Origin of the sequence: Clostridium thermosuccinogenes, from assembly GCF_002896855.1 — a bacterium.
Lineage (GTDB): Bacteria > Bacillota > Clostridia > Acetivibrionales > DSM-5807 > Pseudoclostridium > Pseudoclostridium thermosuccinogenes.
Window position 1 is genome coordinate 4,383,034 of sequence record NZ_CP021850.1, and the last position, 115,343, is coordinate 4,498,376.

General features: G+C 42.1%; 89 protein-coding genes, 3 tRNA genes, 1 other RNA gene and 3 pseudogenes (2 of these 96 only partly in view). 45 read left to right on the forward strand and 51 right to left on the reverse strand.

Translation table 11 applies throughout. From position 1 onward, the window contains the following. The 3 genes from CDO33_RS19170 to CDO33_RS19180 all read left to right on the forward strand — a co-directional run. Nucleotides 1–648, forward strand: partial view of a TAXI family TRAP transporter solute-binding subunit gene (locus CDO33_RS19170; RefSeq protein ID WP_103080476.1) — the 3' portion only. Its footprint begins 300 nt before the window's first position; 648 of the gene's 948 nt are visible here — the last part of the coding sequence; its start codon lies beyond the left edge, outside the window; the stop codon is at nt 646–648. Between the two features lie 19 nt (nt 649–667). Next, on the forward strand, nt 668–1,150 hold the full coding sequence (locus CDO33_RS19175; protein ID WP_103080475.1) for a DUF1850 domain-containing protein: 483 nt from the start codon (nt 668–670) through the stop codon (nt 1,148–1,150). 114 nt (nt 1,151–1,264) lie between these two features. Further along, the gene (locus CDO33_RS19180) at nt 1,265–3,214 is read left to right on the forward strand and encodes a TRAP transporter permease (protein WP_202849478.1); all 1,950 of its coding nucleotides are present in this window, start codon (nt 1,265–1,267) and stop codon (nt 3,212–3,214) included. 129 nt (nt 3,215–3,343) lie between these two features. Here CDO33_RS19180 and CDO33_RS19185 read toward each other — a convergent pair. Continuing rightward, a tRNA-Pro gene (locus CDO33_RS19185) sits at nt 3,344–3,419 on the reverse strand. 463 nt (nt 3,420–3,882) lie between these two features. Here CDO33_RS19185 and CDO33_RS19190 point away from each other — a divergent pair. Further along, nucleotides 3,883–6,756 carry a phosphodiester glycosidase family protein gene (locus CDO33_RS19190; RefSeq protein WP_103080474.1) on the forward strand — a complete coding sequence of 958 codons (2,874 nt, stop codon included), beginning with the start codon at nt 3,883–3,885 and terminating at the stop codon, nt 6,754–6,756. A 278-nt stretch (nt 6,757–7,034) separates the two neighbouring features. Here the strand turns inward: CDO33_RS19190 and CDO33_RS19195 are convergent, their stop codons facing one another. From CDO33_RS19195 to CDO33_RS19225, 7 genes are all read right to left on the reverse strand, one after another. Next, nucleotides 7,035–10,265, reverse strand: a complete 3,231-nt coding sequence (locus CDO33_RS19195; protein ID WP_103080473.1) for an SNF2 helicase associated domain-containing protein — start codon at nt 10,263–10,265, stop codon at nt 7,035–7,037. A gap of 283 nt (nt 10,266–10,548) precedes the next feature. Continuing rightward, a complete protein-coding gene (helD, locus tag CDO33_RS19200; RefSeq protein WP_103080472.1) occupies nt 10,549–12,843 on the reverse strand; it encodes an RNA polymerase recycling motor HelD in 2,295 nt (764 codons plus the stop codon). 439 nt (nt 12,844–13,282) lie between these two features. Continuing rightward, on the reverse strand, nt 13,283–13,924 hold the full coding sequence (locus tag CDO33_RS19205; protein WP_103080471.1) for a magnesium and cobalt transport protein CorA: 642 nt from the start codon (nt 13,922–13,924) through the stop codon (nt 13,283–13,285). Nucleotides 13,925–14,011: 87 nt separating this feature from the next. Next, on the reverse strand, nt 14,012–14,881 hold the full coding sequence (gene galU / locus CDO33_RS19210) for a UTP--glucose-1-phosphate uridylyltransferase GalU (protein ID WP_103080470.1): 870 nt from the start codon (nt 14,879–14,881) through the stop codon (nt 14,012–14,014). 690 nt (nt 14,882–15,571) lie between these two features. Beyond that, nucleotides 15,572–16,417 carry a carbohydrate ABC transporter permease gene (locus CDO33_RS19215; RefSeq protein ID WP_103080469.1) on the reverse strand — a complete coding sequence of 282 codons (846 nt, stop codon included), beginning with the start codon at nt 16,415–16,417 and terminating at the stop codon, nt 15,572–15,574. A 22-nt stretch (nt 16,418–16,439) separates the two neighbouring features. Then, nucleotides 16,440–17,363, reverse strand: a complete 924-nt coding sequence (locus CDO33_RS19220; protein WP_103080468.1) for a carbohydrate ABC transporter permease — start codon at nt 17,361–17,363, stop codon at nt 16,440–16,442. A 106-nt stretch (nt 17,364–17,469) separates the two neighbouring features. Further along, entirely contained in the window at nt 17,470–18,774 is a 1,305-nt protein-coding gene (locus CDO33_RS19225) for an ABC transporter substrate-binding protein (RefSeq protein ID WP_103080467.1), read from the reverse strand. Between the two features lie 462 nt (nt 18,775–19,236). Between CDO33_RS19225 and CDO33_RS19230 the strand changes: the two genes are divergently transcribed. The 10 genes from CDO33_RS19230 to CDO33_RS19275 all read left to right on the forward strand — a co-directional run bounded on the left by CDO33_RS19230 (nt 19,237) and on the right by CDO33_RS19275 (nt 28,914). After that, nucleotides 19,237–20,109, forward strand: a complete 873-nt coding sequence (locus CDO33_RS19230) for an AraC family transcriptional regulator (RefSeq protein ID WP_103080466.1) — start codon at nt 19,237–19,239, stop codon at nt 20,107–20,109. Nucleotides 20,110–20,380: 271 nt separating this feature from the next. Continuing rightward, nucleotides 20,381–20,645: signal recognition particle sRNA large type (ffs, locus tag CDO33_RS19235), an RNA gene on the forward strand. Between the two features lie 149 nt (nt 20,646–20,794). Continuing rightward, nucleotides 20,795–22,501 (forward strand): DNA polymerase III subunit gamma/tau, encoded by a 1,707-nt coding sequence (gene dnaX, locus CDO33_RS19240; RefSeq protein WP_103080465.1) that lies wholly within the window; start codon nt 20,795–20,797, stop codon nt 22,499–22,501. Nucleotides 22,502–22,710: 209 nt separating this feature from the next. Beyond that, nucleotides 22,711–23,052, forward strand: a complete 342-nt coding sequence (locus tag CDO33_RS19245) for a YbaB/EbfC family nucleoid-associated protein (RefSeq protein ID WP_103080464.1) — start codon at nt 22,711–22,713, stop codon at nt 23,050–23,052. A gap of 351 nt (nt 23,053–23,403) precedes the next feature. Then, nucleotides 23,404–24,003, forward strand: a complete 600-nt coding sequence (recR, locus tag CDO33_RS19250; protein WP_103080463.1) for a recombination mediator RecR — start codon at nt 23,404–23,406, stop codon at nt 24,001–24,003. Nucleotides 24,004–24,199: 196 nt separating this feature from the next. Beyond that, a complete protein-coding gene (locus CDO33_RS19255) occupies nt 24,200–24,700 on the forward strand; it encodes a phosphotransferase-like protein (protein ID WP_202849477.1) in 501 nt (166 codons plus the stop codon). Between the two features lie 90 nt (nt 24,701–24,790). Beyond that, nucleotides 24,791–25,306, forward strand: a complete 516-nt coding sequence (locus CDO33_RS19260) for a GNAT family N-acetyltransferase (RefSeq protein WP_103080462.1) — start codon at nt 24,791–24,793, stop codon at nt 25,304–25,306. 612 nt (nt 25,307–25,918) lie between these two features. After that, nucleotides 25,919–26,203, forward strand: a complete 285-nt coding sequence (locus tag CDO33_RS19265) for a co-chaperone GroES (protein WP_103080461.1) — start codon at nt 25,919–25,921, stop codon at nt 26,201–26,203. A gap of 16 nt (nt 26,204–26,219) precedes the next feature. Next, nucleotides 26,220–27,842: a chaperonin GroEL gene (gene groL / locus CDO33_RS19270; RefSeq protein ID WP_103080460.1), complete on the forward strand. Its 1,623-nt coding sequence runs from the start codon at nt 26,220–26,222 to the stop codon at nt 27,840–27,842. Between the two features lie 370 nt (nt 27,843–28,212). Next, nucleotides 28,213–28,914: an arginase gene (locus tag CDO33_RS19275; RefSeq protein WP_103080459.1), complete on the forward strand. Its 702-nt coding sequence runs from the start codon at nt 28,213–28,215 to the stop codon at nt 28,912–28,914. A 416-nt stretch (nt 28,915–29,330) separates the two neighbouring features. Here the strand turns inward: CDO33_RS19275 and CDO33_RS19285 are convergent, their stop codons facing one another. Together CDO33_RS19285 and CDO33_RS19290 are read right to left on the reverse strand one after the other, a co-directional pair. Further along, nucleotides 29,331–29,519, reverse strand: a complete 189-nt coding sequence (locus CDO33_RS19285; RefSeq protein ID WP_103080457.1) for a ferredoxin — start codon at nt 29,517–29,519, stop codon at nt 29,331–29,333. 132 nt (nt 29,520–29,651) lie between these two features. Then, a complete protein-coding gene (locus CDO33_RS19290) occupies nt 29,652–30,665 on the reverse strand; it encodes a nucleoid-associated protein (RefSeq protein WP_103080456.1) in 1,014 nt (337 codons plus the stop codon). Nucleotides 30,666–31,011: 346 nt separating this feature from the next. Between CDO33_RS19290 and CDO33_RS19295 the strand changes: the two genes are divergently transcribed. From CDO33_RS19295 to wecB, 11 genes are all read left to right on the forward strand, one after another. Continuing rightward, complete coding sequence (locus CDO33_RS19295; protein ID WP_103080455.1) at nt 31,012–31,380, forward strand: DUF2089 domain-containing protein; 369 nt, start codon at nt 31,012–31,014, stop codon at nt 31,378–31,380. Nucleotides 31,381–31,631: 251 nt separating this feature from the next. Next, on the forward strand, nt 31,632–32,825 hold the full coding sequence (locus tag CDO33_RS19300; RefSeq protein ID WP_103080454.1) for a DUF4097 family beta strand repeat-containing protein: 1,194 nt from the start codon (nt 31,632–31,634) through the stop codon (nt 32,823–32,825). 252 nt (nt 32,826–33,077) lie between these two features. After that, the gene (gene prfA, locus CDO33_RS19305) at nt 33,078–34,160 is read left to right on the forward strand and encodes a peptide chain release factor 1 (RefSeq protein WP_103080453.1); all 1,083 of its coding nucleotides are present in this window, start codon (nt 33,078–33,080) and stop codon (nt 34,158–34,160) included. Nucleotides 34,161–34,438: 278 nt separating this feature from the next. Continuing rightward, nucleotides 34,439–35,179 (forward strand): ZIP family metal transporter, encoded by a 741-nt coding sequence (locus CDO33_RS19310; protein WP_103080452.1) that lies wholly within the window; start codon nt 34,439–34,441, stop codon nt 35,177–35,179. 90 nt (nt 35,180–35,269) lie between these two features. After that, nucleotides 35,270–36,322, forward strand: a complete 1,053-nt coding sequence (locus CDO33_RS19315; RefSeq protein WP_103080451.1) for an L-threonylcarbamoyladenylate synthase — start codon at nt 35,270–35,272, stop codon at nt 36,320–36,322. Nucleotides 36,323–36,351: 29 nt separating this feature from the next. Beyond that, nucleotides 36,352–36,855, forward strand: coding sequence for a low molecular weight protein arginine phosphatase (locus CDO33_RS19320; protein WP_103080450.1), 504 nt, complete (start codon nt 36,352–36,354; stop codon nt 36,853–36,855). Between the two features lie 254 nt (nt 36,856–37,109). Then, the gene (gene rpiB, locus CDO33_RS19325; RefSeq protein WP_103080449.1) at nt 37,110–37,559 is read left to right on the forward strand and encodes a ribose 5-phosphate isomerase B; all 450 of its coding nucleotides are present in this window, start codon (nt 37,110–37,112) and stop codon (nt 37,557–37,559) included. Between the two features lie 16 nt (nt 37,560–37,575). After that, complete coding sequence (gene upp / locus CDO33_RS19330; protein WP_103080448.1) at nt 37,576–38,205, forward strand: uracil phosphoribosyltransferase; 630 nt, start codon at nt 37,576–37,578, stop codon at nt 38,203–38,205. A 225-nt stretch (nt 38,206–38,430) separates the two neighbouring features. Beyond that, nucleotides 38,431–38,868 (forward strand): deoxycytidylate deaminase, encoded by a 438-nt coding sequence (locus CDO33_RS19335; protein WP_103080447.1) that lies wholly within the window; start codon nt 38,431–38,433, stop codon nt 38,866–38,868. Nucleotides 38,869–39,034: 166 nt separating this feature from the next. Then, nucleotides 39,035–40,174 carry an MraY family glycosyltransferase gene (locus CDO33_RS19340; protein WP_103080446.1) on the forward strand — a complete coding sequence of 380 codons (1,140 nt, stop codon included), beginning with the start codon at nt 39,035–39,037 and terminating at the stop codon, nt 40,172–40,174. A gap of 26 nt (nt 40,175–40,200) precedes the next feature. After that, complete coding sequence (gene wecB / locus CDO33_RS19345; RefSeq protein ID WP_117433629.1) at nt 40,201–41,352, forward strand: non-hydrolyzing UDP-N-acetylglucosamine 2-epimerase; 1,152 nt, start codon at nt 40,201–40,203, stop codon at nt 41,350–41,352. A 249-nt stretch (nt 41,353–41,601) separates the two neighbouring features. Here wecB and CDO33_RS19350 read toward each other — a convergent pair whose 3' ends face one another. From CDO33_RS19350 to CDO33_RS19390, 9 genes are all read right to left on the reverse strand, one after another. Beyond that, a complete protein-coding gene (locus CDO33_RS19350) occupies nt 41,602–43,515 on the reverse strand; it encodes a DUF6382 domain-containing protein (RefSeq protein ID WP_103080445.1) in 1,914 nt (637 codons plus the stop codon). 326 nt (nt 43,516–43,841) lie between these two features. Further along, nucleotides 43,842–44,054, reverse strand: a complete 213-nt coding sequence (locus CDO33_RS19355; RefSeq protein ID WP_103080444.1) for a Flp1 family type IVb pilin — start codon at nt 44,052–44,054, stop codon at nt 43,842–43,844. Between the two features lie 32 nt (nt 44,055–44,086). Then, on the reverse strand, nt 44,087–44,947 hold the full coding sequence (locus tag CDO33_RS19360) for a type II secretion system F family protein (protein WP_103080443.1): 861 nt from the start codon (nt 44,945–44,947) through the stop codon (nt 44,087–44,089). Nucleotides 44,948–45,054: 107 nt separating this feature from the next. After that, nucleotides 45,055–45,852 carry a type II secretion system F family protein gene (locus tag CDO33_RS19365; protein ID WP_242973854.1) on the reverse strand — a complete coding sequence of 266 codons (798 nt, stop codon included), beginning with the start codon at nt 45,850–45,852 and terminating at the stop codon, nt 45,055–45,057. A 45-nt stretch (nt 45,853–45,897) separates the two neighbouring features. Continuing rightward, nucleotides 45,898–47,139 (reverse strand): TadA family conjugal transfer-associated ATPase, encoded by a 1,242-nt coding sequence (locus CDO33_RS19370; RefSeq protein WP_103080441.1) that lies wholly within the window; start codon nt 47,137–47,139, stop codon nt 45,898–45,900. A gap of 79 nt (nt 47,140–47,218) precedes the next feature. Continuing rightward, the gene (locus tag CDO33_RS19375; protein ID WP_103080440.1) at nt 47,219–48,361 is read right to left on the reverse strand and encodes a P-loop NTPase family protein; all 1,143 of its coding nucleotides are present in this window, start codon (nt 48,359–48,361) and stop codon (nt 47,219–47,221) included. Nucleotides 48,362–48,913: 552 nt separating this feature from the next. Next, nucleotides 48,914–49,681 (reverse strand): enoyl-ACP reductase FabI, encoded by a 768-nt coding sequence (locus CDO33_RS19380; protein ID WP_103080439.1) that lies wholly within the window; start codon nt 49,679–49,681, stop codon nt 48,914–48,916. A gap of 30 nt (nt 49,682–49,711) precedes the next feature. Further along, nucleotides 49,712–49,981 carry an ArsR/SmtB family transcription factor gene (locus tag CDO33_RS19385; RefSeq protein ID WP_103080438.1) on the reverse strand — a complete coding sequence of 90 codons (270 nt, stop codon included), beginning with the start codon at nt 49,979–49,981 and terminating at the stop codon, nt 49,712–49,714. Nucleotides 49,982–50,254: 273 nt separating this feature from the next. Next, nucleotides 50,255–52,276, reverse strand: a complete 2,022-nt coding sequence (locus CDO33_RS19390) for a glutaminase family protein (RefSeq protein WP_103080437.1) — start codon at nt 52,274–52,276, stop codon at nt 50,255–50,257. A 102-nt stretch (nt 52,277–52,378) separates the two neighbouring features. On the opposite strand from CDO33_RS19390, the gene CDO33_RS19395 reads away from it, so the two are divergent. The 3 genes from CDO33_RS19395 to CDO33_RS19405 all read left to right on the forward strand — a co-directional run bounded on the left by CDO33_RS19395 (nt 52,379) and on the right by CDO33_RS19405 (nt 56,167). Continuing rightward, nucleotides 52,379–53,206 carry an AraC family transcriptional regulator gene (locus CDO33_RS19395; RefSeq protein WP_103080436.1) on the forward strand — a complete coding sequence of 276 codons (828 nt, stop codon included), beginning with the start codon at nt 52,379–52,381 and terminating at the stop codon, nt 53,204–53,206. A gap of 805 nt (nt 53,207–54,011) precedes the next feature. Continuing rightward, nucleotides 54,012–54,374 (forward strand): BlaI/MecI/CopY family transcriptional regulator, encoded by a 363-nt coding sequence (locus CDO33_RS19400; protein WP_103080435.1) that lies wholly within the window; start codon nt 54,012–54,014, stop codon nt 54,372–54,374. Between the two features lie 2 nt (nt 54,375–54,376). Continuing rightward, a complete protein-coding gene (locus tag CDO33_RS19405) occupies nt 54,377–56,167 on the forward strand; it encodes a M56 family metallopeptidase (protein ID WP_103080434.1) in 1,791 nt (596 codons plus the stop codon). A gap of 92 nt (nt 56,168–56,259) precedes the next feature. On the opposite strand, the gene CDO33_RS19410 is transcribed toward CDO33_RS19405, so the two are convergent. The 11 genes from CDO33_RS19410 to CDO33_RS19455 all read right to left on the reverse strand — a co-directional run bounded on the left by CDO33_RS19410 (nt 56,260) and on the right by CDO33_RS19455 (nt 71,775). Next, the gene (locus CDO33_RS19410) at nt 56,260–58,053 is read right to left on the reverse strand and encodes an ABC transporter ATP-binding protein (protein WP_103080433.1); all 1,794 of its coding nucleotides are present in this window, start codon (nt 58,051–58,053) and stop codon (nt 56,260–56,262) included. Beyond that, nucleotides 58,054–59,865, reverse strand: coding sequence for an ABC transporter ATP-binding protein (locus CDO33_RS19415; protein WP_103080432.1), 1,812 nt, complete (start codon nt 59,863–59,865; stop codon nt 58,054–58,056). A gap of 528 nt (nt 59,866–60,393) precedes the next feature. Then, complete coding sequence (locus CDO33_RS19420) at nt 60,394–60,846, reverse strand: Lrp/AsnC family transcriptional regulator (protein ID WP_103080512.1); 453 nt, start codon at nt 60,844–60,846, stop codon at nt 60,394–60,396. A gap of 68 nt (nt 60,847–60,914) precedes the next feature. After that, nucleotides 60,915–63,461: a transglutaminase family protein gene (locus tag CDO33_RS19425; protein ID WP_103080431.1), complete on the reverse strand. Its 2,547-nt coding sequence runs from the start codon at nt 63,459–63,461 to the stop codon at nt 60,915–60,917. A gap of 141 nt (nt 63,462–63,602) precedes the next feature. After that, nucleotides 63,603–64,355 carry a copper homeostasis protein CutC gene (locus tag CDO33_RS19430; RefSeq protein ID WP_103080430.1) on the reverse strand — a complete coding sequence of 251 codons (753 nt, stop codon included), beginning with the start codon at nt 64,353–64,355 and terminating at the stop codon, nt 63,603–63,605. Nucleotides 64,356–64,403: 48 nt separating this feature from the next. Continuing rightward, complete coding sequence (locus CDO33_RS19435) at nt 64,404–64,754, reverse strand: hypothetical protein (RefSeq protein WP_151898667.1); 351 nt, start codon at nt 64,752–64,754, stop codon at nt 64,404–64,406. Nucleotides 64,755–64,776: 22 nt separating this feature from the next. Next, complete coding sequence (locus tag CDO33_RS19440; protein WP_103080428.1) at nt 64,777–66,153, reverse strand: aspartate ammonia-lyase; 1,377 nt, start codon at nt 66,151–66,153, stop codon at nt 64,777–64,779. Nucleotides 66,154–66,504: 351 nt separating this feature from the next. Continuing rightward, nucleotides 66,505–68,841: an ATP-dependent DNA helicase gene (locus CDO33_RS19445; RefSeq protein ID WP_103080427.1), complete on the reverse strand. Its 2,337-nt coding sequence runs from the start codon at nt 68,839–68,841 to the stop codon at nt 66,505–66,507. An 87-nt stretch (nt 68,842–68,928) separates the two neighbouring features. After that, a complete protein-coding gene (locus CDO33_RS21550; protein ID WP_274540078.1) occupies nt 68,929–69,057 on the reverse strand; it encodes a hypothetical protein in 129 nt (42 codons plus the stop codon). A 442-nt stretch (nt 69,058–69,499) separates the two neighbouring features. Next, entirely contained in the window at nt 69,500–70,042 is a 543-nt protein-coding gene (locus CDO33_RS19450) for an RNA polymerase sigma factor (RefSeq protein WP_161496442.1), read from the reverse strand. A 368-nt stretch (nt 70,043–70,410) separates the two neighbouring features. After that, the gene (locus tag CDO33_RS19455) at nt 70,411–71,775 is read right to left on the reverse strand and encodes an MATE family efflux transporter (RefSeq protein ID WP_103080425.1); all 1,365 of its coding nucleotides are present in this window, start codon (nt 71,773–71,775) and stop codon (nt 70,411–70,413) included. A gap of 783 nt (nt 71,776–72,558) precedes the next feature. Here CDO33_RS19455 and CDO33_RS19460 point away from each other — a divergent pair. Then, the gene (locus CDO33_RS19460; RefSeq protein ID WP_103080424.1) at nt 72,559–72,897 is read left to right on the forward strand and encodes a hypothetical protein; all 339 of its coding nucleotides are present in this window, start codon (nt 72,559–72,561) and stop codon (nt 72,895–72,897) included. Nucleotides 72,898–72,900: 3 nt separating this feature from the next. Then, nucleotides 72,901–74,073 (forward strand): cation:proton antiporter, encoded by a 1,173-nt coding sequence (locus tag CDO33_RS19465; protein ID WP_103080423.1) that lies wholly within the window; start codon nt 72,901–72,903, stop codon nt 74,071–74,073. A gap of 490 nt (nt 74,074–74,563) precedes the next feature. Here CDO33_RS19465 and CDO33_RS19470 read toward each other — a convergent pair whose 3' ends face one another. The 4 genes from CDO33_RS19470 to CDO33_RS19485 all read right to left on the reverse strand — a co-directional run bounded on the left by CDO33_RS19470 (nt 74,564) and on the right by CDO33_RS19485 (nt 80,588). Continuing rightward, on the reverse strand, nt 74,564–76,621 hold the full coding sequence (locus CDO33_RS19470) for a hydantoinase/oxoprolinase family protein (protein ID WP_103080422.1): 2,058 nt from the start codon (nt 76,619–76,621) through the stop codon (nt 74,564–74,566). Nucleotides 76,622–76,917: 296 nt separating this feature from the next. Next, nucleotides 76,918–77,736: an endonuclease/exonuclease/phosphatase family protein gene (locus CDO33_RS19475; RefSeq protein ID WP_202849476.1), complete on the reverse strand. Its 819-nt coding sequence runs from the start codon at nt 77,734–77,736 to the stop codon at nt 76,918–76,920. Between the two features lie 291 nt (nt 77,737–78,027). After that, nucleotides 78,028–79,800: an S-layer homology domain-containing protein gene (locus CDO33_RS19480; protein WP_103080420.1), complete on the reverse strand. Its 1,773-nt coding sequence runs from the start codon at nt 79,798–79,800 to the stop codon at nt 78,028–78,030. A 233-nt stretch (nt 79,801–80,033) separates the two neighbouring features. Beyond that, complete coding sequence (locus CDO33_RS19485; protein ID WP_103080419.1) at nt 80,034–80,588, reverse strand: hemerythrin domain-containing protein; 555 nt, start codon at nt 80,586–80,588, stop codon at nt 80,034–80,036. 375 nt (nt 80,589–80,963) lie between these two features. On the opposite strand from CDO33_RS19485, the gene CDO33_RS19490 reads away from it, so the two are divergent. Further along, nucleotides 80,964–81,173, forward strand: coding sequence for a zinc-ribbon domain-containing protein (locus CDO33_RS19490; RefSeq protein ID WP_103080418.1), 210 nt, complete (start codon nt 80,964–80,966; stop codon nt 81,171–81,173). A gap of 177 nt (nt 81,174–81,350) precedes the next feature. Further along, nucleotides 81,351–81,443, forward strand: a tRNA-Ser gene (locus tag CDO33_RS19495). A 159-nt stretch (nt 81,444–81,602) separates the two neighbouring features. Here CDO33_RS19495 and CDO33_RS19500 read toward each other — a convergent pair. From CDO33_RS19500 to CDO33_RS19540, 9 genes are all read right to left on the reverse strand, one after another. After that, the gene (locus CDO33_RS19500; protein WP_242974827.1) at nt 81,603–82,907 is read right to left on the reverse strand and encodes a site-specific integrase; all 1,305 of its coding nucleotides are present in this window, start codon (nt 82,905–82,907) and stop codon (nt 81,603–81,605) included. Beyond that, nucleotides 82,892–83,206, reverse strand: coding sequence for a helix-turn-helix domain-containing protein (locus tag CDO33_RS19505; RefSeq protein ID WP_242973853.1), 315 nt, complete (start codon nt 83,204–83,206; stop codon nt 82,892–82,894). Before CDO33_RS19505 ends, CDO33_RS19500 begins: the two co-directional genes overlap by 16 nt. A 798-nt stretch (nt 83,207–84,004) precedes the next feature. Further along, nucleotides 84,005–84,346, reverse strand: coding sequence for a TnpV protein (locus CDO33_RS19510; protein WP_242973464.1), 342 nt, complete (start codon nt 84,344–84,346; stop codon nt 84,005–84,007). Between the two features lie 556 nt (nt 84,347–84,902). Then, a complete protein-coding gene (locus tag CDO33_RS19515) occupies nt 84,903–85,337 on the reverse strand; it encodes an ADP-ribosylglycohydrolase family protein (protein WP_242974014.1) in 435 nt (144 codons plus the stop codon). A gap of 648 nt (nt 85,338–85,985) precedes the next feature. Then, a complete protein-coding gene (locus CDO33_RS19520) occupies nt 85,986–87,080 on the reverse strand; it encodes an alpha/beta hydrolase family protein (protein ID WP_161496441.1) in 1,095 nt (364 codons plus the stop codon). Between the two features lie 412 nt (nt 87,081–87,492). Further along, nucleotides 87,493–88,791, reverse strand: a complete 1,299-nt coding sequence (ltrA, locus tag CDO33_RS19525; protein WP_103080415.1) for a group II intron reverse transcriptase/maturase — start codon at nt 88,789–88,791, stop codon at nt 87,493–87,495. 669 nt (nt 88,792–89,460) lie between these two features. After that, nucleotides 89,461–90,357, reverse strand: a complete 897-nt coding sequence (locus CDO33_RS19530; RefSeq protein ID WP_103080414.1) for a nucleotidyl transferase AbiEii/AbiGii toxin family protein — start codon at nt 90,355–90,357, stop codon at nt 89,461–89,463. Then, nucleotides 90,357–90,953, reverse strand: a complete 597-nt coding sequence (locus tag CDO33_RS19535; RefSeq protein ID WP_103080413.1) for a type IV toxin-antitoxin system AbiEi family antitoxin domain-containing protein — start codon at nt 90,951–90,953, stop codon at nt 90,357–90,359. The genes CDO33_RS19530 and CDO33_RS19535 overlap by 1 nt, the downstream gene beginning before the upstream one ends. A 199-nt stretch (nt 90,954–91,152) precedes the next feature. Continuing rightward, nucleotides 91,153–91,542 carry a hypothetical protein gene (locus CDO33_RS19540; RefSeq protein WP_242973460.1) on the reverse strand — a complete coding sequence of 130 codons (390 nt, stop codon included), beginning with the start codon at nt 91,540–91,542 and terminating at the stop codon, nt 91,153–91,155. A 626-nt stretch (nt 91,543–92,168) separates the two neighbouring features. Here CDO33_RS19540 and CDO33_RS19545 point away from each other — a divergent pair. Then, entirely contained in the window at nt 92,169–92,369 is a 201-nt protein-coding gene (locus CDO33_RS19545) for a hypothetical protein (protein WP_103080412.1), read from the forward strand. 128 nt (nt 92,370–92,497) lie between these two features. Beyond that, nucleotides 92,498–93,046: an amino acid--tRNA ligase-related protein gene (locus tag CDO33_RS21365; RefSeq protein WP_274540079.1), complete on the forward strand. Its 549-nt coding sequence runs from the start codon at nt 92,498–92,500 to the stop codon at nt 93,044–93,046. 369 nt (nt 93,047–93,415) lie between these two features. Here the strand turns inward: CDO33_RS21365 and CDO33_RS19555 are convergent, their stop codons facing one another. Continuing rightward, on the reverse strand, nt 93,416–94,828 hold the full coding sequence (locus tag CDO33_RS19555; RefSeq protein ID WP_161496731.1) for a methyl-accepting chemotaxis protein: 1,413 nt from the start codon (nt 94,826–94,828) through the stop codon (nt 93,416–93,418). A gap of 460 nt (nt 94,829–95,288) precedes the next feature. On the opposite strand from CDO33_RS19555, the gene CDO33_RS19560 reads away from it, so the two are divergent. Both CDO33_RS19560 and CDO33_RS19565 read left to right on the forward strand, forming a co-directional pair. Then, the gene (locus CDO33_RS19560; protein WP_103083328.1) at nt 95,289–96,587 is read left to right on the forward strand and encodes an IS30 family transposase; all 1,299 of its coding nucleotides are present in this window, start codon (nt 95,289–95,291) and stop codon (nt 96,585–96,587) included. A gap of 669 nt (nt 96,588–97,256) precedes the next feature. After that, on the forward strand, nt 97,257–97,919 hold the full coding sequence (locus CDO33_RS19565; protein ID WP_103081570.1) for a helix-turn-helix domain-containing protein: 663 nt from the start codon (nt 97,257–97,259) through the stop codon (nt 97,917–97,919). A gap of 866 nt (nt 97,920–98,785) precedes the next feature. On the opposite strand, the pseudogene CDO33_RS21370 reads toward CDO33_RS19565, so the two are convergent. Continuing rightward, nucleotides 98,786–98,994 (reverse strand): annotated as a pseudogene (locus CDO33_RS21370) (IS110 family transposase); the annotation flags it as partial. 400 nt (nt 98,995–99,394) lie between these two features. On the opposite strand from CDO33_RS21370, the gene CDO33_RS19570 reads away from it, so the two are divergent. The 7 genes and pseudogenes from CDO33_RS19570 (at nt 99,395) to CDO33_RS19595 (ending at nt 107,100) form a co-directional block, all read left to right on the forward strand. Continuing rightward, a complete protein-coding gene (locus tag CDO33_RS19570; protein WP_103081569.1) occupies nt 99,395–101,323 on the forward strand; it encodes an ABC transporter substrate-binding protein in 1,929 nt (642 codons plus the stop codon). A gap of 135 nt (nt 101,324–101,458) precedes the next feature. Then, nucleotides 101,459–102,445 (forward strand): ABC transporter permease, encoded by a 987-nt coding sequence (locus CDO33_RS19575; protein ID WP_103081568.1) that lies wholly within the window; start codon nt 101,459–101,461, stop codon nt 102,443–102,445. Nucleotides 102,446–102,461: 16 nt separating this feature from the next. Next, nucleotides 102,462–104,297 carry an ABC transporter permease subunit gene (locus CDO33_RS19580; protein ID WP_103081567.1) on the forward strand — a complete coding sequence of 612 codons (1,836 nt, stop codon included), beginning with the start codon at nt 102,462–102,464 and terminating at the stop codon, nt 104,295–104,297. Nucleotides 104,298–104,310: 13 nt separating this feature from the next. Continuing rightward, the gene (locus CDO33_RS19585) at nt 104,311–105,303 is read left to right on the forward strand and encodes an ABC transporter ATP-binding protein (RefSeq protein ID WP_103081566.1); all 993 of its coding nucleotides are present in this window, start codon (nt 104,311–104,313) and stop codon (nt 105,301–105,303) included. Continuing rightward, nucleotides 105,296–105,727 (forward strand): annotated as a pseudogene (locus tag CDO33_RS21625) (ATP-binding cassette domain-containing protein); the annotation flags it as partial. The gene CDO33_RS19585 and the pseudogene CDO33_RS21625, both read left to right, overlap by 8 nt. A gap of 366 nt (nt 105,728–106,093) precedes the next feature. Beyond that, nucleotides 106,094–106,858: pseudogene (locus CDO33_RS21630) on the forward strand (ABC transporter ATP-binding protein); the annotation flags it as partial. A gap of 53 nt (nt 106,859–106,911) precedes the next feature. Next, nucleotides 106,912–107,100 (forward strand): hypothetical protein, encoded by a 189-nt coding sequence (locus CDO33_RS19595; protein WP_133158691.1) that lies wholly within the window; start codon nt 106,912–106,914, stop codon nt 107,098–107,100. Between the two features lie 250 nt (nt 107,101–107,350). On the opposite strand, the gene CDO33_RS19605 is transcribed toward CDO33_RS19595, so the two are convergent. From CDO33_RS19605 to CDO33_RS19615, 3 genes are all read right to left on the reverse strand, one after another. Next, the gene (locus tag CDO33_RS19605) at nt 107,351–108,106 is read right to left on the reverse strand and encodes a TIGR03915 family putative DNA repair protein (protein ID WP_103081562.1); all 756 of its coding nucleotides are present in this window, start codon (nt 108,104–108,106) and stop codon (nt 107,351–107,353) included. An 18-nt stretch (nt 108,107–108,124) separates the two neighbouring features. Next, the gene (locus CDO33_RS19610; RefSeq protein WP_103081572.1) at nt 108,125–109,504 is read right to left on the reverse strand and encodes a putative DNA modification/repair radical SAM protein; all 1,380 of its coding nucleotides are present in this window, start codon (nt 109,502–109,504) and stop codon (nt 108,125–108,127) included. A 235-nt stretch (nt 109,505–109,739) separates the two neighbouring features. Next, a tRNA-Arg gene (locus CDO33_RS19615) sits at nt 109,740–109,816 on the reverse strand. Nucleotides 109,817–110,138: 322 nt separating this feature from the next. On the opposite strand from CDO33_RS19615, the gene CDO33_RS19620 reads away from it, so the two are divergent. Together CDO33_RS19620 and CDO33_RS19625 are read left to right on the forward strand one after the other, a co-directional pair. Next, on the forward strand, nt 110,139–111,143 hold the full coding sequence (locus tag CDO33_RS19620; RefSeq protein ID WP_103081561.1) for a DnaD domain-containing protein: 1,005 nt from the start codon (nt 110,139–110,141) through the stop codon (nt 111,141–111,143). 1 nt (nt 111,144) lies between these two features. Beyond that, the gene (locus CDO33_RS19625; RefSeq protein WP_103081560.1) at nt 111,145–112,158 is read left to right on the forward strand and encodes an ATP-binding protein; all 1,014 of its coding nucleotides are present in this window, start codon (nt 111,145–111,147) and stop codon (nt 112,156–112,158) included. Nucleotides 112,159–112,167: 9 nt separating this feature from the next. Here the strand turns inward: CDO33_RS19625 and CDO33_RS19630 are convergent, their stop codons facing one another. From CDO33_RS19630 to sleB, 3 genes are all read right to left on the reverse strand, one after another. Further along, nucleotides 112,168–113,244 (reverse strand): type II CAAX endopeptidase family protein, encoded by a 1,077-nt coding sequence (locus CDO33_RS19630; RefSeq protein WP_103081559.1) that lies wholly within the window; start codon nt 113,242–113,244, stop codon nt 112,168–112,170. A gap of 468 nt (nt 113,245–113,712) precedes the next feature. Then, complete coding sequence (ypeB, locus tag CDO33_RS19640; RefSeq protein ID WP_103081557.1) at nt 113,713–115,104, reverse strand: germination protein YpeB; 1,392 nt, start codon at nt 115,102–115,104, stop codon at nt 113,713–113,715. A 21-nt stretch (nt 115,105–115,125) separates the two neighbouring features. Then, a protein-coding gene (sleB, locus tag CDO33_RS19645) for a spore cortex-lytic enzyme (RefSeq protein ID WP_103081556.1) crosses the window boundary here: on the reverse strand, nt 115,126–115,343 show its end. The gene runs 382 nt beyond the window's last position; only the last 218 of its 600 coding nucleotides appear in the window; its start codon lies off the right edge, out of view; the stop codon is at nt 115,126–115,128.

Here is a 115,343-nt window from a genome sequence, read left to right on the forward strand (position 1 = left end):
GAAGGTGAAGCGGTTAAAGGTTTCTCTGCTATGGCAGGATGTTATGCCGAGGTCGTCCAAATAGTCAGCAAAAGCAGCATCAATTCCATTGCAGACTTGAAAGGCAAACGCGTTTCTGTAGGTGACATCGGGTCCGGATGTGAGTTCAATGCACGCCAGATTTTTGAGGTATACGGCATGACCTTCGATGACATCGAAGTCCATAATCTCAGCTTCAATGACAGTGCTACCGCTCTCAAAGACGACAAGATAGATGCCTTCTTCTGTGTGGCCGGTGCTCCTACTACAGCTATCGTAGAACTTGCTACTTCCAACAGCATAAAGCTTCTGGAAGTTGATGATGAGCATGCCGATAAGCTGATTGCCAACTACCCGTTCTACACCAAGTACAATGTTCCCGGCGGCACTTATAAGGGTGTTGATTCCGATGTACAGACCGTAGCTGTTGTCGCCACTTATATTGTTTCTGATGATTTGGATGAGGACTTGGTATACAATATGACCAAAGCTCTTTTTGAAAATGCTGATGAGATTGCCAAGGCACATCCTAAAGGAGCCGAACTCGATCCGGCATATTCAGTTTCAGGTATATCCATCCCGATTCATCCGGGTGCACTGAAATATTACAAAGAAATTGGAGTTCTTTAAGGAATATAGAGGAACATAAATGAAGCGGTTTTTAACGGGGGCCGCGGTTGTGGTCATAATCGCTGCCTCTGTTTTTATTTATTATCAGGTTTCTATACCATGCCTTCTCTTGAAGGACGGAGATACAGGTAAGCTGATTGCTGCCTACCCTGTGAAGGAAGGAGACCGGTTCTCCATCACTTTTATTCATTCTGTAAACCAAAGCCCGGTAACTGACGTATATGAAATCCGTAGCGGTAAGATCTACGTTGTGCAGACAACCTATTACTCCTTTGGTGCCGGTGTGCAAACCGAAATAGAAGAAGGTCAGATTTTGGAATATGGTGAGGACGGTTCCATGACCGTACGAGGTTTTGAACGCCGCATGGACAGTCTTTCCTATATTGTAGGTACTGTCTCAGACCACATGCTTGAAATCAACGGGAAATCGATAAGCCTCCGGGAACTCTGCGGGCGAAACACCACCGTCAGCTTTTCCTGTGGGCGGAAGCTTTTCCCATAATCTTATACAGTTCGGATAAAAATCCAAATGATTGTGAGCTGTACTTTATTTCCATCAGGTTTTCGTTTGGAATTATTATATTATTATAACCCATTTTAAAAAGGAGGATTATGCATGTCTAAAACCACAAACAAAGCCCATTCTTCAATGGGTGATGTTGAGCAGGTCAATGTTGACGCCCTTATGGCGGAATATGACCGCGAATCCAATACAAGACACTACAAAGGTGTACCCAGAGTGGTTGTCCGTTACATTCTGGCAGCCTTTTCAGTTTTTGCTTTTTATATGAACCTTTTGAGCACATGGCCTGAACAAATCAGAAGATCCTCTTTTGTAGGACTGATTATCTTCATGGCCTTCATGCTTTATCCTGCCAGGAAGAAGTCAGCCAAGAGGCAAAATTTCGTCCCATGGTATGACATCATACTTGGAATTGTGGGCACCGGATGCTTTTTCTACTATGCATTGAATTTTTCAGCAATGGCTCAGAAGGCTACCCGAATCTCTGGGTTGGATGTGATAATAGGTATCGTCGGAATACTAATAATCGCAGAGGTGTGCAGAAGGGTTGTTGGAATACCGATATTGGTAGTGGCTGCAGCCTTTATTGTCTATGCTTTCACTGCCGGTTATTCAGTTAACCGTATCGTATACACGCTTTTTTATACCCTCGATGGAGTAATCGGTACTCCCATAGGCGTTTGCTCCACATTTATCGTATTGTTTATCATCCTGGGGTCTTTCCTGGAAAAAACTAATATTGGTTCCTTTTTCATAGAAATAGCAAACTCCGTAGCAGGTTTTGCCAGCGGAGGCCCGGCCAAGGTTGCCGTTATATCCAGTGCACTGGAAGGTATGTACTCCGGTAGCTCGGTTGCCAACACCGTAGGTTCCGGAAGTGTTACCATCCCTATCATGAAGAAAACCGGATACGATAAGGACTTTGCTGCAGCCGTGGAAGCCGCTGCCTCTACAGGCGGCCAGATAATGCCTCCCATCATGGGTGCCGCCGCATTCCTTATGGCTGAAATGACAGAAACGCCTTATGCCACCATTGCAATCGCAGCCATCTTCCCTGCCGTGCTTTATTTTACCGGTATCTTCCTGATGGTGCATTTTGAAGCTAAAAAGCAGGGACTCAAAGGGCTTCCCAAGGAATCCCTCCCCAGCTTCTTCAAGCTCTTCCTGACAAAAGGATATTTGTTCATACCCATAGTTGTGCTCGTCGTGACAATGTCCATAGGGTATACCACTTCCAGGGCTGCTTGCCTTGCCATACTGGCTGCAATCATAGTCAGCATGTTCCGTAAGGATACCCGATTGACACCAAAGACGTTTGTTGAAGCTATGGAAAACGGCGCCAAAAACACTATCGGCGTTGCTGCCGCCTGTTCAATAGCCGGAATAATTGTAGGTATCGTTTCCCTTACCGGAATCGGTCTTAAGCTGGCCGATACTCTGCTTATGCTTTCCGGCGGTATCGACATAGTAGCGCTGTTCCTGACGATGATAGCCTGTATCATACTGGGAATGGGAGTACCCACCACCGCAAATTATGTTATTATGGCTACCATCACAGCGCCCATTATTCTCAAGCTAATACCTGAAACTCCGGTGTTGGCTGCGCATATGTTCGTATTCTACTTTGGTATTGTGGCTGACATTACACCTCCTGTGGCTTTGGCTGCCTACGCTGGTTCCGCTATTTCCGGCGGCAATCCGCTGCGCACAGGCGTCATCGCCACCAAGCTGGCCATCACTGCCTTCATCATACCGTATATCTTTGTGCTCAGTCCTGAGATGCTGCTGATAAACACCTCAGTCTTCCGGGTTGCTCAGATCATCTGCACCTCAACCATTGGTATGTTTGCAATAGCCGGCGGACTAGAAGGGTTCATGAAGAAAAAGCTGCCCTGGTGGCAGAGAATTATGGCTATCGCCGGAGGCCTCGCAATGATTGAGCCCAACCTGATAACCGATATCATCGGATTGGTCCTCATAGCCTTCGTCTTTGTCCAGCAGTATGTTATCAAGGACAGAAGCCAAAAAGCTCTGAATGCCTAAAGTCTTACAGGATAAATAAAAAAGGGCTGTCTCAAAAATAGAATTGGAGACAGCTCCTTTTAATTTAAAAGGCATTTTTAACAGAACAAAAAAAGCAAAGCTCACATCCTGTGTAAACCTTGCTTTAACTGGTCGGGGTGAGAGGACTCGAACCTCCGGCCCCATGGTCCCAAACCACGTGCGCTACCAGCTGCGCTACACCCCGGTATTAAATTTGCAACGTAGAATATTCTACTACATAAACACCCTTAATTCAATTCTTTCAAATCCTTTGCCGCAAAAATAAATCCCCGTTTCTTGAAATTACTTCTTAATAAGCTGATTTTCAGCGTCACGCATTTTTCGTGCCACACCTGAATTTCTTTCCAAGCAATCATATAAGCAGATTGGATATCTTGTAAAAAAATGAAAAATAATTGTCATATAAATGAAACACTTCCTTAACTTGATACGTCTATTATATATGGTTTATAATAAAGTTGGGAAACTCTTGTTTTTATGTAAACCACATTGACAATTTAATATTGAATCCAGCAAAATCAGGCATAAAAGGTTCAGCAATTTTCCTATTGAGGTCGGGAAACTGCCGGAACAAACTACTTCGACCATGACATAACAGTTGCCACAACATTTAGTTTTAAATAAACATATTAAAACAGGAGGTCAGAATGAAATCTTACATAAGAAAAAGCGTATCAGTTTTACTGATTACAGCAGTTTTGCTTTTATGCACATTCAGTATCGCAGGCGCAGCGCCAAGAGTCATCCATGAAACCGTGAAAAGAGAAATTATAACGTCGGGGGCCATACTTGAAAGAATAACAAGGTTTACTGATGACGGCTGGCTTTCGATAAATGTTCTCAGAGTCGACCTGTCAAATCCAAATGTAAAGATAGATACCATATCTCATGCCGACTCAATCCGCAAGCTTACGTCCACCATGGACCTCGCCAAGTCCAGAGGAGCCGTTGCAGCAATTAACGGCGGATTTTTCAACTGGACAAACGAATCGGGCCTGGCAAATCCTATAGGGCCAATAGTTGAGTCCGGAAATATCATTTCCGCGGATTCGGATTATAACCGATATAGCGAAACCATGGCCAGCTTTGCCATATCCAGCATGAATCAGGCCCTTTTCAACTACTGGAGAAATAAAATCACTCTTATAGCCCCGACGGGCAATACGATTGAAGTGGCCAGGTATAACAAGAACAAGCCCAATGCTGAATACCAAAACCCCATCATTCTTGACAGGCGCTGGGGTGAAAAATCCGTAGGAACCGACACCCCAACAGGTACACCGGACACTCTGGAAATGGTGGTGGTTAACGGTGTGGTGGCTGAAATACGTGAAGGAAAGCCAGCAATAACAATACCGGAAAATGGTTATGTAGTGGTTACAAGGCTCAGCAGCGCAGACTTCATCCGGAAAAATTTACAGGTCGGAGATGAAGTTTCCTTTGAGATAACCACAACTCCTGACTGGAAGGAAATACAAACTTCCATCCCCGGAGGTGCAATGCTTCTAAAAGACGGTAAAATACCGGACAAGTTCACACATATACCTGAAGGGAGCACCTCCACCAGAAACCCACGTACCGCAATAGGCAGCTCCAAAGACGGAAAGCAGGTTTTTTTCGTAACAGTCGACGGAAGGCTAAACTCCAGCATAGGCATGACTATGACGGAACTGGCGCAGTTTATGCAGGAGATAGGTGCCTACAATGCGGTAAATCTTGACGGCGGTGGTTCTACAACAATGGTGGCAAGATCTCTCGGCAATACCGGCCTGAGTATGGTGAATACTCCATCCGATGGCTCAGTCAGGAAGGTCACTTCAGCGGTAGGAGTATTTTCGATAGCTCCGCCCTCGAAGCTTGACGGCATTGTTATAGAGGCTTCGGAAAACAACGTATTTGTGAATACCTCCAGGCAGTACAGCGTTAAGGGTTATGACAGATATTTCAACCCTGTCACCATAGATCCCAGTCAGGTGAAATGGAGCGTATCCGGCATAGAGGGAAGCTTTGACGGCAACGTATTCCGTCCTACTTCCGTCGGCAGCGGAAAGATAATTGCTACCGTAGGTGACGTATCTGCAGAGATCGAAGTAAATTCACTGAGCGCTCCCGTGCAGCTTTCCTTTGACAGAAGCTCCCTTAAGCTGTCGCCGGGTGAAACCGCCAGGCTCAAGGTTACCGGCAAGAATAAAAACGGCTATTACGCGACCATAAATCCTGACGATGTTAAATGGGCCGTAAATGGCAACATAGGTAATTTCGAGAAGGGGACATTCACCGCTTCCGGACATGGAACAGGCTATATCGACGGATATATCGGCAACACCCATGCTTATTGCGCTGTGTCGGTAGCCTCCAGGACGTCCACCATAGCGGACAAATTTGAGGCTGAAAACGGTACTTTTACTTCCTATCCGTCCAGCGTGACCGGAAGTTATGCGATTTCGAAGGAAGAAAAGCATTCGGGCGACGCCTCAGGCAAGCTCACTTATGATTTCACAAAAGAAGTGGATGTTACCCGCGCCGCATATATGGAATTTAAAAACGGCGGTGTCGCCCTTGCCAAAAATACAACCGAAATAGGCATATGGATATACAACTCCCACCAGAACTCCAATTGGCTCAGAGCCGAAATATATGACGCCAAAGGCAACAAGCAGCTGGTGGATTTCACCAAGGGCATGGATTGGACAGGATGGAAATATGTTACTGCATCTACCGCAAATATAGCTTCCCCGGCGAAGCTTACCAGGATATACCTTGCACAGGTAAATCCCGTAGCCGAAAAGGGTTACATATATATGGACGACCTGACCTTGGTCACCTCCTCGTATCCTGAGATGGATATGAGCAAGATACCCAAGAATACGGTACCAGTGGATGAAGCCAATAAAAGCGTTACATATACCCCAGGCTCCGGTGCTTTCCGCTTTTCCGTGTTCGGCCAGTCCAGCGAGCCAAAGAATATGCTGGAAAACCTGCTGGCAGGGAGATTTGTGGAAAAAACCAACGGCAGAGCTGATCTGGCGGCTATAGTGGGAAGCAGCAAGCATGCTATCACAGGCTCAATAAAAAAGCCGATAGCTGCATCTACAAATACAGGCTATAAATCCTATGACAAGTCGGACAGCAGGTTCATACAGCTTGACATGAGCAAAGGAGGCCTGAGAGCAACAGATAAATCCCAATGGCACTGGTTCCTTCAGCAGTTGAATGGGTTCCAGGGAAAAAATGTGTTCATATTCCTTGCAAACTCTCCGAAATCTTTTGGAGATAGCTTGGAAGCAGGCCTGTTCCAGGATATACTGACCGAATACAAGCAGAAAACCGGGAAAAATATATGGGTGTTCTATAAGAGCGATGAAAATTCCTGCTATATGGAAAGAGGGATTAAATATCTGACTACCGCAGGTTACAACATACCCGGCCTGAACCCCAAAAATGCAGCAGAACAGGCAAAATATATAGAAGTAACGGTCAACGGAAGCACAGTTACTTTTGAATTTAAACCCCTTACGTAAATCAATGGGCAAGGTGAGCAGGATATTTAATTAACTAGCATGATTTTAAAGGGTGGACGACTGAGTCCACCCTTTATCTATCCATGAAGGTACTGATTCTTAATTTATATCTAGTTGTGCTAGTGGCGCTATTGTAAAGCAAGCAGAAAATTATCGGCTTGAATTCTGCTGATGGAAATGGACGATTGTTGCCTAGAAAGGATTTAAGGCACATACGGTTTAATTTGTAATATACACCATACTTTAAGTCCCAGAAGCGTTCATTTTCCACAGCGCATTCATTCAAACAGGGCCCTTACTTCCTCCTCGCTCAATTTGGACAACAGCGTCTCTCCGGGCTGGATTACCGCATCAATTAGCTTCTTCTTTTTCTGCTGCAAATAATAAATCTTCTCTTCAATTGTCCCTTTAGTGAGCAGTTTTATCACTTGAACCGCCTTTTTCTGACCTATCCTGTATGCACGGTCGGTGGCCTGGTCCTCAACAGCAGGATTCCACCAGGGATCATAATGAATCACGGTATCCGCCCCTGTAAGGTTAAGGCCTGTGCCTCCAGCCTTAAGAGATATCAGGAAAATATGCCCTCTGCCTTCATTGAAAGCCCGTACCAGCCTCCCCCGTTCCTCCGTTTTGGTAGTTCCGTCCAGGTAAAGATATTCAATGCTCTTCAAATCAAGCCAATCTCTGATTATATGGAGCATGGAAGTAAACTGGGAAAATAGCAGTATCCTGTGTCCTCCTTCTATGGAATCCTTTATGAGTTCCTGCAAAAGCAGCATTTTGCCGCTTTCTCCCTCAAATCCCTCCAGAAATATGGCCGGATGGCAGCATATCTGCCGGAGCCTCGTCAAGGCAGCCAATATTTTTATCTGGCTTTTTTCAAAGCCTTGCTCCCGTATCTCCTCATCTATTTCGTCCTTTATCTGCTTCAGATAGGCAAGATATACCTTCTTCTGCTCAACAGTAAGCCCCGCCGTCATTTCATGCTCGATCTTGTCGGGAAGTTCATTTAAGACATCAGTTTTAAGGCGTCGCAAAATAAAGGGCCTGATGTGCATGGTCAAATCCTGCATGGATCTGGCGTCTTCATCTTTCATGATGGGTTTCATGTACTTTTCCATAAATTTAGCATGGGAAAAAAGGTATCCCGGCAAAATAAAGTCAAAGATGGACCAAAGCTCTTCCAGGTTGTTTTCCATAGGCGTACCGGTGAGAGCAAAGCGGTTTTGCGCCACTATCTGCTTCGATGCTTTGGCATTTTGCGATGCCGGATTTTTTATGTATTGGGCTTCATCCAGTATGCAGTATCTGAAAGACAATCCCTCATACTTGTCGATATCCTTTCGCAGCAGAGGATAGGATGTGATGAGTATATCGGCGCTTTCAATTCCGAAGGCAATCCTCTTTTCCCTCTCCTCCCTGTTTCCCGATATTACCACCGTTTTCAGGTCCGGAGCAAACTTTTGGATCTCAGCCTCCCAGTTATATACCAGGGATGTCGGTGCGACAACCAAGGACGGGTAGAAACCTTTCTCTTTTTTGTCCGACAGTATTAAAGCAATTACCTGAAGGGTTTTCCCAAGGCCCATATCGTCAGCCAATATGCCTCCCATGCCATAGGAGGACATCGTTTTAAGCCATTTAAACCCAAATTTCTGGTATTCCCGCAGCACCCCTTTGAGCCCGTCGGGAATAACCACCTCGACATCTTCAGGCTCATTGATATTCCGTATCAGCTCTTTAAAGGCATGATTCCTTTCAAAATACCTCCAACCGGATTTTTTCAAATATTGATCGATATAAAGGGCCCTGAATTTCGGTACCTCTACATAGCCCCTTTCAAAATCAGCTTCATCCATCTCCAGGTATTCGGAAATTCGCGCTGCCTCCCTGAGCTCTTTCGAAGTCAGGCTGAGAAATGTTCCGTCCTTCAGACGGTAATACTTTTTCTTCTGCCTTAGCATTTCAAATATATCCGGCAGTTCGGACCGCTCAATGCCCTCAATGCTGAAACTGAATTCCAGCATGCCTGACCTGTCGTTTAGCCTTATACCTCCCGTGTAAGAAGATACAGACTTTAGAGGTATTTTCTTGAAGCTCTCGGAATAAAAAATGCTGCAGTATTCTTGAAGCCTCGGTATTGTTTCATAGACGAAATCAAATACCTTGTCCTCTCCGTCCAGATGAATCCGGTTGTTCCTGACCTTAAACTCCGTTCCCTCCAGTATGGACAAAATCGCCTGTTCTTTTTCCACATCCCTCAGAAGTATCTTACCGGTTTTATCCGCAGGGGCGCTTTCGCCTGCAAAAGGGTTTATGCACCTTTCTCCATATATGAATTTCAATTCTGCATCTATGCTTTCAACGTTTCCGTCCAGATAAATTTCAGCTTCCAGGTCCAGCTTTTCGATCAGGGAATCCACTTCCTGGTCTATCGTCACAGTGCCGGCATTCCTGGCAAAGGGAAGCACTTCCGATACCAGGCGTTCCTTTTCATCCGCCTGAAAATAGATAATTCTTGATTTCCGGTAGGCCATGGCAAGAAAAAAGGGTTTGAAGTTCTCCTGCTGTTTTCGGGAAACCTTATATATATTTCCGCCGGCAAAGAAGAATTCTCCGTCTTCCGTAAGGGGTAAAAGAGGTTCATCAAAGTTCAGCCTCAGAGCCAGCTCTTCTTCATCTTTCGTCAAATGAAAATTAACGGGGAAGTCTTTATCCAGTATTCTGACCTCATCATAAGGCTCACCCTTGATTACGGCTTTAAAGGTTCTGTCCTTCATCAGGTTGAAAACCCGTTTGGTACCAATGCTCGCAAGTAAGACCTGCTTATTTCGGAATACGCTGCCCCGGGCACCGTAGGAGAAGCTGTCCTGCAGTGCTTCCAGCTCGTATATCTCCTTTAGAAAATCGATGATGGGTCTGTCCTCAGCTCTGAAGAAATGAACCGTGGGGTCGAAAGTAAAGTTTTTTCCGAAAATGATCTCCTCGTTTTTATACAGGCTGGTTAGAAATGCCTTTATGTTTTTTACCGTATATAGCCTATCCTCTCCTATATTGATGCTTATGGCAGAGCATGAGCCGCTCCCGTGGCAGCCGGATTTGTCATATTCATAGATGACTTCTATTTTCACCGGCTTTGTAGGATTTGATGCGGTATTTTGAAATAAACCCAGTATGTGTTTTGCTGTCCGTCGGGGCTTGAGCCTGCCGAAAAAATCCTGGCGGTCCTTTTCCAAAATGGATATGAGAGCGGCAACTATATGTCTGCAATAGCCGTTGTAGTCCTCGATATAAGGGCATGTGCAAGTGGCATGCTGTAGCTTTCCTTCAGCGCCAAAATAAACCCTGACGTAATAATCCAGGGTGCCTGCTATGGTAGCATTAAATATATTATTAACCCGGTCATACTCTATTGATTTTATCCTCCCGTCGGAGAAGCACTTTCTACCTTGTATAACTTCTTCCCGGGTCGCCGAGCGTTCAATAATATCGTCACTTAACTGAAACATAATCCTCTCCTGCCGGATTAACGGCATAAAAATTTATGTCCAAATATATATTATATCCTCAGCAGAGGATTAATGCAATTCAGTAGCGCATAAACCTTCATACCCCTCCGGCTTGCAATATGAAATCTTATAGCATCAACATGCATGGGCTTTTACATAAAAGCACAGCGATAAAACGTACTAAACCTGCATAAATCCGTAATAAAACTTGTCTTTAGCTAATAAAACGAGTCAATATATGGCCATTAGTGCCGATGGAAGCTCTCTGCCTGTCTCTCCTGTGCTACTCTGCCACTTCCTCAAGCAAAGGAGTCAGCTCTCCATGATAATATATATACAGTTTATGCAGCGGCCTCGTCATAGAGACATACATCAGTTTGGTATCCAGCTCACCGGCCCCATATCTTTCTCTATTGGCATTGGCGATCATCACCACATCGAATTCCAGGCCTTTTGCCAGATATGAAGGCACGATTACAACCCCGCTTTTGTATTCCTTTTCTCCGCCGGTAATTATGACCGGTGAATTGCCGCCTTTTTTCATCAATGAAGCCATATCCTTGCACTCGTCCATCGTCTTGCATATAACCGCTATGGACTTATAACCGGCTTCCTTAAATTCATCAATTTTGTCCAGTATATCTGATGCAATTTCCTTCAGATTTTGCTTTTTTATCAGCCGCACCTTTTCACCATGCCTTATAACAGGCTTTCCCATGAAGGGACGCAGGGCATCGATCCTGCCGATAACTTTGTTTGCCGCCTCCATTATTTCCACCGTGGTTCTGTAGCTCTGCTCAAGGGTGAGCATCTGGCTTTTGCGGTCATCAAAGGCATGCTTCATAACGTCGGACCAGTCCAAAATACCCCTGTAGGAATGTATGCCCTGGCACAGGTCCCCAAGGATGGTAAACGAGCTGTCCCTCACTATCTTTTTTATCACATAAAGCTGAAATACGCTGAAATCCTGGGCCTCGTCGATGACAATATGCTTTACGGGAATCTTCTCATCCATCCCGTATATTTTATATTTGAGGTATATGATGGGGGCTAAATCTTCCAGTTCAACAAAGCCTGATTTGAGCACTTTTTCAGTATGCTCCCGCAGAAATTCGGCCTGCCTTTTAGGAAGTTTACCCTCCACAAGCCTGTAAAAGAGATCCTCCTTCATGATGAGCTCTTTATAATACTCCATGGGATTCAGCTTTGATATTCCTTTTATATACTCATTGGCGGCCTTTTTGGAGTACGTCTGAAGCTTGTCGATAATGGCATTCTTTTTATCTATCAGCCGGATGATGAGCTTCTGCCTCTCCTCCGATTCTGCCATAGTAGCCTTTATTTTTCTTATCTTTGCATCACATTGGTCATGGAGGTTGTTTATGATGGATTCCTTTTTTACCTTAAACCGGTTGTTCAGGTGCTTTTTTATTTCATTCAATCTCTGAGCTACCGGCCAAGTCTTATATTGCCGGAGAAAGAGGTCATTGATTTCCTCATAGCTGTATATCACTTGTGAGCCTATCTTGAAATCCTTTTTCGGGATATAATCCCTTTCTATCGCTTCTATATAGTCATCAATGACTTCCTTGAAGGTCATGGAAGATTTAAACTCTGATGCTTTTCGGACAAGCTCATTTCGGGCTATCTGCTCTTCGGTGCTGTTTCGGTCTACAAAATCGACGAGTTTTTCATTGGCATCCCGGATTTTCAGCCTCTTACCGATGAGCTCCATGGCAAAGTCCTCAAAAGTGGTCTGCTTAACCTTGTCCACCCCCAGCTCCGGAAGCACCTCGGAGATGTAGTTGAGAAACAGCTTATTGGGGGCTATTATCATGAAATTTTCAGGTTCAAAACTCTTTTCATAGGTGTATACCAGATAAGCGATCCTGTGCAGGGCGATCGTGGTCTTACCGCTGCCCGCCACACCCTGTACTATCAGGGGAGTCCACATATCTGCCCTTATTATCCTGTTCTGCTCCGCCTGTATGGTTGAAACTATATCCTTCAGGCGGTTGTCGGCATTTGCTCCGAGATGGGCCTGCAAAAACTCATCATTGGTGGTAATGTCTATGTCAAATATGTCCTTCAGCACTCCCTCTTCAAAGGAAAACTGCCTTTTTAGCATCAGGTCGCCTTCTATGCGGCCGTCAGGACACAAATATCCGGCCCTCCCCAGCCTTTCCTCGTAATACAGGCTGGAAATGGGAGCCCTCCAGTCGATGATGATTATCTTCTGATCCTCATCCCTCATCAGGGACATCTTTCCTATATACAGCTGTTCTGCTTTTTCCTTTCCGTCCTCGCGGAAATCGATTCTCGCAAAATAAGGCTTGCTTCTGGCGGCAATCAGGTTTTTAAGCCTGATGGTAAGGCTGTCCTGAAGAGTGGTATTCACCATGAGGTCGATATAGTTCTGGCTGTTATCCGAGTTGAAATGCTTCTTCATTCTGTCCACATCGCTGTCTATTTTCTGCTTCTTGGCAATGGTGGCCTCGAGGCTCTTTTCAACGTATCCCAGGATATACCTGCTGTGTTCAAGCTCTGCTTTATAATCCGGATGGTTTTCCGCCGGCATTGCACTGCACCTCCTTTGTTATGGATAAAATTTGGCATAAGGCCGGTAAACCGTCATAAATTCAAGCACCGTAAATGTCACATAGGGATGAGAATGCCGCATACCGGGTGGAAGTAGAAGCAGCCTTAAAGCATTGTTTTCCAATGTATCAAAGAGGTATTAAATCATGCCCTATGCAAGATTAAAATTGGTTTTGCTGTCTGCAACTGAAGCGGATGGAAGTATATTTTATACGAAATCCTTTTGAAAATAAAATCTTATACCCAGGCAAATAGAGATTTGCCGTATGTTATCCACAATAGAATACACATATCAAAAATATTTCATATAATTTCTTCATTTTCCTTGACAATCTCATGTTTTTCAAGTAATATATAATAGCAAAAGTTAAAGAGGTTAGTCCTTTTATAGGATTAACCTCTTGTTTGTTTTATGTAAACTATTCCTTCCTATTATCTGCCAATAGCTTTTTATTTTTTTCAGTGATATCCATGAGCTTTTTAAAGTCCTCCTTGCCCAGGGCTTCTTCCAGCAGCCGGCTCGCAGTTTCGAATTCCTTCATGGTTATGCCGCCTCTAGCCAGTTCCAGGAGCTTTTCCGCATCCTCTTTTTTGAGCTTGCTCAATATGGCCATGCCCGTGATTTTATCCCAGAAGTCGATATTGTCCAAAGCCATCAATTCCTCATAGGTCATATAGTATTTGCTATATGATGAATTTTCCGCATCTGCCGCGTTTGCTTGTCCACCCTGATTTGCTTCCATCCCACCGCTGTTTTGCTCAGGGTTACTTCCTTCAATGTCAGCATAGGAGCTACCGTAGCTGCTGCTTATATTGCCGCTGCCGGTTATGCCAGTGTTGCCCCCATCATCACCAGCACCCATCCTCGGTCCGCTGCTCCTGTCTTTCGGTGTAGTTGACTTTTTTGAATATGCGCTATCCATACTGCCTGTTCCGGCATCGCCTTTTCCTGAGCCAACAACGCCACCAAGGCTTTCCGGTGCCCACACTGTATTTGTACCAAGGCATACTATTATTAAAATAACCACAATCACATTTACAAACCTTATAACCCTCTTCATAAAATAATACCTGCAAACAATTCATTTACAGGTATTATTTACTAATACGCCGGTTTTATGCCGGTAATTTTAAATTTATAGTCTAAATCACAGACTGCTTACAATGTGCTTGAGATATTCCGAAAATTCGTCCTTAAGATCTTCCCTTTTCAGTGCGAACTCTATTGTCGCCCTTAAGAATCCGACCTTATTCCCCACATCGTATCGTGTTCCCTCAAATTCATATGCGTACATGGCCTCTTCACTCATAAGCCTCTTTAAAGCGTCAGTAAGCTGTATCTCGCCATTCTTGCCGGGCTTAGCCGTTTCAAGGTATTTGAATATTTCCGGGGTAATGATATATCTTCCCAGGATGGCGATATTTGAGGGTGCTTTATCCACATCCGGCTTTTCCACCATATCGTCAATCTTATACAGCCTGTCCTCTATCTTTTCGCCGCTCACTATGCCGTACTGGGACACTTCGCTGGGAGATACGCGCTGGACCCCTATGATTGTCGTCTTATAACGCTCGTGGGCCCTGATAAGCTGCTCAAGACACGGAACCTTCGAATCCACAATATCATCCCCCAGAAGAACCGCAAAAGGCTCATTGCCTATGAAGGTTTTGGCGCAATTTATGGCATCTCCCAGTCCTTTGGGCTCTTTCTGCCTTATGTAATGAATGTTCACCAGGTTGGATATATCCTTAACGAGATTTAACATATCCTGGTTGCCCTTCTTGCGCAGCTCCTCTTCCAGTTCATAGGATTTGTCAAAGTGGTCTTCAATAGCTCTCTTTCCACGGCCGGTTACAATCATTATATCTTCAATTCCGGATTCTATCGCTTCCTCAACAATATACTGTATGGTCGGTTTATCCACTATCGGAAGCATCTCTTTGGGCTGAGCCTTTGTAGCGGGTAAAAACCGTGTCCCCAAGCCTGCTGCAGGAATTATGGCTTTGCGTACTCTCACCGTATCACACCTCTTCAATCTGTTTGATAATTGTTATCATGAGCATAAAACTATTATACATTATTGTACGGCAAAATCAATTGAATGTCTATTTCCTGCCGCCAGGCACGGACACATTTTTTGTCAATAAGCTTCCGGCCGTATGTTAATATTTTATTAATAAATGTGTCACACAAACTTAATATAAATATAGGGATAATATGGTACAATAAAATTGCCACAACTGGTAATACTTTTTTATTTTGTTCCTCCTTTTAATATAGAGCTAATTATTTTAGTTCATTTAATCTTATAAAGCACTTATATTGAAATCATTTATACATTATAATCAGTGCTTTATTTTTTTGTTAAAAGTACCATATCTTATTATTCAAAATCTTGTATTAATTTTCAATAATGTCATCATACAGATTAACAAGATAAAATTTCTTTTATTAAATATTGAGGATTTCGGTTTCCTTTTCAGTATATATACTAACCTCTATGCTAGCTTTCTTTCCATTAATCAATATTGCACAGGAAACAAAAAAGGTAACAGTGCATAACATTGTTACCTTGTTAATATAAAACAACTCATGTATGAAAGGATATTTTAATAGCATTAAACTGCCTATAAGTAAATTTTAAGAGTCTGAATTTGAATCAAAATGTCAAACCAGTATAACGGATTTTAAATGCAATCCCTGTTTATTAAGCCTTCGTTCCAGTTAAAGCGATACCTTGAATAAAACGTTTCTGGAATATCAAGTAAATTACAATCATTGGCCACATGGCTAATGCTGAACCGGCCATCAGATTTGGATAATTCGTTGTATACTGTCCCTTTAAAGTTGATAATCCGGATGAAAGAGTTAACATATTTTTATCAGTGTTGACAATCAAAGGCCACATCAAGTCACTGTATGCGAAAAGCGCCGTAAATATAGTTAAAGCAGAAATTGCAGTTTGTGTTAAAGGTAATGCGATTTTATAAAATGCCTGGAATTGATTACAGCCATCTATTATCGCCGAGTCAATCAAAGAATCCGGAATTCCCATATATGTCTGCCTTAAAAAGAACACACCAAATGCACTTACAAGTCCGGGAAACACCAGAGCAAAAATTGTATTGGCAGCATTCAGGCGAATAATCATCTGATACTGAGGAATCATGTATATCTGGCTTGGTAACATCAATTGGGTTAAAACTATTGTGAAAAGAAACTTCTTTCCTGGGAAATCAATTTTGGCAAACGCATAGGCTGCCATTGACGAAGTCACAATAGCACATATCACGCGGAAAAATATTAATAAACCTGTATTAAGATACAGCTTTAAAAAGGGTAAACTATTTAATGCATTATTATAAGCTTTTATATTCTTCCAATCATCAGGAAAAAATGTCGGAGGTATTTTCATCGTTTCAGGCACTGTTTTTAAACTTGTAAAAATCATCCATATAAATGGAAAAATCATTATAACACTACCAAGAAATAATAATACATAAATAATTATTTTCCCATTGAATTGATTTGCTCTCGACGTTGTCCTTTCCATTCTTTTTACCCCCTATTTCTCACTATGCATCATAGTTAACCCACTTCTTTTGGCCGACAAACTGAATTACCGTAAATATGCTGATAATAAAGAATGTCCATAGGACTATAACTGAACCGTAGCCTTTATTTCCTATTTCAAAGGAATAACGATAGAATAATCCAAGTAATGGCCTGGCATTCTTCACAGCAGGATTTGAATCTTCAATCATCATGTATATAAGGTCGAACACTTTTAATGAGCTCATGGTTCTCATGATAACCACAAAAAACATGGTAGGAGATATTAGCGGAACAGTAATACTGAAAAACTGTTTTATACTGCCTGCACCATCTATTTTTGCTGCCTCATAATAGGTAGTGGATATTGCCTGCAGCCCTGACATAAGAAGAATCGCATCATAGCCAACAGCGCTCCATATCGCAACAATGCCACAAGACAGCATTACCGTTGATGGATTGGTAATCCAATTAGTAGTGGGTAATCCTATTGAACTCAAAACATTATTGATAATTCCAAACTCTGTATTAAACATCCATTTCCAAACCATAGCAACAGCTGCAGGAGCTACGACCATGGGAAGAAAATATATTGCACGAAATATGGTTCTCCCTCTAATTTCAGAATTAATAAAAACGGCCAATATCAATGCCAACACCACACCAACAGGAACAGTATAAACAACAAACAACAATGTATTCAGTGTGGATTGCCAAACCTCTGAATCTTGCAACATTTTTATATAATTTGATAATCCGGCAAATTCCCAGGCACCAAAAAGTGCTGATTTTGAAAAACTCATATAAATTGTTTCCAAAAACGGTACAATATTTAGTATTATTAACCCGATAATCGCCGGAGCAACCATTAGATATGCAATTACATAATCTTTTCTCTGTCCTGGTCTTCCAGCTTTTTTAACTTTAACCGATTTAACAGCAGCCATTTTAACACCTCAAAATCTCAATATTTCTAAATTCCAACTGCTCAAAATGGCAATAAGCCATTTTGAGCAGTGTCTAAACAGAATCATATTGTTCCGATGCTGGATTTTATTCTCCAGCCAAATATTCATCTACTGTAGTTTGCAGTTCTTGTAATGCTGTGTCTAAATCCTTTGTACCGTTGTATACTTCAAGCAAAGTATCACCAACAGTACTAACCCATTGAGATTTTGATTTTGAGTTATAGAACTGTTCACCGTATTCCATCATATCTTCATATACCTGAACATTAAGCTTATCCTGATAATTTTCAACCCAGTATTTGGCCGTTCCGTTGTATGCCGGAATAGCAGCTCCTGATTTACCCTGGATTATCATAGCTTTTTCTGTTCCCAGGTATTTCAGAAAATCTTTTACTACATCAAGGTTTTTATTATCTGCACCGGTGGAATAAGCCAAACCGTTGTAAATAGTTCCTCTACCATCACCTTTCACAGGGTCTGACATCTTTGGAAGAACAGCCAAATCCCAATTCAAATCAGGATAATTCTGCAGATACGGATTGACATTCCAGCTTCCCAGCAGCATCATGGCACCCTGTCCGGATCCAAACAAGCTTCCTGCATCGGTTTCAGCAAAGGTTGCTTGCTTTGGTGAGAAGCCATAATCCAACTGCAGGCTGATCCAAGTCTGAATTCCTTTCTTTGTACCGGGATCTGTAAAACCGGATTTCTTGCCGTCTTCACTTATAATATATCCACCGGCTTGCTTGACCAAATTCAAATAACCGCTTTGATCATCAAGGGGTGCGAGAAATCCCCATGCGCCGGTTTTATCCTTTATTTTTTGTGCAGCGTCTATAACTGTTTCCCATGTCCAGGTATCATCTGGATAAGAAACTCCTGCCTGATTAAATAAATCTTTATTATAAGCTAAAGCTATTGTGTCCCAATCTTTCGGAACTCCATACATTTTCCCTTCATAGGTAAAGTTTTTGATGAGACCAGATGGGAAGTTATTTGCATAATAATTGGAATCCTCATATAATTTTGTTACATCTGCCAATTTACCAGCCGTAGCATATTTCATGAATTCATTGGTATGCATCCAGAATATATCAGGAAGTGTTTTACTTGTTGCAGCAGCTTCCAGCTTGGTCCAATATTCGTCCCAGTTCACCGTCTGGACTTCAATAGATACATTCGGATGATCCTTTACATAATCTGCAACCATATCTTCCATACCTGGCTGCTGGTTAATATCCCAGATCATGAAAGTCAATGAAACTGATTTCCCACTTGATTTCCCACTTGTTGATTCACTACCCTTTTGACTGCAGCCAACAACTGAAGATAACAGAAGTATTCCCACAAGCATTAACGAAACGACTTTTACTTTCTTTAATTGTTTCATGCTAATACCTCCTTTAGATTTAGAGCGTTATTTTATATTAGCTTAAATAAAGCTCATGAAGGAAAATGGATTTTCTGGGTAAAATTGGATTTATATAAATATTCTAGCTTATATATCAACTAAATAAATAGCAAAATGTCTTTTTAATATGTTATAATGTCATATGTAATCAATAATTTTTTAAAAGAATGTTTAGCATATAAGTGTGGATAATGAAGGCTTAACACGATAGATTAGGTTAAAGGAAGGGGTGTTGGTCCGATACCCGAAACCGGTAACAGTTGCACACATTTCAAAGACAAACTATTATTCTGATTTCAATTGCATATCTGAGTTATCAATATGGCATATCGAACGTAGCAATATGCATACGACTAATCACTACTCAAAATATCCAACTAAATGAAGAACACACATCTAAGGTATGGGAGAAACCTAGCTTATTTATAGGAGGAGTTTACCATGTCTGAAAATCAATGTGTTGTATTTACAAAATATAGTGATTTTTCATCCTGTGAGGCCAAAGATTTAGTTGTATATCATTCAGGGACCGAAAGATGTGAGCCTGGCCACTTTTGGTCCGGAGTAAGGGATCACTTTCTCATACATTATGTAATGTCAGGAAAAGGTATATTTGCTTCCAACGGCACAACCTATCATTTGAGTGAAGGCCAAGGTTTTTTAATCTGTCCTGATACGCTCTCTTACTATCAGGCTGATATGGATGAACCCTGGGAATATTGTTGGGTAGGTTTTCATGGAAGATACGCAAAAAACTATCTGAATGAAATAAACTTAGATGCTTCAAATCCCATATTTACCTGTAACCCGGAAAACTCACCTGAAAAAACCATCCTTAAAATGTTAGAAGTTCAAAAAAGACCTGCGGGTAGAGATTTCATACTTACCGGCCTTTTATATCAGTTTCTTGCTGAACTGATTCGTACAGTAGATGACTTTCATTATAATAGTATAAGCCAAAACACAAAGCAAATCTATGTAAAAAAAGCCATTGACTATATTCGAAAAAATTATTCAACAAGGATAACCATTGAACAGATAGCAGATTTCATTGGAATAGACCGTAAATATATGAGCACTCTCTTTCAGGAGATCCTTCATATATCTCCTCAGGAATATCTTCTCAACTTTCGCATGGATAAAGCATGTGTACTGTTATGTCAAGACTTTTTGTCCATCCAGGATATTGCACACTCTGTAGGATATGAAGATCCCCTTCTTTTCTCAAAAATGTTTAAAAAACGGAAAGGGCTGTCCCCAACTCAGTATCGAAACAGGCTGAAGAAAAATGTGATTTTCTCTACTCCTAGCTAAATTATCTGATGCACTTATATAAAATTGGTATGAAATCAGCGAGCATGGATGCACATAACAATCATCCATTTCAATTAGCTGAATTCATTCTTAAGCTATAGAGCAAGTTGTAAATTAAACGCCGGAAGATAAAAACAGAAGACTCATGGCATTCAAATTGTAATTAATTGGAGTACAACTATATTTAAAAATTCCTTGATATATAGCGTCATATGGGTTATAATATGTTAGTGGCTCTTTCAGGAGCCATTTGAAAAAGTTAAATATTTGGCTGTGCTAGACGGGGAGGTAGCGGTGCCTTGTACCTGCAATCCGCTATAGCAGGGTGGAATTCCCATTGCAGGCTTTTCTTTTGTAAGGTCTGTTCCTCGCAAGTGGCAATGAAAACCGGGTCTTACGCAACGGAGACCTGTGAACCCCGTCAGGTCCGGAAGGAAGCAGCGGTAAGCAGTACTCTTCGTGTGCCGTAAGTTTGCCTGGTTAGAGTTAACTACGAGGGTAACGCTTATAAAAATCAGTCGAAGATGGGTGCACAGCCATTCAATATTATATAAAGATGAAAAAGACCTTATATGGTCTTTTTTGTTTATGCATTTATGTTCATAGTCACATCCTCAGGCTTTGATGGATTCCTATAAATATGTTATTATAATATCTATATGGACAGGTGGTGTCAGGAGGATTTATGTCATACATAGCTCTTTATAGAAAATGGAGACCTTTGGTTTTTGATGATGTGGTTGAGCAGGAGCATGTGGTTAAAACGCTGAGGTACAGCGTAACCACCGGACGCATTGCTCATGCTTATCTCTTCTGTGGTACCAGGGGTACCGGTAAAACCACGATGGCCAAAATATTTTCCAGGGCAATTAACTGCCTTAACCCGCAGAACGGAGACCCCTGCAATGAATGTGAAATTTGCAGGGCGGTGCTATCCGACAGCTCTCTGGATGTGGTGGAAATAGACGCGGCCTCGAACAACAGTGTGGACAATGTAAGGGAAATCCGGGATGAGGTTATATACGCACCCTCCCAGGCAAAATACAAGGTTTATATAATAGATGAGGTTCATATGCTCTCCACCGGGGCTTTCAACGCTCTTCTTAAGACTCTTGAGGAGCCTCCGGCCCATGTCGTGTTTATTCTTGCTACCACCGATCCTCAAAAGCTGCCCGCCACCATATTGTCCAGGTGCCAGAGGTTTGATTTCCGGAGAATCACCGTGGAAAGCATGATGGAAAGGCTTGACACTATTGCCCGGGAAAGTGGAGTAAACCTGCAGCGTGAAGCATCCAGGCTCATCGCAAGGCTGTCCGACGGCGCCCTCAGGGATGCCATCAGCATATTGGACCAGTGCATGTCCACGGGCAGCAAGGATATCTCCTACGATGACGTTCTCTCAATAGTAGGCATTGTAAATGACTCCTTTATCGGAGACATGTTTGATGCGGTAAGCAGCAGGGATATAAATAAAGTGCTTGGCCTCGTGGAAACGCTGGTAAACAGCGGAAAAGATATAACCCAGTTTGTATCCGATTTTATAATGTATTTCAGAAATGTGCTCATATGCAGCATATCAAAAAATCCTGCAGAGGTAATAGAAGCTCCTACCGAGGTCATCCGCAGGATGCAGGATCAGAGCAAGGCTTACACCAAGCTGGAACTGACATATATAATAAAGGAATTATCGGCTCTGGAATCAAGCCTGAAGTGGGCATCCCATCCGAGGATTATGCTGGAAGTCGCCCTGATAAAGCTGTGTGAGCTTAATATCAATGTGGACGAAAGCAATATAATGGATCGCCTGTCCCTTCTTGAAAGCAGGATAAACAGCGCGGATTTTGCCATGAGAAAGGTTGAAGTTCCGGGTGCTGATGCTGATAAAGTACCGTGGCTTGATACGGATAACCGGCAGACTAATGCAGGCAGCCGGATAGACAATGCCGATGGAGGACAGGATGTAAGTTCTGGAGGAGAGAAAAAAGCTCCTGAAAAGGCTGCAAAACCTGCCAAATCGGCTAAAAGCGCAGGAAAAGCGCTGAAAGTATGGGATGAAGTATTAAATGAACTTAAAAGCATGGGAAGGATGGTAGTTTACACCAACCTGCTCGACGCAAAGGCCGTAGAACTAGATGAAAAAAGAGTCGGCATATTGTTCAAGGAAGGAAGCGGCTTTTGTAAAATGATATTATCGAAAGCTGAAAATCAAGAAGTGATTGAGACAGTGATCCGCAAAAAGCTGGGCAGGCAGGTAAGGGTAAAATGTCTGGATGAGGATGATTTAACAGAAAATGCGGCGGTAGAAGAGAGCCCGGAGGAGGATGAATTCATCGCCAAAGCCCAGGATATTGCCGGCAGGCTGGATGTACCCATAAACATAATCGATGAATGATTTGCCTTCTAAGGGAACACCGGCCGGTTATTCAATAGTAGCTTCCCTGCAATTACGGAAGCTGGTAATGGGAACTGATATCCGCTGCCCATAAAAACTATAGGTTTCACCTTCAAGCTTCCGACCAATATATTAAAGTGTTGTATATAGCTAGAAAATTAATATATAATTATGATTATGGATAGATAAATTAGTTTAGGAGGATTTTTATGGCTAGAGGTGGTTTCCCGGGAATGGGCGGGAACATGGGAAATTTGTTGAAACAGGCTCAAAAAATGCAGAAGGATATGGCAAGACTCCAGGAAGAACTGGAGCAGAAAACTGTTGATGCAACTGTGGGCGGTGGCGCTGTTACAGTTGTTGTATCAGGCAAGAAGGAATTAAAGGAGATTACCATAAAACCAGAAGTAGTTGATCCCGATGATGTGGAAATGCTTCAGGATCTTATCCTTGCTGCCGTAAATGAGGCGATGAGAAAGGCCGAGGAAATGGTAAACAGTGAAATGGCCAAAATAACAGGGGGACTGGGCGGTATCCCAGGACTTTTCTAAATCATACAAGCAGTAGTTAAAGTTTGAGTGAAGTAGAAAGCCGATTGCTTCAAGGATAAATTACAAGTACCGAAAAACCGAAAAGATGAATCCTAAAGGAAAAACTTATGTAAATCAGACTAAAGTTTATTTTCTTCTGGATTTTATGCTTTCAGGTCGGTGAAATTTACCTTCCGGCAATTGCTTTCTCGCATTACTTATTAGTTGTTATTTATTTATGATGTTAAGTATAATAATATAAGATGACGTTTCCGGAATGAGGACACTCTTTATGGCAAGCAGTGCATGTGTCCTTTTTCTGTTTGTATTTTTCGATATAAATTTTATTATCGTGGTCAGAAGGAGATTACTATGAGTTTTTATGCAGCCCCTGTCGCAAAACTTATTGAAGAGTTTGAAAAGCTTCCGGGTATTGGACACAAAACAGCCCAGAGGTTAGCCTTTCATGTTCTGAATTTGCCTTATGAAAAGGCAGAGAGCCTGGCAAATGCGATAAGAGAGGCCAAGGCAAAAACCAGATATTGCTCCGTCTGCAGCAATCTCACCGAAACAGATCCCTGCAGCATCTGCAGCAGTTCATCAAGGGATTCCTCCGTTATATGCGTCGTCGAAGACCCAAGGGATGTCGTGGCAATGGAGAGAACCCGGGAATTCAAAGGACTCTATCATGTTTTGCACGGAGCCATTTCCCCTATGGAGGGAATAGGCCCGGAGGACATAAAGATAAAAGAATTGCTGGCAAGGCTTAAGGACGGCAGCGTCAAAGAGATTATACTGGCTACAAACCCCAACATCGAGGGTGAAGCTACCGCCATGTATATCTCTAAATTGCTAAAGCCCTTGGGCATCAAAGCCACAAGGATAGCCCACGGCATACCGGTGGGAGGAGATCTGGAATATGCGGACGAAGTGACCCTGGCCAAAGCCCTGGAAGGCCGTAGAGAGATATGATACAGGGATAAGGTTGTCTATATTAAGTAAGTTTCTTTCATTTTACAAATTATAATAGGGCGTAATTATAGTTGTTGCAGTAAACATGGTTTTACAGGGATAAGAAAATCCTTTGTAGGCCATGTTTTTTATTAGGTATTTCAGGAGGTAAAGATTATGGCCCTTAGAAATGGAATTTATATTATAAACCGGAATAATGGCTTCAGGAAAGTCTACAATTGCACAAATGCTGGCAGAGCAGTTTGATAAAGGCGTTCATGTTCACGGGGATATATTTCGAAGGATGATTGTCAAAGGAAAGATTGATATGACGCCCGATTGCTCCCAAGATGCTTTGGACCAATTGATGCTTCGCTACAGTATTACAGCAAAAGCAGCAGACATGTATTACAAGGCTGGGTTTTCCGTAGTTGTTCAGGATGTTTATTTGGGAGAATACGTGCAGCCTTTTCTTAAAAAATTTGAATCGAAGCCTATCTATTTTATTACGTTAAATCCAAGCGTTGAAGCAGTGATAGAAAGAGAGAAAAAGCGCAACAAAACAGGTTATACCACATGGGATGTTGAATCTCTCCATGATGTATTGGTTAATGAAAATCCAAGAATAGGATTCTGGATAGATTCAACACACATGACTGCTGAAGAAACTCTGTCTGAGATTATTAAACGTGCTGAATCCGAAACGCGAATCCTATAAGGCTTTGCGCTAATTTATCATTTTACGTTTATATTGTGCAAAGCAAAGGAATATGGTATGATATGTAAAATTTAAGAAAGGGGCGAATGAATGTATAAGGTCCGCCGCGCTGACGTCAATGATGCAAAAGCATTGGGAGAAATCCATGCAAGTTCGTGGAAAATAGCATATAAAGGCATAGTGCCTGATTCAATATTAGATAACATAAGTGCTTATAAAAGGCAGAAGTACTTTGAAAAGGCATTATCCGAAGGCTGGGAAGAAGATTTTCTCATTTTTGCCGACGACAAAGCAGTTGGTTTAATGTGCATCGGAAGATGCAGAGATGAAGATAAGGATGATACTTACGGCGAAATATGGGGACTTTATCTGTTGCCGGAGTATTGGAATAAAGGAATAGGCTCATATTTTATAAACTGGGGACTAAATGAATTGAAAAACAGAGGCTATAAAAAGGTTACCTTATGGGTTCTTGAAGAGAATCTCAATGCAAGAAAATTCTATGAAAAAATGGGTTTTAAGCATGACGGTACAGTAAAAGAACTTACCCTAGGAAAGAAATTAACGGAGTTTCGCTATCTAATAGAGCTATGTAATAGAAATTGAATAAATTATATATAATATGTATTAATCAAGGTTATACATATTTTAAATTGAAAGAATTCTCAAATTGTCAAAACTGTTTTTCAAAGTGTAATTCTTTTCCATATAGGTCCATAGCCAATCCTATTTTTACTTCTCATGCCCATTAAATGCGAGCTAAAGCGAGAAATTATACATGTTCTTTAGGTAAATCGTGGTATTTTATTTTTTTGTCAAATTATAAGCCAATATTGCATGATACGGCCATCAATTCACATTGACTTTAGGTATAATAGGGCTAAAATGATAATTGTTAGCACTCATACCAAGTGAGTGCTAAGCAATGCAAGCAACAACACATACCTGCATATAAACCATTTAAAAGAAAGGAGCATTTTTATGTAAAGCCTTTCTTCCCTATAATATTCTTAATCTTTCAAGTCTATACCAAAAGCTTATTCATAAGCTGTTTTAATAAAATAGCTTAAGTTAGTCTGTTGTGCCAATAAATTGGGAACGGCATCGTTGAGAAAGGAGCCGCAGTTTTTATTTTTATTGCGCTCGAAGGCTTTTAACCAAATTATATGACGCAACAGGCTTGATTGTTAACACTAATAACAAAGGAGCTGAGCAATTATGAAAGTCAAACCACTAGGTGCAAGGGTTCTGCTTAAAGAAGTGGAAACCGAAGAAACTACAAAAAGCGGTATTGTTTTGCCATCAAACGCAAAGGAAAAACCCTATTTGGCAGAAGTAATTGAAGTTGGCCCTGGGGAAATAAAGGACGGGAAAGAAATCAAAATGCAGGTAAAAAAAGGCGACAAGGTTCTTTACAGTAAATACGCCGGGACCGAAGTCAAGCTCGATGATCAAAAATACCTGATAGTAAGACAGGACGATATTTTAGCTGTTATAGAATAGAGGGAGGTAGATAGAAATGGCAGCAAAAATAATCTCGTTTGACATCAATGCAAGAAAATCCATCGAAACCGGCGTTAATAAACTGGCAGACACAGTAAAAGTCACCCTGGGTCCAAAGGGTAGAAATGTAGTATTGGCAAAAAAGTACGGATCCCCAACCATTACCAACGATGGTGTCACCATCGCCAAGGAAATCGAGCTGGAGGATCCTTACGAAAACATGGGTGCCCAGCTGGTTAAGGAAGTTGCCAGCAAAACCAATGATGCCGCCGGAGACGGTACAACCACGGCAACTCTTCTCGCCCAGGCAATTGTCAGGGAAGGAATGAAGAATCTGGCCGCAGGGGCCAATCCCATGATCCTCAAAAAAGGTATAGAAAAGGCTACCAACAAAGCCGTTGAATGTATAAAAGCAGACAGTCAGAAAATCAAAGGTAAGGATGATATGGCCTTTGTAGCCACCATATCTTCCGGAGATGCATCAATAGGTGCTCTCATCGCCGACGCAATGGAGAAAGTGACCGCTGATGGCGTCATAACCATCGAAGAGTCCAAAACCTCCGATACATTTACTGAAATCGTCGAAGGTATGTCCTTTGACAGAGGTTACATATCCCACTATATGGTCACGGACAGCGAAAAAATGGAAGCAGTCCTGGAGGATCCCTATATCCTCATAACCGACAGAAAAATCAGCAACATACAGGATTTGCTGCCCGCCCTCGAACTGGTAGTAAGGGACGGCGGAAAGCTGCTTGTGATTGCGGAGGATGTAGAAGGAGAAGCTTTGGCCACCCTGGTGGTAAATAAGCTGAAAGGCACTCTCAACTGTGTGGCTGTTAAAGCTCCGGGATATGGCGACAGGCGCAAGGAAATGCTGCGGGATATCGCAATATTGACCGGCGGGCAGGTTGTATCTGAAGAAGTGGGCATGGATCTCAAGGATATGAAGATGGAATGGTTTGGAAAAGCCAAGTCGGTAAAAGTGCAGAAGGAAAACACCATCATAGTGAATGGTGCAGGAGATCAGAAGGCAATAAAGGATAGAATCGAGTCCATCAAAAAACAGATAGAAGTTACCACTTCCAGCTATGACAAGGAAAAGCTGAACGAAAGACTGGCAAAGCTATCCGGAGGAGTAGCTGTCATCCGTGTAGGAGCTGCCACCGAAACCGAAATGAAGGAAAAGAAATACAGGGTTGAAGATGCCCTCAACGCTACCAAAGCAGCCGTTGAAGAAGGAATTGTTCCCGGCGGAGGTACCGCTTATATCAATGCTATCCCTGAGGTAGCGAAGCTGGTGGATTCCCTCCATGGCGATGAAAAAACAGGGGCTGCGATTATTCTAAGGGCACTGGAAGAACCGCTCCGTCAAATAGCTGCCAATGCAGGCGTTGACGGTTCCGTGGTGGTAGAAAATGTAAAGAAAAGCGAAAAAGGAATCGGCTTTGATGCTGTTAAGGAAGAATATGTGAATATGTTTACAGCGGGAATCATCGACCCTGCGAAGGTCACCCGGTCTGCTCTCCAAAATGCAGCATCCATAGCATCCATGGTTCTGACTACAGAGAGCGCTGTTGCTGATAAACCGGAGAAAAAGAAATCTTCACCGGTACCGGCAGGCGACATGGACTATTAAACCCAGGTAAAAGGGTTAAGGACAGAAGTCAGTTCTCTTCCTGACCGTTCATCCTTATAATCCCCTTTTGCCTTTCTATATAGGGTTAAGGGAGCCTTGGGAAACCATGTTCTGAAAGGCTGACAAAGGCTCCCTTTGCCCGATGAGTTTCACAGGCAAATTGACACGGCATCATGGAAAGCTTATTGTTACAGCTCTATATAGTTTAGGAATGAGTTCGGTTAATAATGAATGTATTGATTCATCCATTTCAATCAGCTGAATTCAAACCGATTTTATATAGGTGCTATATCAGAGCGATGTCAGTATGGTTTACCAACTTGCCTTTACTTCATGCAACCGGCCATTTCATGGATATGGGGATGATGTAATGGGAAAATGCTTGTTGTCTATTGACTGGGATTATTTTATCCAAATGCAAAAAGAAAACTGGGGTTCATATATAGAAAATAAAAAAAACCTGATGGATTTATGGTATAAGCGATTCCTGCAGGCGAAAGCACAAGGCAGGAACATTCAGAATTCTTACCGGCTTTCCTCAGGAGTGGACATCTTCTGGGAAAAAATCAGGCGGTTCTTCCGATTTGACAAGGATGTAAAGGCTTATGTTTCCGACTCCCATTCCCTGTCCTATGACATAGCCGCAAATCACGGCTTGAGGACAGTATACCTGTTTGACTCCCATTCCGACCTGGGTTATGGGGGTACCTCCTCCCTTAATTTCGAGATAAACTGTGCCAACTGGCTCGGCAAGCTTTTTAAAGATAATCGGATAGATGAAGCTAATATAATATACAGCCCTTTTACAGCTGAAAAGCCGGAATATTTCAAGGCTATGAACAGCATTTACAGGATTCGGTATCTGTCTCCCGATGATCTGGCTGCAGGCATTGATGTTGGGGCAGTTCATATATGCCGTTCCGGAGCATGGACTCCTCCTTGGCTGGACAAAAGGTTTGAGCATTTCATTAAGTCCTCAGGGCTTCCATTTAATATTACCGACTGTCCGGCGAGAAAGTGGGATACGAAGAATATAAGCCTTTCTGATCAAATCAATTATCTGATGGCATGATATGACATACCGGACCTGCAGAGGCTTTTTACCTTGGTGGCGTAAGTCACCGTATCGGCATGGCGTGCTGAAATATATGCAAAGGATTCAAAATACATGGCAATCAATGAATCCGTTATTATAGCTGAATTTACTCCTGAACTGTATAAATGAGAATACAAGCAATAACTGTTTTTTTGCAAATGAAATTTCCCCACTTTTGCAAATAGCTGCCGGATAACTTGCCAGCAGTTTAAAGCATTATAATTGATTTTCAATCATATAGAGATTCGCTAACGCTCATCCTACAGGCTTTGTCCTTGACTTGATTGTTCAAATACAATTACCAGAGCCTCACCTTGCTGGGCAAAAACGCCGGAAATGCTTTATTGCAATTATGGGGAATTTTATTTGCAATTTATTTTGATACCGAGGTTTTACTCCACTGTTATTACGGAAACGGGGCAGCCTGCTTCAGCTTCCTTTGCTGCTTCTTCCGCACCCTTCGGAACTTCGTCGACATAAACTTCAGCAAATCCGTCTTCTGCCATCCTGAAAACCTCCGGGCAGGTAGCCGGACACAAGCCGCAAGCAATGCAGCCTTCCCTGTCTATAGACGCCTTCATAATATCACCTCTCTCTTCCGCCAGTGAATCTATATGCACCTTGCGCATTACATCAAAGAATAACTGGATGTATTTTCATAAGCAATTATATGGCTAATTAGAATAAAATTCTGTGACTCGCGTCACAGAAAATCACTTATTAATTATTTTGCCTACATTTTTTATAATTATTGATATCGTTCCGTCGGAATTATTGACAAATTCAATCTTTTCCTTGTTGTTATACAAGCTCGGCGGAAAATTTATTTCTATTCCCGTATCAGTCTTTATTCTATGGGTTCTGAACTTCTTTTCCGCCAGCTTTTCCGGTATGGGAATGCTCTTCTCCGTCAAGCCTGCTTTATGTATTTCTTCCATATACTCGTTACGGATTTCAACATTTTTATCAAAAACTTCTTCCACCAGATTATCCAACTGAATAGCCTTTGTTTCCTCAAAGCTGTCCGATATGGCTTTCTTCAGCTTGGCTGCGGTTTCAAAATCTTCATCATAATACTTTTTGCTGATTTTCTGCGCCACCTTGTTGATAATTTTTACCTTTTCATTGTCCGAAAGCTGGGTCGTACAGTTCAAAAACATGCCTGAAAAATAATATTCCCTTTCCCCGTTTATTTCATAAGCCTTCTCAATGAGCTTCATCTCAAGACTTTCAAGGTTAATTAGGACACATTCGTCAGCTTTTTGGGACTCCGAAGGCAGCAAGGTTCTATACCGGATTATCGTGTTGATATTGCCCTCTTCTCCCTGTTCGACATAATGGGTATATCCTGTTTTGTAGTTAAGCTTTAAAATGCCCAGGTGTGGCTGGCTTTCATAATAAAAAAGGCAGCAGATCAGGTCTGCTGGAGGAATATCCACATTCTTTTGCATAATGCTGAACAACCCTTCTGCAATTCCAATACTGCCTTGGAGGAAAAAATCCGGATTAAGCTTGATTTCACAGCATATATCCCTTATAAAATTTGGAGCATCACTAAATCGCGCCATCTTTGCGTTATTATCGGACATAATCCTCTCGATATGCTTTCCGATAAAATTACTCTGGTCTTCATCGATATCGAGCTCCTTGTCGGAAAGGACTGGCATGGTGACATTGTTGTCCAGTATATGAAGCACCGCTCTTTTTATAATTATCTCTTCCGCCATTTATATCAATACCTCACAATCATAATTTTCTTTTATTATACATAATAATTTATCCATCGGATCATCGCAAGGCTTTAACATATTCAGCCGTTTACAGCCTTATGCTTTGCCCACATGTTCATTTCACCGGCTGCCATTTTGTCAGCGGCCTTATCTTCCAACTGCAACCTTGTCCTGCTCTCAACATCAGTATAATATTTTTAATTTCAAAATTAAAAATGTTGAGACTTTAATTAATTTTTTTAATATTATTATTGACAATGTATAAAACCTATATTATTATTAATGCTATAAGAGGGTTAATTAAATTTCCAGTAAGCAATAAATAATTGAAGAGGTGAATCATATGGCAGGTGAAGTTCTTGGAAAGTGCCCTGTATGCGGCAATGATACCGAAGTTACCAGAATCAGCTGCAATTCATGCGGCACAGCTATAGAAGGTCATTTTCATCTTTGCAAATTTTGCAAATTAACAGCAGAACAGAAGACTTTTATAGATGTATTTATAAAATGCAGAGGAAATATTAAAGAAGTGGAAAAAGAACTGGGCATATCCTATCCCACCGTAAAAAACAGGCTTGAAGATGTTGCCGCAGCTCTTGGTTATAAGCAGGATATAGAGCCCGAACCATCCCGCAACAGAAAGGAAATCCTGGATAAGCTAAATAGCGGTGAAATCAGCGTCGATGAAGCCATCGACCTGTTAAAGGAATAATCACATACAGCGATTAAAAAGCACAAGGATTATATCACCCCATCATCAACCCGATGGCAGTATAAAATGTCTTTATGAAAATAGTACAAAGCAGTATGCCAAAATGCCATCGTCACCAGCTAGAGAAGAATACACCTTGAGATGCGGAAATAAGGGTTTTCTATGAAAAAAGGCAAGCCGCCAAAAGTTTAGTTGCCGGCTGCCGGATCAGTTATTGTTTGTCAAGTAAATAATGGGAGGGTGTGAAAAACATGTCACTTAGTGAAGAAAGAATTCTCATACTGAAGATGTTGGAAGAGGGAAAAATTACGAGTGAGGAAGCAGCAAGGCTGCTCGAAGCGCTGGAAGGCGGCGAAAAGCAAACCTCCTCAGGAACTGCCGGAAAACAGCAGAAACAGCCTAATTTTCAGGAGGAAGTTGCAAAAGTAAGGGATCGTTTAAACGAATGGAAGAAAGAATTTCAAACCAACTATAATCAGAAAGACTTTGACCGCATTGTAGAAGAGTTCAGCAGCAAAGCTGAGAAAATCGGTAAGAGTGTGGCAGCCACTACTTTCGGTCTGGTGGATAAAATGATTGATTTTGTTGGAAGCTTTGTAGATACCAGCACTTTTAACTTTTTCGGAAACTGTCCCACCATTGAAAAAAACTTTGAAGCTGCTGCTATTGAAGGAATGGACCTGGATGTCGAGGCTGTAAACGGCCCTATCGTGGTAAAAAAGCATCTGGACAGCAAAATAGTTATAAAATCGCGAATTAAAAGTCATTCAAACAATGCCGATGATGTTCTTGTATTTAATGACAGCGGAAATGCCGTATCCCTTAAACTGAACAATGCCGTCAACACAAGTGTATCCCATGAAATATTCCTTCCGGCAATCAGGTTTAAGAAAATATCCTTAAAAACCACCAACGGAAGAATCTATGCCGAGGATTCGCTGTCAGAGGTTTTTGAAGCTGCTACACAGAACAGCCACATAGAGCTGATGGGAGTAAATAGTGATGCGATAACCGCTCACACAAGAAATGCAAAAATCCAGGTCAGCTATATAATAGGCAAAAACATAGAAGTCAAAACCACCAATGCTTCTATAGATGTAAAACATATTAAAGCCGAGAATGTCAAGGTAGAAACTACCAATGGGCGCATATTTGTGGAAAATGCTCAGAACCATGAAAATGCGCCGGAAATGAATATCAGCCTCAAGGCGACCAATGGCGGTATCAAGGTCAATATGAACGATATGGACAAGAAAGGCTATAAAGTAAGAGCCAAGACCACCAACGGCACAGTTAACCTCCTCATTCCTGAGATGCTTTATCATAACAGGCAAGGTGCCGGCGGAAGCTTTGTAGAAGCAGAATCCAACGGTTATAACGACTTCAGCGAAAAAGTGAACATAAATGCTGAAACTACCAATAGCTTTATTGAGATTGTCAAGTAACTCTCTTTATAAAAAATGCCCCCGGGATATTCCGATAGCGAAGCAAGCTTTTTAAGCGAAAGGAATATCCCTTTATTTTATCTTTTTTATCTTCAGAAAAGATGCTTTAAAAAGGCACGGTAGGTAGTACTTCGCAAAGCCCGGCAGCCATCCTTCAGGACGCTTCAGGGCTTGTTATTTATATGGATTAAAATAATTATATGTGCTATAATATATCACCGAAAAGCTAATATTTTCTTTATGAGGTGTAGAATGTTTGACAGGCTGGAAGTAATAGAAAACAGATATGAGGAGATAAGCTTAAAGTTAAGCGATCCTTCCGTTATCGCCAATCAGGATGAATATAAGAAGCTGATGAAAGAATATTCGGACTTGGAAGAAATCGTGGAGAAATACCGTGAGTATAAGAAGGTTATAAAGGATATCGACGACACCAAGAAGCTTCGCGAGGAAAAGCTGGATAAAGAGATGCATGAAATGGTGGAGGCGGAGCTGGCGGAATCGGAGGAAAAGCGGAAACAGATAGAAAAGGAACTGAAAATTCTTCTCCTTCCGAAAGATCCCAATGACGACAAAAGTGTCATAGTGGAAATCCGTGCCGGGGCAGGAGGAGAAGAAGCAGCGCTGTTTGCCGGCGTGCTTTTCAGAGCATATACAAAGTATGCCGAGAGCAAACGCTGGAAAGTAGAAATGTTAGATTCCAATCCCACCGAATTGGGTGGTTTCAAGGAAGTCATATTCACAATTGAAGCAAAAGGCGCATACAGCCGTCTGAAGTTTGAGAGTGGTGTTCACAGAGTACAGAGGGTTCCCACTACGGAAGCAAGCGGCAGAATACATACTTCCACTGTCACTGTGGCCGTCCTGCCTGAAGTGGATGAAGTGGATGTCGAAATAAATCCCTCCGATCTCCAGATAGATACTTTCAGAGCCAGCGGAGCAGGAGGCCAGCACATTAACAAAACTGAATCCGCTATAAGGATAACCCATATCCCTACAGGGCTGGTGGTCACATGCCAGGACGAAAGGTCCCAGCACAAAAACAGAGAAAAGGCAATGAGGGTGCTCCGTTCAAAGCTGTATAACATGGCCCAGGAGCAGCAGAATTCCGAACTCGCCCAGGCCAGAAAGAGCCAAGTCGGTACGGGAGACCGGAGCGAAAGGATCAGGACGTACAACTATCCGCAGGGAAGGGTTACAGATCACAGAATAGGCTTAACCCTCTATAAAATTGATGAAATCCTGGACGGTGATTTTGACGAAATCATAGATGCTTTGATAACCACCGAACAGACAGGAAAACTGGGGAACGGCGACGACGAAGACTGGAATTGACCAATTTGCCGACCCGGCTCGCAAGGGTGCACTGGATAAGTGATACAAAGCTTAAATAAGGCAATATAAGACAATTATATAGTTTGGACTAATGTCTGCCAATAATATTGCTGTCGGTCCTTTACGCCGTAGATTTGGATCATCCGGTATTAACCCTGAGCAACAGGGCATGCCGGATTCCCTTTAAAGGGAAAGAAATTACATATAAAGATTAATATAACATCCCTCCAAAGAATAAAATTATACTCGGTCGGATTTCTTCTTTGAGGGGGATACTCATGAAAAATTTAATTAGTGTTAGCTTTATCGGCCTGGTGTCCGGTATAATCGGAACAGGAATCGGCGGGCTCATGGCTTTCTTCGTTAAGAATATCAGCAACCGCATACTCAGCCTAATACTGGAATTTTCAGCAGGCCTGATGACATCGGTGGTTTGCTTCAAACTGATTCCTGAAGCCTTTGAACTGGGAGAGCCCTTCACCACTATCTGCAGTGTGCTGACAGGGGTTTTGGTTATAATATTACTGGAAGATGTGATATTAAATGCCGAATTTTTAAAGAAGGGCAGACGCAACACCGGCCTTTTGAAAGCCGGTATTCTTACTGCCATCGGCATAGCCCTCCATAACCTTCCTGAAGGTTTCGCCGTCGGATCAGGTTTTGAGGCATCCTTGAGCCTTGGCGTAACGCTTACATTGGTGATACTCATCCATGATATACCGGAAGGCATTGCCATGGCCGTACCTCTTAGAGCAGGCGGATTCTCCAGGATGAGGGCCTTCATGCTTACGATTTTATCAGGAATCCCTATGGGATTGGGAGCCTTTATCGGCGCTGCCTTGGGTGGAATCTCAAAGCAGTTTATTTCATTATGTCTGGGCTTTGCCGGAGGTGCGATGCTCTATATTGTCTGCGGCGAACTCGTGCCCGAATCCAAAAAGCTCTACAGAGGACGACTACCATCCATCGGCAATGTTCTGGGCATAATATGTGGTATAATAGTTTCAATATATAATTAGTGCTGTTGCAAAATCCGGCAAAACGGCATCATTCGAAAGCCTGACTGTCGGAAGCCGGCACAACGCCCTGATTTAAAGGAGTAATTCATTTTGAAGACGGAAGTTATTACAATTGACAAAGATAACATAGATATGGACAAGCTTAAATATGCGGCAGATGTAATAAAGCAAGGAGGACTGGTGGCTTTTCCCACCGAAACGGTATACGGTCTCGGTGCCAATGCGTTGAATGAAGCTGCAGCCCATAATATATACGAAGCCAAAGGCCGCCCTTCCGACAACCCGCTGATTGTACATATTTCAGCACCGGATGAGCTGAGACGGCTTGTAAAAAGTATCCCCGCAAAGGTTGTCCCTCTGATGGACAGGTTTTGGCCGGGACCTCTTACCATCATAATGGAAAAGTCCGATATAATACCTAAAACAACCACAGGAGGTCTGGATACTGTTGCCATAAGGATGCCTTCCCATCCGGTAGCCATGGCATTGATACGGGAATCCGGTCTTCCGATAGCAGCGCCCAGTGCGAACCTTTCAGGAAAACCAAGTCCTACAATGGCGCAGCATGTAATTCATGATTTGTACGGCAGAGTGGATGTGATAATAGACGCGGGAAATGTCAACATAGGCCTGGAATCAACCATTGTCGACATGACTGTAAATCCTCCCATGCTTCTCCGTCCAGGCGGCATCACCCTTCACCAACTGGAGGAAGTATTGGGCGATATGGCAATTGATCCGGCCCTGTCAGGCCCTAACATATCAGACAAGCCCCCTAAAGCCCCAGGTATGAAGTACAAGCATTATTCTCCGGAAGCAGATGTCATCATCATTGAAGGCAGCCTTGACAGGGTGGTGGAGAATATAAACCGCCTTGCCCGGGAATACAGCCAAAAGGGTAAAAAGGTCGGTATCATGGCGACAGAACAAACAAAGCAAAAATACAGTGGTTTTACAGTGATTTCAATGGGTGACAGAAATATACCTGAAACCATAGCTTCCAACCTTTTTACAGACCTGCGGAAATTTGATGAGGAAGGGGTCGAAATAGTGCTGGCGGAAGCCGTAGATGCTGAAGATATCGGCCTCGCAATTATGAACAGGATGAACAAAGCTGCCGGGTATAATATAATAAAAGTATGACCATCATTAATTAGAAAAGGAAGTTTAAAATGGAGAGTATACTATTCGTATGTACAGGCAATACTTGCAGAAGCAGCATGGCCGAAGGGATTTTCAGAGGGGAACTGAAAAAGGATAAGGAGCTGGCGGAAAGGTTTGAAGTATCATCAGCCGGCATATCAGCTTTTGACGGTGAACCGGCAAGCGAATACGCCGTCAGTGCATTAAAAGATCTTTATGGTCTGGATATAAGCCTGCACAGAGCAAGACTGCTGAAAAAAGAGCATATCGATAATGCTTCTCTAATATTAACCATGACAAGGTCCCATAAGCAGGCGATATGTTCACTATTTCCTGAAGCAAGAAAAAAAACCTTTACCTTAAAAGAGTTTGCCTATGAATACGGGGTGTCTGACAGAACGGCTAAAAGCAGCTTCAATCCTGATATATCAGATCCTTTTGGCATGCCGGAAAATATATATAAGCAATGTGCAAGGGAAATTAAGGATGCGGTAGTTAGGACAGTTGAAAAATTAAGGAATTATGGAAAGTAAACAAAAAATTAAATTCGACTAAACTTTTTTTGACATATAAATGACAATACTATAAAATATTTAAGAGAATTGGACAACTTTTTGTTTGGAATACTATATGTAATGAGCGCAGTTTAAGATAAAACAGTTCCATATGTCAAAATACGGAATTTATATCGGTAACTGCCTTAAAATTTGCATTAAATTTTTGCTTATGACTTAGCGTGTTATCGATTTAATGTAAACGTGCTGTTTGTTTTATCAAGGAGGCCCTTATGATTATTGCAGTTGGAAGTGATCATGCCGGATACGGCTTGAAAACTGAGATTATAGATCATTTAAAGCAAAACGGCTATGAAGTCCTGGACTTTGGTACATGTGACTGCAATTCGGTAGACTATCCTGACTATGGCCTATCGGTAGCCGAAGCAGTAAAGGATGGCAGGTGTGAAAAGGGTATCATTATTTGCGGCACAGGCATTGGAATTTCCATAGCTGCAAACAAGGTACCGGGAATCAGAGCTGCTGTTTGCTCCGATACTTATTCGGCGAGAATGAGCCGGGAGCACAACAATGCAAATGTGCTTTCAATAGGCGCCCGGGTAGTTGGACCTGGTCTGGCTCTGGATATCGTAGATACATGGCTTAAGGCCGAATTTCAAGGCGGTAAGCACCAAAACAGGATAAACAAAATTACACAAATAGAAAAAAAGTATCTTAAATGAGTGGGGGAAAACTGTCATGAAAAATGTTTTTATTTTTGATCATCCGTTAATACAACATAAAGTGTCTCTTTTAAGGGACAAAAACACCGATACAAAGGAATTCAGGGAATTAGTATCGGAGATATCCATGTTGATGGGCTATGAGGTAACAAGAAATATGCCTCTTAAGGAAGTGGAAATTGAAACACCTGTGGCTACTGCCAAAGCTAAAGTAATTTCAGGAAAAAAACTCGGTATAGTTCCGATTTTAAGAGCAGGCCTCGGTATGGTGGATGGAATGCTGAAACTCCTTCCAATGGCAAAGGTAGGCCATATCGGCTTATACAGGGACCCGGAGACCTTGGAGCCGGTGGAATACTACTGCAAGCTGCCGGTAGATGCTGAGGAGAGAGATATTGTTATCCTTGATCCTATGCTTGCTACAGGAGGTTCTGCTTCAGCTGCCATAAGATTCATTAAGGAAAAGGGAATATCCAGCATCAAGCTGATGTGCCTTATAGCATCAAAAGAAGGTATAGAAAGAGTTAACAGGGAACATCCCGATGTTGAAATATATTGTGCATGCGTGGATGAAAAGTTGAATGACCATGGCTATATAGTCCCGGGTCTGGGTGATGCCGGCGACAGACTTTTCGGAACAAAATAAACTTACAGGAAGTCTAATATATCGATTAATTGTAAAAAATACCGGTGCCTGCATCCTCGTGGCTTCAATCATGATCAGGGCTATAACAAAGCAGGAACTGCCCTGATAAAACTTAGAGGGATATCGGTCACGTGGTTGATGGAGCAGCAAATCTGCGTTTTTAATCGCAGAAGGTTCATATTTATTTTGCCTGCAAGGGCAGATTGATACTCTGGGGGAGTGTATATGAGGCCGTCGTGGGATGAATATTTCATGGATATTGTTGAGCTTATTAAGACCAGATCTACATGCTTGAGGCGGCAGGTAGGCGCCTTGATTGTCAAAGATAAGAGAATTCTTGCAACCGGATATAACGGCGCACCTACAGGGTGCAGGCATTGCGAAGAAATTGGTTGTATGAGAGAAGAGCTTAATATTCCTTCCGGCCAGAGGCATGAGCTTTGCAGAGCTATCCATGCGGAGCAAAATGCCATCGTGCAGGCAGCTTACTCAGGCACCAGCGTAAAAGACGGAACGTTATATGTGACTAATCAGCCTTGTGTCTTATGCGCAAAGATGATCATAAATGCTGGAATAAAGAAAGTAGTTTTTAAAGGCGATTACCCGGACGAGCTTTCCATGGAGCTGCTAAAGGAGGCAGGGGTAAGGGTAGTCAGGTTTTAACACCTTTGTATGCTTTTACTTTCTTGTCGGGTAGGTTTCATAAGCTTGTTTGTCCGGTTGATATGATAGTTTAGGCATGATTTTCACTGCTGCTTGCACCGCTTTGCGGTATAAGCAGCTAAAATGTAAAAATTAGCTGATAAGCTAATATAAAGAAGGTGCTCTCATGATGTATGAGTATTTTATATCCTTTATTTTGTCCTTTATTGTAGCGTTTTTTGCTACCCCTATGGCTAAAAAATTGGCTTTTAAAATTGGTGCAGTGGATGTTCCAAAGGATGACAGGAGGATGCACAAAAAGCCAATTGCCAGGCTTGGTGGTTTGGCAATTATTGCAGGCTTTATGATTTCAGTTTTGTTTTATGTTGTGGACGCATTATATGACGGAAGCAGTCCATTAAGGGTAAACAGCCAGTTTTTTGGGCTTTTAGCAGGCATAGTGATAATTGTAGCTCTTGGGATTGCTGACGATATAAAGTCGTTAAGCGCTAGGTTTAAGCTTGTATTTCAGATTATAGCTGCCCTGGCAGTAGTTATTTCCGGTACCAGGATCGAATATGTTACAAACCCATTATCAAAAACCGGTATTTCACAGCTTAATCCTATTTTATCCTATACAATAACTTTGCTATGGATAATAGGAATTACCAATGCCCTCAATTTCATAGATGGTCTTGACGGTCTGGCAGCAGGAGTATCCTCCATTGCATCCCTGTCATTGTTTATAGTCTCAGTTATTTTTGAGAGATGGGATGTGGCAATATTAACTGCAGCTCTTGCCGGATCGGCACTTGGCTTCCTCCCATATAACTTTAATCCTGCAAAGATTTTTATGGGAGATACGGGAGCAACTTTTCTCGGGTTTACGCTGGGAGTGGTATCTATTCAGGGAACCCTCAAATCCTATGCTGCAATAGCTATAGCCATACCCGTGCTTGTATTAGGCCTTCCCTTGTTTGATACTCTCTTTGCAATACTGAGAAGATTATTAAACCACAAACCAATAATGGAAGCCGACAGAGGCCATCTCCATCACAGGCTCATTGACATGGGATTGAGCCAGAAGCAGTCGGTAGTTATTATGTATATCCTGAGTGCCGCTCTGGGACTAAGTGCTATTGTCCTCGCTGACAAAGGTGCACTGAGCGCCATAATACTGATAATAGCCATATCGATATTTATCATAGGCGGTACCAGATTTATGAATGAAATCAACATCGATAAGGATGACAGCAATAATACCGAAACCCATACAAGTAAGGTTGACGTTGACGGCAAGCATTCCCTTGAAGGGGAAATAAAATAGTATTACCTCATAAAGGAGATTGTAAAGTGAAAAGATTAAAAGTAATGACTGTTTTCGGCACAAGGCCGGAAGCAGTAAAGATGGCACCCTTGGTGAAAGAACTTGAAAAATATGATGAAATCGAACCTTTGGTTTGTGTAACGGCACAGCACAGGCAGATGCTTGACCAGGTTCTTGAGATGTTCAATATAACTCCGGATTATGATCTTAACATAATGCAAAGCAGGCAAACTTTAATTGATATAACCACAAGGTCTCTGGAAGGTTTAAATGAGGTATTTTCAAAGGCAAAGCCCGATATTGTGCTGGTGCACGGAGACACGACGACTACGTTTGTAGGAAGCCTGGCCGCTTTTTACAACCATATAAGTATAGGCCATGTAGAAGCCGGCCTGAGAACCTTTGACAAGTATTTCCCCTTCCCCGAGGAAATAAACCGAAGGCTCACCGGCGTTATATCGGACCTGCATTTTGCCCCCACAATATCAAACAAATCCAACCTGCTCAAAGAAGGAGTTCCGGAAGACAGGATTTACATAACAGGAAATACCGTAATAGATGCGCTGAAAACTACCGTTAGGGATGATTACGAGTTTGAAAGCGAAGTCCTCAGGAATATCGATTTTTCCGGGAAAAGAATCATTGCAGTGACTGCCCACCGCAGAGAAAACCTTGGAGAGCCTCTTGAGAACATCTGCAGCGCATTAAAGTACATAGTGGATAATTTCAGAGATGTGGAAATCGTATATCCTGTGCATCTGAACCCGGCAGTTCAGGAAGTGGCAAGGACTATCCTGGGAGGACACAGTCAGGTTCATCTGATTGACCCCCTCGATGTGCAGGAGATGCACAACCTCATGAGCAGATCATACCTTGTAATGACTGATTCCGGCGGACTTCAGGAGGAAGCTCCTTCCCTTGGCAAGCCGGTGCTCGTCCTGAGAAATGAAACGGAAAGGCCTGAGGCTGTGGCTGCCGGCACTGTTAAGCTCGCCGGTACCAATAAGGAAAACATAATAAACCTGGCCACCGAACTACTTAAGAATACGGATGAATATAACAGGATGGCTAAAGCGGTCAATCCTTACGGCGACGGTAAAGCTTCTGAACGCACTGTGAAAGCGATGCTTTATCATTTCGGATATTCCAAGGAAAAGCCCTCTGAGTTTCAGATTTGACACTAGAAGCCACAAGTCTGGACAGGTATAGTGTTTAAACATATAATGCTTGACTTGAGCAAATAGTACTCAAGCAAATAGTATTTGAAATAATATAACATCAAAGCATGCGATGTCCAGGCAGAATGATATATAAGATAAGATATATGATCAGATTGTTTTAAACAGATGGCATTTAATCAGCTGCTATTAAATCAAATAGCACAAGAACCAAACAGCATAATGAATATTTTTACCGGCGGACGGATTTCACAGCTTGTCCGCCGGTTTCATTTCCTCCATGTTGCTAAATACCCTGTTTTCGGTCACCGGATTTATAAAGATATAATCACTGTTGGCAAAAGTAACCCTGTCACCGCTTTTTAATTCATAATCCATGTTGCTCTTAATCCTCTGGTGGTTTATGAATGTCCCATTCCGTGAATTCAAGTCCCTTATGTGGCATATGCCGTTGTCGCTGCATGAAATCTGCGCATGAACCTTTCCGACGGCATTGTTTTCAATAGTGTAATCCACCTGATCCCTCAGCCGTCCTATTATAAATTCCTTTTTGGTTATAAGTATTTTTTCATACTGCCCGTTTTTAATAGGCTGCAAGTAGGGATATTTTTCATCGAAAGATTCCAGCAAGACCGTTTCCCCTCTCTTACCTCCCTGACGGTCATCTAAACCAGGCAGGCCGAAGGTGGGCAAAGGCTTTAAAACAGCCTCAGCTTTCATATCTATGCTGCTGATGTTCTTAATATCGCTGATGTTTTTGATATCTCTGATATTGCTGTTATTGCTTATGCTATTAATGTTATTGATGCCCTTTATGTTTTCGGCGTTATTGATGTTTCTTATGCTGTTGATGCTGTCATTGTTGATTCCCTTACCATTATTACCGGTTCCCCCGAATTTTTTCCTTCTGAACTCCTCTTTTTTTTCGAAATCCTCATCGATTATAGGTATTGAACCATAAACTTCATTCAGGTGCCCTGTCATGCTCCATTTTTCTTCCTTCGTATTGTCCTCTTGTTCAGGCATGAGGTTTAATGCCTTCAGCACATCCTTACCGGCATTCTTTACAGGCCTTGCACCCTTTCCAGCCTTTGTTCCTTTTTCAACCTTTGTTCCCTTTGCAGGCTTAGCATCCTTTTCAGATTTAGTTACCTTTTCAGGTTTTGTGTCTCTCAATTTCCTGAATATCAATGCACAAAGCCCGATATCAATAACGGCAAAACCCATAAAAAAAGATACGGGATCGTTATTCAATGAATTTAAATGGTTTCTGCCAAAAATGATGATGAGCAGAAAAATAATCTGAAGCACGGCTCCACCGATAATAACAGCCGTCCTCTCCCATCCGGCGATAGATTTGTGTCTTTCCCCCTCCGCTTTTTCGGATTTTACCGGTTTCTTCCCTTTTTGCCCCTTGCTTTTTGGTGATGCCGCAGGTGGTATCAGCAAACCATCAATCCCTGATCGGCTCTTTTTGCCGGCAGTATCCCTGTTCTTCTCAATATCTGTCACGGGAAATACCGCTTCCACCTTCTTGACTGCATCTGCATCAAGTCCGGGATCGGCATCGGCAGGTGGAATCCTGACATTCGTCAATTCCATGAGCAGTCTGTAAAATCCATCTATGCTGAAAGTGTCTGCTTTAAGGCAGTTGATTATCCTCTGCAGAAAGTTGTCACTGTCGCTGTCATCAATATTGGCCGAATTTATGATGAGGTCTATCACAAAGTCTTTAAACCTGCTGTTTACGTCCTCCTTCGTGTCAACAGGCAGATATGCCATCGAAACCTGAAGCGTGTCGGGAGAAATGTATATGTAGTCGGCATCTATGATGACACACCTATCATAAAGCAGGTATCCCCTGCAGTCCAGCAAGGTTTTTGTGACTGCTGATATCATGCCTATAAACTGACTTCTTTTCAGCTTCCTGCGCTTTAAAAACTGAGAGAGGGATAGTTTCGACGTGATGTTGTAATAAAAGCATAGGGTTTCATCCTTCTGCCTCATATCCATAGGCAAGAGGCCGTTGATTGAATTGCTTCTTATCATTTCCACCTGATAGTCAAAGACAGTCTCCGATGAGCTTGCGGTTAATATAAGATAGCTGGCTGACGCTTCACTCTCATAGGATATACCGATCCGTTCTTTAAGCTTCCATGGCATACGTGCTTACCCCCTAGGTAAAATCGGTTTAAATTCAGGATGATTGCTGCCCTGGAGAATGGTACCTTGTAGCTATCCTTACAGACATGAATCCTTTCTCCACAATCAATGCATCCATTATTAGCTGAATTTATTCCTAAACTATATAGGCTGTAAAAGCGGAGCTTTAAAATAAATCTTTATTAAAAACCTTTATGAAAAAAGAAATAGAAAACCTTGTAAAAAAGATTTAAAACCATGCAAAAACCGAGCATGGGAGAACAAGCGGTGAAGTGGCTTATCATCGCTTATTCTCCTTCTTCCGGATTCAATACTCAATATGGCTACTATTTTGTAATTTCTCTGACTATACCGGAGACATCAATTTCATTGATAGTATCTGCCTTATCAAAAATTGCAGACAGTATGTTACTGACAAATTCAATTATCACGTTCTTAAATATCAATGCGATGCCTATCAGAACTACTATTATGATAACAATCTCCACCGTACCCATGCCATCTTCCTTTTTGACCATATTTGTGATATACTTTGTCATTCCATTCATCCCCTTATAAAAAATTTTTATATTTAAATGCCTTGCATTGCAAGCAATGCCGGTGTTGCCACTATTATCAGAATAGCTATGAGTATCAGCATCATAGGGAAAATCAATTTGGTCGAAGCTTCTTCTCCCAATCTTTTGGCTGCGTTTTTCCGCATCATCCAGCATTCGTTGGACTGCAGCCTGAGAACGGAAACTATATCTGAATTTCCCTTCCTCAGGTTCTGTATAAGTGCCGACATAAACCTGGTCACTTCAGGGGTCCTGCACCTTTTAGAGAAATCCTCATAGGCCTGATATTCGGATTTGCCGGATTTTATTTCCGCCAATACCGTTTCCAGCTCCGAATAAAGCACTCCACCCTTTTTGTTATCCTCCACCGCCTTCTCCCAGGCCCGGGTGACCGTCATTCCTGCATCAATCAGCAAAATTAATTTATTGAGAAAATCCGGGAAATCCATCTGTATGGCCAGACGTCTTTTTTTAATTTTCTCCTTCAGCTCATTATCCGATAAATAAGCAACAGTCAATATTAAAGCAATGGAGAATATGATAAATCCTGTATCCATCTCCACAAACAAAGCGATGAAAGAGATAAAAAGCAAGCTCAGCATCAGCAAAACAATTTTATTTGCCCAATGCACCCTGATATAAAACTGTGAGTACTTTATTCCCGATATTTCAATAATTTTGATCATCAGCTTCCTGTCATACTGGGTATTATAATCATGCTTGAACTTATCCAGAAGGAGCAATGCTATTGGCATCAATGCATAAAACGGATAACGCTCCCGGTCAACTGCCGCAATAAAACTGTCATACTTACCCCGGGATAGAATGTACAGGACAGCCAGCAAAAGCACTTCAGCCCCGAAAACAAATACCATTTCCCCACCTCATGCTCTATTGTTCAAACTTTTCACAATATGGCAAAGCCATAGGGATAGCAACGGTTGAACCTCTTCTATCAAAACCCCGTCTTCCTCCATGGAGATCAAACCTTTATGTCCATTATCTTTTTTGATATGAAGTATGCGGCACCCAAAAGAATTACCGAAACCGTCATTGAAAGCCTGCCCGCCCACGTATTGAATATGGGTGCGATATAGTCTTCCGCACTAAATGTCAGAAATAGGACTATCAAAACAGGGAACGCATTGAGCACTTTCTGCTCAAATTTTCTTTCCGCCAACATTGTGGAAATCTCCTGTTTTATTTCGATTTTGTCGTTTATTATGTTGGAAGCGTTCTTTATGACTTCTATCATGTTTCCCCCTGTTCTTTTGCAGGTTTGCATCACATCGGCAAAGTTCTCTATATCCTCAATATGGCTTCTGCGGGCAAGATCGGCAAGGGCAGATTCCACCGTCTCATTTACGTCAATTTTCCTTATGATGTACTGAACCTCTTTTATAATGCTGGTATCAGGGTCGGGATACAGCACTTCCAGATCCCGCAGCGCATCTCTGAAGGCCATCTCTATGGACTTTCCGGCAGAGAGGGAGGAGGATATGGAGTAAAGCAAATCCTTGAACTGAAGGTTCAACTCATTCTTTCTCTTCTCAATAATCTTCCTCGTTCTGATCCTGGGGTAAAACAATGCCAGAAGGCTCAGTATAGCAGAAAAGACGACGCTGTGATAAAAAATGTAGCTCAGCGAAAATATCACAACTGCAGCAGCCATAAACCATAGCATTTTCTCCTTCTCGGTCATGCAATAAAAATCATAGTCTTCAAGGGCATTATTGGCTGCAGGTTTGTCCCTTTTTTTCTCCTTTTCATTGAAAAACAAGCCCATCCCTCCCGGTATCCTTTACCTTTTGGCAGTATAATTTACCTATAAAAACTTGATGTCTATGCCTGCCATTTTCAGCTTGTGCCGGTTTATAATTTTATTGCCGGTTCTTTTCAGTGAACCAATCACCTTTTTATCGCAAGTCTCTCCCTCCTCTTCATACACAAAGAGGGGGTTCAACTGAATTTTACCGTCCATATATCCCATAACCTCGCTTATCTCCATAACTTTCCTGGACTTGTCCCTTATCCGTGAAAGGTGGATGATAATATCTATAGCCGATGCTATCTGCTGCCTTATCGCTTCCAAAGGAATCTGGGCTGCGCTCAAAACCATTGTCTCCAACCTGCTCAGCATATCCTCCGTGGAGTTGGCATGCCCTGTGGACAGTGAGCCATCATGCCCGGTGTTCATAGCTTGAAGCATGTCCAGGGCTTCGGCGCCTCTCACCTCGCCGACGATTATTCTTTCCGGCCTCATGCGGAGGGATGCTTTGATGAGCTGCCTTATAGTAATCTCGCCCTTTCCCTCCGTATTGGCATTTCTCGTCTCAAGCCTTACAATGTTATCTACGCCGGTTATCTGCAGCTCTGCTGAATCCTCTATGGTTATGATCCTTTCGTCCTTCGGTATGAAGCTGGACAACGCATTGAGAAAAGTTGTCTTTCCGCTTCCGGTGCCTCCGGAAATAAAGATGTTATATTTAGCCTGAACAAGATATTTCAGCGCTTCGGCAGCTTCTTCGGTAACCGAGCCGAACTCTATAAGCTGCTCCATGGTGATAGGCTTTTCCGGGAACTTCCTTATGGTCATGATGGGCCCATTCAGCGCTATGGGCGGAAGCACCACATTTACCCTCGATCCGTCCTGCAGCCGGGCGTCAACTATTGGAGAAGCCTCATTTACAATTCTGTTTACTTTGGAAACAATGGACTGTATCACATCCTCCAGCCTTTCCCTGCTCTCAAAGCTGGTATTAAGACGCGTCACTTTTCCCGCTCTTTCAATAAAAATGTTGTCCGGACCATTTACCATTATCTCGGTTACCGTCTTATCCTCTACCACCGGTTGAAGTACATCCAGCCTTCTCAGGGAGTTGAAAACAACCTGAATGATTTCCTGCTTTTCCCCGATGCTAAGGTACTGCTGCTTGGATCTTTCAAAGACGGTATTCATGATGAGCTCTTTCATGTCATCGTCCGTTATGTCTTTGTTAAAATCCACGCTGTCGTTGATTATCTTTTTTATGTCTTTGATAAAGGCTTCCTTCTCGGCAGCTTTCACTGTGATACCCTCCCCTTAAGCCTGCATCATGGCAATCTGATCCGTAGCGGGAAAGCATTGACAAAATAATCAGAAAAAATCAAGCTCTGGCCGGAGATTCCCCGGCACGCGCGTTTACAAATCTATCTGCCAGCTTGTTTATTCCATAGCTGAAATAGCCTTCTTCCGCCAGTTCTTTTTTTATCCAATCCTTCGACATATTGCTTTTTACTTTTGGTATCGTGACGGCAGCAGCCTTACCGGCAAACAAACCATCCTCCATGCCATAGTGCATATCCTGCATGCACTGGTTTACAATCAGCAGCGCCTTTTCCCAAAGACTGCGCTTCCCGCCAGCATCTAAAACAGACAGCTCCTTTTCCAGAAGCCTGAGCTTCATATTTGCAATTTCGTCCTGAGTGGTCACAAGAAAGATTTCGTCGCTGGAAAGCATCAAGGATAAGCTCCTTCTGCTGAAGCCGTCGGCCATGTCCATAAATACCACATCATAATAATGCATATTTCCGATATGCAAAAGCAGGCTCTCAATATCTTCGGGAAGCAATTCATCCAGCTCACATGCGCTGTCAGGCGGTGCAAGGAAGTGAAGCCCCGATTCAGGGTCAACGCATCGTATGCCTTCAATTTTGAAGCCTAAATTTTTCTCTTTATCCTTGAGGTAGTAAATAACATTGGAGAAGTTAGGACTCTGCTTGTAATCGAAAAACGCCGGTAATGTGCTTATATTTTCAAAATTCAGATATAAAACCCTGAGACCTTTCTGGGCACATCGCATGCTTGTGCTTATAGCTATTGTGGTTTTGCCCGTACCCCCTGCCGGGGAATATACAGAAACAAACCTTGTTTTCCTGTTGCCTTCCAAAGATATGATTTCATTTTTGTTTGCGCTGGAATATATATTGATAATTTCAGCTGCAATCCTGTCGCCGTGCTGATATTTGTTTATTGTGCCCTGGGCTTTGGTGTTTTCATATAACCTGCCGGACGAAAGCATAATTACGGTGTTTACTTTGCCTTCCTGCATCAAGTCGGGATATAGCTGAGGTGAAACCAGTAGAATATCAATAGTCCCTTCATATCCGGAAATGAACTTTATAAGGCTTTCCCGGCTTGTAAAGGTACTGGTCCTGAACCTGTCCGGATATGCATAGGTAAAGTACTTTTGCAAGCCGTCAACATATGCAGCATCCGTGTCTGCTACCGCAAGAAACAGCCTCCCCACATCTACACTCCCCCGTGCATTTATATTTTTACAACGACGGCAGCGGTCACCCGCCATCGCAAAACATTATTCCTATAAGGCGAAAGACACCTGTCTCCTCGGTATATAACCGATTTCACCACACATGGATCATGGGGAACATCTTTCAGCCTTTTCATGAATATGAAAAATAATACATTTATTATAGTTACTGTATTATTATAATGAATTTTGAATTAATTGTCAAATTTTATTTAATTATATATAATATTATATTTTATTGCAGAAAAATCTATTATTGGAATGTCATATATGCTAGAAAAATCCCTATTTTGAGGCGTTAACCTCGGGGCAATAGAATTGGAAAGCGGGAGCCTGGATTTGAAATGAAACGAATTTGAATTAAAAGTAATAGCCTTGAGAAATCCCGTTTCACGGCACATTATGAAGAAAAGGGTTCGGTCCCGGATGTACGGACCAAACCCTCTTACAAGGATACGTCATATTGTGTCCTTTTCATTTCCTCATGCCCTGCATTCATAACAGAAGTTAGGGCAGTACTATCAATAACGGTCAAATACCCATAATATTAAAACCGCTGTCCACATGCACAACTTCGCCGGTGATTCCTCTCGAATGGTTGCTCAGAAGGAATGCGGCAGTATGCCCAAGATCCTCTCTGTCAATTCCCCTTCTCATAGGAGCTTTCTTTTCTACAATCTCCAGTATGCTGTTGAAATCCTTTACACCCTTTGCGGATAGAGTCTTGATCGGACCTGCCGATATGGCATTTACCCTTATGCCGGAAGGTCCGAGGTCTGCGGCGAGGTATCTCACGCTGGCCTCCAGTGCAGCCTTTGCAACGCCCATTACGTTGTATCCTCCCATAACTTTCTCAGAACCCATATATGTAAGGGTAATTATGCTTCCGCCCTCCGTCATGAGGTCCTTCGCCCTTCTGCTTACTGCCACCAGAGAATAGGCGCTTACATCCAGAGCATGGGCGAAACCGCTTCTCGTAGTGTAAACAAAATCGTTCTGTAGATCTTCCGTATTGGCGTGGGCAATTGCATGAACCAGTCCATGAATTGTTCCGTACTTTGTCTTAATCTCCTCAAACAATGCATCTATCTGCTCGTCGGAGGATATGTCGCACTGGAAGATTTCAGTATTTCCGAGCTCTGCAGCAAGCTCCTCGGCACTTTTTCTCTCCCTGTCCCCCTGATATGTAAAAATCAGGTTTGCCCCTTCATCATGGGCAATTTGGGCGATACCCCAAGCAATGCTCCACTTGTTTCTAACACCCATTATGACAATATTCTTCTTATCCAGCAATCCCATTTAAATCCTTCCTTTCTGTTTTAATATGGCTTATTTAAGCAATTCTATACACCCTCCGAGAACCTCCCGGTTCAGCGAGAAGAAAAGGAACTTTCCTTCCCTGCGGAATTCAACCAGACCACACCTTGCCAGAACCTTGGCATGATGGGAAAAGGTCGATTTGCTTAAATTAAATCTGGAAATCAGTTCCGAGCAGGCTTTTTCCCCGCTCATCAGCTCACGCACAATATTAAGTCTGGTTTTATCCGACAGTGCATTAAATACTTTTACAGCGGCTTCCTCATTTAAAATATTGCTCATATGATCTCCTTTAGTTCGATAACTATCGAACTATATTTTATCACTATTTCCATCTGGTTGTAAAGATATTGTTGATGGCGCTATCAAGCGATAGATAAAACTGCCCGGAGAGCATTGCCTCCGGGCAGCATGAAATGTAGTCAGCTTATATTTATTTTCTGTCAAAAGCCCTTTTTGGCTCAAGATTATATTTGCATGGATGCCTCAGAATCAACACTTTGGCAATGCAGCAGCTTTGAAGTAAAGAAAATATCTCCTAAGCCGGGCCGATTTTTATATATTATCCACCCTTAATTTATTGCTGTCTTTCAATATTTTGATGAAAATTCCACCCAGCACCGAACGATGTTGGAAACCCACCTGGGATCCCTTTATAGTATCGTACCAGTCTGTAAAGGGCACACGGTTCAATGATTCATTGGCAAAATCCCACAGAGTATGGATGATTTCATCAAAATCCTGACGGGAGTCAGCCATGGAAGCAACCCAAACAAGCCAGTCCGTCTTTGTGTAATCAGCCCTTGAATCCAGCGGGATGCCATATTTATTCTTCTTCGTCAAATAATAAGCCAGCTCTTTCTTGAAAATCTCATCGGCAAAAATGCCGGTGCCGAAAATCTTATCCCATACGAGATTGTATTTGAGGCTCCATGTTCCTTCCTGATTAAAGGCCAGTTTATAATGGTCGCCGTCTTTTGCCTTCAGCTCCCACTCCACAGCCATTTTTTTCGCAGTCTCCAGAAGCTTAGCAGCCTCGTCCTTTTTACCCAGCATATCGCACATGATTGAATAACCGGCTATGCCCATGATGGCTTTTACCGACAAGTTGCAGTTATGAGCGAGATGCCCAGCAAAATCATCCGTGCACAACTGGTTTTCCGGATCAAGACCATGCTCCATAAGATAATTTCCCCATTTTTCTATCAAATCCCAGTGCTGCTTTGCAAAGCTGCAATCCCTGTCAGCAATGCTTACGGTAGCACACATAACGAGCATATTTCCGCACTCTTCAACCGGCATCTGGTATTCCAGCTTGTTTTCGCCATAAACTTGTCCGTTTACTTTAGGATAGCAACCGGCGTCATGGGGAGCAAAATCGAACTTCCATGCATCCGATGCTGCGTATTTAAAAATCGGTCTCATCATTCCTTTTACCAATTCAGTGTTATACAGAAGGAATAGCGGTATGGATGGATAGCTTACATCAACAGTCGCAGCACAGCCGTTGCTGAAGCATTCCTTGGAAATAAACAGAATATCTCCGTTGGTATCACATACGAGCTTGTGGGCGGCTATCGCCTGTCTGTAGGCCAGAGAAATCAAATCCGCATATTCCTTGCCTCCTGAGTTCATCGCATCCTGGACAAGCTTCTTTTCAAATGCATTGCACTTTTGCATGATATCATCATATTCTTTTATTGCGGTCATGAGCATCTCATCAAAGGATACTCCGTTTCTGCGCCAGTAAGCGTCCAGATGCTCTCCGAAATATTCAATGGACTTAATATCATCATAAGCAAGGGCGATGAAAAATGAGGAAGCATTTTCCCCTACAGTCCCAAGATTGGTCACGGAAGCCATGATTGGCTGAACATCCCTGACCACTGCCGGGCAGTCGCTGGAGTCATCCTCCCTTACTTTTCCGGAGGAAATAAAATTCTTGCGGTCCCTCTCCGTACCTATAAAAGTTTGAGTTCCGCTCATATTTGGTATTACCAGATGCATATAGCCCCAATCGATTCGGACGTCATCTCCGAAACGCTCAAGCACTTTCTGGCTTTCCGTTCCCATATGCATTGCTAAAACGCTGTTATCTATAACCCGTTTTCCCCAAACAACTTTCTGTTCGGAAGTATTTACGCACCATTCACCGCTTATATCAAAATAAATTTTTACATCATGGGATTTGCCGTCAACAGACCGGACGTAAAAAGAAACATATGATACTGGCCTTGACAGTACGTCCAGATTATCCAGCAAAAGAGGGCTGGTAAATACAACGGTGAGCTCTACCCCATGACTGCTAAATACATATTTGCTGGAAAGGGGGGATACATCGACACTGATTTGCTTCATTCTGGCCGGTTCCGGGAAATAATTCTCGGAATTGGGCTCCACCTTGCCCGCAAATATCAAAGGCACTCCATCAATGACAATAACTCCTGTCATGGCATTTCTTTTTCCTGTCCAATGCCGCGTAAAATCATCATGCAACTGGTCTGCAAAAGACCATACGCTAAAATAAGGATCAATCGTTGCCAGAGGAACTGCTGGCGGTCTCAGTGCATGGTTCATAATATTAACTCCTTTTCAGTATTTTTTATCACTGTTTGTATTATATTACTACAATTGATATAATAAAATAAGTATTTTGATCATTAAGTGAGGAATATTGTCATGAGGGAGGATATAATCAGTTTTAACTGCGATACCATAGAGGAATATCCGTTTTATATAGAAATGGCTGGAATTTCTTACTGTGATGGGACATATAGGATCGAAAGAAAGAATTCTCCCATATATTGTTTTGAATATATACTGAAAGGCCAAGGTACGGTTAACATAAATGGAGAAATTTTCTCTCCTGTTGAAGGGGACATATATATACTCCATAAAGGAAGCAATCATATATACTTTTCCGACAAAAAAAATCCCTGGACAAAAATATGGTTCAATATCAGGGGACCCCTGGCCGATCACCTTATTCAAGCTTACAAGCTGAATAAGATTCACCATGTCCAGAATTTTGATTTAAAAGAATCCTTTTACAGGTTTCTTTCGGTAGCCCAGGCGTCAAGCGAAAGCCCCCGGGAAATTTTTAACAAAGCCGCACTGATATTTCATGAAATCGCATCAAAAATACATGATAAAATCCATGCTTTAGGTCCTGTGTATGATCCTACGGCTTTTAAACTTAAAGAATATTTGGATAAGCGCACGATGGATCACATAAGCCTCAATGAATTAAGCCGGTTGATCCAAAAATCCACCTCCCAGACAATCCGGATATTTAAGAAGGAATTCGGGGTAACTCCATACGAATATCTGTTATCCAAAAAAATTGAGACAGCCAAGCTTTTGCTGCTCAATACAAATATGCAGATTAATGAAATAGCGCTCAAACTGAAATTTGCCGATGAACACTATTTTTCCAACTATTTCAAGACCAAAACAGGCGTCTCACCCAGCAAATTCAGGCATATTTCCATGGGAAAGCAAGTTTGATATATAGGGTGAAACTGTATCTATGAAACCGGTTTGATTTGAGTCTATTTAAATGCTGATTACCGTTTATGAAAGCTTCAAAGCCAATAATGCACTGACAGATTTACATAATCTACAACTTTTCAATCCGCATTATGCAACCTGCATTAGGCCGTCATGAAAGCAGTTTGTCTTAAGCATCCGATTTCATCATATTTCATTAGTTGATATAATTTAACTTACATGAAAACTAACATACCGGTGATAATATATTATGCAGGGTTTGCAGTGGTCTGATCAATTCGATCGTTGACAGGTTCTAACTCCTGTGTGGTTGACTACAGTTTCTTCGCTGCAGGAAGAACTGAAGGGCAGATAGTGTTGATCTTGGTTAGTTGTTGGGTCCGAAGGGATGAGTACCGATCGTGACAGGCTGGCCGTCCGGACGGCAGAACTTCACAGTCCGTATGACCTGAGGATATCTTACTTGGCAAAGCATCACCTAATTGTGTTCTGTAGTGCAGGCCACTGCGAGCCCTTTCATATAGTAGGGCTTCCGTCCGATGGATGGAAGCCTTTACTACTTTATATGGTATAGGAATGAATTCAGCCAATAGTGGATGTATTGATTGTTATGGGCTTTGAACCCTTTCGGAACGACAATCATCCATTTCAATTAGCTGAAATCAAGCCGATTTTATATAGGTTTTATATAGTGTTTATAAAGACAGCTGTGCGGCTGCCTTTTTTTATTGACAAAAAGTTGTCTATCGTGATAGACTAAAATTGTCTATCGCAATAGACACATTTTAAGGAGGTATTGAACATGAAGCAGTATAAGCTGTTTGACGCAGAATTCAAATTCATGTGCATTGTGTGGGAGTCAGAACCTCTTACTACCCGAAGGCTCACCGAATTATGCCGGGAAAAGCTGGGATGGAAAAGAACAACTACATACACCGTGCTCAGAAAGCTTATAGACCGTGGAATACTTAAGAATGAAAACTCTGTCGTAACTTCGGTCGTCAAGCGGGAGCAGGTTCAAAAATATGAAAGTGAAGCCATCATAGAAAAGGCTTTTGATGGTTCACTGCCCAAATTCATAGCTGCTTTTTTGAATGACAGAACCCTGTCCGATGATGAAGCCGAAGAAATCAAAAGGCTGATAGATAGCCATAAGGAGGGCTGATTGTGGAGCTTTTAAAAAGTGTGTTTCTCTCCGTGCTTAACATGAGCGTTACGGCAAGTCTTGTGGCTGTAGCTGTTATAATCGCCCGCCTGCCGCTTAAGAAATCTCCGAAAGTGTTTTCCTATGCCCTTTGGAGTGCGGTGCTTTTCCGGCTTGTCTGCCCCTTCAGCTTTTCATCCAGGTTAAGCCTGCTTGGCTTCATGCCGTCGTCACAGGCCGGATCAGCGCCAGCTCGTTACATACCCGAGGATACGGGTATGATAAAGCTGCCCTTAGTGGATATTGCCTTTAAAAGAATAAATGCTGCCTTTAGCAGCTCGATACCGCCTGCGGCCGCACCTCTTGCAAAATTAAATCCCATGGATATCCTGATTTTTCTCGGTGCGCTGATCTGGCTCACAGGTATGGCTGTCATGCTGGTATATGCAGCTATTGCTTACCTGCGGCTTAAAAGGAGAATCAGCACGGCTACCCTGGTTTCGGAAAATATCTATGAGAGCGACCTAATACGGAGCCCTTTTGTATGCGGGTTTGTGAAGCCAAAAATCTATCTGCCGTTAAGCCTTACGGGAGAGGAAAGGGAATATATCCTTCTCCATGAAAAGACCCATATCCAAAGGCTTGATTATATTGCAAAGCTTGTGGCTTTCCTAGTCCTTGCCCTGCATTGGTTTAACCCCATTATGTGGCTGTGTTTTTCCTTGATGACCCGGGACATGGAGATGTCCTGCGATGAAAGGGTCATCCAAAAAACATCCGGCCTTAAAGTTACCAGCTACAGCAGGTCCCTGCTCGCCCTGGCATCCCAAAAGAAAATGCCTGCCCCAGGTCCCCTGGCTTTCGGGGAGAGCAACGTAAAAGCAAGAATAAAAAACCTGCTTGATTACAAAAAGCCGGCCTTCTGGCTAATCATCGCTTCCATCGCCATAGTTGCCATCCTGACCGTTATGCTGGTTTCCAACCCTGTCAGAGGCATAAATATTTTAGAACATCCAGAGAGCTTTTTGGGCGAAAAAATCCTGAGGTCGACAGCCAAGGCGCGAATTGTAGACAATGCCACCGGTGATGAGTATATTTTGACCGATGCAAATAAAATAGGCCAGGTGACAGCAATTATAGAAAAAATGCGTATTTCCAAAAAGGAAATAAGCAGATCCCGGAGCCAAGAGCACGATAGCCGTTATTCCATATTTTTATACTACGACACCGATGACGCAAATGAAGAATACAATTGTGTCGTCCATATCGACCCTGTGTGGGTTGACAACAATGTAAAGCCCAGCCTGAGATTCAACCTTGTCAATAGGAAAGAGACTCTCAGCCGGCTGGAAGACCTTATCGCCGATATAATCAGAAGGACTTCCTATGATGTAAAATTCCTCATGGAAAACAAAACCCAGTATGTGGGCAATCATGTCAAGGTTGGCTCTCTTTTAAACGGAATGCCCCTGCCGGAAGGCGTTACCCGCGGAATCCTGGAGCTTCTCACTTCAGAACCGCCTTATGGGGTTATATATCACTACGAGCTGACGGATGACACGATTGAAGTCGGCGAGGAGCAGTTCTTGAGGAATTCGGTCCTGCTTTTTGCCTTGATAGACAATGTCGACGAGATAACCCACCTGGGCCACTGGAGCAATAAATCGCTTTCCTCCACTCCCTTTAAATATACCTACACCCGGGCCGATATCGAAAAAATCGTTGGTGGTGATGTACGACAGTTTGCAGTAAGCGAGGAAAAACTTAAGGAACTCATAGAAATTGTCCAAATGATGGTCTTCGACAGCCCGTAGACCGCCGTGAAAGGCATGGAGCTATAAGTCAATCCGGAACCAATAGGAATTGATGGTATTTACTTAAGCGGTACAGGCAGGAGCGTGCCTCCTCACCTGTACCACTGCTCCTGGGCTGCATATAGTCTGGCATATTCCCCGTTGTTTTTCATGAGCTCCTCATGGGTTCCTATTTCGGCAAGCCTTCCTTTTTCCAAGACAACTATACGGTCTGCCAGCTTCACCGAGCCAAGGCGATGGGTCACTATAATTGCGGTCTTATCCCGTGAAATGTTGGCAAACCGGTTGTAAACCTGAGTTTCTTCCAGAGGATCGATGGCTGCAGTAGGTTCGTCCAGCACCACCAAATTATGGGTTCTGAAAAGCCCTCTGGCGATGGCTATCCTCTGCCATTGCCCGCCGGATAAGTCAACCCCGTCAAATTCCCGGGACAGCATTGTATCATATCCGCTGGTAAAGTCGGCGTCATCCTTGCTGAATCCTGACATACCGGCAACCGCATCCAGCTCGGCTTCCGGCGCTGCCTCCCGGTTGATCTGGCTGATGGTTATATTTTCCCTTAAGGTGAGCTGATATTTCTGGAATTTTTGAAAAACTGCGGACATTTTGCCAAAAAGCGATTTCATGGATATGTCCCTGGTATTGATATCGCCATACAGCACATCACCACTGTCCGGCAGGTAAAGTCCTGTAATCAGCCTTATCAGCGTTGACTTGCCCGATCCGTTTTCACCTACAATGGCAATGGTCTCACCTTTCCTTATGGTGAAACTTACATCCTTTATTGCCTGTTCTTCCGCACCCGGATAGGAGAAAGAAACATTTTTCAAATGTATATCGGTGTCTTCCGGGATTTCTACATCCATGCCTTTTCTCTCATCAATGCTGAGAAAATTAATAAAATTCTGAGTCGTGCCCATATTCTGGGCCATATTGCCGATGTGGCGGCACACTATCTCCTCCATGATGCCAAAAAGCATTCCTATAGAGGAAAAGACTGCAGTAAAGGCTCCCACCGTTATCTCTTTTTTCATCATGGCATCAAATAAAAGCCAGAGGACTCCGAAATAGCCTGCCACCGTCACCAACTTCATACCAAGCTCACAGAGGTTTGTCTTCACATCCGCCCTGAACTTCAACCTGTTCATGAGAACCAAGCTGTCACGGTAAAGCTTTTTAAAATAGCTAAAACCACCCAAAAGCCTGGTTTCCTTAAAATACTCCCGGCCTACGATGCAGCTCTCATAATATTCATATTCGCGCCTTATCGGTGCGGATTTATCCTCCAGTTTGGCAAATACCTTGCTTCTGATTAGTTGGGTTAAAGCTGTAGGTATGAACACGATTACAATTGATATAGCCAGTATCGGCTTCAAGCTGAACAGATAAGAAGCCATAAAGGCAAAATACGGCACGTAAAAGGTAAATATCGTCAGGAAAAGAGAAACAAACCATACAGCATTGCTTTTGCCCTGTTCGGCCTTGTTTATATCGTCCAGCATGTTCGTGTCCTCGAAGCATACCGGTGAAATCCTGCTCATCTTGTCGTGTATTCTTTGGGACATCTTGCTGCTTGCTTTTTCCTCATAAATCTCGAACATAAAATTTGTTACGCCATTTAATATCTGGCTTGCCAGATGAACGCCTCCAAGGGCTATGAGAGCAAGTATAACCGATGACAGGCTGTTTTCCTTGCTAACCAAAAGCATGGCACTGTCAAAAAACCTCTGGGTAAATAAAGGGATGGCACCCCATGAAACACTGTGAATTATACCGAGCAATTGCGATATGACAAAAAGGAGCGGTGCGGCAGTAAATGCCATGGGCAAAAGCTTTATAACGACCTTTATGACATTGGGCTTTTTACTTTTTTCCACACTTTTCATCTATGCCGATGCCTCCTCCTCTAATTTATACCAGCTTCTCTGGCTTTCGAACATCCGGGCATACAGGCCGCCTTTTTTCATAAGCGTGCTGTGGCTTCCTTTTTCGACAACCCGGCCTTCATCAATGACCAATATTTCATCGGCAAGCTTTACCGCTCCCAGACGGTGGGTGATGAATATCGTAGACCTTCCGGCGCTTACCCTGCCAAACATTTCATAAACATTGCTTTCGGCTACCGGATCCAGGGATGCTGTCGGTTCATCCAGAATATATACCGGGGCACTGCTGACCAGAGTCCTCGCGATGGCAAGCCGCTGCCATTCACCTCCGGACATGTCAACACCCTTCTCCTTTATTTTCCCCAGGTATGTGTCAATCCCGTTAGGGAGCTTTTCTACAGCTTCGGTCAGCTCAACCGTTTTCAAAGCCTCCCTTACCTTGTCATAATCCATTTTCAGAATGTTACCCAGAGCGACATTGTCTTTTAAGCTGATATAGTACTTGGCAAAATCCTGGTACACCACGCTGAACATGCCCTTTAGCTCTGCAGTGCTGTAATCCCGGATGCTTTTGCCGTTGATGAGTATTTCCCCTTCATAGTTATCATACAACCCGGTGAGCAGCTTGGTCAGGGTGGTTTTTCCCGCACCGTTTACCCCTACAAAGGCATAATGCATTTTAGCTTCCAGCTTCATCGACAGGTTTTTAAGAATATATTTATCCGTACCGGGATATTTAAAGGACACATTTCTGAATTCAATAGAGCGAAATTCAGTCCTTTGTATTTTATCATCAGGAAGGGTAAGAGCATCTTTTGCTTCCGAAAGCTTGCTGAATTCCGTCAGGTCTTTAAGATACTCCCTGTTATTGGCCATTTCCCTTGTGAGAAAAGAAAGCTCCCAGGACATCATCTGCACCAGATCAAAAGTGGCAGTAACCAGTCCCATAAACATTCCTGCCGTTATGGCTCCTGTTCTTAAGGGAGATATCAAAACACCGCATATGAGCACTGAAATCAGTAAAGTTATTATGCTGGCACCCTTCATTTTAACATAGTTTCTTGCCTTGGTTCTCAAATTAATTTTCCGGGCAATCTCATATTTTTCATACCATTTTTTATCTATATCATGTGTATATGAAAACATGCTGCGTTCTTCAACATTCTCCCTATTTGTGATGATGCTTTGGAGGTATCCGGCCCGTCTCTGGTGCTTTGCTGCTTCCTTGTGGGCTTCATATTCAACCTTGCCGCTCTTTAAAGAAATATAGAATAGGGGGACGGAAAAGGCAATTATTATGATAGCTGCCCACCACACCTGTGTTACCAGGATCATGAGAACGGAAATGACTCTGACTATTAAGGCCGCCATCCACAAAAATACATCAAAGCCACCGTATATTCTGCCTGCCGGATCAGCACAAGCTCTGTTTATCAGCTCCCAGGTATCGTTGTTCTCTATATGACGATATTCAAGCTTTGCTCGCTTTTCCACCACAGCGGTCCTGAACTGTTCATTAAGCTTAATAATTAGCTTTTTGTTGCCTAGATCCATAAGAGTCCAGCTTATATTCTGGTAAGCGATGATGGCCATCAAAAAAAGCAAAGGTGAATATATCCTGTCTGCAGCCCCGCCTTTCTTGAATATATCAACTGCAGTGTCCACAAAGCTCGCCGTTGCCAATACCTGCAGTGATGGCAGCAGTGCCGATATTATTTTTTCGGTTATTCGAATAATGGTTAACATGGGTGAAGTTTTAAAGGGAATCAAGATAAAATCAGCAAGCCCATATTTTTTATCCTGTATAGTCATTGGCTCATCTCCTTTGAAATAAAGCTGGCTTCTAAAGAGGGATAAACTTGCATACGATTATTTTACTTTATTGTACCTGAATTGACAATACATCCCAGGCATGTTTTTACTAAACCCTGGTTCCATGACAAAAGCGGTTCCGGTGGCAAATCCGGTTGAACATATGGATTAGCATCTCGTTTGCATCTAGGCTGGTTTTTTCACCGGAGCCACCGCTTGATTTCCAGAAATAAAGTTAAAGCAAAAGCTTTTCTCGAATAAAAAGCCTCCCATAGATAATCTTATGGAAAGCTCTTAAATCAATGATTACTCCTGTTTTTCCGGAATTCTTCCGCAATTTTATCATATTCGACAGCCTTTTGCATTGCCGCCTGAATCTACGGCCAATCCCTCATGCTCACACGAAAAGCGGCCGATAATGCAAAAGGCATCCCTATTTCTCATGTAATTCCACATACCAAGAAGTACAGCAAGCAATGCTAAAATTCCACACCACCGAACCAACGGATGATTTGCCGGCCGGCAGCTTTATTCATGACTCTCACGCTTTATTGCATTGACTCCCCGGGGCGGAACGGGGGTTGAAAAAACGATCTGTGTCTGGGTATGCCCGAATTGCTGAAGCTCGCCAACAAACGCATCCAGTTCCGCCGTACTGGGGAATACGGCCTTGACGAGCATGGAATAGTTTCCGGTGATATAGCTGCATTCAATGACATTGGTGCATTTTCTGATAAACGGATAAAAAACTTCCTTCTCCCCCGGAGGCAGCTTAAGGTTGATAAACGCTGTAATGTGATATCCAAGCTTTCCATAATCAACGGTTGCGGTATAGCCGGTTATCACTTTCATCTTTTCCAAGCGCTCAATGCGCGCAGATACTGCCGGGGCAGACAAAAACAGTTCCTTTGCCAGTTGTTTTACAGGCGCCCTCGCATTCGACTGCAAAAGTGAAATTAATTTCATATCAATTTCATCCAGTTTATCCAAAACATCATCACCTGCTGCCTTACTGAAATTTTTAATGGCTCTCTGTTTTTAACCGTCTTTCATCGGATTGCATTCAATATTTTCAGCAGCAATTCCGCCATGCCGACATTGTACCCGCTGAACGAATATGCGGAGTGCCTGCCGTCTGTGGTTACAAATACAAGCGGAAATTTATCGCTTTCGCTGTTTAAGCTTTTTGCAACCTCCGGAGCATCAGCGGCAAAATCTCCGTAGTACACATCCACATTAAGACCGGTATTCAGCACCTTTCGCAATGTGGCATTGGACAAGGCACTTTCATCCCTTAATATAAAAATCATCCTGCTGTCGGAAGCATTAAATTCATTATAGCACTCCATCAGTTCATTTAAAATATGTTCCGTAGGCTCTTTCCCCTCTTCCAGCCACATTGCCACCACAGGCATATCTCCTGCCAGCTCTTTTAGAGTGCGGCTGGTACCATCCCGGTTAATAAGCCTGAAATCAGGGATTTCAATATTTTCTATCAGCTCTGTTATGCCGGCATCAGGAAGCTCTATCCATACCTCGGCAGTTTTATTCCTCTCTGCAGTGAAGAAGTACTCCCTTGCGCTCAAATTGCCATTGGGAGCCCTATTGGACACTATCAGGCGATATGAGCCTTCCGGGATCTCTACGGTCAGGCAGCCGTCCTTCCATGGTATTGCCGAAAAATCCAAAGTGCGGTATGAACCCTTTTCCAGCATAGCCAAGGTCCAGTTCTGCATGTAATTCCACTGGGTTTTCCCCGAGGAGCGAACCACCAGTTTTGACGCCATATCAGCATTTTCTCCGACAGGAACAAACCTTCCCGCCTGGAGGTATTCGGCAAACAGCGTCACCGGATTTAGCCTTGCAGGCACGCCTGCTGTCCTGCATATAGCCGTAAACAGGATTTTTTTGGACATTTCGCTTCCTTGCTTAACCTGGAGCAAGCCTTCGGGGGATGTATACAATTCGTCATATTCCTGATCTTCCTTTGTGGCAATCTGTTTGGACACAAAGTCCCAGACCAGTTCAGGATTATTCCTAAAATCGGACAAGGTCTTTTCTCCAAAATAACCGGCAATAAATCCTCTGTAGGGAGTCAGCTTTTCAAAGTAAATCCGCGGGCACATCACGTATTTTACCAACAGCTCATCATCATACTCCCCGGCAAATTGCAGGGACCTTTGATAATGCTCCAGTAGAACCTCGCTTTTCAAATCATAGAAGTCCTTTTCCGACAGTGAAATCAGTAATTTTGTGCGCAGGTGCGGATTATCGCCATTCACAGGAGCGCTAAGATACTTGACAACTTCATCAAAATTGCCTCTGGCCTTGCGCAGCGCATCCTTCAGCTCCTCTTTAAAGGGATATTTTTCAACAATCGCCTCTGCTTCCTGCTCCCTGTAGAATGCCGAAATCCTTTCCTCCCTTATCTTATCTGCATAAGCTGTCCTGCGGTTTTTCTCTTCCATCTGCTCCTTTGTAAGCTGCACATTATATCCTTTATCAGCTTTGGGGGCTCTCACCGCGAAATCCCTGGCGCCGGCTTTATTTCCTTCCTCTGGATTAAAAATAATGGTAATGCTGTCGCTGTGTGCGGTATCCACCAGGCATTCTACAAACTGGCCGTCCATTATCACATGCAGATGCATGTCGCCCAGGCCGAGCACCATTTCCACTTCTCCCTTTTCATCGGTTGCTTCCGATACCACCGGATAAAACTCAGACTGGTTTAAAACTTCAAACCTGACAACCGCTCCTGCCACAGGTTTCTCCTGTTCATCCACAATCCTGACTTTAAAAGGCCGGGTGAGAGCATAGTCTTTTGTGCGGTTTATAACATAGGTTTTACCTTTTGTGCTCATCGTTTTTTCACCAGTGATAATGGGCGAAAAGGTCCTATTATGAATGAACATAGCCCTCGTTGCCGGTTCCGTAAACCATCCCCTGTCAAGTACCGGTTCGGGCTCGCAGGCCCCCATGTAATGCCATTTGCCATCGCACCATACCTCGACCCACGCATGGTTGTCATCGCAATGAGACCATCTGGGAGCGTATATCTGCCTTGCGGGCAAACCTACACTGCGCAGGGCTGTTACCGTGAAGGTGGACTCTTCACCGCACCTTCCGCTTCCTGCTCTCCATACTGCGAGGGGAGAAGCTGTCCTGATATCCGTTGACCGGTATGTAACATTCTCAGCGCACCAGTAGTTCACTTCCAGCGCCGCTTCCTCCATCGTCCTGCCGGCTACCCTTTCATAGATGGACTGGTAAAAGAGCTTTCTGCATTTATGGATATCCTCGTTGTTTATACGGTGATATAAAACATAACTAAGGAAGATGTCATCAGGAATGTCTTTACACCAGGAAACATTTTTTCTTAAAAACAAGGCATGCTCAACAAAATCCATATATACCCCAAAATCGTAATCAGCCATATCGCTGACCGGCATGGATGCATAAAGAAACATCATTGCAGTCTGCTGTTCCTCGTCTAAGCTGCTCAGTTGACTTAAAACATCAGCCCGGTATTCCTTCAAAAACGGAGCTATCTTGTCAAATTCCTTCCTGATAAACTGCTTTGTAACATTTGTAAACATAATATCTCCCCTGCCTTCATTAAAATTTATTTATCGGTCGTGCCTGCAAATCTCAGCCAGCAATCAAATTATGTCATGTCTCTTTTATTGGCTGTTTTTTCTTTCAGTGTCCGGTTTTTGCATTTAAATATGGAAAGGTTGTCAGGGCTCATAGCTGCATAAAATATCCCTTACCTTGGCGACCTCCTTCTCATCGGTGCGAAAAATTGTATATTCGCTCAGCATCGGCAGTCCCATGTTTACATCCTTATTTCTGTATATCATGGCACTATCCACCTCCACCTTGCCCGACATGTGAAAAGACTTTGCATTCGTCGCCTTAGCCAGCTCTTTTATATTCGTATACCGTACTCCGCCTCCGACCATAATATCGATCTCATCTCCGGCTTTTTCGACAAGCTGCCGGATCAGATCCTTTCCATCCAAGCAGTTATTCTTTTGCCCGGAGGTTAAAATAGTCCTTATGCCTAAAGCCTTCGCTTCTTCCAGCGTCTGAAACGCATCCCTGCAAACGTCGAAAGCCCGATGCAGAGTAATGCTCATATCTCCTGCAGCAGACACCAGTTCTTTCATCCTGCCGACATCCAGGCTACCGTCCCTTTTGAGAACTCCGATTACCACCCCGTCGGCTCCGTTTCTCCTGAACATTTCCACATCCTTTTTCATTATGGAAAATTCCTCATCGGTATAGCAAAAATCCCCAAAACGAGGCCGTATGAGCACATGTATTTTAATGGAAACCTTTTGACGAACAGCTAAGAACAAATTTATACCCGGCGTAGTACCGCCTATAATCAGATCGCTACATAATTCCAGACGATCAGCTCCGCCCTTTTGGGCTGCCACTGCTGACTCTACTGAATCCACACAGCATTCCAGCATAAAATTCTTCATATTATATCCCATCCCGGTATATGTCAGAAATTTTAATATATAAAACCTTTATTTATGATGTAATAATCCATGTATCATAAAACCAGACTTCTCGCATGTCAGAATAACATATTTTTGTCCGCAGCGCAATCCAAATAAATACGGTAAAGATCCGGCTTTGCCTGCTAAATCTCTACCGTAATTCATTCGTGCTTTTTCCGTCTCCACGCTATAAATTTTCTTTTTGCTTCTATAGTTCGATGCCCATTTATTTATAAAAAACCGGTCATGTAAATATCCTGCCATACATGCCGTCTCAGAACCTAAAGCAATCGGAATCTCATCAACAATCTTTTGCTCTTGAATGGCATTCAGGTTTTCGATACATATTGCGCAATTAATATGTCTTAAGATATTCATATCCAAAGATGAGGATCTTATTTTACGTCATAGCCACAGGGTCCAGAATGTTTTGCAGCTCCTCCCTTTTCATCAATCCTGTTTCCACAACGATATCTTCCACATGTTCTCCGGTTTTTAAAGCCAGTTTTGCAATTTCTGCAGCCTTTTTATATCCTATATACGGACAGAGAGCCGTTGCGATGCCAACGCTTTTCTCCAGCAGCTCACGGCAACGCTCTTCGTTTGCCGTGATTCCCAGGACGCAGTTATCGACAAAGGTTCTGGCTGCATTTCCCAGAGTGGTAATGGATTCGAAAAGGTTGTAAAAGAGGACGGGTTCAAAAGCGTTAAGCTCCATTTGTCCGGCTTCTGCCGCCATCGTAATGGCCATATCGTTTCCGATTATATTGAATGCGACCTGGGAGACCACTTCAGGAATAACCGGGTTAACCTTTCCCGGCATGATGGAAGATCCATTTTGCTTGGCAGGCAGGTTTATTTCTCCGATTCCGGCTTTCGGGCCGCTGGAAAGAAGGCGCAAATCATTGGCGATTTTTGAAAGGCTGACAGCACAGCTCTTCAACGCTCCTGACACAGCTACAAAGCAATCCAGGTTTTGAGTGGCATCAATCAGATCCTCGGCCGATTTCAAATCAAATCCGGTCACCTTTGACAGATTGTCGACAATATTGGCAACATAGTCCGGGTGAGCATTGATGGAAGTGCCTATTGCTGTTCCCCCCATGTTGATGGTCTGCATCTCCTTCGAAGCCTTTTTAAGCCGGTTGATCTCCCTCGCTACCATCGACGCATAGGCATGAAAGGATTGTCCAAGCCGCATGGGAACAGCATCCTGCAGCTGTGTACGTCCTATTTTTACTATGTGTCTAAACTCCACAGCCTTGCTTTTTAAAGCCTCGCACAGCCTTTCCAGCTGGGCAATCGTTTCGGGCAGCATTGACAGCACGGTAAGCTTACCGGCCGTCGGAAACACATCATTGGTGGATTGGGACATGTTTACATGGTCATTGGGATGTACCAGTGAATAATCCCCTTTTTCTCCCCCCAGTATTTCAATGGCCCGGTTGGCAATCACCTCATTGGCATTCATGTTGGTGGAGGTTCCTGCGCCGCCCTGAATCGGGTCTACAATGAACTGATCATGCCATCGGCCGGCAATTATTTCATCACAAGCATCGATAATCGCCCTTGCAACGGGTTTGTCCATAAGCCCTGCATCTCTGTTGGTAATTGCAGCAGCCTTTTTAATTTGCGCCAGGCTGACGATAAATGTATCATTTATAGTTCTTCCTGTGATAGGGAAGTTTTGCTTCGCCCTGAGACTCTGGACGCCATAATAGGCATCGAAAGGCACTTCCAGACTACCGATGGAATCACTTTCTACTCTGGTTCTCATGTCCTATTCCTCACTATTATTTGATGATAATCTCCATAAATGAAAATAGCACACGAAAATTTCTATATAAATAGGAAAGGTCAAATGAGAAATAAAATTTAAAAACCAAAGCCTCACGCTTAAAAAAAGAAAGAATTCCGCCGGTTTTCTTAAAAAAATAAAGTGTTTTTCAAATACGGGGGTTTCTTAACAGTGCTCTTGGCATATTGGACAAGCCTGAAATCAAGTACAGTACAGCAAAACGCTATCAGCCCGTCATTGCCATACCGGGAACTTTAATTACTGCAGCCCTCTTCAATCCCGGATGGTAGCCGGCTGGGCTTTTTCAGGCATGATTGGTGTTCTATCCTTTCACCAGAAGCTTTGCAGCTTTTTTGCCAAATCATCGGCCTTCTTAATCCTCAAACCATGGCACCAGTGCTCCGGGAACAAGTCTCTGTAGTTTCTGTGAGAGAATCTTTCGTCAATTAAAAGAACCATGCCCCTGTCCTTTTCCGAACGGATGACCCGGCCGGCAGCCTGAAGCACTTTGTTCATTCCCGGAAACATATAGGCGTACTCATAGCCCATGGAATTTTGAGCCTGAAAATAATCCATGATGATATCCTGCTCGGTACTGATCTGGGGAAGTCCAACACCCACAATTACGGCACCAATAAGCCTGTCTCCCTTCAAGTCAACACCTTCCGAAAAAATGCCGCCCAAAACGGCAAAACCAATCAAGGTCTTTTCTCCGCCCGGTTTAAACTCCGCCAGAAAAGTTTCCCGCTCTTCCTCCGACATTGAGCTATTCTGGACAAGAGTGGCAACATCGGGGCATCGTGCCGCAAACCTGGTATAAACTTCGTTCAGATATTTGTATGAAGGGAAATATACGATATAATTCCCCGGCTTTTGTTCCACTGCCGACTTTATCATTTCAACAATCCTATCATAACTGCTCTCCCGGTTTTTGAATTTGGTCGATATGCTGTCGGCAATCAAAAGGCAAAGATTGTCCCGTATGAAGGGAGATGGCAGAATCATTGAATAGTCGTCGCTGCCCCCTCCCAGAATATACTGGAAATAACTTATCGGAGTAAGGGTGGCAGAGAAAAAAACCGCAGCTTTTCCCCGCTTTGCCGACTCCCTTAACAGATGGGACGGATCCACGCAGAACAGCTTTACCTTTACTTCGCTTTTTTTAGTTTCTATTAAGGTAACATACCTCTCGTCATAAAACTCAGAAATCCTGATGAAAGCTATGGAATCGAAATAAAGCTCCAGCATCTGCTCAAATCCTTCCGAGCCATGATTCTTTGAAAGCCAATCCTCCGATTCCTTAATGAGTTCCTTTAGCAGCTTGTATAAGTCTTTTAACTCCTCCTGTTTCACAAGAAATCCCTGCTCGCCGCACTCTTTACGCAAGCTGATCATGTATTTATTAATGTCCGACAGCAGCTTTGCTACTTTTGACTGCCTTGATTTCATAATCTTTTTCAATTCCAGGAAGGAAGACTTATAAAGCTCAGCCGAAAACATTTCCCTTGCTCTGTCCACCAGATTGTGAGCCTCATCTATTAGAAAAGCATAGTCCCCTTTATTGTTCAAAAAGAACCTTCGCAAATAAACCCTGGGGTCAAACACATAATTATAATCGCATATAACGCAGTCAGCCCAGAGGGTCAGGTCCAGGGCATATTCAAAAGGGCATATTCTGTGCTTCTCCGAATACTCTTCAATCTTTTCCCTGGTCAGCTCCTCTTCCCGGCTCAATATATCAAATATGGCATCATTCACCCTGTCAAAATGGCCCCTTGCATATTGGCACTGCTCCGGATTGCAGCCGGCTCCTTTACTGAAACATATCTTATCTTTGGCTGTGAGGGTTATGGTCCGAAATTTAAGCCCCCGGCTCCTCATCCTTGAAAATGCCTCTTCAGCCACCTGACGAGTGATGGTCTTTGCAGTAAGATAGAATATTTTTGAGATATGCTCTTCGCCCATAGCCTTAACCGCAGGAAACAGGGTGGAAATGGTTTTTCCGATGCCTGTAGGAGCCTGCGCAAAAAGCTTTTTGCCTTCCTCAATCGTCTTGTATGCGGCAACTGCCAGCTCCCTCTGTCCCTTCCTATAGGAGTCAAAGGGAAATGCCAGTTCCCTGACCGAAGTGTCCCTTTCCCTGCTCCAGTCCCTTGTCAGTCTTGCCCAAACGGCATATTTTCCCACCAGATCATAGAAAAAATCCTTCAGCTCTTCAATGCTGAAAGCCCTCCGGATGCTCTTCCTTTCTTCGGTGTCAATCCGGCAGTATGTCAGCTGAACATTCAGGCTTTCAATATTATTCAAAACGGCGTAAATATACGCATAGCACTTGGCCTGGGCCCAGTGCAGCAAATTATAGTCTTCGTCTATGGTCTCAAGGGGTCTTGTGGTGGTTTTTATCTCGTCAATGACAATGCCATCCTCTTCAGTGATAATTCCATCGGCACGGCCTTCAAGGATTATGGCAAACCCATCAAACTCCACGCCATAGGAAAGGCACACCTCTGCATTATATGCAGCGCCGCCTTCCCTTTGGATTTTTTGATGGGCTTTTGTACCTTCCAGCATTCTGTTGGTACCTACAAACCGGCTGTCTAAGTCTCCTGACCTAAGCACAAATTCCACCAGGTTTCTTATTGATATTCTGATCTCGTTGTTTTCCATAATCCCTACCTGTGCAAAAATTTATTTCAGCTCAAAAAGCAGCCATTCTTTACAATCAGCCGAATTCAAACCAATTCTGTATAAATTTTAATGCTTGTATCTGTTCAGCAATATTACATCTATAAGCACCGGCATGTCAATTATATCATTATGCTTTGTCAGGAACAAGCGTTCGTGCAATATGACAATGTCTGATGTCAGGACAGAAATGGACAAATATGCACCTTCTTAATGTGAGTTCCACAATGAAAGAATATGTGGGTAAGTTAATTTACTTATGGTCATGAAAGAAAAATCTCCTTAAAAATATAAGTTTTCTTAGGAAACGGTGCAGTCTAAAGGCTGCACCGTATTATAGAGCATCAAATGTGAAGCAGAAAAAGGCGCTGCCCAAAATATATATCTTGTTCTAAGACAGCCCATCAAACTAAATTAGCTCGTTGTGCTAGTGGTACTATTACAAAGTAATACAAAAAAATATTGGTTTTAATTCAGCTAATTGAAATGGATGATGTTGTTCCGATTTTGTATCACATCGCAGTTAAGGCACTGGTACGACAGGTTAAATTAATATACAAGCAGTATGCCTTATTCGGTTCTTTTTTCTGTGAATCTGAATAATCATTTCCCGTATGCTTTTATGTCAACAATAGGATCTTTAAAATGCTATATCCGAAAGGCAATCATACCAGTGAATATATTCCTCACCATTAATGGAAATGCGATTGGCATTCGGCAGCTTTTCATCCCAGCGCTGTCCGTACCTTTCAAGCTTCCATACAGGATGACTGTATCTGCGGAAAAGGATTGAGCGTCCCTCTCTGGACATGTAATTCTCGACCAGAATTCGAGGACTATCTTCCCACCTATCCAATACCCTTAAGCACTCAAGGGAAGTCAAAGCATCATCCTCCGCCGGAACATCAAACAGAGCCTTTGATATGTACCATTTGTTGCAGCAATTATTTGCAATACACATTAACCATACTTTAAAGGCATTTGTGTTCCGAAGCTTATTGATGTTCAACCATGCAAGGAGTAAGATTTCCTGCAGCACATCATCCACTTCGGCGGCATCTCCCACTCTGCATGCTACATAACGATGAAGCACAGGATAGTAATATTGAACCAGCTTTCCAAAGCTGTCCAAATCACCATATTTACTTTTTTCAACAGCTTGCCGGCATTCGTCCGCATTCAACTGCATCACCTCCGCACTATTTGAATTGGAAGCGCTTCCGCATATAAAGATGCAAGATTTAAGCAAAAGGTTCGGCATGCATAAAGAAAACATGGAATGATAACATAGATCAGGTTAATTCAGTCAGTCCAAAATAATGATAAATAATAAATTGCAAAAGATGAAAGCTGTATAAGGAGCCTTCGGGATAATTGCCGTTATAATCTTAAGGTGTAAGGAATTAGAAATCAGCCGAAGAGATTCAGCCTAAAACAAGGAATAATAAAACCTCTAATAAAAGTTTGCTGGCATTGATATTTATTTTACGGTCACAGAAATAACACAACCTCCCACAAACATATAGAAATAAGTTTATGGGAGGTTTAATGCTATGCCTCTGCGGTTTTAAACTCTTTTGTGAGCTTTTTGATCCAATCGAAGCGGTTAACCTTTACCACTGCTACGGCGCACTTTAAAATCTGGTCGATCTTCAGGCACAGGTATACCACCCATGTAGGCGCTCCTACCACAAACGCCATGATAAGGGAGAGGGGAATAACCACCAGCCAGACAAAAATGGCATCATTTATCAGTACAAAATGGGTCGAGCCTCCTGCCCTGACAATGCCCGTAAGAGACGACATCTGGTAAGCGGTTCCCACCACTGTTACCGACAACACAGTCATCAGCGCCCGCGCTATTTGTAAGGTTTCATCCGTAAGATCATACAGCAGAAGTATGTAATCCTTCAAAATGAACATCAGCATTCCGGTGCATATGCCTACTCCAAGGAATACAAACTGGAGCTTCTTCGTATAGCGTTTTATCTTGTCTAAGTCTCCTTCACCCACGGTGTTTCCGATTATCACCGCGGAAGCATTGGCAGTTCCGTAGACGCCTACGCTTATCATGGAAAACACATTGTTGGCTATGCTCACAGCAGCTATGGAAGCTGCCCCCAGCCTGCCCACTATGGCTCCCTGGACGGACAGATTTAATCCCCACAGGATGTCTCCCAAAATTACCGGGAAGCCATACCGGAAGAAATCCTTGAGCAAAGTCATGTTATTGTGATACAAATCTATCAGGCGCATCTTTAGCTTATTGTCCACAAATCTCATATATACCACTACTATCACAAATTCGGCGATCCTCGAAGCCAGCGTGGCAATTGCAGCGCCTCGTACTCCCAGCGCCGGAGCTCCCAAGTTTCCAAAAATGAGAACCCAGTTGAGGAACACATTCACTATAAAGGATACTATCGAAAGATATAATCCTATCCTTACCGTTCCGATGCACCTTAAGGATGCGACCAGCACATTGCTTATGCAAAAGAATATGTATGTGAAGCAAATAATCTTTGCGTACTTAACTGCTTCCGCTATCACCTGCCGGTCTTCCGTAAACAAACCCAGCACCTGCTCCGGGAAAAAGAACACCAATACCCAAAGGGTAACGGCAAAAACCGAAACGATTTTCAAAGCGATACCTACTAAAGTTTTCACACTTTTGCTGTCGCCCTTACCCCAGTATTGCGCTCCTAAAACCACCATAGCCGCACCAAATCCGGCAACCAACATCTGCAGCATAACCTGTATCTGATTGCAGAGGTAAACCCCCGAAATGGACATTTCCCCCAGGGATCCAACCATAACATTATCCGCCAGACCCACGGCATAGGAAATTATATTCTGCAGAGCAATAGGAAGAGCCAGAGTAAACAAGCGTTTGTATAAGTCCTTATCTGATACCATTTGCAGACCCTCTTTACATTTAAATTTGAAGACCCTACTTACATTTAATAAAAATATCGGCTCCGGCACAGCTATGCCTCAGTGGAGCCTTCTCCTCCGGAAATAAATTGGGGCAGGGCATAAAATACACCCTGCAACAATAAAGCTTTTCTTTTTAATTATTTCTTTTAATCATTTGCAAATCCTGATGCCGTCCCTTATAACATCGGCTTTATCCCCGGCAGCATGGGCAGCATCCTTATCCAAAACTTCTTTTCCCTTAGGCCATCCTGCCGACCTTCAGGTGTAAGTTAGTATCCAAGTGTTTACTCACTTATTTTATTACACCAAAAATATTTGTCAATCGGATTAATTTAACTCTATCCGGAATTGCAGGATAATTTTTTATTCGCTATTAGGACATGCATTTTTCTTTCTATTCACCATTCATTAGAGCCTTGCATTAAACTTATATATTATTTTATATACCAGCACAATACAGGCTTGAACCATTTTATGTCGAACTTTTATGCAAAATTCATTCCCATTACCTTTATAACCTTATAACATCTGTTTTATCCTCCCGGAGTAAGGGGAACATTCCATCAAAGCCCCTTATCCCTAAGGCTATCTTCTCAACATGCCGTTTGTTAAAATAAGGTTTGGAATAGGTTGCAGTTCCAATTACTTAGAGTTATACTTAATAAGGTTTATGATAATGGAGCCTACCATATACATTTGCATGTGGCAGCCTCCGAAAAACTTCATTTCTATATTATACCAATCAGACAGGAGTGATGGTCCTTGCAGTTTTTATTGATAGTCTTAAACAAAGTTGAACTCCTCGATACTCTGCTGGAAAAACTTATGGAGCATGGTATCCGTGGGGCAACCATATTAAACAGTACCGGAATGGTAAGGGAATTGGCCAAATGCAACGAGGATTTCCCGATATTCGGAACATTGCGCTATCTTGTCGATCTGGACCGGCAGGAAAGCAAGACCATTTTCATGGTATTAAAAGATGAACAAGTTGAAGAAGCAAAAAAGGTCATTCGTGAGGTTTTGGGAGACATGTCGAAACCAGATACCGCAGTCATGTTCACTTTACCTGTTCTATCAGCTGAAGGAGTTGATTTTTAAAGCATGCAACCGACAACTTTGTTTTATCTCGCTTTGATTTTGTTTTCAGGCCTTATATTCGGCCGCATAGTCAAGCTTATCAAGCTTCCCAATGTGACAGGATACCTGATTGCCGGCCTGCTTATAGGGCCTTACTGTTTTAAGCTGGTGCCTATTGACATAATCACCGGTTTGGATCTGATTTCAGAAATAGCTTTGGCATTTATTGCCTTTTCCATAGGGTCGGAATTCAAATTATCCTACCTGAAAAGAGTGGGGGTAACTCCCATCATAATAGCTATTTTTGAGGGGCTGACAGCTGCTGTGCTGGTATTCGCAGCGCTGTTTCTGTTTGGGTTTGATGCCAAAATTGCGCTGCTTCTTGGCGCTATTGCTTCTGCTACAGCACCTGCAGCTACTATCATGGTAGTAAAGCAGTATAAAGCCAAAGGTCCTGTTACCGAAACACTGCTCAGCGTTGTAGCGCTGGACGATGCGGTAGCCCTCATTGCCTTTGGTTTTGCCATGGCTACTGTAAGCGCCATGGAGCACCCTGGTGAAGCTTCAGTAGTGATGTCGGTTGTTACTCCATTTTGGGAGATAATCGGCTCCATCCTTCTGGGTTTTGTGCTGGGCGTCCTGTTCACCATACCGCTGCGTTTTTTCAAAAAGGATTCCAACCGGTTGATAATAACCACAGGCTTTATATTCCTTGGCTCGGCTATTGCAACTATGTTAGGCCTATCTTCACTACTTCTGTGCATGTGCATGAGTGCAATGCTGGTTAACGTAAGCAAGTCGGGGGAATCCTTACTCAAACTTACCGACAATGTAACACCGCCTATATTTCTCATGTTCTTTGTCGTTTCCGGGATGGAACTTGATGTTTCCATCCTGCCACAGGTTGGGTTAATAGGCATAATCTATGTGCTAGTCCGTGTTATAGGCAAAGTAGCAGGCGCCTCCATTGGTGCGGCCATTATGAAAGCCCCGGCAGCCGTTAAAAAATATCTGGGATTATCCCTTGTTCCTCAGGCAGGAGTTGCTATAGGTCTATCATTGATAGCATCCAACAAGCTTCCCGGATTCGGACAAAAAATCCGTGCGGTAGTTCTCTGCGCCACCTTGATTTATGAGCTGACCGGTCCCGTCATCACCAAGATATCCCTTAAAAAGGCAGGAGAGATTACTGAGTAATCCATACCATTTTCTGGTATATGAATATGAATGGGAATATCCTGAACTATATTCATCATCTGATGTGGTTTGGGATATTCCCATTATATTTTCCACCTACCTTGTAAACTCACTTTGCACGGAGATTCGTTAAAAACTTATCATTTTGCTGCCTGGTAACGTCACCATTATACCGATGCAACCAAAGATGTCCTTACGCCCACTGAAAGCAGCTCTTTTAGTCGATTATACTGCCTTTGCTTTATTGACTCAGGTGACTATAAATAATTCTCAAATTATATAAATCTTATGTTGATAATAAAACTGTAATATGGTATAATTATCCCATGTGAATGTGAAGATTTGTAAAAACCTCATGCTTTATAAATATACCATTTACACGGTATGAACTCAGTGCATCAAATTGGTTATGGCTGGATCAAAACACAGGGATTCGTTGGAACGAATCCCTGCTTTGTTATCATCGGATTTATCAGATTTTTACCCTGCTTTAAAGTCCTTTTATACTCCCTACAGCCCTGGCCGTTACCACCGTCTCAATCAAAAAGATGCTATTTTTGTCCTCTTCCTGCTCGGCAAGTTCATCTATTGCATTCAAAATCGGCAGGTCCACTGTATCCTCCAGCACTTCGGTGGTTACATAAATGTCAACGCCGCCTCTTTCCTGAGCCCTTTTTATTGCTATTTCCTCAGCTTCCTTCCTGGCCCAGCTTAAAGCTTCCTCATAACTGGCAAACTCCTTCCTGTGCAGGGATGAATAGCAGAAATATCCTGAGTCCTTAGGCCTTACAGTCACCGACTCCACCGCTGCAACCTCACCGGTAATGGCTCCCGCGGCATTTGCCACAGCGGCGTTATCCGGTATTATGTACTCAGTATTCAAGGCCCTGGCGACATCCGGAAGAAAAACATGAATCGGCGCGCCTATGCCCACCAGGGCAAAATCGGTAGAAAAGCTGCATTTTAACCCGCTTCCCCCATGTCCATGCAGCGCTTTGCCCTTATGGGACAAAATGCTGTCACATCCCATCATAATCAAATCCAGCGCCTTTTCCGGCATAACATCACCGGGCGCATACATGCCTTCTCTTTCCAGGAGCATTTTTACTATATTCAAATAGAGGCTCCTCTTGATATTCTCATTTACCATCTGTATGAGCCTGTCCACACTCATTTTAAGCTGGAATGCCATCACCGCCGCACCCATCTGGGCAGCGCGCCGGTTCCATCCTGTGAACTCCCCCGTCAGATGCATGATATCAGTGGGAGTAAGAGCACTTCTTAAAATGACTCCCAGCTTCTCAAGCCTTTCAGTTTTCAGCTCATAAATGGATGTCCCCACCTCGTCACATAATGCCATGATACTCAGAGGTCCTTTTTTTAGCGTACCTGCTATTTTCTTCTCCTCATAGCTAAAACCCGATTCATCATATGTGTCTTTTATAAGATAAAAGAACTGGCATAAAGGTCTTGTATGGATCTTTTTGTTCTCGTATATGGCTTCAATATCTTTTAAAACTCCCGGAAATTGAGCTGCAAGCCATGAAAGCGGAGCAACCCTTTCAGGCCCTATCCTGATATTGCCCTTTTTATCAAAGCTTATATAACTGTCTCCACCAAGCCCTATTGTTCTGATGTCAATTGACTTTGTTCCTGTCCTCCAGCTTCCCACCACTGCTCCCTCATCAGCCAGTTTCACCCTGTAGTTTTCCACCATTGCAAGGTCGCTTGTGGTGCCGCCCATATCGACGATGATGCAATTTTTCCTGCCGCTCAGCTTCGTTCCACCGGCTACGCTGGCAGCAGGCCCGGAAAGTAGAGTCTCTATAGGCTTTTCTTTTGCGAAATCTTCCGTCATCAGACTTCCATCTCCCCGCACTATTACCATGGGAGCTGTGATATTCCTTCTTTTCAGGCTTGCTTTAACTGCTGCAAGAAAATCATCAATTATAGGTATGAGCTGGGCATTCAGCAGTGTAGACGCCGTTCTCCTCATGAAATTCAGCTCCATGGTAAGCTCATGGGCACAAACCACGTTTTTGCCGGTCAGTTCCTTAATGAAGGCTGCAGCCTTCCTTTCAAACTCAGGATTGCGTATGCCCCATAACTCCACTACACCATAGGCATCTGCCCTGCTGTCCTGGGCCAGAAGCCCTTCTTTAAGCCTGTTCCAGTCAGGTTCTGTTACTATTTCACCTCTTAAGTCATGCCCTCCGTCAATGAATATCATCTCCCTGTAATCAGGAAGGCCGTATTCATGCCCGTACTTCCTTACCGTATCGGGATCGCAGCCTATCATCACCATAACGGTCCTGCAGCCTTTGCCTTCCACACAGGCGTTGGTAGCGAGGGTTGTGGAAAGGGATACAAGTTTTACTTTGCTGAGCATATCCTTTGGGAAGCTGTCCAGCACATTGCTGATTCCCACAGTCAGATCTTCCTTTGTAGTGATTGCCTTGGCAGAGCTGAGTATTTCCTTACTGTCAAAATCGTACAATACCCCGTCGGTATATGTACCTCCGGTATCTATCCCGAGACCTATCTTCACATAACCACCCCTAAGCCGGTTTTAAATGTTTATTTAAAAATCCATAGACGACAGGATTTTCTTCGGTTTTTTATTTCCTGTACAGCGCCCTATTGCCTGATTCCGAACGCCTTTCGCCTTGATGCGGCACAGCATCAAAATATCACAGTTTTATGTTACCGTGGGCATTTTTCGTAATATATGATTCGCTTTGGATTTCTTGTACTTTCTTGTGATACTTGCCGGAGCCTGTGACTTCCGGCCGGATTACGAAAAAAGGCCGTCCTGGGCAACAGGACAACCTCGTAGGACATATTTTAGCAAACGACTATATCGGCAACAACAGGTGAATGATCCGACGGATAACTTCCCTTGGGTTTATCGTCCAAGACACCATGCTGCAGCACCTTTATGCCATTTTTAACAAATATCATATCTATTCTAGCTTTATTAACCTCATCTTCCAATCCGTGAAATGTCACACGAGAACCGTGATTTCCATGCTCTGAAACCTGCATCGCATCCGTAAGGCATTCATGTTTGGAAGCTCCAGCATCCGAACCTGCCCCGGTAAGAATTTTATATGCTTCAAAAGTTTCATCGCAGTTAAAATCTCCTGTAACAACAACCGGCATACCCTTTGCTATAGCTTTTATGCGGTCAAGCAGCAAGTGAGCACTTTGCGCCTGCGCAGTCATACCGACATGATCAAAGTGGGTATTGAAGTGGAAATGCTCCTTTCCTGTTTGTTTATCCTTGAACTTCGCCCATGTCACACAGCGCACGCAGGCAGCGTCCCAACCCATGCTGCCCGGAACATCTGGTGTCTCTGAAAGCCAGAAAGTCCCATGGTCCAAAGCTTCAAAACGTTCTTTCCTGTAGAATATGGCCGCATATTCTCCCTTTTCCTTGCCATCTTCACGGCCTATGCCAACCCATGCATATTCAGGCAGCAAGCTGCTCAAATCCTCCACTTGGTTTTTAAGGGGCTCTTGAAGTCCTGCGATATCTGCATGGTGAAACCGGATCATGCTTGCGACGGAATCCCTGCGATTAGGCCATACATACGGTCCTTCTTTTCTCCAGTCCAATAGAACGTTAAAAGACATAACCCTCAAATAAGCATTGTTTTCCATCTGAGACATCTCCCAACATATTAAATATACAACCTGCTGATAAATTCAGGCTACTGCAACACATACCTCTTATATTAAATATCGGTATATATTATGTCAAGATAAAAGAACCGAAAGTTAAATCCACCTTCGGTTCTGATTTGAAATTTTGCACAGGCATCTATTTTTATTTCACTGATTATCAATCCTGCGACAGTGCTTTACACAGTTTTTTTGCGGTACACCATCAAAGGATCGTCCGCGGTTCTCCCCAGCTTTGCCGGCACCTAACATGCTTTTCATGCATTTATTTTAGAAGGAACCTTTCAGAATATCTGTCAGTGTAAGGTCCGATACCATTTCCGGTGCTGTTATTTTTATATCCTCGCCTATATTGCTGTAAACCTTGTCAAACATTACCGCAACATCTGTGTCTTTTCCGTTTTCCACTACCTTCATGCCATAATTCAAGCTTTCCCTGACAATATGGCCTTCTTTGTTCAAATAAATCTCCATAGAAATATTCATTCCCGAGTCAAGCATTTTTAAAATATTTGAATAAGCTTCCGGGTCAGCTGAGGGCAGCTTATCCTTAATCCCTAACTTGTCAAGGGTTAGTACATATTTTACCGCAGCTTCTTTCCCCACCTTTGCCATCCCGGCCCGGGAAATGGTATAAAGATTATATGCATCGCCTTTAACAAGGCCACTGCCATTATCAACACCCGAAGGATCCGCTACGGGTATCAAACCTGAATTTTGCAGTTCCTCGATTTGTGTTTCAATCCATTCTTCGATGCCCGCGATTTTTACATACAACTTCTCACCAACCTTGATGACGTCGATTTTTTCCGGAGCATCAGGTATACCGTCTATTCTGGAAATTGCCTCATACCCGACGCGATAATCATCCCCATTAATTGCACCATCAATATCAAGGCTGATTTCCATCACACTGTCGGGGATAACATCTTTCATTGTTATTAAACCGGTAGAGCTAAACCTGCCTTTAAATCCCATACTAGCGTTAATTGCATTATAAAGGTTGGGATATTTCACCGTCTCATCATCACTTATAAAAACAGTGCCGCTGTTTCCTTCCCTCTGTATGTCTGCTCCCAGAGCTTTAACAGCAACTTCCAAAGGCACATAGGCTTCATCCTCTATGACCTTTAGGCCGTCGCTGCTGTTTTCCCTGCTGAAGCTTATACCCTTTTTGGTACCGGTGGATAGGTGTCTCTCTATTCGAGCAGTATTCATACCGTCATCGACTTCCGTTTCAGCACCCATTTTTTCAAAAAATGTCACCGGCACATATATTTTTCCGTCTTCATCAAAGGCTCTATCGCCTAAATCAATAGTGTCGCCGTTAAGAACCACTCTTACCTGGGCAAATATAGCTTCTGCTCTTTTTTGTATTTCCTCTTTGCCTTCTAGAAGCCTGTTTGCAACTATGGCGACCTGCTGCCTCTCTGCCCCTGCCTTTGCTGAAAAAACACCGGAACCGGTACCCTTCATCAATCCGGCAGAAAGCACAAAATCAACAGATCCTTTGGCCCAGTTGGCTATCTTTCCATGATCGGCAAAGCTATTCACAGATTCAAAGTCCTGGCTGTAATTCAGCATATGGTCTGTCAGTCCCATGGAACGCACCAGCATAGCCGCCATCTGTTCCCTGGTAAGCTCCTGGTTTCTCCCGAAAGAGCCATCCGGCAATCCCTTTATTATTCCCTCCCGGTAAGCAGCTTCAACATATTTATAAGCCCAATGGGTAGAAGGAACATCGGAGAAAGTTGGTTTTAAGGGCACGTTTGTTGTATCAATGCCCAGAACATTTACAAGTATTTTTACCATCTCTGAGCGGGTAATAATATTATGAGGATTGAAATTGCCGTTCTGATCACCGGATATGATACCCCGTTCTGCCAGTGCTATTATGGCTTCTTTTGCATAATTGGAGCTTTTGTCAACATCATTAATAAAGGCTGTCCACGCCGGCTGAGAAACCGCCAAAAGGCTTGACACCACAACACCGGAAAGCAGGACCTTTGCATAACCTGACTTTCCATTGAAAAACTTGCTCACAAAATACCCTCCCTATGTAATGTTCATGCATATCTCAGGCATATGCATCCAAATACATTATATAGGAATTATGTAAACTATACTACTACCAATATAATCCTGCTATGTTTAAGCTGGTAGCTTTTACTAAAATTTAAGGCAGCAAGGAGCTGCAGACCTAATAAGTGCGATAATTTCAAAAGGATTAAGCCCATGATGCTCCTTGGCCTGTTGTTTTTCAGCATGTGCCCCTTTTACTTTGCCTTAGCTTCAAGCTTTTCAAGGATTTTTAAATATTTTTGCTGTACACCTTCATCAGCAGCCGCTTTTTCAAATTTTTCACATTCCTCCTCCACGTAATTGAGGGATTCGGCGCTTAACTTCTTCTCGGCGAAAGTGTATATCGCATTATCCTCTTTGTATATATGCCTGTTCAGCAGATCAGTATAGGCTATGGCATTGGCGATTATATCCACCCTTGAATCCATGTCTCCGTCTTTTACCCTTTTTAAAGCTTCCTCCAGGTTGCTCACAAAAAGCCTGGCCAGATCATGCTCAGCATACATCCCCTGAACAGGTGCCCGGTTTATTTTTTCATCCAGCTTCTCAATCATTTCTTTGAATAGGATGCTTTCCTCCTTGCCATGGTGGTGTTTATCAGCATAATTCCTGATAAAATCAATGGCATCGTAAAAAGCTTCATAATCGACCTCCGCTCCGTTCAGTATGTTTATACACAGCTTTCTTACCACCCCAAGCAATCTTTTTATGTTCCCATGCTCTTCCTTCATCAATTCTATCCCTTTCATAACATACCTCCGATATTTTTTATGGCATGCTTCTAAAATTTTCTCAATGGCATGCCTATTTTTGAGTATAGCTTTCTGAGTATTTTTCTTATAATAATGCTCTAATTGCTCCAATGATTAATTTTCCATCTGCTCATGGCATTTTACTACCGTATTGTTTCAGCATGGATTATGCCTGCCGTATCAAAAATTAGGCGATACCGATTGTCATCCACAGCCACCGGCTATTGCATAATTTCGTTTTCATGTAATAATTTACCCTGTTTTGGTCAATTATATATTGCATAGATTTAATTATTTCGGACCGTTCCTCCTTGTTATTTGGAGAGGAAAGTCAGAAGTGAATTAAATCCAGATATACGAGGAGGTATTGGTATGCCAGACAAGATACTGGTTTGCAAGGATTGCAACGCTGAGTTCGTGTTTACGGAAGGCGAACAGGAATTCTACAAAGAGCGGAATTTTCAGAATGAACCGCAAAGATGCGCCGCATGCAGAAGGGTAAAAAAGCAGCAAAGAAGGTTTGGTGGTAATTTCGGATTTGCCGCCGGCAGAAGCGGTACCGGAAATTTCGGGGGCAGATAGAAGCGATAGGAGCCGGGGATATAAGCTCTCCGGTTCTTATTATGCTCATGCCGGACTCTGTTCAAATTTGGCATTTAAATATTATTGACAACTCGGCTTATCTAATGTACAATGTATAAGCGTGTGCAAATACTGTTATTATATTATCGAGTGCAGCGTTTAATTGAATATTTTTATGGAGAGATGGCTGAGCTGGTCTAAGGCGCACGACTGGAAATCGTGTATACTCACAAAAGGGTATCGAGGGTTCGAATCCCTCTCTCTCCGCCAAACCCCTTGCAAACACTGAGTTTGCGAGGGGTTTTAATTTTTGTTGATAGTAAATATATTCCATGATTTATTCCATTTCCTGTTAAATGGTGACAAATTGGTGCCATAAACTAATAAATATTAATAAAGACTAATAAGAAATTGAAGGAAAATATATCATTACCGCTCTCTATCATGACTTTTTTTCTGAGCCTTCTTTTTTACTTCATTCTTTTCATACGGATGTAGTGTATTATGGTAAGTATCCAACACGACTCTTTTTCTGTCCAGTCTTACATCTACATATTGTGCCGTAACACTGTCAAGGTTTGAAGATATCCCCAACTGCATACCCACGCCCTTTAGGCTACGCCCCAGAATTTGCCCCACAGTGTAAAAATCACCTGTAAGCTGATGCATGTTTGTTGCTGCAGTGTGTCGAAGATCATGAAAACGGATATGTGGCAATTCAAAGCGCCTGAGCAACTGACCAAAATCAGATGATACAGTCTCTCTTCTTAAGGGGACGCCGTTTGGTTTTGCTATAACCAGCCGGTTATCATAATATACAGTTCCGGACAGGCGGCATAATTCCTTTTGGCGCGCCTGTAAATCAAGCTGGCGTTCAAAATATGGCCTTGCTGCTTCAGTTATTGGCAAGACCCTGTCATGGGATTTGACCGGAGGCAGCTCTTCCGGCAGAGTGAGTGCACCGGCCGGTAACTTGAAAGGCAACTGCTCAACTACTTTGAAAGTTCCCTTTTCCATATTTACATTATCCCATCGAAGTCCTAATATTTCGCTAATGCGCAGGCCATACATACCTCCCAGCATAACTATCATTTCCCATTCAGTTCCTAGAATACTGCCCATTAACTGCTGCATTTGCTGTATAGTGTATGGTTCTGGTGTTTTTCCCTGCTTTCCAAACTTGGTAATAACATCATGAGCGGGATTATTCTCTATATAATTGTATTTTCGGGCGGCTTCAAGAGCAACACTCATAATGCGCTGACAGTATCTTACGGAGCTTTGGGATAACCCTTTCTCAAAAAGCTTCTGAAACATATTATCCAGCATGGCAGGAGTCACCTGACGCAGTTGTACATGTCCTATGCAGGGTATAATATGATTATTTATATTGCTTTTATAGCCTGCAAAAGTAGATGGTCTGAGGTTCAGGGCACCATGGTTTTCTACCCATTCCAGCAAATAATTTTGTACAGTTTGCTTGGCCTGCGCTGCTGCTGTGGCAATAAAGGATGGGTTTATTAGCTTTGCTCTCATTTCAGCTTCATGCTGCAAAGCTTCCTTTTTAGTCGCAAAGCCTTTTTTGGCATAAGACTTATAGCCGTCAGGCGTTTTATACTTGATGTTTACGTCATATACCGTACCGGACCTGCCGGTTAAAGTACCGTCAGCATTGCGTTTATTTTTAACTTGCCTTGGAGTTACCGCCATAATTCCTTTTACCTTCTCTCCCACTGCACATTAACCGCAACTTTATTTCTTTCATACCAGTCCCATATTGCGGAATCTGCTAACAATCGGCGGTTACCATTCTGAACATACTCAATTTCGCCTTTGTCCATTAGTTCCCGCAGCTTGTTTTCACCTATGCCTGATATGCGGCTCATCTGCTCCACGGTTTTCAACATGGGCAGATGCCCAATAGCTTTTGCAGTTTGTTGTTTAGTGGCCATACCACCGTCTCCTTTCATAACATTTTTATAAATATATATAATTATGGGTTTATCCGGCGGACAGCGGTTGACCGTCCTCATAGGAATTCCACCTCCCCGTCGGCGACCAGGGCGCACTCTGGGACCTAACCTCGACTATGCGCAAGTATCATTATCCCTCCACATGGGTCATCGCCCATAAATGCCTACCCGCATTTACTGATTGCACTGGCATTTACCGCTCGTACCTTTCCTCCATTAATACCTGAACGATTGAATCCTTCATCATCAATCCGATATATTAGCGGTCAGGTGGTCTTGGCGTACCTGCAATCCGGCTTTCCTTCTCAGGCCATGTAGGGAACGTGCCGGATAGAACAACTATTTTGTTTTCAAAGAGCATTTGAGGGGGTAGTAAATGTCCCTCTATTAATCAGCAGATTTTTTGGGCAAAAATTGCCCCCCTTAGAAAATTTTTTATAAATTTTTGTATGTTTTTCATTGCTTTTCAATGGAATGTCAAGGAGGTCTGTCAAATCTCATATCGCTGTGGCCACCATTACCGTTCTTCCTGCCCGGCGATGCGGCTACCTCCTAAATATATATCTTGAATATATATCTTTCATATGGTATCGTCCGCCTTCATTTTTAGGGATAAGAAACTGATAGTTGGCTCCCCGTAAACGACAACTTTAATATTAATACGTGTTTTGTTTGGGGTATTAGGGGCTATGCCCCTAACAAGTGAATTTGGGAGACAAAATTCAGTGCTTGCTACAACACAAGACAGTTCATTCTTAAATGGAATGTCGATTTCTTCCTGCGAAATAGAAAAAGCGGAGTTTTTGCCCTCCGCCTGTTCTATAACTTCAATTTGCTGTTAAACTGTAGGAAAAAGGGTTAATTGTAAACCAGCTCCGTCAGTACTGACTCTTCTGCTGAGTGACGCAGGTTGTTCATATGTCCCGCCCAGCCCATTGGGTCTATCGTTTTGCCCGGTGCCGGATTGTACTCCAGAAGCTTCGCCGTGATCATCTCTATTCGTTCCTTCGATATGCGGTCAATTTCTTTCAGGTGGCCGTTCAATTTTCCCGACATCATCAGGCTAGCGTATGTTCCTTTCCTGTGATTTTTCAGGTATGCCTTGCGCAGCATCCCATATTTGCCGATGTGCATCTCTTCCTCCGGCAGCACCAGATCCGGTATTAGATAATCGCCCTGCATTGTGTATGCCAACTCCATAATCATCCTTCCTTTCATCTCTGTTATTTATACTTTTATTGTGTCGCACGTTCCGGCTTTTTGCAAATATACGGATTTGCTTATCTTACCTGCCGAAAGACAAAGATATTTCTTTTTCGGCTGGTAATTTAATGGGGGAGGGGTGTGGGGAGGGGGAAATCGCAAGGCAGACGCCAGGCCGGCTTCTATCAAATAGGTACACTACCCCCTTGGTGTAAAATGTTACAGTTTTAATGCTGATATGTTCCTACGTGCAGGATGGCCCGATAGGCTCACCTTGATGTCTGGCATGTATTTTTCGTTTTGTCCGTTCGAGGGAATAGGTCAATAGTAGTTTATATGGAGGTATTCTGTTCGAGGGAACAGTTCAACGGTTTTTATCTGTTCGCGGGAACAGGTCAATATAAGTGTTCTAATCTTGCCGCCCCAAAGCAAATCGATAAAGAATGCTTCCTGTTGCACTCCCAAAATTTTAGTTGTTCTCTATGTATGCTGTCCACCAATTATAGACATCTCTCAACGGTACATCAAGATAACCCAAAGCCTTGTCTTTAATTCAATCTGGCAAACCATAGGTGGCCTCTGCAATGCTGCCAGTGATTGCTGCAAGCGTGTCGTTATCGCCTCCGAGGGAGATTGCGTTTCGGATAGCATCCTCAAAGTTTTTACTTTCAAGGAATGCAATAATAGCCTGCGGCACAGTATCCTGGCAGCTTTCATTGAATTGGTAAGTCGGGCGGATTCCATCCAGAGTCTTACTCAAGTCGTAGCCGTGTTCTCGCTCTATGTGTCCTTTAATTTGTATCTTGTATTGCTCGAGGGTAAAGCGCTCGTTAATGGGATTGCCCATATCATCACCATAACCACCAGCATAGAAACGGCTTATAATAATTGCGTCTGTCACTGCCAATGCTCCCTTTACACCTTCGGGATGGTTGTGTGTTACTTCAGCTGATAGCTTTGCTCTATCCCTGCCAAGTTTAATGTTCATTCTTTTTCGGTGCATTTATAATTAAATATATCATAGGAATTAGTGCAAACACAAACTCCGTGCTAAAGGCAATAACCAACCACAGCTGTAAGTTTGACGGCCAAGGCCATACGATTTGAACAATAAACCTTGATAACCATACTAGAACAAAGAATACATAGAACACTTTCAATTCTTTCATACCTGAAAACAGCTGCTTTTGCATCAGCAATAATATAAGACTAAGCCCGGCTAATAAAAGTGAAAAGCAGAAATTTACATAATTGATGGATTGAATAATTTCAATTGGTGCATCTGGTATATAGGATTACCAACTAAACGAATACGGCGCAAAAAAATGCAGAACACCAACTATACTACTGATAATACAACCAACGTTAAATAGCAACCTTGTAATTACCTTCATTCCCATACCCTCCATATCATACAAAAACTATATTATAATCCTTAATCGTTGTAGGATTATCTGATTGCCAGCGATATACTTTCATGGTTAATCGTCCATTTAGATTAAAAATCTATTCCAAAACATTCCACATGCTTTATTAAAATACCCTTTATAAGCGGCTTTTTCAATGCCTACAATTTTCATCACAGCCCTGCATTGGCAGGAAGTGCTTATCCATACTATTCAGCCTTATATAATAATCATTTCAAGTATTTATCAAAAAAGACAAGGCTTTTTTGGTTTATAAACTCTAAAGTATCATATCCGGATTTCTTATATCCACCACCAAGGATAGCACATAAAATTGGTGATGTTCTAACTAAATCAGTCAATGTATAATGATTGCTGCCCTTAATATAGTAATTTTCTACATTCTCATTCTGGTACATATTTTTGTTTTGAACATACTTATTGTCTGTTTCAATCAAAGGGTAACCACTGTCACTATAGATATTCATAACAGCACTTGAATACGGATCCGTATTCCATATAAAGTCATTTCCGTCTACCCCTGTTATATCACACATATAGGGAGATTCCATAGCGATCACCGCTTTTATATCATCACGCTGCCTTGCAACCCCAAGTACGGCGGAACCTCCGAGAGAATGTCCAGCAACGCCGATATTTTTCGCATTTATTAATGGATAAAAGGAATTGCCGTCTTCTTCGGAGTTTTGGATAAAGGTATCAAGCACAAAATTTATATCTTCGGTGCGAAGTTTCATCCACTTCTTAAAAAGGGCGTAGGAATTTTCTATATCAGAATGGGAGTCCTCTGTGTTTAATTCTTTCATATACCCTGAATCTATGTATATTTTCTTCCCCCCAACTTCTGTACTGAGCGAATGATATGTATGATCGATGCTAACAACCACATAGCCGTGGCTTGCAAGTTCTTTATAGAGCGAAAGGTTGCTTGTTTTTGTTGAAATGCCGCCGTGGGAAAAAACAACCAAAGGACAGGTGTTATTTTCGATACCATCCGAGTCAGGGTAATAGACCAATACCGATAATTCGCGAAAGCTGCCATCACTTTTATAATCTTCCAAGCGTGATGTATCTGTCAGTTCCAGCACGCTATGAGTATAAGAATATTCACCCGTGGTTTTTGTACTTCCCAAATCAGGAAACAACACAACTGCAAATGCAATAAACACGATGGCAATTATAGTGAATATATTTACCACTCTTTTTAACATAACAATTTTGATCAGTTTCTGCCTGTTAGATACAGATAGAAAACTAACTAAAAGAATAATAATACCAAGTAAAATATAACTGTGGTATCCCATAATCTTCCCCCCCATTAATAGATTATAGCGCTAAATCTACAAAATTTCTCCCTAAATATTTACATCCGACCTACTCTGTCAACCTCAAAAATCTCCGAAAAAACATCTAACCTGACCACTCATCAACACTGACATCTAACTCGACCACTCGTGGGGCACTGACATCTAACCCGAGCACTTGACTATCAAAAACCGCTCTTATGGACTTATTTCCGCGAAGCGAAAAAATTTCGTTTCGTTTAGTGGGTTTCACATCCCTGTGCGCTAAAAACCCTGATATATAAGGGCTTTAATCATACTCAATCTTTTGTACGCGATAGAGTAGAACAGTGGGTTTACCACCGTCCCCTCATCAAACCGTACGTGCGATTTTCCCGCATACGGCTTTCCGATATTCTTCTTCCTTCAGCATTCAGCCGCACATATTTGCTAGTCCTGCCTGTTTAGTCAATTCTCTGACCTTTACTGCATTTCCTAGCCTATAATTGCGTTGTTTCTTCCGATTGTACCACCGAGTAAACTTGAAATTTATATACTTATCTATCTTCCATAACCATGGTCTGCTAAATCGTCTGGTATAATAGTTCCTCATGCCAATGATTTTAGGATTGAGTAGCTTCACCATCTCTTCCATACTTAGCAGCAGCTTGCTAGGACTGTTAAATACCTCTTTTATGTTAGCTCTCATTTTCTTCATAGCCTTCTTAGACGGTATCTGTTGTAGTGTCCAGTACCACTGCCAGTTTTTATTTCTAAAACGCTGAAATCTATTATTGAAGCCAAGAAAATCAAAACTACCTTTACCAAAATACATATCAACCAGTCTTGTTTTCTCACTGTGAAGCGTTAGTTCCAGTTTTTCCATAATCCACTTCACAGCGCGCAAGGCTTCTTCTGCATGAGATAACCTCTTACACAATATCACAAAATCATCTGCATAACGCACTAATTCACCCAGATGTCCAAAGGCTTTATTCCAATACACATCAAAATAATTCAGATATATGTTGGACAATAGTGGAGAAATAACTCCACCCTGCGGTGCTCCCAGTATACTTTCACTGTACCATCCGTTTTCCAGCACTCCTGCTTTTAACCAACTATTTATCAGCTTTAATACTCTACGGTCAGTTATTCTTTGTTTGAGCAACAAAATTAGCTTATCATGGTTGATGCTACCAAAATAATCTTTTATGTCAGCATCTATTACCCATAGTGCACCACCTTTGTCGGACACTTCAAATATCCTGTCCATTGCTTGTTTAGCACTTCGTTTCGGTCTAAATCCATACGAACAGGGTTGAAAATCTGCTTCAAACACCGGCTCTATCACTATCTTTGCCGCCATCTGTACTATTCTGTCCTTAATCGTAGGTATCCCCAATGCTCTTTTTCTACCATCTGGTTTTGGAATATAGCTTCGTCTGACAGGCTTACACCGGTACTTCCCAGTCCTCAATTCTTCCGCTATTTCGCCCAGTAGTTTTTCTTCACCGTACGTTTTCACATCATCAATGCTGACTTTGTCAATACCGCCTGTTCCACCATTCTGTTTTACCCGTTTCCATGCTTCTTCTAAGATATCATTACGGTATATCTTGTCATACAACGCATAGAACTTTCTCTTTCGGTCAGCTTTGGCTGTAAGGTATAGTCTGTTTTGGAAGTCTCGTACTTTTTCATGGGTGTTTATAGCTTTTTCGGCAATCACCGGCACCTACCTCCTTTACAGACTTGAATAAAGTTGTGCCCCTTCCCTATGCACAGTTTTGTTGTCTGTACAATCCTTGGTACTATGAGCACTTCTGACTGCCTCTTTGCAGAAAGCAACTTCGCTTTTGCTTATATGCTTCCTCTTTACAGTTTCCTGTGCAAAGTAGGCTCTCTCCAGTTCCGACAAATACTTTCCTGACGTGTCGTTACCTCTACACCGCAGGGTTCTTAGGTATTGCATTTAGGGTTCTTCATACCGTCTTCTGTCTTTGCTGTTGATGTCGCAGCTCGACTCCCTGTTGTTTCCTTTCGGAAATGTAAATAACGGTGCGGCAGTATTCACTTTATGTTACAACCCGCCAGTTTGCCTGCTCCTTACGGAACATTCCGTAACGCTTCAACGCATAGATTACACCATACGCTGGTTACTGACTAAGTAGCTGCCCTACCTTTACCACTGCAGGACTTTCACCTGCTAGCATTTGCCAGCTTAGCTGGACGCACACATCAATACTACGCACTCCACATGGCTCGTGTTGTAGAATTGATGTCTGCAGCAATTTTAAGATCCTTCTGTAAAGCTTACAACATCTCTTAAAACAATCATAAACTATCCCTTTCAAATAAATACAAAAATAATACACCCTTGATATCGTCCATGTTCGTATTACTCATATTCTTTTTTCTCATGATTCCAATTTTTGAATAATTCTTCTTCATAAATCAGCGCTTCATAAGGTGGTTGGAGAAAATCAATAATTAATTTGACAACATCGGTAAAGTCAAGTTTATATTGCAGTATTTTTTTACAAAAATTGCTCCATCTTCTTATAATAATAGAGTCATCAGCTAACCTTAAAATAATAGTGACAGAATCTTTTTCATAAGGTGTGCCCCGGTTGGTAAGGGTTTCATAAATAGCTTCCTGTAATTTTCGTCCATCAAAATTAAAGGTTGTTGCCATATAATATATATCAAAGAAGTCTTTCATCCTGCTTGTAGCTTCCATCAGTGATATGATAGCATCTAATTTTTCTGCCACAGTGGATTCCAATGAATAAGTCAGGATCTTAGGTTCCTCAAATTCCGGAAGTAATACCGGTAAAGTTCGTTCAACTGGCGAAGGTACTACAACATCACCAACCCCCAAATCTATACTAAAAGGGATCTTAACCCTTCCAATAGATCCCATGAGGTAAATTCTAATACCATGGTATTTCTTTATCTCTCTGATAGTTTCTATCCTTCTAATCTCAAACTGTATAAAATCATTTTTGCCAGGCGAGGAAATAATATTTTTAACAAGCTTTTCTACTGCATCCATATCGTTAGGATAATTTCTTAAAAGATAATCTGCATCAACTGTTGGTCTTGCGGCAAATCCACTGATTGAATATAATAAAAAGCCGCCTTTAAGAATGACTTTTTCTTTGTAATCACTTTCTGAAAGTCTTCGAATAAATTCCTCCTGGCAAAATAAATTTAAGAGCTGTTGTAATGGAATACCTTGTTCCTTTGATTTATTTTTAAGTCTCGCTATGACAGAAGCTTCAATATTTCCCATTATAACCACATCCCTATACGAGTTTGCACTTTATTCTTAATATTAAATATTTCTGCATACTCAAACAGCTTTCTTATATTTTTCTTTGAATCCTCTATATAACGGCCAATAGCATTATTAAATACTTCTTTCTCCAGCTTTTTCTCATAACGGAGAACATCGCAAATTGTGCGGTCTCTGTTGTATATCTTTATTTCAATGCCATCTATCTCTATTATATCTACACCAATATCTAAAAACTTTGGTTCAAGATAGTAAGGTTTTATTGGAGGATAATCAATTTTATACTGAGTTGTTTTACTATATCTATCCACAGCAATTTGCCACGCTAGCGGTATGCGATCTGTGTAGCCATAATGGAATAAGGCACTTTCAAGAAATATAACCGCTCGCGGAAATAAACGTGCAATAATTACCTCTTCACGAATAACATAATCTGTAAGTTCATAAAAACCGCGTTTAGTCTTTGTAATAATTCCTTCATTTAGAAGGCTTTTTATCTGGCGACTCGAAAGTCCTAAATCTTTAAGCTCTACAGTTTTTAAAATTCCCCCGCATCTTTGAAATTCCTTCTTCAAAATATCAATTTGTGTCATTTTGCACCTCTCGGCCTGCATTTGTTTTTTAATGCAGTCTTTTAAGTGCATTTTACCACATTATTACTTTTAAATCAAACGATTATTAGTGTGACAGCGTCAAATTCTTTACATCCATTCTGCCTCATCAACCTATGCGTTATCTCAGCCCGCCGCATACGTGCAAACGGGCATATTATTCTCACACTATGCATTGCTGCTACTCTCCGGTAGCCTCAGAGATGAAATCATGCATACAATCGTCCATGTCCATCAAAAAAGAGATCAGGAAGTATTGTCGTGCTTCCGGATGGGTTGCAAGTAGTTCAACATCCTCTGGGAATTTCATTCCTGACAAGTCATACAGGATGCGCAATATAGCCATCATTTCAGCTTCCCGGCCCTCATGGTATAAATGGGTAAAGATAGCCGAAATTCTTTCCATAGCTTCGGTATCATAGCCGGAGAATATCCAGATTGTTTCGAGCAATGGGGCAGTCATCGCCCCGGATATGAGATTGATTTTGTCCCGGCAAATTGTGCCTGATTGGAGTATAATACCCTCATCAAGCAGTAAACTTCGCGTAGTTGTTTTTTCCATAGTGTCCATTATTGCTTCCTCCTTTTCGATTTACTCCGTGGTGCCACGGGTGATAAAATGGTGACATAGCTTACAAAGCGACCTGCTAAAAAGAAATATAGAAAAATAAGATTATATAAAAATATCCGCTTTTTATGCGGGTTTTATCGAATAAGTAATAAAAAGTTATAAAGATATATAAGCAAATATCTACTTATTACGTTTCTGGAAATCGTGTATACTCACAAAAGGGTATCGAGGGTTCGAATCCCTCTCTCTCCGCCAAAATAAAGGGCTACAAGGTTTTACTTGTAGCCCTTTATGATTCCTGTAGCATTAGATATGTGATGGAATTGTGACAAATGTGTGATTCCAGAATTGCAGGTAAAGCTTTAATACTTAGGCAAGAACAGCACATGTATAAAATCATTAATGGTGAGAAGACTGTCAGGGTAAATGAATACACTTTCCTTGGCAAGTGCCTTAAGATTTTGCCCGAAAAAGGCATAGGCTCACCGATGTAGAAAGCTGCTATCGCCAAAGATATCCTGATTTAATTATGTCTCAGAAAACAAAAGAGCGTTTTCTTCTCAAGTCCACAATAACAAAAGAACTAAGAAGAAACCTTTGTAAGGAATATGATTGTGGATGTAATCATGAAAGTATTTGGAACCACAAAGCTGACTTTTGAAGGACATGAAATTGATTTCTCGGAAGAATGGGGAATAGTATCATTTAAGGGGCTATTACAACAGGACATAGGCTTGGATGTGGATAGTTATGGCAGCAGCCAGGAGTTGCTCACAGCTATACAAGCAAAAATATTCAGCTCGAACACGAAAATTTATACTCTTTAAGCAAGGGAGATCTTATTAACCTGTTGTATAAAAAGATTAGCAGGCCAAAGATTATCAGACCGACATTTTCAGTTGAGCATCCTATAGAGACTTCCCCGTTGGCGAGAGCAAATGGCATTAATTCTTAAATTACTGATAGATTTCAGCTGGTTATTAGCGGAGCAGAAATAATAAATGCATACTCTGAATTGGTAGACCCTATGGAGCAGAGGAAGCGATTGGAACAACAAGCTCAATATAATGCCAAGGGTGATGAGGAAGCTATGGTAAATGAAAAAGACTATATATTAGCCATGGAATACGGCATGCTGCCGGTATCAGGATGGGGAATGGGCATAGAGAGATTGGTTCAAGTATTGACCAATTGTGAAAACATTAAAGATTGCATGCTATTTCCGCTTTTAAAACCACTTGAGTATAATGAGATCAGTATAAGGAGCCTCGAAAGATGTGGTTTATATTTAGGTAGCTGTCATGCAGAATTAGAATTTAATAGTTCCAACGTGGTTCCAGAATTTCAGGGAAGCTGTAAAACGTTCAGTGGAATTCCAAGGCAAAAGATGTGTAGGATGCTCAAAATTCAGTTTAAAAAAACACAGCTTACCAACTCTTTAACCCAGGAGCAATTAAAGCATTTCGTATCAGACGTACATGTAAGATGCCCAAAAGTATGTTGAATGAGTTTATTAAAGAGCTAAAAAGCTTTCATTAGAAGATGCTTTGTTATGTAATGAGATGGCCATATCATTCATTAATTACTTTCACAGAAAACTTATATGATTTAGCATAAAAGAAAAAAAGACTGGCTTTACCGGAGTGGATATCAATAAGTTGATGTCATTGAACAGGAAATAAGCTTTAAGATAGCGGTTTTTGTGAAGCTGCCATATAGACATCTGCATGTACGATCCACTCCTTAATCTGCATCTCGGAAACCCCATGTTTATGGAGATAGAGGTAATCAGAAAGGATAAAAATATCCCTAACCAGTTCTCCTTTTTTTCCTCTCCATACATTCATTATCAGAATTATACATCTGCTGCAAATCACAGCTTAAGGTCCACGCCCAGCACCCCTGCGATAACCCCGTCCTCATTAATTACCGGCACTGACAGGGTAAGGCACGGGCTTTTTGTTATAGCGGAAATATAAACCTTTGAACAGAATTCCTCTCCCTGAATGCTTTTTTGGAACCAATCTCTGATTTTTGCATTGGCTATTCCTGCTTCGGGTATGGAGCATAAAAATCTACCCTTGGCGTCATTACTCCAGACAGCTTCTATAAAATCATTATTCTGTATGAATCTGCTTAATTCCGCCCTATGGCTTTCCCTATCCATTTTTTTGATGTGTGGAAGTTCAGCCAGTTCCCTTATCAGCATAAAAGTATCATTTATTTTATTGGAGTGTTCGGAGCTTTCAGAAATCAAGTGCTCCAACTCCGAATTATCCTGTAATTCCATTAAACCTTTTGAAGCGTCATTTAAACGGCTGCCCATTTCAGCCACCTCCATGATGTTTTGCATCTGCTTGAAAACTGCTTTCTTTACACTTTCCACACTTTCCTCAGCCACGCCTATCAGATTTTCAACTTCACATATTTTGCTCACTACATCGCTGGCATCCCTGGCCTCAGTCTCAGATAAAAAGATGATTTTTTTCGCCATGGCCAATAGGTCATGAAAGGATTCATGAATTCTACCGAGCTTATTTTCAATATTAACTGCACTCTTAACTCCCTTTTCAACCTTAATCCCATTTTCGGTGACAGTCTTATGAACGCCTGCAATTTCTCTGTTTATTGCTGCTATAAGACTTTTGATTTCCTCCACCGATTTTTCGCTTTCCTTTGCAAGCTTTTGTATTTCTCCTGCCACAACAGCAAATCCCTTACCGTTTTCCCCTGCTCTGGCCGACTCGATGGTTGCATTCAGGGACAGCAGCCGGGTTTGCTTGGCGATATGGCTGACTGTCTCCAGAATCTTCTCAATATTCTTCGATGCGTCTGACAATTTATCCATGTAATCGGCAGTTATTCTGAAAGTTGCCTCTATTTCACGAATGATGCTGACTATCTCAAGTATTTCCGATTTACTGGTTTCCAGAATCGTTTCTGAATTTATTCCCAAGGACTCAAGTTCAAGAGTGGTATTTCTTGATTCCTCCAGCAGCCGGATCATTTCCCTGACTTCCGTTACCGTTTCATGAATCTTTTCATTAAACATGGCATTTAAATTAGCCATTTCTTCAGTTTGAGCGTATACCTGCTGTGCAAAGCCATTATTCTCATCCAGGTTTATCTGCAATTGCTCCGAAACCGCCCAGATTTTGTTTGATGTTACATGCAGCTCCAGCTTCAACTTTGCCAGTTCTCTTTTCAGGTCATTGATTGACACATCCTTTTGAGCATTAGCTTTAGAACCGCTTTTTATCAGATAGATACCTGTGGCCAAACCCATTGACAGGTAAATAATTATGTTAATCAGTTTTGCAGGAAAGGGCATCAAGAATATTACACATACCAAAATACAGCACATTGCAACAATCATTAAAATTCTTTTATTACTCATACTTGCAGCACTCCTTTGCAAAATAAAAAGCGCTAATACAGGATTTCCCTATATTAACGCCATTGTTAATCCGATTTAAAAATATATTACCGATTTTAGCATATAATAAAATTTATGGCAATCCGTTTTTACATTTAAATCTAAGTTATATTATTATGTTTAATTGAAAAAGTTATTTCCACCCCAAATTCATAGACAGTGGAATTTAGTTTTGCAAATCGCTAGAAATGAGAAAGGTGGAAGTTACTTTTGCAAAGATCACACTGTTCCTATTTTCTTGTGAAAGCTGGAATATTGTCTCTCAAAAAGCTATGATATATATGGTGGTGCCTCTGAAGGGGGTACATATATGCGTGGCTTTAAACATTTGAGTCAGGAAGAAAGAAATATAATTGAACAAAGGTTAATCAGCAGGAAATCATTCAAAAGCATAGCACGCGAGCTTGGAAAGGACCCAACCACGATATCCAAGGAAGTGAAGAACCATATCCAATTTAGGAAAACCGGCTGTTATGGAAGAGTGTTCAATGATTGTAAACATCGTATTGGTTGCCCTGTTAAGCATCTTTGCGGCAGTTTGCGTTGTAGCCGTTATTGTCGCGCTTGCAAGTCTCGCATGTGTTCATCACTATGTCATGAGTATCAACAGGAAATTTGTCCCAAGCTTTCGAAGCCGCCCTATGTTTGTAATGGTTGTGAAGACAAACAGTCTTGTACATTAGAGAAGAGGATTTATTCTGCAACACATGCACAAAGAGAATACGAGACAGTACGCTCTGAGTGCCGTCAGGGTTTACAAATCACTGAAGAAGAAGCGATAAGATTGGATTCCATTATTAGCCCGCTGCTAATTAAAGGCCAGTCACTCCACCATATATGCATTAACCATGCTGATGAAATCATGCTCGATGAACGCACACTCTACAACTATGTGGACAAGGGTATCTTTACAGCAAAAAATATCGATATGCCAAGAGTTGTACGTATGGGCAGACGTAAAAAGGGAAAAGACCAGTTCAAAGTGGATAAAAAATGCCGAATAGGCCGAACTTATCAAGACTTTCTTAAATTTATGCAAGAGCATCCGGACCTTCCCGTAGTGGAAATGGACACGGTAATAGGAAGAATAGGCGGCAAAGTCCTGCTGACACTGCATTTTACTGTCCCACAGCTCATGCTCGCATTCATTAGAGATGCTAATACCTCCCAATCTGTCATTGATATCTTTGATCAGCTTTACCTGGAACTAGGCCCGGATACCTTCCGCAAATTGTTCCCGGTATTACTTTGTGACAACGGCAGTGAGTTCTCGAATCCGTCCGCTATTGAATTCGATTCACATGGGCAACGCAGAACCTGTGTATTCTACTGTAATCCGCTGGCTCCTTACCAGAAAGGCGCAGCAGAAAACAACCATGCTTTGATTAGACGCATTATCCCAAAGGGTACTTCTCTTGATGAGTTTACTCAGCGGGACATAACTCTTATGATGAACCATATCAACTCGTACAGTCGACTGAATCTCGGGGATAAAACCCCTTATTGGGCTTTTGGATTGCTCTACGGGGAAGAAATATTAAGAAGGATGAATGTAGAACTCATCCCGACAGATAATGTCACCCTGCATTCATCCCTTCTTAAGAAATAAATATTAAATAACCAGAGGCACCACCAGCCACAACTCTATAAGCATTTACAAACAGGGTGGAAATTACTCTTGCAAAAAGTTAGTTAATCTTCACACCTCTAGTTTGATATACCCAAAAAAGGGCTGGCCTTGTTCCTCTACCTCATATTTTAACCTATTATTGACTGAAAAGCATTAAAAATTTGCCTAAATAAACTAATCCAAAACCCGCTGAATTACTATTTTTCTCAATGATAACAGCATCCATGGAATTTACTTTTGCAAAGTGGAAATTACCTTTTCAATTGACCGTTATATTATTATCGCAAAAAATATCCCGGCCGTGTAGCTGTTTTCTTGCACCTTAAAATGATTGCTCTATATGGTAACCTACACGAAGGGAACTGCAAATTAATGCTGTGATATAGATATTATGGTTATTTGCGATCTTTAAAGAGATGATTTTTTAAATATCATACCAGTTATTAAATTGCAGAGAGATAGTGTCCCTAAAATAGAAGCGATTCTCATACAGCGGAAATAGAAGAATAACCATATCATTATTTCGTTATAAAATTCCTGCCCTCGCCCTATGGTTGATTTTTCTTCGCATAGCGCGTTATTGTCATCCCTGCAGTTTTTGATTACTCTATATATAGGCCGGCCAATCATTTATTGGGAGAGATTAAAATGCTATACATAGCCGAAAATCTTAAGTCGTATAGAAAAAGTATGGGGCTTACACAGGAGGAAGTTGCGGAAATGCTTTGCGTATCGCCGCAGAGCGTCAGCAAATGGGAGCGTGGGGATACCTATCCCGATATTACACTTCTGCCTGCACTTGCCAACCTTTTCAAAACAAGCATTGATGCTCTGGTCGGAATGGACAAAATCAATGATACAGAAGCGAGAAATGCTATTTTTAAAACTGCACATGATTATTTGAAATCAGGTGACCACCTTAAAGCAGCTGAGGTTCTTGAAGAAGCACTAAAGACATTTCCCAATGATGAGAGCCTGATGTCGGAGCTCGCATTAGCGTTATCCTTTGACACAAATCCGGATAGACTTAAGCGGTCTGTAATGTTATGTGAACGGGTACTGGCCGGAAATCCTTCAGAGAAAGTACGGCATACTACTCGTGCGGCACTTTGTTTCATATATTTAAAAATCGGTCATAAGGACAAAGCTATAGTTACAGCACAGAATCTTCCACATCTTCGTGAAAGCCGTGAGGCCATTGTTGAACAGTTAGAAAAAGAATTAACACAGCCAGAGATAAATGCTTATCTAAAATTCATTGCTCTGGGTGAAGAAGCTGAACAGGACATCATATGTATTGATTTAGAGTAAATATATTTTACGGAAGGATCAATTCATCACTAACTTTGCCAAATGCACAGTTCTTTTCATAACCAACTGCACCATGGGAAGTTGCCTTAGTGCACTTTCCATGGTTGCTAGTGAAATCAAAGCTATTGAAAGGCAGCAGTCTTTTTGCTCTTTTGTATTTCCCAGCGAAGGATTAAATAAATAATTCTCAAAACGCTAGAAATTATTGGCATATCAACAGTTAATCGCTATAAAAAAGCTATAAAATAATGGGAAATAATTCTACCTTTTCAGTTTCATCTTGCCCCGGTCAGGTAACATTAGCCATCCCGTTTGCATATATTGCAAGTTAAGAAACATTATGTTGCAATAGCACTACCTAAGACAAAATGAAATATCATGAAATAATCAGCAATTAGAAGAAAACGCGATGTTTTACCCATTTAGACCAGCAGAAACACTGCTAAATCGAATATTGTGTTAATATCAAGAATATGGTACAATAGGGCGAAATAATCAATATGCATGTATGATTATTTCATGGACTCAAAATGTCATTTATGTGTATTATGCTGTTAATAAAGTAATCATACAAATTGAGCTGTGCAGTAAAATTACAGTAAAATGTAAATATACATACATCTTAATTCAGCAATGACAGAAGGGACAATTACTTTATTAACTGCACAGATAATGCAATATCAGCTAATTAAAAGTTTTTAGTTGAGTTTAAATTTTTGAAAACTCCTTGCGGAGAAAAACATAACAATAAGGCCACCCCAGTGAAGCAGACATAATATAGCTAGCCTGGAATAGCGATTTGATCTTTGAGAAGTTAACATCAAGTGCAAATGCTATTGAGCTGCTGTATGCTTTATAACAAGTATTTAAGCTTGCTCCTGGGGACCATTTAGCTCATAAGGCTTTCTACGCCTTAGAACTGCAACGATGCAGAAAACCGGTTTATTCATAACTACCATCAAAGCAACCTTTTTGGGTTTATTCCGGGACTTTTGATTGCAATACCCTATGGTTGCGGGGTTACATGCCTGCTTACTCCACCTGTTCGAATATTAGGAAGAGCAATTGTGAAAACGTCATGTAAAGAGCATTAACCCCCTATAGATGTCTTGTTATGTATACCGGAACCCCCCCGAACTGCATACCAGAGGGGTAATTTCGAATTATAAAGCCAACTAAATAATGCAGGCTTGCCAAAAAAGCAAATACTCTTTCTTGCAGGTAAGCGACAAGCCTATGTCCATCCCGGTAGGTGATATACACTTTTCCGGAGGATATAATACATGATTCTTAAGGTTTGGGCTGGAAAATATCGGCTAAGTGACCAGGATATATAGTCGGATGATGTGCTTTGTGCTTGATGTTTTAGAAAAGTACGGTATTAGAAAAGCTATGTAGCTATGATTTTATTGGGCTGAACAGTAGCTTCAGTTACTGATTCAATACAATATTAAATTTACAAGGAGGAGATATCAATGAAGAAAAGATTATTGTCCTTTCTTTTGGCGGCACTTATGCTGGTTTCATTGGTAGCGTGCAATAAAAGCAATGATTCCGGCGTAGTGGAACAAGGGCAAGAAACTACTGGAAAACAATCTGCAGATACTGCAGATAAGACGACAGAGAAACAGGGAGAAAAAAGCAGTGAGCCCCATGGCGAACTCATCATCGGAAACACAACGGAACTGTCCGGTGACTGGATTCCATATTTCCAGAACAATGCTGCAGAATATGACATCTACCAGTTGATTTCAGGCTATAGCACAGTTGATATGACCCGCGATATTCAGTACGTAGTAAATGAAACAGTGGTAGAAAAATACGATGTTAAAGAAAATGAGGATGGTTCTAAGACTTATACATGGACCATCAAGGATGGGCTTGCCTATGCCGACGGCACTCCCATAACAGCAAAAGACTATGTAACATCCGTATTGCTTTGGTCCTCACCGGTAATTGGAGAAATGGGAGCACAAAATTCATACGGCCTTTATTTTAAAGGTTTTACCGAGTTCTCAAGAGGCGAAAAGAAGGAGTTCACAGGTGTTAATTTAATTGACGAGAAAACATTTTCTGTAACCATAGATGCAGAAAATCTTCCTTATTTCTATGAATTGGCTCTTGCCGAAGTCAGTCCTACAAAGCTTTCCTTCTGGACAGACGATACAGTAGATATCAAAGACGACGGTAATGGCTGCTACTTTACCGATAACTTTACGAAAGAAGCATATGAACAGAAAATCAATGCTGCAAGAAGAGCAATTCCTCGTCCTTCAAGCGGACCTTACTTCTTAAAGAGTTATGATGAAGCGTCAAAGACTGCTGTTTTAGAGGTTAATCCTAACTTTAAAGGAAACTGGGAAGGACAGAAGCCCAGCATTCAGACCATAATTTATAAGAAGGTAACTGCAGAAACTGCTATAGATGAACTTTCTACCGGTTCAGTAGACCTGTTGACCGGAATGGGCAGTGGGGATGAAATACAGGCAGGTCTTGATCTGGTTGAGTCCGGCGGTTTCGCATATTCAGCTTATCCCCGTGCCGGATATGGTAAATTGCAATTTGTTTGTGACTTCGGACCTACTCAGTTTGTTGAAGTCCGTCAGGCTATTGCTTATCTTTTGGACAGAAACGATTTTGCTAAATCTTATACAGGCGGCTTTGGTTCTGTAGTAAACGGACCATATGGAGAAGCATTCTGGTTCTATCAGGAGACAAAGGATGAACTGAATGAAAAGCTGAATTCATATTCATACAGCCTTGAAAAAGCCAAAGAAGTTCTGGAAAAAGGCGGATGGGTTTATGATAAAGACGGCAACCCATATAAGGAAGGTATCCGTTACAAGAAGCTTGACGATGGAACACTGATGCCGCTTATCATTGAATGGGGCGCTTCAGAAAAGAACCCTGTAGCAGAATTGCTGGTTGTTAAGCTTATGGAAAATCCTGATGTGGCTGCAGCTGGTATGAAGATTAATCAAACAATTATGACTTTCCCAGAATTGTTAAACTATCTGTATAGAGATACTTCACAGGGAGATAAATACGGAGTTCCTACATATAATATGTACAACCTGGCTTCAGGACTCTATCCTGAGTATGATTTGTCAACATCATACACTATTGATCCTGTAATGTATGAGCAGGGATATAACGATAACTTCATAAAAGACGAAGAGCTGGCAAGACTTTCCAAGGAAATGGTGCTGGTAGATCCTAATGATAAAGAAACCTTCAAAAAGAAATTTGTGGATTTCATCGTAAGGTGGAATGAATTGCTGCCTGATTTGCCGCTCTACTCCAACATTTACCACGACTTCTACGCTGAAAAACTCAAAGGCTATGAGCCCAATGACCTCTTGCAGTTGGTTGATAACATTCTGTACGCTTATATAGAGGAATAATCAGCGGTTAGTGATATAGTTTTTATGACTTGATACTATTGATATCTCAGAAGAAATAGGGTATATAAGATACCCTTTTTCTTCTGAGATTAGCTTATTTTATCCATTCATATAATTTTGTTCGGAGGGGGCACAATGGGGAAATATATACTAAAGCGAATTGTCTATATGGTTTTTGTATTTTTCGTAATGTCTTTTGTTTTGTTTTTCCTGTATAATATGATTCCTGGAGACCCTGCAAGAGCCCAATTGGAACCGGTAAAGCAAAAACTTTCCGCAGAGGAATACCAGCAGAGATATGAACAGTTAAGAAAACAAATGGGATTGGATGATCCTCTAGCTGTTAGATACGTAAAATGGATTAGCGGGATAGTGAGAGGCGACCTGGGGAATTCTTCAGTATATAAGCTTCCGGTAATTGAGGTTGTTAAACAACCTCTTAAAAACACCATATTTATAAATGTATTTGCAATAGCGCTGGCACTGGGCATTACGATTCCTTTAGGAATCTACTGTGCTGTGAAAAGAAATTCCATATTTGATAAAATTATACAAGTCTTAACCATCGTTGGATATAGTATCCCCGAGTTTATTATTTGTCTATTATTTATTTATTTGTTTGCCGTTATACTGGGATGGTTCCCTGTTAGTGGAATGAGCACAGCCAATTTTAAGGGAACTGAGTTTCAGGCTATTTTGGATAAACTGTGGCATCTGGCTTTGCCTTTAGGCGTTTTAACAGTGGGTTCCCTTGGGGGAATGACCAGATACGTTCGGGCAGCTATGACCGATGCACTTCATATGGATTATATAAAGACAGCAAGAGCGAAAGGATTGAAGGAAAGAGTCGTCATATATTCCCATGCATGGCGAAATGCTCTCCTTCCGGTAATAACATTGATAATCGGATGGTTTATGAGCGTTTTTTCCGGTTCCCTTGTAGTTGAGTCAATGTTTAACTGGCATGGCATGGGCAAATTCTACATGGATGCGTTGTCAAACCAGGACTATAATGTGGCTCTGGCAATACAGATGTTTTATATTATTATTTCTCTGGTCGGCTACTTAATTACAGATTTGAGCTATGGACTAGTTGATCCAAGAGTTAGAGTAGATCGGTAATAGGAGGTAAGGAAACATGAACACAAATACAAACCAAAACATAGAAAGCAATAAATCGAGCTTCCTTCGCCTCTTATTCATTAAGCTTTTCGGAGGAAGAAAAATTCTTTCAGTTCTGGAAGAGGAGCAGCTGCAAAGTCCCTTCCGCACAGTAGTGAGGAATTTCAGGGACAATAAAGTTTCCATGACCGCACTAATAGTATTTTTTATTATCTTTGCCATAGTATTAATCGCACCTATTTATTTACCTCTGGATTTATCCTACATAGATACGAGCCAGCAGAATGTGGCTCCCGGATTGGATTTCTTAAAAGTTCCCAGAAGCTTGAATGGAAAGGTGCATGACATATCGGTTGGTCCTACTTTCTCGATTGCCACATCAACCGATGGAAAGCTGTATATATGGGGAAAAACTAAGATCAGCAGAACAATTGATGTAAAATATGTGCCTGCCGGCATGGGAAAAATCGTAAAGGTTTCGGCAGGATTTGACCATATACTTGCTTTGAATGATCAAGGCAAACTATTTGCCTGGGGAAGCGACCGGCAGAAGCAGAGTTCTATTCCTAAGGAAGTGACCCAGCTCAATAATATAGTTGATATTAAAGCAGGATATCAATGCTCCGCAGTTCTTACAGCGGATGGCCGCATATTTTTCTTTGGCAACTCTTTGAATAATGATTACAGTGCCGGCCATAAATATCAGGGTAAGCTGGCACAAATAGAATTAACTTCGGATGCAGTGATGGGATTAACCTTTGATGGCCAGGTAGTTTATCTGGGCAGCCAGAAAAACAGCTATTCAAATATACCTGAAAACATGGGTAAGGTAGTGGATATTGCTGCTACTGCTTCCACCATGGCAGCAGTAAATGATCAGGGTAAAGTGTTTGTATGGGGTAATGTTTCCAACAAATGGAATGAAGCTTCAGTTCCTGAGACGGACAGCAAAATAGTATCCATTCAGGGTGGAAGATATCATTACACAGCACTTACTGAAGATGGAAAAGTAATTGCCTGGGGAGCAAATCAGTTCAACCAGTCTACCATCCCCGATGATTTGGAAAAATCAAAAGTATCCAAATTATTTACCGGTTATTTCCAAAATTATGCCGTTTCCGAAGACGGAAATATCAAGCCTTGGGGATTGAAGGGATATCCTTTAGGATCGGATGACTTTGGCAGGGATATATTAACCAGGCTTGTAAATGGCGGTCGAATGTCCATGTCCGTAGGCGCTGTGGCTGTCATTATTTCAACAATAATCGGTGTTATTATTGGAAGCATATCAGGATATTTTGGCGGAGTTGTGGATACCGTAATGCAGCGTGTTACGGAGATGGTAGTCTCTTTGCCTTTCCTACCTTTTATCATGATTCTTTCCGCCTTAATTGGAAATTCCATGACTTCAAATCAGAAAGTCTGGCTGGTTATGGTTATACTAGGGCTGCTTTCCTGGCCCAGTCTGGCGAGGCTGATTCGAGCCCAGGTGCTTTCTGTGAGGGAACAGGAATATGTCGTTGCGGCAAGAGCAGTGGGTGTGAAAAAAATGAATATTGTATTCAGGCATATACTGCCGAATATTATATCGGTCATAATCGTATCGGCAACGTTGGATTTTGCCACCTGTATGTTGATTGAGGCTACACTTTCATTCTTAGGTTTCGGCATACCGGCTCCTCAGCCCACCTGGGGCAATATGCTGTATGGTTCTAATAATAGTATGGTTATACAAAATTATTGGTGGAGATGGGTGTTTGCTTCTATAATATTAGGTATATGCGTTATCTGCATTAATCTGGTGGGCGACGGCTTAAGAGACGCAATCGACCCGAAATCTCAGGAACGATAGGGGGGGATAATAGATGGCACTGTTAGAAGTAAAGGATTTGCATACTTATTTTAAAACTAAACGAGGTACAATACGGGCCGTAAACGGTGTGTCTTATTCGGTTGAAGCCGGTAAAACCCTTGGAATCGTTGGTGAAAGCGGCAGTGGGAAAAGCGTTTCGGCCATGAGCATCATAAAGCTTTTAGATGGAAATGGATACATCGCCGGTGGAGAAATCTTCTTTAATGGAGAAAATTTGGTAAAAATCCCCGTTAATGAGATGGCAAAAATTAGAGGAAACGAAATATCCGTTATCTTCCAAGAGCCTATGACATCCTTAAATCCTGTTTTTACAATTGAAAAGCAGGTGTCCGAACCGTTTATTATCCACCAGGGGATGAAGAAAAAAGAAGCTGCCAAGAAAGTAGTGGAGATGCTTAACCTCGTACGGATACCAAACCCGGAAACTGTGGCAAAGCAATATCCCCATCAGCTTTCAGGCGGAATGAGACAGAGGGTTATGATTGCAATGGCTTTAGCGTGCAGGCCAAAGCTCTTAATTGCCGATGAACCTACTACTGCTCTGGATGTTACTATTCAGGCGCAGATTCTGAAATTGATGAATGAGCTAAAAAAAGAGATTGGAACCTCTATTTTATTTATCACCCATGATTTAGGAGTCATTAATGAAATGGCGGATGATGTTGCCGTTATGTATTGCGGTGAAGTGGTGGAAAAAGCTCCTGTAAGAACAATATTCGGCAAGGATACCCGTTATTCCCATCCGTATACGGACGGTTTGATGTTTTCCATACCAAGGCTTGATACTCCCACCGGCGTAAGGCTCGAAGCAATACCCGGTTCAGTACCCCATCCGTTGGATCTTCCCGAAGGTTGCAAGTTTGCACCGAGGTGTAAATATGCTACCGATAAGTGCAGGGAGTTTGCACCAAAACTGGAGGAAGTCGAAAAAGGACATCAGGTTCGGTGTTTCTATCCTGAGAAAGGGGTGAGGTTCAATGGATAAAAAAGACAGAAAGGTGCTGCTTAGCATTGAGCATTTAAAGCAATATTTCCCTATTAAAAAGTCCAATGTGTTTTCAAAGAAACAGCTCTATGTAAGAGCTAATGACGATATCTCCCTGGAAATATATGAGGGGGAGACCATAGGCTTAGTTGGAGAAAGCGGTTGCGGTAAATCAACCCTCGGCCGCACCATATTGCAGCTGTATGACCAAACCGATGGTCGTACAATATATTACGGACGGAGCATAGACGAACTGGCTCCAAAATATGTTTTGGACATCTTAAAAAACCTGGTTTCAGAACGGCGCAGATTGGCGGCATTGCAAAAAAAAGAGGAAGCAGCGAGAAAGTATTATGAATCCCTTCCAGAAGGCACTGACGAAAAATACATCGCCTTGGATAAGCTTCGAATTTCAGAGAAAGAAGCCAGAAACCTGTTCCTTGATATGGTTCAGCTGATTGGGGGATTCTTTGTAGCTGATGACTTGGCTTCCATATCAGAAATTTTAGTGCGGGAGTACAGGGAAAGCGTTGATGTTTGCAAGTTAAAAAATGAAATAAATAATGACAAGGTAGAGCTGGAAGGCTTAAAATCTGTTTTAAAGGAAAAAGGCAAAAGCGATGCCGAAATTGAAAAGGCAGTAGAAAAAGCTAAAAATCGAATAGAGGAAAAAGAAAAGCAGCTTGTTAAAGAGGAAAAAGAGCTGGAGGATGTACGGGCAGAGATAGAGCGGCTAAGAGACAAATATCGCTCAAACCCGGATTTTGAAAAGTATGAGGCATACAGAAATGAAGGGATTAACCTGGCTCGGTTGACGGAAGAAGAAATGAGAATACTTAGGAAAGACATGCAGCTGATCTTCCAGGACCCATATTCTTCTTTGAATCCCAGAATGACGGTAGGGCAAATTATCTCCGAAGGCTTGCTGGCACATAATATGTTCAGCAGAAGAGATGAAGGTATGCAGGAATATGTATTGGATACCATGGAAAAATGCGGATTGGCTCCCTATTTCATTCATCGCTATCCTCACCAGTTTTCAGGAGGACAGAGACAGCGTATAGGTATTGCCCGTTCCATAGCTTTAAAGCCCAAATTTATAGTATGCGATGAAGCTGTATCTGCGCTGGACGTATCGATACAATCCCAGATTATCAATCTGTTGTTGGATTTAAAGGAACAGGAAAATTTAACATACATGTTTATTTCCCACGACTTGAGCGTTATCAAGTATATCAGCGACAGAGTAGGGGTTATGTATCTGGGTAATATTGTGGAGCTGGCTGATACGGAAGAGCTTTATTCCAATCCGATGCATCCATATACTGAAGCTCTGCTTTCTGCGATTCCGACTACGGATATAGATTCCAAGAAAGAGACGGTCATTCTTGAAGGGGACATACCAAGCCCTATTAATCCTCCTTCAGGATGTAAATTTCATACCCGATGCAGGTACTGCACCGATATATGCAAAAGGTCGGCACCTGAATTTGAAGAGGTTAGCCCAGGCCATTTTGTGGCTTGCCACCATAAGTTGAATAATAGAAAAACTTGATTTAGAAAGGCTTTGATGCAGATATGATGTTCCAAAAAAAGATAGACAGGAGTATGAAGTGGCTGAAGGAAAAGAATAAAGCTCTTGATAAAAAAGCTGAGGAATGGAGCGAGGGTAAAAAGGAGCATAACGATTTAAAACTGGAGGCAAAGGACATAATTGCCATAATTCTTTCAGCGCTTATGATTTTCGGGCCGCTTATACTTCTCTTGCTTATAATCGCGATTTGGGCAGGTATATAATTAAGCGGAAATCATGTCGCACCTAACAGCCATATATAAGTTTAGAGCCATATCTCTCCACCGGAATCAAGGCTTTTGGGATTTTATCCCGAAAGCCTTGTTTTATTAGCCTCCCCAGCAGTATTTGAAAACAAGCTGAAATGAATTGGAGCACTACAATATAGGAAAATTGCCTGCTAATAATATTACTGCCATGCATTACTTCTAAGTTTTGATACCCCTCCAGCTCCATTCCTAAACCAAATAATGCTTATATGCCATCCTTTTCAATCAAGTAACGCCAGTACCTTTTGGGAAGAAGCCTTTTATGAAGATCAGGATTGAATCTTTCTTTGATGGTAACGCTACTATAAAAATGCTTCCATAGCTCCTGATAGGTGTTCTCTTCCTCATCCTCCTCAGGTATTTTATCCAGATGTGCGTCGACAATTATCCATTCCTCTTTATTATACAAGGCTGCCCGATTCCTTCCGACATCGTGGATTACCCAGCTTTGGTCAGCAAAACGCTTGGAAAAATGGGGCGCAATCAGGGTCAATATGTCATTGTCGGGCTCAATAGGAGCATAATATATACCGCCCCGAAGCAGTCGAAAGCGAATAAAACCCATCATCCTGTGAACTTCCAGGTCAACCCTCTGCCTTATTTTATGTACCTTTAACACTCTATCGTCTGCAAGGTATGAGTCTACCTTGGCCCCTAATTTCCAGCCAAGTTTCAGGTATTCATATATTATACCGGCATTGTTCTCCTCCCTGTCGGCAAGATAGACCCGGTAAACATTATCCAGAGCCTCGGGAGAAATCTTACTGCTGATTGAATGATAAACCCTTTTTGCTTTTTCAATGTCTGTATCTATCGATACATACTGCTCCAGGAAGCTTTGCTGTAATCCCCTGACAGATGCTATCCTTCCAGGCTTTTCCCGTCTTGAGAAAGCTTCGTAAATTGCCGTAAGCAAGCCTTCAAAAGTCCCGTCATATATATAGCAAGTCATTTCCCTCATTTTACAACGCTCCTTTTGCTACAATTCTCCGGTTATGGACTTAAACCTCTCCGCCCGCGGAACTATATTTGCCAGCTCCCTGCCGGGAATCCCTCCGCTATAGATCTCACGGCCTCCATGTCCATTATATTCCGGAGGTAAAAAGGATAACTGCTCATATTCCGGAACCGGGTAATTGTGTTTGGAGTTTTCTTCTGCACTGCTAAGCAGGAGGTTTTGATAGATAAAATCGTCATTCAATTTTATTTTGCAATAGGATTTTCCCTTGCAGGTAATAAAATATTGGGCTCTTTTCAGCACCACTCCAAACTTTTTAATGTCCTCAAAGTCAAGGGAACTTCTCCTTCGTGCAGTGATGATCCTCTGAGCGGATTTTACCCCTATACCCGGCACACGCAGCAAAGTCTCATAATCACATTTATTTATTTCTACCGGAAAAAGATGAAGATTCCTTAATGCCCAGTCACATTTTGGATCCAGATACCTGTTGAAATTCGGATGATCTGCCGATAAAAGCTCATCAGCGCTGAACCCATAAAACCTAAGCAACCAATCTGCCTGGTACAGCCTGTGTTCACGAAGAAGAGGCGGCTTGGCGATCTGTGGAAGGGCAGGATGGTTTGATACCGGAACATATGCAGAATAAAACACCCTTTTCAAATTATATTTCCGATATAAGGCTTCGCTGAGTTTCAGGATTTTGACATCGGTGTCCGGTGTAGCCCCCACAATAAGCTGAGTGCTCTGCCCTGCCGGCACGAAATATTTAACGTTTTTACTCTTTTTCATACTTTCCTTATTTTCCTGTATCATTGAACTAATATAGGACATGGGCCCCAATATCGTCTCTTTATTTTTCTGAGGTGCCAGCAGCTTCAGGCTGTCATTGGACGGAAGCTCAATATTTATGCTCATGCGGTCCGCATAATGCCCTGCTTGTTCTATCAGCTCACGACTCGCGCCAGGTATTGCTTTAACATGTATGTATCCGTTAAATCTGTATTCTTTCCTTAAAAGCTTCAGTGTCCTTAGCAATAGCTCCATGGTGTAGTTCGCGTTTTTATGTACCGCAGAGCTCAAAAACAGCCCTTCAATATAATTGCGCCTGTAAAAATTGATGACTATATCGGCTAATTCTTCCGGACTGAAAGTGGTCCTCGGAATATCACTGGATATCCTGTTTACACAATAAGCGCAGTTGAAAACGCAGTCGTTGCTCATCAGCACTTTTAAAAGCGATATGCAGCGGCCATCAGGGGTAAAGCTGTGGCATATTCCTCCTGCAAAGCTGTCTCCCAGCCCTCCTGAAGTATTTTTTCTTGAGCTGCCGCTGGAGACACAGGATACGTCATACTTTGCCCCTTCGGCGAGTATTTTCAGCTTATCCAGTTTACTCATAGAATTAGCGACTATCATTTCCATAATTCCGCACTTCCCAAACCTATCTTATGAATCTTCTTGAGCTCTTCATATGTAACTTGTACCATCTGGGTAATATTATACCATGGAATTTTTGCGTATGCAAACATTTGTTCGGTTTTATGAGAGATAAGAAACAACAATTGAATCCGGTGAATCTGCAGAAAAAATAAAAACCTGTAAGCTATTACCCTTACAGGCTCTTATTTTTTTTTGGCGCGCCCAGTAGGATTTGAACCCGCAGCCTTCTGATCCGTAGTCAGACGCTCTATCCAATTGAGCTATGGGCGCATATTAAGAAGAACATATAATATATTAATACAAACAAAGAAAAAATGCAATAGGATATTATGGAATTCATCATTTTCCTGTCTGATGCATTTATAAGGACAAACCTAAACTTACCTCAATTATTTCCCTGCCGCCGTTCATAAGGTTTATTCTCTTTTGTAATAGGCCAAGCTTATATGATATAATTAGATTAATATGGATGCCGCACCCTGAAGTCAAAAGCTTAGAAAAGTGCGGCATTCCATATCGGCCGGAGTTAAGCCATATACCATTTGAAATCCAGGAATGTATTGTTTATACTATTGAAATGAGGTTGTTGCCGATGAACATAGAACCATATAAGTCCATATTATTTTCTGACACGCTTGTGCCTGACATTTTCATAAGCGAGCATCTCCCTTCCATGGATGGGGATTATGTAAAAGTGTACATATACTGTCTGTTTTTATGTAAATATAATAAACAGATTTCCATTGAGGAGCTTTCAAAAAAGCTCCAGATAGATGAGCAAAAGCTGAAGAATGCATTCACTTACCTGGAAAGTGTCGGGATTATAACCAAAAGCAAGGATGACATTGTACTTGCCGACCTTAAAGAGAAGGAAATAAACAAGCTGTACAGGCTCAAAACTACATCTACGCCTGAAGAAGCTGTATCAAACTCGGAGAAAAATAAAAAGCGCAGTGAAACCATAACCTCAATAAACAATACATATTTCCAGGGTGTGATGCCCCCTTCCTGGTATACTGACATTGACGCGTGGTTTGACAGGTATAAGTTTGATGAAGATGTAATGTATGCCCTTTTTCGCCACTGCAGCGAGCATAAGGTTCTTACCAAGAGCTATATTGTGAAAGTTGCTGATAATTGGTACAACAAAAATATCAGGAACTATTTCGACCTGGAAAAATATCTGGAAGAATACAAGAAATTCACCGACATCCGCGGTAAGATATCAAAAAAGCTCAAGCTGGGCAGGAACCTTACCGAATACGAGGATGAATATGTTGAGAAGTGGACAATGGATTACAAATACAATTTTGAAGTAATAGACCTGGCGCTAAAGAAAACTACAGCAAAAACAAATCCCAACTTCAAGTATATTGATGCTATACTTACAAGCTGGTTTGAGAAAGGCTTGCGCACGCGTGAGGAGATAATCTCATATGAAAAAAGCGTCAAGGCGTCGTCCACCAAAACCAATACAAAAGAGATACCTGCGGCTCAAATACCTCAGCATGCCAATTTTGAGCAGAGGGAATACGATGACGATTCCTACGGCAATTTTTTCAGCAACGTAGCAAATGACAAAAAGGCGGGAAGATAAAATGAACACCAGTATACATAATGCTATAAAAAGTGAATATGAAAGACGACAGAAAGAAGCATATGACAACCTGATGTTCAGGAAAAAAAAGGCATACGCCGAAATAGCCGGCCTTGAGGCCATTGAAGATGAAATTCACAGGACCGGTCTGAGATACAACAAAATGATACTGCTGGGAAAAACGCAGGCCGATGATGCTGTATCCGAACTGCTTTCTCAAATTGACAGCCTAAAACGGAAGAAGATACAGCTGCTTGTTGAAAACGGATACCCGGAGGACTACCTGGAGATTAAGTACAGCTGCCCCAAGTGTAAGGATACAGGCTATATTGAGGGAGGAAGCGGTGCAGTCAAATGTTCGTGTTACAAGCAGCAGCTGATCAACCAACTGTATAGCTATTCCAATCTGAAGCTTACAGAAAGGGAGAACTTTTCAACCTTTAACGAAAATCTATATTCGGATAAAGTTGATAAAGCGAAGTATGGAATAGGGATTTCTCCCCGGGAGAACATATTGAGGATAAAGGAGCGATGCCTGAAATTCATAGAAAATTTTGATTCTCCCGATGAGAAAAATCTCTTTTTCAGCGGTCCTACCGGAGTAGGCAAGACCTTCATGTCCAATTGCATAGCAATGGAATTGATGAAGAGAGGGAAAACCGTACTCTATCAGACTGCTCCTATCATTTTTAACATCATAAATGAGTATAAGGTAAGAGCTTTCAATGATGACGATTTTCAGGATGAAAGCTACAAGAGCATTTTTGATGCCGAGCTTTTGATAATTGACGATTTGGGTACAGAAACCCAAAGCGCCGCAAGATATGCAGAATTACTGACAATCCTTAATGTACGCCAAATGAACAATCTTCAAAGGCCATGCAAGATCATAATATCAACCAATATCGGTCCTAAGAAGCTGTATGAAATCTATACGGAAAGGGTGGCCTCCAGGATCATCGGGTGCTTTGAAGGCCTTATGTTTGTGGGTGATGATTTAAGGAAGAAGCTATAGGCAAAGTCTCTAGCCAATCCTTATTAATCTGGTCAGAGCCCTCGCAATTTCCGAGTTGATGCCCATAAGGCTGAAACCTTCCGCTATGTATACGATTGCTGTAAATATTAAACCGGGAAGCAGCCAAAGCATGCCTGTCTTTCCAGTGCCGGAGGTTTCTATGGGACGCCTGTGGACTTTGTCCGATGTTATCCTGACCAGTGCTATGATCAAACCTACAAGTATCGACAAGCAAAACGCCAGTATGAAAAACCAGACGATAAAAACTGCTATAAGCTGTCCTGCAGGCATGTTGAAGAGATCCGAAAAATAATCCCCGGCATAAGGCTGTGCGTCTATGCTTCCAACCCCTTTACCCTGCATCGCCTGCATAAACTTGTTTGATAAATACGAGATGACTACGGCTATGGAATTGTTGGCAAAATGGGCAAACATGCCGGCATACAGTGAATTAGTCCTGTAGACAATAAATCCTATCAAAGCCCCCAAAAGAAATGTTCCTAAAAACCTCTGAAAATCCAGATGGAACAACCCAAAAAGCAGTGCGGTAATCAGGATGGCTTTCTTTATCCCCAGCCTTTCAAACCCGCTCTGCAGAACACCACGGAACATGATCTCCTCACAAAGCCCGGCAGAGCCGCCTACAATCAGCAGGTTGATGATAAGCTCACCGGCATTTGAAGCGGTAGGTACGCTGGATACGATTACCTTGCCAAACACCTTGCTTATAAGCGCCAGATTAATGATGTTTAGCACACCAACCACAGGTATCGCAAATACCATTATCAGAAAAATTATAAACAAGCTCAAAGGGCCAACCTTATTAAGCCTTAAAACTTTCCGCATATCGTACTTGAAAATAAAAAGCAAAAGCAGAGAAGGCAGCAATACAAGAAGAAATTCCGTAACCAGAAGACCGGGATAGAGGGATTGCTTCTGAGCCCAAAAGCCTATGTACAGAAGAAATAGAACCCCTAGGGAATATAATATGCTCACCTGCGCTAAAGTAGGCGTCCTTACATATCCTGTATCCCGAAGCTCCCCATCGGTCAGGGAAAATTCTTTGTATAAACGATTATCTTCCATTTGATTCCTCCATATTTAAGTTGAAGTTTATGCTTCGCCACCGTCTGGTTTATCGGAATGATCCGTTTTGCCTTGATTAAACTGTCCAGGATCCATCTCCCAATGGCTGACATAACCCCCATGGTTGCAAAGCACAAATTAAAGTTGTTAATGATGTTCATATTTTCATATCTGAACATCTAATTAATTCTTTTGCTTTCAAGGTTTTAATTGGAAAACAATTACTGAAAGGCCTGCTTCCATTGATGTACAGAAAATCAACTGATAAATCAGCCAAATATAACTTCTTGGTTTTAGCAAGCTTTTCCCATTCCTCAAGTGAAAGTTGAAGCATCCTGAAAGTCGTTGTTTTCCAATATAACAATATTAAAACTAAGCAATGCCTATATTAAATAATACATTTACTAGGAAAAATATGCAACAAAAAACCGGGGTATTCCCGGTTTTCTGCATATACATCGACTACAATCACATGGTCAGAATACCATTCGGGGTATTGACGATCATGAGAATGTTTTCCTCCTTGCCGGTCTCAGCATTTATATAAACTATGAAATCCCTGTTGTTCAGCTTGCCCTTAAACTCATAGGTGAACAATTCGGTTCTGTAATCCGTAGGGATTATTGCCAGACCTGAGCTTTTTATCTCGACTTTTGAACTGATCTTGGCCCTGGCCTCTTCTTCTGTGATGGCAGGCTTCGGTATCTTCCTCTCCGTGTGGGACGAAAGGTATCCTTTAGCCTCAAAACCTAATATTTCCCCATTATCCAGCGCAACCTTGACCTTGATCAGGTCCGGATATATTACCACTCCATCCTGCGTATAGGCATAGTTGATGGTAGCCATATTATCTTCTTTCAGATAATATGTATCGGTCATGTTCTTAAAGCCCTGCTCTTCAAGGAATTTCTTGCCGGCAGCCTTAGCCTGGTCTATGCTTAAGCTTGCCTTTTCAACAGGCCTGTTATAGAGCATGTAATATGGATGCCCGCCCTTTTGGGTAATGTCAATTGTCGCAGTCTGATCCTCCGGCTTGTTTTTAAATGTAACCTTGTAACTGTATGTCTTAAATGGTTCAGAATCGTTCTTGGATGTATTGGTCACACTCTGCACCTTATCCTTGCCGAAGAATTTGATTACCCTTTCCTTTGCCTGTTCAACGCTTATGGTATCGCCGGTTAGTCCTTTGGGTTTTGCGTTTGTCATATGGTCGGAAAAGGGGCCGTCATAAATCAGAGTGGGGTATTCCTGAAAAGTTTTATCAATGTTTTCAAACTGCTGTTTTGTCATGTTGGCAGACGTCCTTTGAAAAACAGGCGTTCCCTTTTGTCTCAGTTCGCCCCACTTTATCCTTCCTGCGCTTATGTCGCTCTGAAGCTTCTCCAGGCTATCCCTCAAGGAAACTGCATAGCCATAGAGCTTCTCTATCGTTTCATACTGTTTATCGCTTAGAGCTTTGCCCTGCATATTCTGGTTATTCAGAGAATAGGCCAGATCTCCCACCTGCGTCAAATATTTGGAGGTATTCTCCAGGGCAGGAGGGCTTATGGGAAGCTGTCCAAGATTGGTTTGGGCAAGGTTTGCTTGTCTCCATGCTTCCTGCATTATGCTTGCGGTCTTAGTAGTGGACGAAGATATCAAAGATTTGGCCAGGAGCATCTGAACATTATCTACATAACCTATCATGTCATAAAAAGCCCTGTTATATTGGTTGTCCAACTCCTGCCTTAAACTTGCAGCGGTTTTGTACTGATATATGCCCCAGCTGGCCACAGCCGCTAAAGCTACTATAACGATGCTGTACATTTTTCTGTCGGATAATCTTCTTTTAAAATCCAGCAGTTTATCTCTTAATCCCAAGATTACACCTCCATTAAAGATCTATATTCCGAAATGATGCTTGCCTATTGTTTTTATTATTTTCCTGCTCCAAATCCATTTGCTGGTTGCTGTAGCAGGATTCCAGTAATAAAGGCATCCATTGGTAGGATCCCATCCATTCAGAGCGTCTCTTGCAGCTTTCACCACCGTCGAATTAGGGTCGATGGGGACATTTATTTGTCCGTCGGAAACTGCAGTAAATGCACCCGGCTGGTATA

Coding starts and splice junctions, on each gene's coding strand:
- CDO33_RS19175 (WP_103080475.1), top strand. CDS start 668: ATGAAGCGGTTTTTAACGGGGGCCGCGGTTGTGGTCATAATCGCTGCC.
- CDO33_RS19180 (WP_202849478.1), top strand. CDS start 1,265: ATGTCTAAAACCACAAACAAAGCCCATTCTTCAATGGGTGATGTTGAG.
- CDO33_RS19190 (WP_103080474.1), top strand. CDS start 3,883: ATGAAATCTTACATAAGAAAAAGCGTATCAGTTTTACTGATTACAGCA.
- CDO33_RS19195 (WP_103080473.1), bottom strand. CDS start 10,265: ATGTTTCAGTTAAGTGACGATATTATTGAACGCTCGGCGACCCGGGAA.
- helD (WP_103080472.1), bottom strand. CDS start 12,843: ATGCCGGCGGAAAACCATCCGGATTATAAAGCAGAGCTTGAACACAGC.
- CDO33_RS19205 (WP_103080471.1), bottom strand. CDS start 13,924: ATGAAGAGGGTTATAAGGTTTGTAAATGTGATTGTGGTTATTTTAATA.
- CDO33_RS19215 (WP_103080469.1), bottom strand. CDS start 16,417: ATGGAAAGGACAACGTCGAGAGCAAATCAATTCAATGGGAAAATAATT.
- CDO33_RS19220 (WP_103080468.1), bottom strand. CDS start 17,363: ATGGCTGCTGTTAAATCGGTTAAAGTTAAAAAAGCTGGAAGACCAGGA.
- CDO33_RS19225 (WP_103080467.1), bottom strand. CDS start 18,774: ATGAAACAATTAAAGAAAGTAAAAGTCGTTTCGTTAATGCTTGTGGGA.
- CDO33_RS19230 (WP_103080466.1), top strand. CDS start 19,237: ATGTCTGAAAATCAATGTGTTGTATTTACAAAATATAGTGATTTTTCA.
- dnaX (WP_103080465.1), top strand. CDS start 20,795: ATGTCATACATAGCTCTTTATAGAAAATGGAGACCTTTGGTTTTTGAT.
- CDO33_RS19245 (WP_103080464.1), top strand. CDS start 22,711: ATGGCTAGAGGTGGTTTCCCGGGAATGGGCGGGAACATGGGAAATTTG.
- recR (WP_103080463.1), top strand. CDS start 23,404: ATGAGTTTTTATGCAGCCCCTGTCGCAAAACTTATTGAAGAGTTTGAA.
- CDO33_RS19255 (WP_202849477.1), top strand. CDS start 24,200: ATGGCTTCAGGAAAGTCTACAATTGCACAAATGCTGGCAGAGCAGTTT.
- CDO33_RS19260 (WP_103080462.1), top strand. CDS start 24,791: ATGTATAAGGTCCGCCGCGCTGACGTCAATGATGCAAAAGCATTGGGA.
- CDO33_RS19265 (WP_103080461.1), top strand. CDS start 25,919: ATGAAAGTCAAACCACTAGGTGCAAGGGTTCTGCTTAAAGAAGTGGAA.
- groL (WP_103080460.1), top strand. CDS start 26,220: ATGGCAGCAAAAATAATCTCGTTTGACATCAATGCAAGAAAATCCATC.
- CDO33_RS19275 (WP_103080459.1), top strand. CDS start 28,213: ATGGGAAAATGCTTGTTGTCTATTGACTGGGATTATTTTATCCAAATG.
- CDO33_RS19285 (WP_103080457.1), bottom strand. CDS start 29,519: ATGAAGGCGTCTATAGACAGGGAAGGCTGCATTGCTTGCGGCTTGTGT.
- CDO33_RS19290 (WP_103080456.1), bottom strand. CDS start 30,665: ATGGCGGAAGAGATAATTATAAAAAGAGCGGTGCTTCATATACTGGAC.
- CDO33_RS19295 (WP_103080455.1), top strand. CDS start 31,012: ATGGCAGGTGAAGTTCTTGGAAAGTGCCCTGTATGCGGCAATGATACC.
- CDO33_RS19300 (WP_103080454.1), top strand. CDS start 31,632: ATGTCACTTAGTGAAGAAAGAATTCTCATACTGAAGATGTTGGAAGAG.
- prfA (WP_103080453.1), top strand. CDS start 33,078: ATGTTTGACAGGCTGGAAGTAATAGAAAACAGATATGAGGAGATAAGC.
- CDO33_RS19310 (WP_103080452.1), top strand. CDS start 34,439: ATGAAAAATTTAATTAGTGTTAGCTTTATCGGCCTGGTGTCCGGTATA.
- CDO33_RS19320 (WP_103080450.1), top strand. CDS start 36,352: ATGGAGAGTATACTATTCGTATGTACAGGCAATACTTGCAGAAGCAGC.
- rpiB (WP_103080449.1), top strand. CDS start 37,110: ATGATTATTGCAGTTGGAAGTGATCATGCCGGATACGGCTTGAAAACT.
- upp (WP_103080448.1), top strand. CDS start 37,576: ATGAAAAATGTTTTTATTTTTGATCATCCGTTAATACAACATAAAGTG.
- CDO33_RS19335 (WP_103080447.1), top strand. CDS start 38,431: ATGAGGCCGTCGTGGGATGAATATTTCATGGATATTGTTGAGCTTATT.
- CDO33_RS19340 (WP_103080446.1), top strand. CDS start 39,035: ATGATGTATGAGTATTTTATATCCTTTATTTTGTCCTTTATTGTAGCG.
- CDO33_RS19350 (WP_103080445.1), bottom strand. CDS start 43,515: ATGCCATGGAAGCTTAAAGAACGGATCGGTATATCCTATGAGAGTGAA.
- CDO33_RS19355 (WP_103080444.1), bottom strand. CDS start 44,054: ATGACAAAGTATATCACAAATATGGTCAAAAAGGAAGATGGCATGGGT.
- CDO33_RS19360 (WP_103080443.1), bottom strand. CDS start 44,947: ATGGTATTTGTTTTCGGGGCTGAAGTGCTTTTGCTGGCTGTCCTGTAC.
- CDO33_RS19380 (WP_103080439.1), bottom strand. CDS start 49,681: ATGGGATTGCTGGATAAGAAGAATATTGTCATAATGGGTGTTAGAAAC.
- CDO33_RS19385 (WP_103080438.1), bottom strand. CDS start 49,981: ATGAGCAATATTTTAAATGAGGAAGCCGCTGTAAAAGTATTTAATGCA.
- CDO33_RS19390 (WP_103080437.1), bottom strand. CDS start 52,276: ATGAACCATGCACTGAGACCGCCAGCAGTTCCTCTGGCAACGATTGAT.
- CDO33_RS19395 (WP_103080436.1), top strand. CDS start 52,379: ATGAGGGAGGATATAATCAGTTTTAACTGCGATACCATAGAGGAATAT.
- CDO33_RS19400 (WP_103080435.1), top strand. CDS start 54,012: ATGAAGCAGTATAAGCTGTTTGACGCAGAATTCAAATTCATGTGCATT.
- CDO33_RS19410 (WP_103080433.1), bottom strand. CDS start 58,053: ATGAAAAGTGTGGAAAAAAGTAAAAAGCCCAATGTCATAAAGGTCGTT.
- CDO33_RS19415 (WP_103080432.1), bottom strand. CDS start 59,865: ATGACTATACAGGATAAAAAATATGGGCTTGCTGATTTTATCTTGATT.
- CDO33_RS19425 (WP_103080431.1), bottom strand. CDS start 63,461: ATGTTTACAAATGTTACAAAGCAGTTTATCAGGAAGGAATTTGACAAG.
- CDO33_RS19430 (WP_103080430.1), bottom strand. CDS start 64,355: ATGAAGAATTTTATGCTGGAATGCTGTGTGGATTCAGTAGAGTCAGCA.
- CDO33_RS19435 (WP_151898667.1), bottom strand. CDS start 64,754: ATGAATATCTTAAGACATATTAATTGCGCAATATGTATCGAAAACCTG.
- CDO33_RS19440 (WP_103080428.1), bottom strand. CDS start 66,153: ATGAGAACCAGAGTAGAAAGTGATTCCATCGGTAGTCTGGAAGTGCCT.
- CDO33_RS19445 (WP_103080427.1), bottom strand. CDS start 68,841: ATGGAAAACAACGAGATCAGAATATCAATAAGAAACCTGGTGGAATTT.
- CDO33_RS19455 (WP_103080425.1), bottom strand. CDS start 71,775: ATGGTATCAGATAAGGACTTATACAAACGCTTGTTTACTCTGGCTCTT.
- CDO33_RS19465 (WP_103080423.1), top strand. CDS start 72,901: ATGCAACCGACAACTTTGTTTTATCTCGCTTTGATTTTGTTTTCAGGC.
- CDO33_RS19475 (WP_202849476.1), bottom strand. CDS start 77,736: ATGGAAAACAATGCTTATTTGAGGGTTATGTCTTTTAACGTTCTATTG.
- CDO33_RS19485 (WP_103080419.1), bottom strand. CDS start 80,588: ATGAAAGGGATAGAATTGATGAAGGAAGAGCATGGGAACATAAAAAGA.
- CDO33_RS19490 (WP_103080418.1), top strand. CDS start 80,964: ATGCCAGACAAGATACTGGTTTGCAAGGATTGCAACGCTGAGTTCGTG.
- CDO33_RS19505 (WP_242973853.1), bottom strand. CDS start 83,206: ATGAGGACGGTCAACCGCTGTCCGCCGGATAAACCCATAATTATATAT.
- CDO33_RS19510 (WP_242973464.1), bottom strand. CDS start 84,346: ATGGAGTTGGCATACACAATGCAGGGCGATTATCTAATACCGGATCTG.
- CDO33_RS19515 (WP_242974014.1), bottom strand. CDS start 85,337: ATGAACATTAAACTTGGCAGGGATAGAGCAAAGCTATCAGCTGAAGTA.
- CDO33_RS19520 (WP_161496441.1), bottom strand. CDS start 87,080: ATGGGATACCACAGTTATATTTTACTTGGTATTATTATTCTTTTAGTT.
- CDO33_RS19530 (WP_103080414.1), bottom strand. CDS start 90,357: ATGGGAAATATTGAAGCTTCTGTCATAGCGAGACTTAAAAATAAATCA.
- CDO33_RS19535 (WP_103080413.1), bottom strand. CDS start 90,953: ATGACACAAATTGATATTTTGAAGAAGGAATTTCAAAGATGCGGGGGA.
- CDO33_RS19540 (WP_242973460.1), bottom strand. CDS start 91,542: ATGGACACTATGGAAAAAACAACTACGCGAAGTTTACTGCTTGATGAG.
- CDO33_RS19545 (WP_103080412.1), top strand. CDS start 92,169: ATGAAAGTATTTGGAACCACAAAGCTGACTTTTGAAGGACATGAAATT.
- CDO33_RS19555 (WP_161496731.1), bottom strand. CDS start 94,828: ATGGGTTTGGCCACAGGTATCTATCTGATAAAAAGCGGTTCTAAAGCT.
- CDO33_RS19560 (WP_103083328.1), top strand. CDS start 95,289: ATGCGTGGCTTTAAACATTTGAGTCAGGAAGAAAGAAATATAATTGAA.
- CDO33_RS19565 (WP_103081570.1), top strand. CDS start 97,257: ATGCTATACATAGCCGAAAATCTTAAGTCGTATAGAAAAAGTATGGGG.
- CDO33_RS19570 (WP_103081569.1), top strand. CDS start 99,395: ATGAAGAAAAGATTATTGTCCTTTCTTTTGGCGGCACTTATGCTGGTT.
- CDO33_RS19575 (WP_103081568.1), top strand. CDS start 101,459: ATGGGGAAATATATACTAAAGCGAATTGTCTATATGGTTTTTGTATTT.
- CDO33_RS19580 (WP_103081567.1), top strand. CDS start 102,462: ATGAACACAAATACAAACCAAAACATAGAAAGCAATAAATCGAGCTTC.
- CDO33_RS19585 (WP_103081566.1), top strand. CDS start 104,311: ATGGCACTGTTAGAAGTAAAGGATTTGCATACTTATTTTAAAACTAAA.
- CDO33_RS19595 (WP_133158691.1), top strand. CDS start 106,912: ATGAAGTGGCTGAAGGAAAAGAATAAAGCTCTTGATAAAAAAGCTGAG.
- CDO33_RS19605 (WP_103081562.1), bottom strand. CDS start 108,106: ATGAGGGAAATGACTTGCTATATATATGACGGGACTTTTGAAGGCTTG.
- CDO33_RS19610 (WP_103081572.1), bottom strand. CDS start 109,504: ATGAGTAAACTGGATAAGCTGAAAATACTCGCCGAAGGGGCAAAGTAT.
- CDO33_RS19620 (WP_103081561.1), top strand. CDS start 110,139: ATGAACATAGAACCATATAAGTCCATATTATTTTCTGACACGCTTGTG.
- CDO33_RS19625 (WP_103081560.1), top strand. CDS start 111,145: ATGAACACCAGTATACATAATGCTATAAAAAGTGAATATGAAAGACGA.
- CDO33_RS19630 (WP_103081559.1), bottom strand. CDS start 113,244: ATGGAAGATAATCGTTTATACAAAGAATTTTCCCTGACCGATGGGGAG.